Here is a 113,641-nt window from a genome sequence, read left to right on the forward strand (position 1 = left end):
TGCCCAGCTTCTTTGAAAACCGCACCCGCGACACCTCGCGCGTCCTGCGCATCGTCGCGGCCGTGATCATCATCTTCTTCTTCACTTTCTACGTCTCCTCCGGCATGGTCTCCGGCGGGCGCTACTACGAGTCCACCTTCGGCGGCAACTACCTGGTCGGCATGCTGATCGTCGGCTCGATCACGGTCCTCTACACCTTCATCGGCGGGTTCCTGGCGGTTTCCTACACCGACGTGGTCCAGGGCGGACTCATGTTCCTCGCCCTGCTGGCCGTGCCCATCATGGCGCTGGTCGCCGTGGACAACCCGGGCGAGATCTTCTCCTACGCCACGGACCACCCCTATGGCCCGTGGCCGGAGGGCAACCCCGACTACTTCAACCTGATCGCCGGGGTGTCCGCTGCGACCATCATCGGCAACATCGCCTGGGGGCTCGGCTACTTCGGCCAGCCCCACATTGTCACCCGGTTCATGGCGCTGAAGTCCCCCTCGCAGGCAACATCCGCTCGCCGCACGGGCATGATCTGGGTGGCCATCTGCTACGCCGGCGCGGTCTTCACCGCGATGGTGGGCACCATGTTCTTCTCCCAAACCACGTACTCGGTTACAGACCAGTCCGGCTACGAGACCGTCTTCTTGGACCTCGCCCGCATCCTTTTCCACCCGCTGCTCGCCGGCTTGGTGCTCACGGCCGTGCTGGCCGCCATCATGTCCACCATGTCCTCGCAGCTGCTTATCACTTCCTCGGCACTGGTGGAGGACCTGTTCCGTATCTTCCGCAAGGATCCCAGCCACACCACGCTGCTCGTCGCGTCGCGCACCATGGTTGTGCTCATTGCCATCATCGCCATGATCATGGCCGCCCGCCCCTCCGACACCATCCTCGGCCTCGTCGGATTCGCGTGGGCAGGGTTCGGCGCGGCCTTCGGGCCGGTTGTTTTCGCGTCTCTCTACTGGCGCCGCCTCACCGCGCCCGGTGCGATCGCGGGCATGATCGTCGGCGCCGTCACCGTGTTCGTCTGGGGCTCGACCGAGGTGCTCGCCAACACCATTTACGAGATCGTCCCGGGCGTCATCCTCGCCACCGCGGCGATGGCGATCGTCTCGCTGGCCACCACACCGAAGCCGGGCGTGGAGTCCGAGTTCGACCAGGCCATCGCCGTCACCGACTACGCCGTGCGCCACCCCGAGGCCACGTTCGAGGACGCGCTCGGCGCCACCCAGCGCGCGAAGTAAATTCTGCGGCGGTTGGAACCGGTGCCACCCCGCGCGCGTCTAACAATGTATGCGCTACTACCTTGCCCTCCTCACCGTCGCCACCCTGTTCATCGCCCCGTTTCCCACCCCGCGCTCGCACATTGTGGCCAGCGCCGGGCCGCCGCGAGCCACCGTGCTCGGCTACTCGCGCGAGGAGTTCGGGCAAGGCTGGGCGGACACCGGCGACGGGTGCACCACCCGCACCAAGGCGTTGGCGATGGCGTTTGGCGGGGATGGTGTGGCGTCGATAAGCTGCTCGACCCCGTACACGAGCTGGGGCGCCGCGCCGATCGACGACCCCTACACGGGCACCGCGATCACTCCCGCGGACGTCGAGCTCGACCACCTCATCCCGCTGTCCGCCGCGTGGGATCTCGGCGCGCATGCGTGGCCGCGTCGCACGCGCAGCGCCTTTGCCAACGACCCGCGCAACCTCGTCGTCGTGTCCGCCGCGGCGAACCAGGAGAAGTCGGACCAGCTGCCCAGCGAGTGGATGCCGCCCGCACGGAGGAAGCGGTGCGCGTACTCGCACCGGCTCGCGGACGTGGCGCAGGCGTATCACCTCGTGCTTCCCGCGGAGGATTTGCGCGCTATGCGACGCTCATGTGCAGGGTTTTCCGGCCTCATCGGCGCCCGCTCGCTGAGTGGTTCCCAGGTTCATGCGCAAACCGCTGGCCGCGAACTGTGACGATCGTGCACGTGTCCATTACAGTAAGTCACCATGGTTACCTTTTTCACCGCCCTGCACGTCGTGGCCGCGATCATTCTGCTCGGCCCCGTCGTTGTCTCTACGTCCATGTTCCCCAAGCAAGCCGAAGAATCGCGCAACGGCGGCGAGGAAGCAACCGGCCGCGCATCCGTCCTGCACAAGGTGACGACCACCTACGGCATGCTCTCCGTCCTGGTCCCGCTGCTCGGCGCGGTCGTCATGGCCTCCGACTGGGGCACCTACAAGACCAATTACTTCCTGCACACGGCGATCATCCTGTCCGTGATCGCGTGGGGCCTGCTGTTCTTCCTGGTCATCCCGCAGCAGCGCAAGATGATGGGCTCGCTCGGCGCGCTCTCCCCTGCGGAAGGCGACGCCTCGGACGTTGCGCCGAACTTTGAGAAGGCCAAGGCCGCTGCCACCGCAGGCTCCGGCATCTTCAACCTGCTCTGGCTGCTCACCTTCGTGCTGATGTTCCTGCCGGCGCCGGTCTAACCCGCCCAGAACGCATCTGCCCCGCCGCGCGCGGGGCTTTTTCGTGCCCCTGAACGCGCGGCTACTTCATAAAGGTCTGAGCAAGCTGGGCGAGCAGCGGCACCACGATAGCGAGGATGGGCACCACGATGGCCAGGATCTCGCCCGGCGACTTCTCCGAGCTGGACTCAGCACTAGACCCGTTCTCCGAGGATCCGGACGAACCGGCAGTGCTCTTATCAATGACGCCGTCGTACAGCCCGGCCTCGTCCAGGCCGGCGGCGGCGAAGAACTCTCGGCTGGCCTGCTCGGAGGTGATCGCGCGGCCGTCGCGAGGCGCTGCTCCCCAGCCCATCGGCTTCCCCTTCACGTGCACCGGGCCAAGCCAGGCCTCGCCGACGCTGTTCGGGTCCGCCGGGCCGACCGATGTCACGCCCAAGAAGCCCTGGCCCTCCACCCAGATCGGGCCACCGGAATCGCCCTGCTGCCACGTGGATCCGCGCAGCGTGAAACTCTCGTTCACCGCGCGGTAGAAGGTGCCGCAGCTGATTTCATCGGTGCCCAGGTGCGACGTTTCGCCGTGGTAGCACACCTTCGCCCCGCGCTTTACCGCGGACGGAGCCACGATCGTATCCCCTGAGTAGACGTTGTCGCCCAAGCGCACGTCGCGGTCCCACTCGATATAGCCCCAGTCGTTAGAGAAGGCCCCGTCGTACTTGGTCGACGGCCGGAACGTGCCCATGTCCTTGGACTGCTTCCCGGTGGCGCGGTCCACGAGGTGGACGCGGTCACCCTCCTTGCCGCAGTGCGCGGCGGTGTAGCTGATGTGCTGGTCCTTGTCGTTGTAGCCCAGGGTGCACCACCCGATGCTCGTCCCGATGGCCATGCCCTGAACGGGCGAGTCGAGCTGCGCGGCCCCTGCCGGGGCGGGCACGAGCAGGGTTGAGGTGAGGAGCGCGGCGGCGAGCAGGGAACGGGAAGAAGACATGGGGTCCACCTAGCATTGGAGAAAACTGGAAGCGAACTGCAATTCGCCCGAATATCTCCTAAGTGTAGTGCACAGAGGCCGGTTCCGGCAGGCCGAAGCGGGAAAATACCCCAAACACAGTACTGACCGCCCGGCGGAGCAGCTCCCCCGCCGGACCGACCGAGGACCCGCCGCGCGACACCGGGGCAGCCAGGTTCTCCATGTACAGCCCCATCAGCTGCGTTTGCGACACCGCCGGGCCGTCGCTTGGCACAACGCCAACGACGAAGTTGGCGCCACCGACCACGGGGAGCTGGCGAGCCGCCCACTGGCTGGAAATCACGCCGACGAAGCCGCGCCCCGGCACCCACACGGGCCCGCCGGAGTCGCCGGCGCGGGTGAGCGGGGCATCCACAAAGAACGTGTTCCCCACCGAACCCGCGAACTTTCCGCAGGTCTCGCCTCCGCCGCCGTGGCTGGTGTTGCCGTGGTAGCACACCGGCTCGCCGAGCGCGATGTCGTTCGGGTGCACCCAGCCGTTCCCCGAGTACCCATTTCCCCCGATCGCCACGCCCGGGTCCCACTGGATCGCCGCCCAGTCATTGCCCAGGCGCGAGTCGAACGCCTTCGAGCGGAAGAACGTTCCGACGGGGCCGCTCGACGCGCCGGTCGCGGGGTCCACGATGGCCACCCGGCCGCCCTCGCGCCCGCAGTGCGCCGCGATCAGGCTGCGTTGGTGCGCGGGATCGCTGAAGCCCACCGTGCACTTTCCCCCGCCCTCAACGACCACCACGGAGCCCTGCGCCACCACCGGCTGGGCAGCGGCGGGCTGCACGCTTATCGACGCCACCGCCATCGCCCCGAGCACGCACCCCACAACGGCTCGCGCCACCCGGCTTCCTGATGGCGCTGACAGTCCTGTCAGCGCGCGATGCGTTCCCCGGTGAAGTCCGAACATGGCACCCTTTCGCAGTGGAGGCAGTGAAGTCCATCTCACTCTACTGTGCGGGTGTGGTCTGCATTGGAACCACCCCGGAAAGCGCAACGGGGCCGGCGAGCGCTGTGCTCACCGGCCCCGTTTCCGCAGCGAGGGCCTAGTCCCAGTGACGCTTACCGCGCCCGCCCCTGTCGCGGCGATCGCCGCGGAACTTGTCCCGGCGATCCTTGTGGTCGCCGAAGCCACCGCGGCGCCCGCGACCGCCTCGGTCGCGCGGGGGTGCGCCGTGATCGCGCTGGATGTTAATCAGCTGACCGGAAATCCGGGTGTCGGAGAGCCGGTCCAGGACCTTCTTGTCCAGCTGCTTCGGCAGCTCCACCAGGGTGAAGTCTCCACCGATGGTGATGCGGCCGAAGTCCTTGGAATTGAGGCCACCCTCGTTCGCCAGCGCGCCGACGATGGCACCCGGCCGGACGTGCTGGCGCTTGCCCACATCCAGACGGTAGGTGTCAAAGTTCTCGCTGTCGTTGTGGCGGCGCTTGCCGCGCCCGCGATCGTCACGGTCGTCACGTCCGCGACGGCCGCGCCCACCACGGTCGTCGCGATCCCAACGGTCGCGATCGCGCCGGTCGCGCTTGTCCTTCGGCGGCTCCTTCATGAGGAACTCGTCGCCCGCAAGCGCCTGCGTGGCGAGCGCTGCGGCGATGTCATCCATCGGCACGTTGTTCGCCGCCGAGTACTCGCGCACCATGGATTTGAAGATCTGCAGGTCGGACGCCTCGAGGGATTCGGTGATGGAGTCCATGAACTTCGCCTTGCGGCTCTCGTTGACCTCGTCCACGGTGGGCAGGTCCATCTCTTCGATCTTCGCGTTGGTCACGCGCTCGATGGAGCGCAGCATGCGACGCTCGCGCGGGGTGACAAAGAGGATCGCCTCGCCGGACCGACCCGCGCGGCCGGTGCGGCCGATGCGGTGGACGTACGACTCGGTATCGTTCGGGATGTCAAAGTTGAGCACGTGCGAGATGCGCTCGACGTCGAGGCCGCGGGCGGCGACGTCGGTGGCCACAAGGATGTCCAGGCGGCCGTCGCGCAGTTGATCCACCGTGCGCTCGCGCTGCTGCTGCGCAATGTCGCCGTTGATGGCGGCGGCGGAGAATCCGCGGGCGCGCAGCTTCTCGGCCAGCTCCTCGGTCTCGTTCTTCGTGCGGACGAAGACGATCATCGCCTCAAACTCGGTCACCTCAAGGATGCGGGTGATCGCGTCGAGCTTGTTGCGGTGCGCCGTGAACAGATAGCGCTGCGTGATGTTGGTGTTCGTACGGGTCTCCGACTTGACGGTGACCTCTTCGGGGTCGTTGAGGTAGTCGCGGGAGATCCGGCGGATCGCCTTCGGCATAGTCGCCGAGAACAGGGCCACCTGTTTCTCGTCCGGCGTGTCCTCCAGGATGCGCTCGACGTCCTCCTGGAAGCCCATATTGAGCATCTCGTCGGCCTCGTCCAGCACCAGGAAGCGCAGGCTGGAGATGTCCAGCGAGCCCTTCTCCAGGTGGTCGATGACGCGGCCCGGGGTGCCCACGATGATCTGCGCGCCGCGGCGCAGGCCAGACAGCTGGATGCCGTACGCCTGCCCGCCGTAAATCGGCAGGATGTGCACGCCGCCCAGGTGGTCAGCGAAGGACTGGAAGGAATCGGACACCTGCAGCGCCAACTCGCGCGTCGGCGCGAGGATGAGTGCCTGCGGGTACCGCTTGCTCGTGTCGATGCGGCTCAGGATCGGCAGCGCAAACGCTGCGGTCTTGCCCGTACCGGTCTGCGCCAGGCCGACGACGTCGCGGCCCTGCATCAGCAGCGGAATCGTCTCCGCCTGGATTGCGGACGGCTTTTCAAAGCCGACCTTCTTCACTGCCGCGATCACGTTGTCCGGCAGGCTCAGCGTGGTGAAGCCGTTTTCCGGCTCTGCATTCTCCTCGCTGGACTCGTTCGGCGTCGTTGCTTCGGTTGCTTCAGTATTTACGTTCTCGGTGGCTTCTGCAGTCTTCTGCGCAGAAGCGCCGGTGTGCTCAGAGGAACCCGCATCCCTGGTGTCTTCTGCAGCGGCAGGCTCAACTGCGTCCGCTGCGACATCCTGCGGGGTGTTCTGAGTTTCCGACAAGTTCATATCCGGCCCATTTTCGCTGCCGGTCGCGTTTTCGGAATTGCTCATTGCTTCACCAGCGTACGCCACATGGAGCCCCAGGACTATTCCGCAAGTTGGCCATCCGCACCCCGCGCTGGCGTTTCCACCCCCGTTTGGCTGCAACTCACTACACCCACCCAATGTGACATGTCCCGCAATAGCGCAGTAGTGTTTCCCGCATGACTTCACCGCTCGCGCTGACCCTGGTCGGGTTGGCCATCATCCTCGTCACCGTCGGCGTGCTCCTCAAAGGCAAAATGCACCCGATTATCGCCATGACCCTCATCCCGATCATCGGCGCGCTCATCACCGGCTTCGGCATCGGTGACATCACCGACTTCTACGGCGAAGGCCTCGAGCGGGTCATGGGGGTGGTCGTGATGTTTATCTTCGCGATCATCTTCTTCGGCATCCTTTCCGATGTCGGCCTCTTCGACCCCGTCATCACCGCACTCATCCGCGCCACGCGCGGCCAGGTCATGCTGGTCACCCTCGGCACCGCCGCGATCGCGATCGTCGCGCACCTCGACGGCTCCGGCTCGACCACCTTCCTGCTCACCATCCCGGCACTCCTGCCCCTGTACAAGGCGATGCGGATGTCCCGCTACGTGCTGCTCACCCTCGTCGCGCTGTCCGCATCCGTGATGAACATGATCCCGTGGGGCGGCCCAGTCGGCCGCGCCGCCAGCGTCATCGAGGCCACCCCCAACGAGATCTGGGCCCACCTCCTCCCCGCCCAGGGCATCGCCATCGTCCTCGTCTTTCTTGTCGCCGCAGGCTTCGGCCTATCCGAGAAGCGCCGTATCTCGAAGCGATCGCTTCACGACGCCACCGCCACCGTCGACGTCAACGCCATCGCCGAAGAGTTCCGCCGCTCCCAGGCGGAGGAGCGCGCCAAATTCAACCTCACCCCGCGTACCGGCACCTGGGTCACCGCGATCAACGTCATCGTCACCCTCGCGCTGATCGGCGTCCTCGTCTCCGGCATCACCTCGCCCGGGCCGGCGTTTTTGGTGGGCACGGCGCTGCTGCTCATCACCAACTTCGCCACCTTGGACGACCAGAACGACGTGCTGCGCCGCCACGCCCCGACCGCGCTATCCATGGCCGGCGTGATCCTCGCCGCCGCGATGTTCCTCGGTGTGCTCGACGGCACCGGGATGCTCGAGCAGATCGCGCTCTCGCTCATCTCAGTCCTGCCCGCGTCCGTCGGTGCCTACATCCACGTCATTGTCGGCCTGCTGGGCGTGCCCCTCGACCTGGCCACCTCCACGGACGCCTACTACTTCTCGGTCCTGCCCATCGTGCAGGAAACCTCCGCGGCGTTCGGCGTTTCCGGCATGGGCGCGGCCACCGCCATGATCGTCGGCAACGTCATCGGCACGTTTGTCAGCCCGTTCTCCCCTGCCCTGTGGCTGGGCCTCGGGCTGGCCGGTGCCAACATGGGCAAGTACATCCGCGTCGCGTTCCCGCTGTGCTGGGGCTTCTCGGTCGTCCTCGTGCTCGGCGCGTTTGCGACCGGGATGATGGCGTAATAGGCCCTTCCGATCACCCGCCGCAAAACAGGAACATTGCCGTACTATGTGCGCATGCGTAAAACTTCTTCCCTGCTAGCTTCAGTCCTTCTGCTCGCCCTCCCGCTGTCCGCCTGCGGCAGCGGCGACAGCGACAGCAACGCATCCCAGGATGCGTCGAGCACCACGAGTTCCCGGTCCGATGAAGAGGTGATCGCCGCGTCGCAGGCGGCGCGATCGTCGTCAAGCGCTGCGAAGTCCGCGTCCTCCGCCGCGGCCGCCTCCTCCTCTGCCGCTGCCAAGACCGAGCCGACGACCTACAAGGCGATTGCCACCGACGACCCCCAGCCGATCGGCACCAAGTGCGGCGAGATTGTCAACGCGTACGGCGAGCGCCTCGAGGTGATCGTGGTGAAGGACGGGACGTCCTGTAGCGCTGGCCAGCACGTCATGGAGGAATACAAGGCCGACGATTACGGCGCGGACGCGGACCGCTTCCACAACTGGACCTCCGAAGAGGGCTGGCACTGCTCCATGGACTGGCTGCTCCCCCGCGAGCTGGACACGCACTCGCAGGGCCGCATGACCTGCCAGGACGCCGACCTGCTCGACCCGTCCGACGACCCAGATAACACCGACGAGACCTCGACGCGCGGCAACGCGGCGCGCTTCGGCGAGCCGCGCCACCAGGTCGTGGCCATGTACCCGCAGGAGGCCACCGAGGCCGTCGACGAGATTCCGCGCTAAAAAACGCCGCGGGAACACACAGCCCGCTTTATAGTTTTTCGTATGCACGCACGTCGTTGGGCCACGTCCGTTCTCCTGGTGTCCGCTTCCCTCGCACTCGCCGCCTGCGGAGGGGCGGCGGGGAACCTGGCGCCGACGGCACGACCTCTGCGACCTCTGCGACCGCGGCGAGCACGGAAGCCGTGACCAGCGATGCACCCAGCGCGGAGTCCGAGGCACCAGACACGAGTGCCGCGGAGGCGGAGCAGGCCGACCTCTACACCGTCGTCGACCCGGAGCGGTTCCTGCTCGGTACCGCATACGTCATCGGCGGCGACGGCGACCGCTGGTTCCACGACTGCTTCATCAAGACAGCGGAGCTCAACTCCGAATCTGATTCGGGGACCTATTGCCACGCGGACTTCGCCGACCCCGTGCCCCCGACCGAGGAGGACTACGGCGTTCCCAATCCGCCGGCTCCGAACGTGATCAACTGGGACGAGGACGGCGGGCGTTTCAGCACGGCGTATTCCCCCGGCGCCGAGCTCCACCCCGGCACCCAGCGTCTCAGGCAGGGCGAGCAGGTGACGGTCGACGGCCTCACCGTCACCCACCTCCACGGCGGCGGCTACCGGGTGACCAAAGGCGACGCCACGTTTGAAATGCACGACGGCGTCTACACCACCACCGATCCCGGCTCGCCCGCCGAGGCGGAGGCGGCCGGCGGCGCTGCCGGCAATGTCTGCGGCACCGTCGAGAGTTCGATGGGTGGCTCGTACCAAATCATCGCCTTGGAGGACGGCACGACCTGCGACAGCGCCCTTGCGGCGATGCGCGGCTACGTCGACGCCTACAGAAACGGCGAGGTCGAGGGCCAAGCCGGGTTCTGGACCGCGCCGAACGGCTGGGGCTGCGCGAACGGGTGGTTCCTCCCCGGCGACGAGCAGATCCGCGCCAATGCCAAGAACACGTGCAGCGCGTCGGACCGCGCCGGCAACCCCGCCCAGGAGGGATCCGGCGCGGTGGTCGCGCTGCGGCCTGACGACGTCGCCCGCTTCTAGCCGGCCCGCCCCAGAAATCTCGTGCGTGTTACCCAGGCCACAGTTACACTGAGAGCCGTGACACACTCACCGACACGCAAGGCCCTTCCCCTCTGTGCCGCGGCGGCGTTGACGTTGGCGTCGTGTAGCGCTGCGCCAGACGACGCCCCCGAGACCGAAACCACCACCACAGAAACCACCGCGTCCAGCGAGACCACCGACTCACGTCCACCCGAATCCACGACCAGCACCAAACCCACCACGACGGAGGTCCGCGAGGTCTCGCCCGAGGAGCTCGCCAACCTTACTGAGGTCCCCGCGGACACGTTCAAGGCCACGCCGGTGACCTTCGCCGTCGGCTTCCCCGGGGTGGGAACCAAGGGCTGCATGGTCCCCACCGAGCGCATGGCGCCCAGCTACGCCCAGGGCAAGGACGAGATGTTCCAATTCAACTGCGACATCGGCATCGAAGACCCCGCAAACCCGGCGCGCGAATACGACACCCCGCCTGGATCCAGCAATCGGGCACTGTCCATGCAGTACGAGCCGACGGTCGGCTTTTACACCTTCAGCAGCCAGGAGCCGATACACAAGGACGAGTACACCAAGGATTACCCGGAGCTGCAGGTCGGGCAGAAGGTTGCGCTGAGCGGGTTTACGCTCGCCCGCCCGGCAGAAGACACCGTCGTTATCCAGCGTGGCGTGCACAGCCTCACCATCTCCAACGGCAACACCGCGGTGCACAGCCCGCCGGTGGAAAGCGTGCAGCAGGGCGAGCCGAATCCGGACTTGTTCGACCTCTCCAACACCGCCGCGCCCGAGGGTACGCCGTGCAACGTGGTCAGCGCCTCGGACACCGAAACCGGCGAGACCCACCACTTCTCCCTCATCGCGCACGCCGACAACACGGACTGCACCACCACGTTTGATGTGGCCCAGCGTTTCATCACTGCCTTGCAGGCCGGCGAGGTGCAGCCGCCGACGTTGGAGTGGTCCTCGCCCGACGGCTGGTCGTGCAGCATGGACTACATGCTGCCGGGCGCGCACGCCGACGTGCTCAACGCGGCCCCGCTGTGCCGGAACGAAGGCGGCGGCGGCTTCGTCATCGCCGGTACCGAGATGCTCTAGCGCTGTGTCGCTTCTCGACGCCACCGCTCAAGCTTCAGCCGCGCGGCCAGCCCACCGCCGGAACGCGGCGAGAGGTCGAGGTGTCCGCCGTGGGCGCGCGCGATGGCGTCGGCAAGCGAAAGCCCCAACCCGTGCGAACCCGCGACGCGCCCGGCTCCCCTCACGAACGGCTCTTTGAGCCGCTCAACCTCGCGTTCGCTCAGCTCGGGGCCGTCATTATCGACGCCCACCTCAACGGCCCCATCCGTAACCCTCACCACCACCGCGGCGGTGCCCGGCGCGCCGTGCTCGACCGCGTTGGCGACGAGGTTGCCCACGGCCTGGCGCAGCAGCACCGCGTCGCCGGCAACCGTCGCCGCGGCGGGATCGACGCGCAGCGCGACGCCATACTGCGCGCACACCTCCTCGCACAGCGCGGCCACGTCCACCTGCTCGCCGCACACGCTGCCGGGCTGCGCCGCCTCGGCGCGCGCGAACGCAAGCAACCGCTCGACCGTTTCCCCGGCACGGGCGTTGACCTCGCGAATCCGGCGCAGCGCGGTGGCGCTCTGCTCCCCTTGCATGAGCGCGACGTCCGCGACCGTCTGGATCGTAGCGATCGGGGTTTTTAGCTCGTGCGAAGCGTTGGCGGCGAAGCGGCGCTGCGCGTCGAGCGAGGCTTCCAGCGAGTCCAGCATCTGGTCGAAGGCGCGGGCCAGGTCGCCGACGTCATCGGCAGGCCCCTCGTAGTGCATGCGCTGGCTGACCTCGCCGTCGGAGACCCGGCGCGCCACCGTGGCGAGCCGGCGCACGGGCGTGAGCACGTACCCGGCGACAAACCAGCCCACCGCCCCCGCAAGCGCGGTGAGCAGGGCAAGCGCGATCAGCATGGTGACGAGCACGACGGTGATGATGTCGGCGGGGATGGGCATGGCGGCGTCGATAAGCACTCCCTCCGGCCCTGGCAGAGAGACGTGCAGCGGCACCGGTGTGAGCGCGAGGTATGCGCACACGAGGGCGGTGAGCGCCGCGCCGGCGGAAAAGACGGTGGCGACGAACACAAGGGTCAGGCGCAGGCGCAGCGTCACGGGCGCGCCTCCTCGGCGGCGTAGTATCCCGCGCCGGGCTGGGTGTGGATGATCCAGGGCTGGCCCAGCTTGCGGCGCAGGTGCGAGATGGTCACGCGCGGCGAGTTGGTAAATGGGTCGGCGAACGCGTCCCACGCCTCCTCGAGCAGCGCCTCGGCGGACAGGACCGCGCCGTCGGCGGCGAGCAGGGTTTCCAGCACCGCGAATTCCTTCGGGCTCAGCGCGATCGGCGCGCCCGCGCGGGTCACGGTGCGGCGCGCGGTGTCCATGCGCACGTCCGCGCAGCGCAGCACGTCGGCCTGCGGCGGGGTGTGGCGGCGCATGAGCGCGTCCACGCGCGCGAGCAGCTCGGGCACCTCGAAGGGTTTGGTGAGGTAGTCGTCGGCGCCAAGCGCGAAGCCGTCGAGCCGCTCGTCGAGGGCGCTGGCCGCGGTGAGCATGAGCACGCGGATGTGCGGGTAGTCGGCGCGGATGCGGGCGCAGACCTCGTCGCCGTGAACGCGCGGGAGGTCCCGGTCGAGGACCACCACGTCGGCGGATTCGAGCATCTCGAGCGCCTGCGCGCCGTCGTAAGCAACCTGGGTCTGCAGGCCGTGCGCGGCGCAGGCGGCGGCGATGGCGTCGGCGAGGTAGGCCTCGTCTTCCACAACTAACACGTTGGACATGCGGGTCAGTCTAACGCCGGTGGGCGCGGGCGAAGCGCGCGTTAACGCTCTCGCAACACGGCAGTTTTTAGCGTGTGCACCATGACAATTGCTTCCAGACTTCCCCCGCCGGCGCGCATTGCGGGCCTCGACGTCGCGCGCGCCGTCGCGCTTGCCGCGATGATGTGCGCGCACCTGACCGATTCGACCTCGCCGTGGCTCTACGGCTTCCCGTCGGCGCTATTCGCGGTGCTCGCGGGCGTGTCGATGCAGGTCTCGTCGCGCGCGACGGGCGGGGTGGCGCTGGCGCGTCAGCGCCACCAGGCGATGCTGCGTGGCGCGGCCCTGCTCACCCTGCACGTCGTGCTCACCCCGCTCTCGGGCTCGATCACGGTGGTCCTCGGCGCGTTCGGCGCCTGCTACCTCGCACTCGCCCCGGCGCCGCGCTGGCGCACGCGCACGCTCGTCGCCCTGTTCGCCGCGCTCACGCTCGCCTCGGCGCTGCGCCTCCCACTCACGGTCACCGCCCCGCCGTACCCACTGTTCGAGTGGGCCGCGCTCATGGTCGCCGGCCTCATCGCCGCGCGCCTGCGCCCGCGCGTGTGGCTCGCAGCGCTCGGCTTCGCGCTCGCCGTCGGCGGCGTATGGGCCCGCTCGCTTATCGACGCCCACCTCCACCCCTTCCTCAACCCCAATGGCCACACCGGCGGCCTCATCGCCATCCTCAGCGAGGTCGGCTGCTCCCTGGGCGTCCTCACCGTCTGCCTCATCGTGTTCCGTCGCTTCTGCCCGTACCCGCTGCAGGCCCTGGGCCGGATGCCGCTGACGGTGTACTGCCTGCACGTGACCACTGCGGACCTTGTGCCGTCCGGCGCGGCATCCGCGGCCGTGAGCATCGCCGCCGCGTGCGCGCTTGCGTCGGTGTGGCTGCTGCGCTTCCCGCGCGGCCCGCTCGAAGAAGCCCTGCGCGCGTTCACCCGGTCGCTCTCGCGCCAGGACCTCCCCCAGCGACCACTTCCCACCACACTTCACGAAGGAGCATAACTATGCGAATCTCCACCTCCACGATCCCCGCCGCCGCTGCGCTCGTCGCAGCGCTCACCGCGCTGGCCGCAACGCCCGTCGGCGCACTCGAATCAGACACGTTCGCCACCGATTCCCCCGAAACCGCGTCCGAGGGCGCGAGCGTCGTTTCCGTGCGCACCGCCAACGACGACCCCGCCGACGGCGTGTGCACCGGCACCGCGATCGCACCGCACTGGGTGGTCACGGCGCGCCACTGCATGGACCACCTGCCCACCGCCGGCGGGTCGGTGCGGACCGGCGAGGGCGATGCCCAGCGGACGGTGGCCGTGGATCGGTGGCTCACCGCGCCCCAGGGCGACATCGCGCTGCTGCACACCGCCGAGGACCTCGGCCTGGAGCGCTACGCCACCGTGGACACCGAGGTCCCCGGCACCGACACCGCCGCGCGCGTCTATGGCTGGTCCTCCGACGGCTCGGGCGCCACGACCCGCCTGCCCGTCACCGACGCGACCGTCGAGGGCGCAAGCCCCATGGCGCTTTTCGACGCCCACCAAGCCCTCACCATCGCACTCGCCCAAGGAGCCGGCATCCAGGGCGGCGACTCCGGCGGCCCCGTCTTCCGCGACGGCAAGCTCACCGGCGTGCTCAGCGCCGGACTGTTCGTGAACCCGGACGACCCGGAGGAAGTCGCCATGGACACCAACGCGGCCGCCTCCGCCGCCCCGCTCGGCGACGCCGCCGAGTGGATCAACGACCAAATCGCCGACGACCTGCGCGACACCGACGCCGCGGCGGACCCCGGCGCCGGCGAGGCGTCCGCGGCGCCGTACCTCATCGCCATCGCGGTGCTGCTCGCCGTGGCGGCCGGTGCGTCGGTGGTTGCGCGGCGGAGGGGACACGGAGGCGTCGATAAGCAGTAGGCCGAACCCCACATTTGGCGAGGCTCAATGTGGCAATATGCTGTAAAAGCCCATTGTTTCGGACAACTTTATGGAAGGTGGCTCAACGCCGATGTCCACGAGCTCCCCAACACCTGCGAAGACCGCACGCAAAGCTCGAGGCCTCAGCCACCGACACATCCACTTCATCGCGCTCGGCTCCGCCATCGGCACCGGCTTGTTCTACGGCTCGGCCGGCGCGATCCAGGCCGCTGGGCCGTCCGTCCTGCTGGTGTACCTGCTCGGCGGCGCGGTGGTGTACTTCATGCTCCGCGCGCTCGGCGAGATGAGCGTGCGCCACCCCGTCCGCGGCTCCTTCGCCGTGTACGCGCGAGAGCACCTCGGCGGGCTGGGCGGCTACATCACCGGCTGGATGTTCGCCTTCGAGATGATCATCGTGTGCCTGGCGGACCTCACCGCCATCGGCATCTACATGAAGTTCTGGTTCCCCGGCACGCCCGCCTGGGTGTGGATCACCGCGACCCTGTTGGTCATCGGCGCCGCCAACCTGGCCAGCGTGCAGTGGTTCGGCGAGCTGGAGTTCGCGTTCACGCTGATCAAGGTCGTCGCTGTGGTGGCCATGATCGTCGGCGGCGCGGCCGTCCTCGCCTTCGGGCTGGGCACGCACCCCGAAGCCACCGGGCTTGCCAACCTGTGGAACGACGGCGGTTTCTTCCCCAACGGTCCCGAGGGCATGATTGCCGCGTTCATCCTCGTCCTCTTCGCGTTCGGCGGCACCGAGATCATCGGCGTGGCCGGCACCGAGGCCGACGACCCGGACCGCTCCATCCCCAAGGCTGTGAACACGGTGCCGGTGCGCATCCTGCTGTTCTACGTGCTGGCCATCCTGGTCATCCTCATGCTCAACCCGTGGCGCACGATTACCGGCGACGAGTCCCCGTTCGTGCAGATCTTCTCCACCCTCGGCGTGAACTGGGCGGCGGGCCTGCTCAACCTGGTGGTCATCACCGCAGCACTTTCCGCCATCAACGCGGACCTCTTCGGCACCGGGCGCGTGCTCACCGGCCTGGCTCGCGAGGGACTCGCGCCCCGGGCGATGGCGCGCACGGTTCGCGACATCCCCGTCATGACCACCGTGACCCTGCTCATCGTCCTGGTCGTGGGCGTTGTCCTCAACGCGCAGTTCCCCAACGTCTTCGAGACGATCGCCGCGCTCGCCACCTTCGCCACCGTCTTCGTCTGGCTGATGATCCTCATCGCCCACCTTGCCTCGCGCCGCCGCATGACGGCCGCCGAGCAGCGCGCGCTGCACTTCCCGGTCCCGTTCTGGCCTTACGGCCAGTGGTTCGCCGTGGCGTTCATCCTGTTCACGTTCGGCATCATGGTGTGGCTGCCGCAGTACCACGTCGCCCTCGCCGCCGGCGTCGTCTTCCTCGTCGTCATGACGGGTATGTATTTCGTCACCGGCCGCCCGAAGGCGATCGCTGCGGCGCACACGGAGGAGGACTTCAAGTAGGGCTGGCTTATCGACGCCACCGTGCCCGCTTTCGCCCGAATACGTCCGACTTTACGGGAAATTCCGTTGTTTTCTGACCGGCTCCGCGGCACCGGCCCCAACGTTGTGCAATGATGGATGCCGGAAACAACGTCTACCGGTCACGGTATCGGAAAGAGGAGAACCACAGTGAGCATCACGAACCCGTCCACCCCGCAGAACAACATCACCCCCGGCAACAAGGTCGTGCTCATCGGTGCCGGCGCCGTTGGTGTCGCCTACGCCTACGCCCTGGTCAACCAGGGCCTGTGCGACCAGCTCGCCATCATCGACCTCGCTGAGGAAAAGACTCACGGCGAGGTCGAGGACCTGAACCACGCTGTCCCCTACTCCGGCCACAACACCAAGGTGACCTTCGGCACCTACGAGGACTGCCGCGACGCGGCACTGGTGGTCAACTGCGCGGGCGTCGCTCAGCGCGAAGGCGAGACCCGCCTGGACCTGGTGGGCCGCAACGTGAAGATCTTCGAGTCCATTAACAAGGAGGTCATGGCGAACGGCTTCAACGGCATCTACCTGGTCGCCACCAACCCGGTCGACATCCTGACCTACGCCACCCAGAAGCAGACCGGCCTGCCCGCCTCCCAGGTACTCGGTTCCGGCACCGTCCTGGACACCGCACGCTGGCGCTACAACCTGTCCCAGAAGTACAACGTGTCCGCCTCGTCGGTCCACTCCTACATCATCGGCGAGCACGGCGACACCGAGCTTCCGGTCATCTCCACCGGCTCCATCGCAGGTATCGCGCTGCGCAACCGCCTCGCCGAGGAAGCCGAGACCAACCCGGATGTCTACAAGGAGGTCGACGAGATGTTCGTGGCGACCCGCGACGCCGCGTACCACATTATCCAGGCAAAGGGCTCGACCGACTTTGGCATCGGCAGCTGCCTCGCCCGCATCACCCGCGCCGTCTTCGCCAACGAGGACGTCGTCCTGCCGATCTCGGCCAAGCTGGACGGCCAGTACGGCCACAACGACATCTACATCGGCACCCCGGCCGTGGTGAACCGCAACGGTGTGCGCGAGGCCGTCGAACTCCGTCTCAACGATGAGGAGAAGGAGAAGTTCGACCACTCCGCAACCACCCTGCGCAAGGTCATGGAGGACGCTGGCCTGGTCTAAACCGGTCTAGCTCTCTCAAGCGTCAAGGCACCGCAGATCTGCGGTGCCTTTCCCATGCGGGGAGACATACACCCCCCCCGTGCCGACGCTCGGTATGCCCACGAGTGCCACGCGCAGCCTGCGAATTGTGATATTGACACGGCCACTCAAGATTATGCGGCACAGTCTCCCCACCATGGCGATGCTCGATCATATGATGTGCAGGCACCGCGCGACAGGCTGCGTCCACCCCGAACCCGATTACTCGGTATGCACTAAGCACTGGGTGAAAGCTCGTAGGCTTCGTACCCTACACGCACCCCATTACGACCGTCCGTCCACAGCCCGCATATTCATGTAACACGTAGCAGAGGAGCGAAGCCTCCCATCATCCACAAATTGCAAAAGCGGGCATAAAACCGTTGCAGGATCGGGTATAAAACTGTTGCAAAAGCGGGTATAAAATCGTTGCATAATTGGGTACAATGCCGGTGTGCAGTACTTTTCCCGCTTTGCAGATCAGGTTTTGGAGGACTCTCTCCAGTTCATGGGAGGTGTCCTCCTTGAGGGGCCACGCGCTTGCGGGAAAACCTCTACTGCCCTCCAAAAGGCTGCAAGTTCTGTACGCCTCGACCGATCCCCCGAGCTGATCACGCTCGCCGAATTGAACCCCGCAATTTTACTCAACGGCCCAACGCCTCGCCTCATTGATGAGTGGCAACTCGCGCCTGCCATATGGAACACGATCCGCCATGAGATTGACGATCGCCAAGGACGCGGGGAGTTCATCCTTTCAGGGTCAGCGGCACCAGCCGATGACACCACGCGCCACTCAGGTGCGGGACGCTTTGCAAGATTGAGGATGCGTCCAATGTCGCTCGCGGAAAGTGGGGCGTCGACAAACCAGGTAAGCCTCGCAGAGCTACAACCGGGCGTTGGTGTGAGCGGAGTTTCCAAGCTCACCTATAAGGGCATGGCCGAACAAGCTGTACGTGGCGGATGGCCAGGCCTACTCGGCGCCAACACCCAGCAGGCGGTCATGTTTAATCGCTCGTACCTGGACAATGTCTTCGACGTGGAAGTACCAGAAAGCGTTGGCACACGTCACAACCAGCTAAACATTCGTCGGACCTTGGAATCCATCGCTCGGAACATTTCTGGCGAAGCAACGTTGAAAACACTCGCTGCAGACGTGTCTTCCGATGCCACAACAGTCGATCCGAAAACGGTCTCCACTTACCTCCAGGCACTTACCAGAATATTCATCCTCGACGAATTGCAGCCTTGGAGCGTCGCGCTCCGATCCAAATCACGGCTGCGCACCTCACCGAAGCTCCACCTCGCTGACCCCAGCCTGGCCTGCGCCGCCTTAGGTATCGGCGTTGACCGTCTCGCGAAAGACCCAGAGTTTTTCGGCCAGATCTTCGAGTCCATGGTCATCCGAGACCTGCGTGCTGCATCCGCCCTCCAGCACGGTCACGTCTACCACTACCGCGACAACACGGGCCTTGAAGTTGACGCCATCATCGAATACCCCGAGGACGGAAAATGGGGTGCCTGCGAAGTCAAACTCGGGGCGTCGCAGATCCCACAAGCCGAAGCAAACCTCATCAAACTCCGTGACGAACGTGTCGACACCAACAGGGTCGGGTCGCCTGCATACTTAGCCATTATCACCGCTACGGAGTATGCATACACGCTTCCTAGCGGAGTACACGTGATTCCTTTGGGCACCCTCACCGCTTAGCGGTCACAGAAACGAGTCAAACCATTCTCCCGGAATTGCAAAAGCATGTATAAACTTCGTGCACTGCAGGTTTACGCAACACCAGGAACGCATCCATCGCCCTGCTGCGCGCCTAAACCAGCGGCGCGGACCCCGAAGTTTCAAACTGTAGTACGCGGATTGCAGTAATCCTCGAAATGATGAGCGAAGGTGCCGGGCGAGCGGGTTTTTCAAAAGCCCAGGTCGCGCAGAACCCCCACACCAGGTGCTGCGCCTTCAGGCACCTATCACCGTGTCATCCAACCACATCATTTTTCGCCGCATCAAACACGCCTGCACATCCGCAGCCGGCCCAGGCAACCGCACGGTGGCATACCCATCCCATGATGAGTCACCCCCACGCGCGGAGTGCTCGGCTCGGTCGCCGGCAACTGAACACACTCGAGTCCTGCTGCTGCGAGAACGAACGAGAAAACCCAGCGGTCAACCAAAAAGCGCATCCAAAACACACGTCTAATAAGGCTTATGCCCTTGTGCCTTGAGCACGACCGGTTCCACCTCCGCGTAGGCTGCGACCTCGTCGACAAAGCTCTCGTCGTGGCAGGTGAGGATCACCGCTTGGCCTGCGCGCAGGCCGTCCGCGATGACGTGGTGCGCCTGGGTGCGGCCGGTGGCGTCGAGTGAGGTATCGGGTTCGTCGATAAGCACGAGCTCCCGGCCTTGGGCGAAGACCTGGCGCAATTGGGCGACCCGTAGCTGCGCCTGCGGAAGGTCGAGCGGATGCGTTGCATCGCTGCCGCCGGCGAACTCCGCGAGGGTGGTCTCCACAACCTGGTCAGCCACGCGCTGCAGCGCGAGTGAGACGCCGACCGGTTGAGGCGGATTGCCGTCGAGGCCAGCAAGCGCGCGCAACAGTGTTGTCTTGCCCGACCCATTGTGCCCGCGGAGCCACAGCACCCCGCCCTTGCGCGGGGCAAGCTCGACCGGACCGACCTGGAACTGCTCGCCGCGTTTCTCACGAAAATGCCACCACTTGCGCTGCGGTGCCTGGCGGCCCGCGGTTACGGCACCGAGATCGATACGACCAGGCTGCGGTTCGACGGGACTGGGAAGCGAAACTGGGGTGAGGTGCGGATTCGGGGTGAGTGTGGCGTCGATAATGCCGAGCTGCGCGCCACCAATCTCGCGTGGTTGATAGCCAAGCACCAGCGCGCGGGAGGAGGCGACGAGCTGCTCAATCAAGCGCGCGGATTCCGTATCAAGGCCCGCGAACGGGCAATCCAGCACAAGCAGCTCCGGCTCGAGCACCGCAACACACGCGATGGCCAGGCGGCGCGTCTCGCCACCAGACAACGTCGCCGGATGGCGCTCCGCCAAATGCGCAAGTCCCGTGCGCGCAAGAATGCGCTCGCAGCGCGCCTGCATCTCCGCGCGCTCGACGCCGCGCTGCTCCAGGCCGATCGCCACCTCCTCGATCACCGTCTCGCGCAGGTACGTCACGTGCGCCGCAGCGTCCTGGCCCACGACACCGACGTTCGGCCACTCCTCGTGGAGCTGGTTTGCCAGCTGCGACATCCCGGAGCCGGACGCGCCGACGACCTGCACGCGGTCGTGCGTGCTCAGCGCGCGCTGCAGCAGCGTCAGATCCATACGACCACCGCCACGCACGCGATCGGGGCGACAATCCGCAGCGCCTTCTGCGCCGCGGAGTCCGGCACCGGCCGCAGCACCGTGCGCCTCCCCGGCAAGTCATAGCCGGCGGTTTCCAACGCCGCACCACGGCTCGCACCCTGGCTGAGCAGCGCGGTGAGCACCGGCATGATCAGGCGCGTCACCACGTTTCGCGCGTGCACCGGCGCGCGCTTGAGCGCCTGCGCGTCGCGCACCACCTTCACCTGCGCGCTGCCGTGCGGGACGAGCTGCAGCGTCGCGCCCGCGATGTACGCCAGCTTGTTTCCGCCGGGCAGCACCTGCAGCGCCTTGACCAGCTCGGGGATGCGGACGTACGCGACGGCGGCGAGCATGCACGCCATCAACGCGCAGAATCGCGCCGCCAGCGCTGCGCCCACCGCCAGGCCGTCCGCAGTGAGCAGTGGGGCGATGCGTTCGCTGCCGTACGGCGCGTGGATGAGCAGCATGGACAGCCCGACGGGCACGGCGAGCGCCACCGTTGTCGCCGGCACCGAAGCGTTGCGCGTGCGCCACACCCCGAGCACGCACGCGACAGCCGTCATGGCCAGCGACACCACGGGCGAATTCAGTCCGAGGACCAGGATCCACCCGCACGCCCCCGCCGCCAGCGCCGTGAGAGGATTAATCACGCTGCGCGGAGTGCGCTTTTTCGACGCGGCGCGAACGCCTGAGCTGTCTTCCGCGGCAACGCCCGCACCGTCACGTAGGCGATCGCGAGGACGATCACCTTGTCCAGCGGGTCCGAGAGGAATGCCTGCGTGGTCACCGACGCGATGAGCGATCCGCCCATCTCGCGGAAGAGCGACACGAGCGCACCGGTGCCTACGCCCGCGGTGCCACCGAACACGAACGCGGCCACCGGCGCGGCGACGGCGCCGCCGACCAGGCCCAGCAGCATGCCGTAGCCAACCACCGTGAATATCGAGTGCAGCGCGTGCAGCCGGTGGATGAACACGCCCGCGAGGTACCCGACGAGCGCGGAACCCGCCGCGAACGGGAGCGCCACCGGGTTGAGCAGCCCCCAGACGACGTTGTTGAGCGCGCCGGTGGTCAGGCCGGCGATCGGCCCAGCGAGCGCGGCAACGAGCACGGTGCCGATCGTGTCCAGGTAGAGCGGCAGCCCGATCGAGCCGACGATCTGCCCCACGACGGAGTTGATGAGGATGGCCAGCGGGATCAGGCCCAGCGTGCGCGCCGGAAGCATGGGCAGCGTCGCCGCGAGCAGCAGGACGGTGCCCAGCCCGTAACCGCACAGGGTGATGATCGCTTCGGTGGATCCGCCGACGCTGTCCCAGCTGCTCGGGCGGACCAGCACGAGGTACGCCCAGGTTGCGGCGATGCACAGGGCGCCGGCGATGACGAGGAGGCGCTGTGGCAGGGTCCAGTCTCCAAGCGCCATGTCGGTCGGGGGCTTCACCGGCCCTTTGGGCGGAAACGGCAGGCGGTCGTCGGTATCGTGCGACATGGGGGTTCTCCAGGGGTAATACGCGGAAAAGGGGAAACTAGTCCTGTGGTCGACAGGGTTTCGCCTATGTCACCTCGGCGAAGCAGACGGCGAAAGTGTACCAGCTATTCCTCCGCCTTGAGGTGATACCCCGCCTTGAGCTGCTCATCTCCTGCGGTGAATCGTGCGTGGAGGGAGAACGCGGCGTCGACAAGCGCCCAAGCGCTAGGAATGTCCGCCGAGGTGACCACGCGCGCGTTGGGCTCGCGCTCCCACATGCCGCGCAGGTCGGCGGCGACGGTGCCGCGCATGAGCTCGCTTGCGGCTTCGACGTCAATGGTGGCCTCGGCGACGGCGGTGTCGACGCGACCAAGCGCGATGAGGACGGTGAGCAGGTCGTGGAGCTGGGCGCGGTAGCCTTCGCCGACGTCCTCGTGGAACTCGAAGTAGAAGCGCGTGATTTCCGGCAGCGCGGACGCGATCGGCGTCTCCCCCAGCGCCGCGACGAGCCGTTCGAGGCGCGGCGGGTCCAGGAGCATCTGCTCGGTCACGCCCAGCGAGCACAGCGTGATGGGCACCGGCGTGCGCGCGAAAACCTCCTGCGCCGCGTGCGGGTCGACCCAGAAGTTCCACTCGGCGGTCGGAGTGGTGTTCCCGGGATAGTTCACACTGCCGCCCATCACCGTGATGTGACGCAGCTGCGCGAAGTGGCGCGGGTGGCGGCGCGCAAACACGGCGAGGTTGGTCATGGGGCCGGTGACGATGAGGTGGAGGTCCTCACTACCGCGCTCGATGGCGTCGCACCAGAGCATGTCCCAGTCTGTCGCCACGTGGCGCGCGGGCGCGTGCGCGTAGCCCAAGCCCGTCTCGCCGTGGGTTTCCGGGGTGGTGGTCAGCGCAAGCTCGAGTGGCTGCGGCTCGCCTGCGGCCACGGGGATCGCTGGCAGGTTGCACTGCGCAAGCACCCACGCGGCATTCTGCGCGCATTGCTCGGCCTCAACGTTGCCCGCGGTCGTGGTCACGCAGTCCAGCTCCAGCTCGCCGGCGTGGTGCGCGGCGGTGAGGTAGGTCAGCGCGAACGTGTCGTCGATGCCAGGGTCGCAGTCCAGCAGCACTCTCATCCTAAGTCTCCTTCGTCTCAGTTCCGCGCGTGAGCCAGACGCCTATCGACGCCACCGCAATCCCCGCGCAGGCCACAAACGCTACGCCAAACCCAAAGGCCTGGGCGAGCAGCCCCACCACGATCGGCGCGAAGATCTGGCCCGCGTCCTGCGCCATCTGGAACGTGGAGAGCACCTTGCCGCCGGAGCGGTTATTCCCAATGAGGTCCGCGAGCGACGCCTGCTGCGCCGGGCCGATCAACCCGCTGCCCACACCCGCAAGCGCGGACAGGACGAGCAGCGGCACGACGCCGGTGGCCAGCCCCATCGAGCCGGTGAACACGGCGGTAGTGATCAGGCCCGCAATAATGAGTGGCTTGCGCCCGTGTTTGTCCGCGAGCCTGCCGGAGAACTGCAGCGTGACCGCGGTGCCGAACGCAAAGGCGGTGAGCGCAAAGCCGGCAGCGGCGCCGCCGTTGGCAAACACCGCTGCGGCGAACAACGGCAGGATGGACACGCGGGTGCCAAAGTTGACCCAGCCGTGCGCAAATGCCGAGGACAGCAGGCTCTGGTACGTGGGCATGCGCAGCGCGCTGGACAGCTGCATCGGCGGCAGCGGCGGCGGCAACTGCGCCCTCCCCTGCGGGTTGTGCGTAGCCACCCACACGAACAGCGCGGCAACGCCCACCATCAGCCCGTACACGGCAAACGGGATGCGGAAGCCCAGGAACGACAGGGCTGCACCGATGATGGGGCCGATGATGTTGCCCAACAGGAACGCTGACGAATAGATCGCGTTGGCGCGGCCGCGTATCGAGGGGTGCGTCACCCGCACAATGAGCGCCTGCGCCGACAACGTAAACATGGTTGAGCCGAACCCCGCGATGAAGCGCAGCACAAAGATCTGCCAGTACGCGGTGGCAAACGCCACGAAAAACGTCGCGGCCGCCACCACGCTCACGCCGGTGATGTAGACGGGCCGCGAGCCGAGCTTGTCCACGAGCATGCCCGCACCGGGCGCGCCGATGAGCCTCGCAGCGGCAAACACGGAGACGACCGCGCCTGCCGCGGCCATAGACACGCCGAAGCTCGCGGTGAACTGCGGCAGGATCGGGGCGATAAATCCGTACCCGAGCGCGATGAGAAACGCGGCCCCCACGAGCACCCAGATGGTGCGCGGGATGGCCGGCCGTGGCGGTGTGTGCGGCTGCTGCTGAGGTTCGGGCGTAGGGGTCATCGGGAAACAGCCTAAACCCACGCGCCAAGCGAGCAAACTGCAAGAACAACCACACGTTCGCCACTGTGTTCTAATTTGTGCGGTGCCGTGTTCACCTCTCCTCTTAGAGTGCCAGGCATGTTGAACTTCACAAGCAAAACGCACACCGCCCCCGCCCAGCCTTCCGACTACTGCGCCCCGCCGCCCACTGAGTACGCCGCGCACATCCGCGAGCGCGAACCGGACACGCTCCAGCAGCTCACGGCGATGATCCACCACCCGCGCTCGCTCGCGCGGCCCACTGCGCGGTGGCGCCCGCCGACAAAACGGCTCCCCCGCCTCGGTCACACCACCGAACTCACCATCGCCATCTCGCGGCGCCGCGTCGGCCCACGCGCGCAGGCAAGAGTCCGCGGGTACGGCGAGGACCGAGTGCCCGCGTTTCTCATCGAGGTCCGCGTCACCGACCCCTCCGGACTCCCCACGGACCGCCGCGTCGCCGAAGGGTGGGTGCGCGCGCTTTTGCCTATCGACGCCGCGGGCGCCGTCCACGAGCTTCCGTCACCCCGCGCGGCCAGCTACGTCTGGCTCACCGACGGCGACTTCGTCCCGGTACTGTCACCGTCCTCCATGTTTGAGGGTCTCGCGGCGGCGTAGCCCGCCCGGGCTAGTCCTCGTCGTCTCCGTCGTCCTCGTCGTCTTCATCATCGAAGTCGTCGTCTTCATCATCTTCGACGTCGTCGTGGCCGAAGATGTCGTAGATGTCGGGCTCGTCCTCGTCGTCTTCCAGCGGGAGGAGCTGGCCTTCCCACTCCTCCGCCTGGTCAGCGGCAAGCGACAGGACGTCGAAGAGCCGGTCGAAGTCGGTGAACGTGCCGAGGCTGAGCATTTCCGCCTCGGACACCGCTTCGCTGTGGATGGTCTCGAACAGGCGCAGTCGATCCTCCTCGGTCAGCTCTGCGTCGCCGTCGGACTCCCAGAGTTCGCCGATCGCGTCGTCCATGAGGTCGTCGTAGTTGTCCGACAGCGCGATGAACTCGACCGTCGCGGTGGCAGTCCCCTGCACCACCTCGACCTGGACCTGCAGCTCGGCGCTTTCGCCGACCTCGGCGCGCACCAGCTGGCTGTTGACGCGATCCGGGAAGAACTCCAGGTCCTCGATGCGCTCGTCCGTAGCCTCGAGGAGGTCGCGCAGCACGGTAATCACCTGGTCGGTGGCCATGTGCTCTGCCACGGTCTCCACGGCGCTTTCCACGGAGAAGACGACGGCGACGAGCGCGGCCTCAAATTCTTCATCGTCCTCGTCCACGTCCGCGGCGGCAATGTACACATTGGCGGCGGGCAGGAGCGGGTCGATTTCTACAAACTGGATTTCCACCTCGGACGTGATGGGCACGAACATGGTGTCGTCGTGTACCCGGGATTCAATCCCTTCACGGTCAAGGCTGGCTGCAATGTCCTCGAAAAAGCTCATGGCGGCGGTTTCCTTCCACTCTCCAGTCCAGGCCTGCCCCAGCCTAGCCAGGAATTCGCCGCGCCGTCGGCCGACGCGCACAAAGCACGGGTGCACGCGCGGTGGAAATTGCTGGGAGGTGTGTAGAGGGGGTGGCGGTGGCGTCGCTAAGCGTTGCCCTCGTCGGCGATGGAATCGGTGAGCGTTTCCACCAGGTCCTGCCTGTGCATGCCCCATTCGCGCATGTCAAAGCCCTCCCACGCGCGGCGCTGCGCCGCCTTGGGGTCGTACTCCACGGAGGACTTCGCCGCGAAGATCGCGGTCGCGCGGCCGGGCTCCGTGTCGCTGCGGAAACCGTAGACCGGCCACTTCTCGCCCGGATGCGCGTTGTGGAAGAAGGAGCCCCAGTGGAACTGCATGGCGGCGCTGACCTCGTCGAATTCCTCGCGCGGCTGGAACGGGTCGAACTTGGAAGCGCGGGTTGCCTTCGCATCGCCGAACACCGCCGCCAGGTCCGAGGTGTGCATGGCGCCGAGCCCGATCCGGCGCATCGTGGTCGACGCGTAGTCAAAGCGGTACATCCAGGTCGGGGCCGTGCGACGATGCTCGGTTGCCAGCATCACCGACGGCGCCCAGAAGACCGCGTCCGCGATGAGGGCGGCAAACTTCCGGCGATCGTCCACAAAGTCGTAGGTCTCCAGCACTGCCTCGGCGTTGTCGGGGTCGTAGACGCTCAGCGCCCGGCGCGCCGCGCGCAGGCGCGACTTGTTCGTCTGGTACAGCGCCTTGGCAAAACTGGCCTCGTCCGCGTTCGTGCCGATGATCAGCGGGACCGGCGCCTGGGCACCGGATTGGAACACGTCGATCGGGTGCGCGGGAAGCGTGTGCGTATCCACGGTGGGCATGAAGCTGGTGTTGAACTGGACGAGCTCTTTGCGGTTGAGCAGCATCGATTGCCCGACCCGCACCAGTGCCTCGGCGTCAGCCTCGCGCAGCGCCTCCAACGTGGTCTGGCTGGGCAAGCCCATATCCTTGATCAGCTTGCGCACCCACATCGCCGCCTGCACGCGGGAGTGCACGCTGGCAACGGGCGGCGACTGCGCAATCGCACGGTGGAACAGCCCCCGCGCAGCCGGGGCGCACATCAGGTGGATCACCGCCGCGCCACCCGCGGACTCGCCCATGATGGTGACGCGGCCGGGGTCGCCGCCGAACCCGGCCGCGTTGTCGTGGACCCAGCGCAGGGCGAGGATCTGGTCCAAGAGCGCCGGGTTGGCCACGCAGTCCTCGCCGAGCGTGCGGTAGTCCAAGTACCCGAACACGCCCAGGCGAAAGTTGACCGAGATGTAGACGATGTCCGTCGTCTTCGTCAGGTAGTGCCCCTGGAGAACCTTCTCGTGGCTCGACCCCGTGACAAAGGTTCCGCCGTGGAAGTACACCACCACCGGCAACTCCTCGTCGTTGTCGGGGCGCACGATGTCCAACGTGAGGCAGTCCTCCGTGCCGATGACGTTGTCCGTCCAGCCGAAGAACCCCTGCATGGCCGGGGGCGAAAAGGCGCTCGCGTCGCGCACCCCGGTCCACGACTCAACCGGGCGGGGCGCACGGAATCGCCCCGCGCCCTCGGTGGTCGCGCCGTACGGCACGCCGCGCCAGGTGCGGACCCCCGTGTCCGGGTCGACAATTCCGCGCACGCGACCGGCACTTGTGGTCACCACCGGTTGATCAGCGCTCGACATAGCCCCCACCCTAGACGCGAACGCGGCCACGTACAGCGACGCTCAACGGCAACGGGAATGGAAACCGCACGCGCAACGCTATACCGTGCGGAACTCGGTCCGACCGCCCAGGTGAGCACGAGCAATCACCGAGCGTTCGGCCGAAACGTGCACAATAGGTTTGCAATATCACACTATCGGGCTCGCCCCGGAGGAGGAAAGCATGGGACTGCTTGATCGCAACAACGACAAGGACAGCACGAACCGCGAAGGCAATGCCAGCGATACCGACGACGTCACTGCCGCCAACGGTGCGCAGCTGGCCGAAGGCGCCGGCCCGATCGCCCGCGCGTTTATCAGCTCCGTGGACAAGGCCGTCTCGCTCCAGACCAGCACCATCCGCGCGTACGTGGACTGGCTGCGTCGCCAGGACGCGGACGCAAGCCCGCAGGACGTGCAGAAGCGCATGGATGCGCACTTCCGCAACACCGTCTCCGCTACCGGCGCTGGCGTCGGTGCCGCCGCCGCGGTCCCGGGCGTCGGCCTGATCTCCGGCAGCGCGGCAGTAGCCGGCGAGTCCGTCCTGTTCCTGGATCTAGCCGCCTTCTACACCGTCGCGTCCGCGTACCTGCGCGGCGACGATCCGGCCGACCCTGAGCAGCGCCGCGCAATGGTGCTCACCACCCTGGTGGGCACCGAGGGCCTCGCAATCGTGGACACGTTCGTCGGCGAGAACGCCTCGCGCCTGCCGTCCAAGTCCACGCTCGCACGCTTCTCCGGCCCGGGCCTGGCTGAGGCAAACAACATGCTCACCAAGGCCGCACTGAAGCAGGTGCGAAAGAAGATGCGCCGCGCCTGGATTGGCAAACTCCTCCCGCTGGGTCTCGGCGCGGTCGCTGGCACCACGGCAAACCGCAAGCTTGCGGATGAGGTGATCAAGCGCGTCGGCCAGTCGCTCGACCCGGTGCCGGACGCGTTCACCACCCCGCTCCCGCCGAAGAAGGACGACGGGCAGGACTCTCAGGGCCTGAGCGTCGACCCGAAGCGCTTCGCGCAGTGGATCCTCAACATTTTCGGCCGCGGCAAAAACGACGCGGAGGAGCGCGCGCAGGTCGACGCCGCCATCGAAGCAACCAAGTAGCGCCGTGCCCCACGGCTTCCCCCTGTTCCGCCGCTCGCTGACCGCCAACCCGGTCACGGCGGCGCTCGCGTTTGCCACCGCTGCAGCCGCAGCGGAGTTGCAGGTCCTCCTCCCCGCGCTGACGGGGCGCGCGGTGGACATCGCCACGGGCAACGTCACCGGCTCGGTCTCGCGCACCGCGTGGACGATGGTTGGCGTCGCACTGGTTACGTACGCGCTGGGCGCGGTGCGCCGCTGGGCGTCGGGCCGGCTCTCCGCCACCTCCCAGCACTGGCTTCGCGTGGAACTGCTGCGCACGATGCACCGGCTGGATGGCAACGGGCAGGACGCGATTGTCACCGGCCAGATCGTGGCCCGCTCGATTTCGGACCTCAACCAGTACGCCATGGTCCTGGGCCAAACGCCCATGTTCTTCACCCGCGCAATGCAGCTGGTCGGCACGCTCGTCGTCATGGTGGGTATGAATCTGTCGCTGACGGCAATGGCGCTGTGCCTGCTGCCGCTGATCTTGTGGGAGGCGAACCGCTCCCGGAAGGCGCTCTACGCCGCCACGTGGGTAAACCAGCAGGCCACGGCGGATTTGGCGGAGCACGTGGAAGAGACCGTCTCCGGGGTGCGGGTGGTCAAGGCGTTCGGCGGGGAGCGAAGGAGCGTCGATAAGCTTGATGCGCTCGGCCGCGAGCTGTACGCGGTGAAGATGCGCGCGGCGAAACTGACTGCCCGCTTCCAGCCGCTGTTATCACAGCTGCCCAAGATTGCGCTGGTCATCACGATCGTCGCGGCGGGGCTGATTGTGATGCGCGGCGGCATCACCATCGGCGCGTTCGTGGCGTTCACCACGTATCTGACGTCGCTGACCTCGTCGATGTCCATGCTGACCAACCAGTACGTGCGCCTGCAGATGGGTATGAGCAGCTTCGACCGCCTCGACGAGGTCCTCGCCCTCGCCCCGCACTCGCCGGAGCCCGCGCGCAGCAGCGCCCCGGAAGGCCCCGTCGGGCTCGCGTTCGATCGCGTGCGATTCTCCAACGGCGGGACCACAGTGCTTAACGACGTCAGCTTCACCGTCTCCCCCGGCGAAACCCTCGCCATCGTCGGCCCACCCGGGGCCGGCAAAACCATGGCCGTGCAACTCGCCGGCGGCTTTTACACCCCCGATTCCGGGCAGTGCGCGCTTGTCGACGCCTCCCTGGCCACGACCCCCTACTCCGACCTTGCGCAGGAGGACCTCCGCGACCGGGTGACTTGCGTCTTCGACGACGCCTTCCTCTTCTCCTTCTCCGTCTTTGACAACATCGCCCTCGGCGCGCCCGCGGCGCTATCGGGCGAGGCGCTCACGGAGGCGGTGCACCGCGCGGCCAGGCTGGCGCGCGCGGACGAGTTCATCGAGCGCCTCGACGACGGCTACGACACGCTCGTCGGCGAGCGCGGGCTCACCCTGTCCGGCGGGCAGCGCCAGCGCGTCGCCCTCGCCCGCGCGCTCCTCTCGCAGCCGCGGGTGCTCGTGCTTGACGACGCCACCAGCGCCATCGACGCCATCACCGAAGCCGAGATCCTGCACAACCTTCGCACCGAGCTCGGCGACGTCGCCGTCCTCACAGTGGCCCACCGCCAATCCACGGTCGATCATGCCGACACCGTCCTCATCCTCGACGCCGGCCGCGTCACCGAGCACGGCCCCCGCGCGGACGTCGTCGCCACACCCGCCTACCGCGCACTCATGACCCCCGAGGCGACGCAGGCCCCCGCGAGCGCGGAGGCGCCCGAGCACCTGCTCTGGCCGGACGAGCACTCCACATCCGCGAACCCCGACCTGGCCGCGGCATCCGCCGCCCGCGCGACCAGCAGCGGGGGCGGTCGGCATACCATCATGGCTGATGTTGGGTTGCTGGCTGACGTCGCAAAGCTCCCGCCCGCGCGAGAGCAGCCGAACCTCAACGAGGCGACGCTTGCGCGGCTGCGCACCCCGACGGGCAGCGGCAACGAGTTCAAGGTTTCGCAGCTCTTCCGCGCGGTGCGCTGGCTGATCGCAGGCAGCGTCGCGCTCCTCATCGTCGGCGTGCTCGCCGACCTCGCGTTTCCCACGCTCATCCGCGCCTCGATCGACCGCGGCATCGCACCGAAGGACTTCCGCGCGCTGTGTGCCATCGCGGGCGCGACGCTCGCCGTCGTGCTCATCGGCTGGGCCGCCGACGCGTGCCTGACCGTCCTGTCCTCCCGCTCCGGCGAGCGGCTTCTCTACGGCCTGCGTCTGCGCACCTACGCGCACCTGCAACAGCTGGGGCTGAACTTTTTCGAGCGGCACCTGTCTGGGCGCATCATCACCCGCCTGACCACGGACATTGACACCCTCTCCAGCTTCCTCCAGACCGGGCTGGCGCAGGCGATCGTGGCGGTGGGCAGCCTCGTCGGCGTCTCCGCCATGCTGCTTGCCACGGACGGCCAGCTCACGCTCACCGCGATGAGCGCGGTGCCCGTCATCGTCGTCGCCACGCTCATCTTCCGCCGCCTCTCGCGCCGCTACTTCACGGCCGCCCGCGCCCAGATCTCGGTGGTCAACGGCGATTTCGCCGAGCTCATCGGCGGCATCCGCGTCACGCAGATGTACACCGCGGAGCGCCGCGCCGAGGCGGCGTTCACAGACGCTTCGCTCGCCTATCGACGCCTCCGCATGCGCTCCGTGACGCTCCTCGCCGCCTACTTCCCGGGCATGCAGGCCATCTCGCAGATCATGACGGCCGCCGTCGTCGGCGTGGGCGCGACGCGCGTGTCCGAGGGCGACCTCTCCGTCGGCGTACTCGTCGCCTTCACCATGTACCTCGGCCAGCTCTACGGGCCGATCCAGCAACTGGGCCAGATCTTCGACTCCTGGCAGCAGGCCACCGTCAGCTTCGACCGCATCACGGAGCTCCTGGCGGAGCGCACGATCGTGCCCGATACCGGCACCAACCCGCGCGCCGCCGACGCCGCCCGCGGTCCGCTTGCCCTCGAGGGCGTGAGCTTCGGCTACGGGGGCGTCGACAAGCGCGACACCCCAACCCTGGTGGTGAAAGACCTGGACCTCGACCTTCGGCCCGGCGAGACCGTTGCCCTGGTGGGGCCGACGGGCGCGGGCAAGTCGACCGTGGTCAAGCTGCTGGCTCGCTTCTACGACCCGACCGCCGGGCGGATCACCGCCTCAGGCACGGACATCGCCGAGTTCCCGCTGCCGGCATGGCGGCGCGCGCTCGCGCAGGTGCCTCAGGAATCCTACCTCTTCCCCGGCACCGTGGCCGACAACATCGCGTACGGCGCGCCGGGCGCCTCGCGGGCTGAGATCGAAGACGCGGTGCGCCGGCTCGGCGCCCTCGGCGTCATCGCGGCGATCCCCGGCGGGTTCTGCGCCTCGGTCGGCGAGCGCGGCCGCGGGCTCAGCTCGGGGCAACGGCAAATTATTGCGCTGGCGCGGGCGGAACTGCTCCACCCAGATGTGGTGTTGCTGGACGAGGCGACCGCAACGCTTGACCCGGCCACCGAGCACGCCGTCCTCAACGCTGCTGGTCGTACCACTGCTGGGAGAACCTCCATCATCGTCGCGCACCGTTTGCTCACCGCGCAACGGGCCGACCGCATAGTTGTCGTTGAAGGAGGACGTATCATAGAAGATGGTTCCCACGAGACCCTCCTGAAATCGGACGGAGAATATGCCCGGATGTGGGCAGTCAACCGAAATCGGGGGTAGGCCATGGTGGCGTCGTGGAAGAATGCGAGAGAGTTTTAACGCTCTGGCTATCAAGCGAATTACAGTCAAGATTTAGTTCGAGTAAAGACCCGACAGAAAGAGGCGAGGACCTGCCGTGAGCAGCGATAACACGTTCGGTCAGAACAGCTGGCTGGTTGACGAGATGTTCCAGCAGTACCAGGAGAACCCGGATTCCGTTGATCCGGAATGGCGCAAGCTCTTCGATGCAGAGGGTGCTCCCAAGGCACCGAAGGCTCAGCAGACACCGAAGACTCAGCAGGCGCCCAAGGCCGCCAAGGCCTCCGCTGCGCCGGCTGCGAAGCAGGAGACGGCGAAGACCGACCCGAAGGTTTCCTCCTCCACCGCCGCGCCGAGCCAGGACGGCCGCGAGACCCAGATCGACCGCGCCGCCACCGCCGCGAAGGCCACCGCGTCCAAGGAGAAGGCAACGTTGCCGAAGCCGAAGAAGTCCCCGCTGGACAACATCAACAACATTGAGGTTGAGCCCGGCGAGTTCCAGCTCAAGGGCGCGTTCAAGGCGATTGCTAAGAACATGAACGAGTCCCTCGAGGTCCCGACGGCGACGACCGTGCGAGACATGCCGGTCAAGCTCATGTTTGAGAACCGCGCGCTGGTGAACGACCACCTCAAGCGCACCCGCGGTGGCAAGATCTCCTTCACCCACATCATCGGCTACGCCATCGTCCAGGCAGCCAAGCTGCACCCGGACATGAACAAGAACTACAAGGAGGACGGCAACAAGTTCTACGCCGTCCAGCCGGAGCACATCAACCTCGGCCTGGCCATTGACCTGCCGGGCAAGGATGGCTCCCGCTCCCTCGTCGTCGCCGCCATCAAGGAGACCGAGAAGCTCGCGTTCAACGAGTTCATCGACGCGTACGAGGACATCGTCAAGCGCGCCCGCGACGGCAAGTTGACCATGGATGACTTCTCCGGTGTGACCATCCAGCTGACCAACCCGGGCGGCATTGGCACCCGCCACTCCATCCCGCGCCTGACCAAGGGCCAGGGCACCATCGTCGGTGTCGGCGCGATGGACTACCCGGCTGAGTTCGCCGGCGCGTCCGAGGACCGCCTCGCCGAGCTCGGCGTGGGCAAGCTGGTCACGCTGACCTCCACCTACGACCACCGCGTTATCCAGGGCGCGGAATCCGGCGAGTTCCTCCGCGACATCTCGCAGCTGCTTATCGACGACAAGTTCTGGGACGACATCTTCACCGCCCTGGAAATCCCGTTCTCCCCGATGCGCTGGGCACAGGACCAGCCCAACACCGGTGTGAACAAGGACACCCGCGTGATGCAGCTGATCCAGGCGTACCGCTCCCGCGGCCACCTCATCGCGGATACCAACCCGCTGCGCTGGCACCAGCCGGGCCTGCCCATGCCGGACTCCCGCGACCTGCTCATGGAGTCCCACGGCCTGACCATCTGGGACCTGGACCGCACCTTCCACGTCGGCGGGTTCGGCGGCAAGGAGACCATGACGCTGCGTGAGGTCATGTCTCGCCTGCGCGCGGCCTACACCCTGCACATCGGCGCGGAGTTCACCCACATCATGGACCGCGACGAGCGCGAGTGGCTGCGCGACCGCCTCGAGGTCGGCATGCCGAAGCCCACCAACGCCGAGCAGAAGTACATCCTGCAGAAGCTCAACGCCGCAGAGGCCTTTGAGAACTTCCTGCAGACCAAGTACCTCGGCCAGAAGCGCTTCTCGCTCGAGGGCGCCGAGACCCTCATCCCGCTCATGGACGCGGTCATTGACACCGCCGCTGGCCAGGGCCTGGACGAGGTCGTCATCGGCATGCCGCACCGCGGCCGCCTCAACGTGCTGTTCAACATCGTGGGCAAGCCGGTTGCCACCATCTTCAACGAGTTTGAGGGCAACGTCCAGTCCGCACAGCAGGGCGGCTCCGGCGACGTGAAGTACCACCTCGGCTTCCAGGGCGAGCACATCCAGATGTTCGGCGACGGCGAGATCAAGGTCTCCCTGGCCGCTAACCCGTCGCACCTCGAGGCCGTCGACCCGGTCCTCGTCGGTATGGCCCGCGCAAAGGCAGACATCCTCAAGGAAGCCGGCGTGCGCGAGGACCACCCGGTCGTGCCCATCATGCTGCACGGCGACGCCTCCTTCACCGGCCTGGGCGTGGTTCAGGAGACCCTGAACCTGTCCCGCCTGCCCGGCTACACCGTCGGCGGCACCGTCCACATCGTGGTGAACAACCAGATCGGCTTCACCACCACCCCGGACTCCGGCCGTTCCTCCTTCTACGCCACCGACCTGGCCAAGGGCTTCGACTGCCCGGTCTTCCACGTCAACGGCGACGACCCGGAGGCGGCAGCGTGGGTTGCCCAGCTGGCTACCGAATACCGCCGCGAGTTTGGCAAGGACGTCTTTATCGACCTCATCTGCTACCGCCTGCGTGGCCACAACGAGGCCGACGACCCGACCGTGACCCAGCCGGTGATGTACGACCGCATCCACAGCCACGATTCGGTCCGTACCCGCTACACCAAGGACCTCGTCGGCCGCGGCGACATCAACGCCGACGAGGCCGAGAAGGCGGCCCAGGACTTCCACGACCAGCTGGACTCCGTGTTCGCCGACGTCAAGGAGCACGAGGGCCACCCGAGCGAGCAGACCGGCATCACCGATTCCCAGGAGCTCACCCACGGCCTGGATACCTCCATCGACGAGGCGACCTTCAAGCGCCTCGCTGGCGCGTTCGTGGACCTGCCGGAGGACTTCACCTCCAACAAGCGCCTGAAGTCCGTGATGAAGAAGCGCGGCGGTTCCTTTGAGGACGGCAACATCGACTGGGGCTGGGGCGAGCTGCTCGCCTTCGGCTCCCTGGCCGAGGAAGGCAAGTTCATCCGCCTGGCGGGCGAGGACTCCCAGCGCGGCACCTTCACCCAGCGCCACGCGGTCCTGTACAACCCGGAGAACGGCGAGGCGTACAACCCGCTCGACCACAACGCGATCGAGTCCGGCAACGGCGGCCGCTTCGAGGTCTTCAACTCCGCCCTCACCGAGTTCGCGGGCATGGGCTTCGAGTACGGCTACACCCTGGGCAACCAGGACGCCATGGTCGCGTGGGAGGCGCAGTTCGGCGACTTTGCCAACGGCGCGCAGACCATCATCGACGAGTACGTCTCCTCCAGCGAGACCAAGTGGGGCCAGCTGTCGTCGCTCACCCTGCTGCTCCCGCACGGCTACGAGGGCCAGGGCCCGGACCACTCCTCCGCCCGCATCGAGCGCTACCTGCAGCTCGTCGCGGAGGGCTCCATGACCATCGCGCAGCCGTCCACCCCGGCAAACCACTTCCACCTCCTGCGCCGCCAGGCGATGGGTGAGATGAAGCGTCCGCTCATCGTCTTCAGCCCGAAGTCGATGCTGCGTAACAAGGCCGCGGTCTCCCAGCCGGCTGACTTCATCGAGGTCAACCGCTTCCAGTCCGTTATCGACGACCCGAACTTTGTCCAGCGCGGCAACAAGAAGATCGCCGACACTGACAAGGTCACCACGATCATGCTCTGCTCCGGCAAGATCTACTGGGAGCTGGAGAAGAAGCGCGAGAAGGACGGCCGCGATGACATCGCGATCATCCGCGTGGAGATGCTCCACCCGATCCCGTTCAACCGCCTCCGCGACGCGTTTGCCAACTACCCGAACGCGAAGGAGATCCGCTGGGTCCAGGACGAGCCCGCCAACCAGGGCGCTTGGCCGTTCTACAACGAGCACCTGCGCGAGCTGATCCCGGACATGCCGAAGATGGTTCGCGTCTCCCGCCGTGCGCAGTCCACCACCGCAACCGGTGTGGCCAAGGTGCACCAGCAGGAGGAGAAGGCGCTGCTCGAGGAGGCATTCGCCAAGTAACGCCTCGCAGCGCAAAGGCCCCCGGGACACGTCCTGGGGGCCTTTCTTCTTGGTCGCGCGTAGGGCGCGCGCTTCTCGACGCCTTCCGCTACGCCGCGCGCTGCGTCCCGTCCTTCTCGTCCTCGTCTTTGGTTTTCGGGGCGTTGATGTTAATGCTCGCGTACTCCATCAACCATTCCGCCACCGCGGAACGCACAGTCTCCCCCGCTTCTACGCGCTCTGCCATCTCCTCGATGTCCTTGGTGGACATCACGCGCGTAATAAAGTTCAACCGGGTCGACTCGGTGCGAGTGAGCTCGCCGTCTTTGATGATGGGGACGATGTTCTCCGGCAGACCCTGCTTCGCGGCCTCGCTGTCCTGGCAGGCCTGCGCGGGCGAGGGATCCACCGAGCGAACGTTGGCGGGGAACGTGGCGACCATGGCGGCATACACCTCATCTTGGCGCTCGGCCTCGGACGCGCTACTCGTCGTGTTCTCGTCCGCGGCTCCGTCCGCCTCGTCGCTCGGCTGCGCGAAGCTTTCCGCGGTCTGCGGATCCAGCTGCGTGAGGATCTGGCCCGTGCAGCCGACCACGATGTCGACGTTGTCTTCCTTCAGGATGTCCAACGGGCTGCGCGACGCAAACGACGAGTTCGCCGCGAGGCCGACCGGGCGGCCGTACGCGGCGAGGACCTGGTTGTAGATCTCTCCGATGACCAGCTGCTCCGGCGACGCCGGGTCGACGGCGATAGCGAGCGTCCCCTCTGCTCCGACGTTGAGTACGGTGGCAATCTCCGGCCGCTCAAACGGCGTGCAGGACGCGAGGGACAGCGCGCTCGCTGTCGCTATCGCCGCGGTGGCGATGCGTCGCCACCGCTGGTTCACCTTGCCCACACAGATCCCGTCCTCTCGGTCAGTACGTTCGGCCGTTTGGTCCTCTTGATCCTAGCGCTCGTCGCCGTTGGCCCCCTGTAACGGGCGCTGCGGCTGCCCCATCGCGGCGATCATGTCGCGGGCGCGAGTGGCCACGTCCTGCTCCGCGAGCACGTCGTAGCGGCCCGCCACGATCGTGGTCGCGGAGGCGAAGTCGCGCTTGCCGCCGGTGAACCCGTACGCAAACGCCGCGGAGATCAGCCCAAACACGGCACCGCCGATGACACACATGGATACCAGCAGCCACATGCTGCCCTCGGACGCGAACATCCCCATGATGAGGCCGATGAACAAACCGAACCACATGCCGGACAGCGCACCGCCGCCGAGCACGCGCGGCCAGGTGAGCCGCCCCGTGATGTTTTCCACCTGCATCAGGTCCACGCCGACGATCGTGAGCTTTTCCACCGGGAACTCGTTGTCGGACAGGTTGTCCACGGCCGATTGCGCCTCCTGGTAGGTGCCAAAGCTGCCCACCGGCCAGCCGGTTGGGATCTCGCGGTTTTGCGGGCTTCGGAGCGAGGGGGTAGTCATGGTCGGTGTCCTTTCCGGGGAGTCAGCGGCCTGTGCGTGCAACGTCCACATCTTACCGCCCGCGCTCATGGCTGGACCGCGCTAGGCCGTTTCTGCCACGTCACGCGCCACCCTATACTTGGTAGGCGTTATGACTGATACTTCCCCGATTACCAAAGACGCTGTCTACGAGGCCCTCTCGCGCGTCGAGGACCCCGAGATTGGCAAACCGATCACGCAGCTCAACATGGTCGAGTCCGTTTCCATTGACGGCAACGATGTCGCCGTGGGCGTGTACCTGACCATCGCCGGCTGCCCGATGCGAGACACCATCGAGTCCAACACGCGCGCGGTGCTCGAGGACCTCGAGGGCGTGGGCGAAGTCTCGGTCACCTTGCACACGATGAGCGACGAGCAGCGGCGCGAGCTCGCGCAGTCCCTCCGCGGCCAGCAGAGCGGCCCCGTGATCCCGTTCGCCGACCCGAACTCGCGGACTCGCGTCTTCGCGGTCGCTTCGGGCAAGGGTGGCGTGGGCAAGAGCTCCATGACCGTCAACCTCGCCACGTCGCTGGCCAAGCAGGGGCTTTCCGTGGGCATTATCGACGCCGACATCTACGGCCATTCCATCCCCGGCCTCATGGGCTCCGCGGGGCAGGGCCCGACTGTGGTGGACGAGATGCTCATGCCGCCGATCGCGCACGGCGTCCGCCACATCTCCGTCGGGCAGTTCGTGGAGGGCAATGCCCCGATCGTGTGGCGCGGCCCGATGCTCACCCGCGCCATCCAGCAGTTCCTCGCAGACGTGTACTGGGGTGACCTCGACGTCCTGTTCATGGACCTGCCGCCGGGGACCGGCGACGTGGCCATCACCGTGGCGCAGCTGGTGCCCAACGCCGAGCTGCTCATCGTCACCACCCCGCAGGCCGCGGCCGCAGAGGTGGCGGAGCGCGCCGGCACGATCTCGCAGCAGACGGACCAGCCGATCGCGGGCGTGATCGAGAACATGGCGGGCATGGTCATGCCGGACGGCTCCACCATGCACATCTTCGGCGAGGGCGGCGGCGAGCAGGTCGCCGAGCGCCTCACCGCGCTGACGGATAATGAGGTCCCGCTGCTCGGGTCGATCCCGCTGGACCCGAAGCTGCGCGAGCACGGGGACACGGGCACGCCGGTCGTGCTCGATGAGCCCGACTCCCCCGCCGCCAAGGCCATCACGGAGGTTGCAAACACGCTGAAGATCCGCCGCACCTCGCTGGCGGGCAAGAGCTTGAACCTCGGCGTGAAGTAGCCCCTGGTGCTGCCTGCGCCTAGGTGATGTCGGCCCAGGAGAAACCGCCGCCGGATGCGTCCGGCTTGCGCTTTCCTTGGGCGTCACGCCGCGCCACCTGGCGGGTGGAGCCGCCGCCCGGCTCACCCGGGTCCACCGGCGGCTTGGGGGTCCGAGCTTGCGGGTCGTGGCGAAGCGCCGCGCGCGGGTCGGCGTTTCCGGGGACGTTCGCGTCAACCGAGTCATCCCGGTCATCGTCGAAAAGCATCTGCGCCATCGCCCGCTTGGGCCCCATGGCGGCGTACTTGCTCACCTTCTGCATGGGCGCGCGGAACTCCTCAAACTCCTCGAATTCGCCGTTGAGCTCCGCCTTCGCATTGTTGATGGCCTTGCGGGCCGCGTAAATGGCTGCGCGGACGTCCTGGATCACGCCCGGCAGACGCTCGGGGCCAATGACGATGAGGCCGATGATGAGGATGAAGAAAATCTCGCCCCAGCCGATGTTGGAAAACACTGCCTGCCCCCTCTACCCGCGGCGCCTGAGCGTGCGGAACACTACTTCCATCTTGTCCAGCATGCTGCCGTGAGACTGCGCGGAGGGATCCACCCACGGACGGTCGGCGACGTCATCGCTGCGCAATTGCGCCAGCCGCTCGACCAGCGAGTCCGGGGCGTGCAGGTCGTCGTCGTTGCAGCTGCGCACCCGTTGGGAGGTGATTCGCTGCGCCTGCACCTCGGCGAAGCATTCCGCGCACTGCATCAGGTGCGAACGGGCGCGACGCGCCGCCGTGGCGCTGAGCTCGTTGTCGGTGAACGCGGCGATGGCCTCGGGGCTGAGGTGCTCGGTGGAGGAAAACTGCTTGCGCCGGGGTGCGCCGGATGACGCGGCGGTCGACGGCATCTTCTTGCTCACCCTGCTCACCTCGCCCACTCAGTGCGCTCCTTTACTCCTCGTTCTCGCTCGATCGCATGTTGAGGCCACTGGCCCAATTTGCACCTAGCGTACGCCCGTCCGGCGCCGAGTGCGCTCACCGCCCCGCGGAGCAGGTAAAACTACCGCGCCCGGATCAGGTCCTTCGCCGCTTGATCGTGCTGTGCCTGCGCCTCCAGCGACGCGCGCAACTGCTGTCGGCCGCGGTGGATGCGCGAGCGGACCGTACCCATCTTCACGCCGAGGGTGTCGGCGATCTCCTCGTAGGTCATCCCGACGACGTCACAAAGCACCACAGCGACACGGAAGTCCGGGCCGAGCTCGTCCAGCGCGTGCTGGAGCGCGGGATCGAGGTTGGCCACCGTGTACGCCTGCTCCGGCGTCATGTCGGTGCCGGGGACGCGCTCGTAGTCCTCCGGCAGCGCCTCCATCCGGATCGTGGCGCGGTGGCGCACCATGTCCAGGAACAAATTGGTGGTGATGCGGTGCAGCCAGCCCTCAAACGTGCCGGGCTTGTAGCTCTTCAGGTTGCGGAAGACGCGCATGAACGTTTCCTGCGTGAGGTCCTCCGCGTCCTGCTGATTGCCGGAGAGGCGGAACGCAAGGCGGTAGACGCTGTCCGCGTGCTCCGCAACCAACTCGGCCCAGGTGGGCATCCCGCCCTGGCCAGCGTCAAACGCCGCAGTGCCCGTCAGCGTGTCGGCGTTCGGGGTGGGCAGCTCGCGCGGTGAAGTCATTGCTCTATTGTGGCAGAGATAACTGAGCCTGGGCAACACTTTGCTCGGCACTTTGCTTGGTGGCGGGTAACAATCCGCTCACGATCCGCAGCTCGCTATGATGTGCGGTGTGAGTGAGACAGCTTTTTCCCAAATGATCGCCTACATCGACCAGCGCGCGAACCACGCGAAGGGCGCGGCGGATGCGGACCCGTTCAGCCACGGGCTCGAGGTCGCCCGCGTTGAGGCCGAGGAGAACGGCGTGAGCCTGCCCTCCCCGACCGTGGGCACGCTGCTGACTACCCTCGCCGCGGCGGGCGCGCGCGCAGACGCCGCGCAGGGCGCCGTCGCCGTCACCCCGGCCGCGGGCACCGTGGGCCTGCACCTGCTGCGCGGCCTGCCGGAAAAGTCCACCCTGACCTGCATCGAGCCCGAGGCCGCGCTGCAGTCCGGCACGAAGGCGGCAGTGCGCGCCGCGGGGTACGCGCCCTCGCGGGTCCGCTTCCTCACCGCCCGCCCGCTCGATGTGATGGGCCGCCTGGCCAATGACGCCTACCAGGTCATCTACGCGGACGTCTCGCCCGTTGAGCTCGGGGCGATTATCGACGCCGCGTGGCCCCTCCTCACCCCCGGCGGCACCCTCGTGCTCGCCGGCTCACTGCTGGACGGCACGGTCGCCGACGCCACCCGCCGCGACCGCGAGACCGCGGCCACCCGCGAAGCGGACGACTACGCGGAGACGTTCGCGGCGGAGCACGGTGGCGTCGTCACGCGTCTGCCCCTCGACGGGGGCCTGACGCTTGTGACGAAGCGCTAGATTACTTCGTTCTTGCCAACGGCGACCACGCCGTTGTCAGAGACCTTGTAGCGCTCGCGATCGCGCTGCGGGTCGACGCCGATGATCTCACCATCGGACACGTAGACGTTCTTGTCCAAAATGCAGTGGCGCACCACTGCCCCCTTGCCCACGCGCACGCCCGGCATGAGCACGGACCCCTCCACGGTCGCGCCCTCTTCTACGCGCACGTCCGTGGACAGGACGGAGTTGCGCACCGTCGCGCCGGAGATGATGGACCCGGAGGCCACGATGGACTCCTGCGCAATGCCGCCCATGACGAACTTGGCGGGCGGAAGGTTGCCGTCCTCGGTGGAGTGGATCGGCCACACGTTGTTGTAGAGGTTGAAGATCGGGTGCGAGGAGATCAGGTCCATGTGCGCCTCGTAGAACGAGTCGATGGTGCCGACGTCGCGCCAGTACCCCTTGTCGCGCTCGGTCGCGCCCGGCACGTGGTTCTCGGAGAAGTCGTAGACGTTCGCCTCGCCCTGGTTCACAAAGTACGGGATGATGTCCCCGCCCATGTCGTGGGCGGAGTCCTCGTTCTGCTCGTCCTCCAGAAGGGCCTGCACGAGCGCCTCGGTGGAAAAGACGTAGTTGCCCATCGACGCGAACGTGACGTTCGGGTCATCCGGGGTGCCCGGCGGGTTGGCCGGCTTTTCCAGGAACTCCGTGATCGTGCCGTTTTCGTCGGACTGGATGCAGCCGAACGCGGTGGCCTCCGCACGCGGCACGCGGATGCCGGCAACGGTGGCTGACTTGCCCGAGGCGATGTGGTTTTCCACCATCTGCGACGGGTCCATGCGGTAGACGTGATCCGCGCCGAAGACGAGGACGTAGTCCGGCTTGTCGTCATAAATGAGGTTGAGCGACTGCACGATCGCGTCCGCCGAGCCGTTGTACCAGCGCTTGCCGCGGCGCTGCTGCGCGGGCACGGACGCGATGTACTGCGGGGTTGGGCCGGACACGTTCCACGCGGTGGCGACATGGCGGTCGAGCGAGTGGGACTTGTACTGCGTCAACACGGCGATGCGCATGTAACCCGCGTTGACCAGGTTGGACAGGACGAAGTCGATGAGGCGGTAGTTACCGCCAAACGGGACTGCAGGCTTGGCACGGTCGGCGGTCAGTGGGAACAGTCGCTTCCCTTCGCCGCCCGCGAGGACGATGGCGAGGACTCTTGGCTGGCTTTTCACGCCCACCAGAGTATTGAAAAGCAACTTCTCTCGCAGTGGCTATGTACACATTTTCACCACTTTAGGGGGACGCACCACACCTCCCGTTCGGGTTCCTGCAGCGCCGCGCATTCCTCACTACTGTTGGGGCTCATGAGAGTCGGAATGATGACCAGAGAGTACCCACCGGAGGTCTACGGTGGTGCCGGCGTGCACGTCACTGAGCTGACGCGCTTTATGCGCGAGCTTATCGACGTCGACGTGCACTGCATGGGGACGCCGCGCGAGATGGACAACGTCTACGTCCACGGCGTAGACCCGGAGCTCACCGACGCGAACGGCGCGATCAAGACGCTGTCCACCGGCCTGCGTATGGCCAACGCGGCGAGCGGGCTGGACCTGGTGCACTCCCACACCTGGTACGCGGGTCTGGGCGGCCACCTGGCATCCCAGCTCCACGAAATCCCGCACGTGGTCACCGCGCACTCGCTGGAGCCGGACCGCCCGTGGAAGCGCGAGCAGCTCGGCGGAGGCTACAACGTCTCCTCCTGGAGCGAGCGGAATGCCATGGAGTACGCCGATGCGGTCATCGCGGTGTCCTCCGGCATGAAGGACGCGATCCTGCGGGCGTACCCGCGCATTGAGCCGGACAAGGTCCACGTGGTGCTCAACGGGATCGACACCGCCAACTGGTACCCCGGCCAAGCGACGATTCTGGAGGAACTCGGGGTGGACCCGGCGAAGCCGGTCGTCTCGTTCGTCGGCCGAATCACCCGTCAGAAGGGTGTGCCCCACTTGCTCAAGGCGGCGCAGCAGTTCGACGAGGACGTGCAACTGATCCTCTGCGCCGGCGCCCCGGACACCCCGGAGATTGCGACGGAGACGCAGGGGCTCGTCGAGAAGCTGCGCGCGCAGCGCGACGGCATCTTCTGGGTGCAGGACATGCTGCCGCCGGAGAAGATCCGCGAGGTCTACGCTTCGTCGGACGTGTTCGTCTGCCCGTCGATCTACGAGCCGCTGGGCATCGTCAACCTGGAGGCCATGGCGTGCGAGACCGCCGTGGTGGCGTCGCGAGTCGGCGGCATCCCGGAGGTCGTGGTTGACGGCGAGACCGGCACCCTCGTTGATTACGACGAGCACGATCCGGAGGCCTTTGAGCACGCCCTCGCCGAGGCAGTCAACGCGCTGGCCGGGGACCCGGAGACGGCAAAGCGCATGGGTGCCGCAGGCCTGGCACGCGCCCGCGACACGTTCTCCTGGTCTACCATCGCGCAGGAAACCGTGGACGTATACAAGAAGCTGCTGTAGAGGAAACAGAACTAAGTATGAGCGTTTACAGACCCGAACTGCACGTGACCGCCGAGCGCGGCATCCTCGAGGGCCCCGCAGGTGTCATCCGCGCCGGCGAGCGCGGCGAGCGCGTGTGGCACATGTTCTACCAGTACAAGCTCACCCCGGACGCCCCGAGCGCGTGGGGACACGACATGAGCGAGCAGGACCCGTTCAGCTGGCTCGAGTGTAACGACGCCCTCGTTGCCGTCGGCGGCGAGCTCAACGTCCGCGCCGGTGCTGTCGTCGCCACCGATGACGGCGCGGACCTGTACTTCACCTCCAACACCTCTGCGGGTGACACCGTGCAGCGCGCGCACGCCGACGACCTGACCGCGCTCTGCGAGGAGCTGGAGGAGTCCGAAACCGGCGAGCTGCTCCCCTCCTCCGGCGTCAAGCGCCTCGGCGCGGTGGTCCAGGACACGGAGGTCGACGGCCAGGTATACACCAACTTCCGCTCCCCTTGTGTCGTCCCTGACTGGGAGGAAGATGACAACCGCGAGCGCGGCCACGACGGCTGGCTCATGCTCGCGGTCACCGGCTCGCTCGAGGCACCCGTGCCCGTCGTCCTTTCCTCGCACGACGGCCAGAGCTGGCTTGTCGACGGCGCACTGACCTTTGACGGCGACCCCGGCCTCGATGTGACCAAGCCGCTCGTTGCCCCGCGCATCTCCCGCCTGCGAGACGAGGTGGACGGCGAGATCTACGACGTCCTCTTCCTCACCGCCGAGATCGACGGCAAGGACCGCACTGTGTACCTCGTCGGCGTGCTCAAGGGTAGCGTGTTCACCGTGACCTCCCCGGCAAAGCCGCTGGATTACGGCCACGACTTCACGCGCCCCCGCAACTCCGCCTACACCCTGGAGCCGTCGAACGCTGAGGACCGCTACGAGCGGACCTACCTGTTCGGTTTCATGACGGACTCCGGCCGCCACGGCGACCCCACCAAGCAGCCAAACTGGGAGTCCGAGGGCTGGGCGAACACGCTGACGCTGCCGCGTCGCGCGACCTTGCAGCACGGGCAGCTCTACCAGGTCCCCGCCGGCGGGCTGCCGGAGGCGGTGCAGTCGTCGCGTCACGCACTGATGTGGACGGCGCTGTGCGACATCCCCGCGGGCTCGTCCGTGGAGGCCGAGGTGCTGGACGCCAACGGTGAGCCGGTGGCTGTGATCACCCACAACGGGGAGACCCTCACCGTCGACCGACTGGATGGCGCCCCTGCGGTCGCGGAGATCCACGACGACGATGAGGACAACATCACCGTCATCGTCGACGGCTCCACCCTCGAAGTCTACGCAGGCGGCGGCAGCGTCGTCACCGCATCCCGCATCTGGTCCGCCACCGGCTACATCGGCATCCGCTCCCGCGCGGCGGGCGACGCCGAGATCTACAACGAGTGGCGCCGGGGGTTCCCCAGCGCCCAGTAGGCGCTCGCTCCGGCCTACGCCTTGCGCAGCCGGACGAGCTGGCCGCGCGCCGTCACGTCCATGTGCTCCGGCAGCGCCGCGAGGCGCTCCCGCAGCACTTCCGGCGCCACGTGGCGCGCCGAAGGACTCATCCCTACCTGCGCGGCGATCGCGTCGCGCTCCAGGCGCATCGTGTACTCGATGAGCTGCGGCTCCGCGGCCAGCTCCAGGTGGCCCTTGGCCTGTTCCACCATTCGCTCGAGTTTGCCCGCCTCAACGCCGAGGATGCCCAGCGGTTCGCGCAGCTCGTCGAGATGGCCCTGGTGCGCGATGAGCGCGACGACCTCTCCGCCGGGCGCGAGAGCGCGGGCAAATTCCGCCGGGTTGCGGGGCGCGAAGACATCCATGATGGCGTGAACGCTACCGTCGCGAATCGGCAGCTGGCTCCACACGTCGGCCACCACGGCGCCGACGCGCGGGTGGGACTTGGCCAGGTGCTTCGCGGCGGGTATGGAAATATCCAGCCCGATACCGCGCGCGCCGCCGACGCTGTCCAGCGTGTGCGCCAGGTAGTAGCCGGTGCCGGCCCCCACCTCCAGCACGGCCGGTTCGGCCACGCCGCGTGCCTCCCCTGCTGACGGGTCGCCCGGCTCGGGCGCACTGTGCTCCAGCACGTCCTGCACCTGCTCCGTCACGGCCTCGACGAACGGCGCGAAGTGCCCCTGCGAGAGGAAGGCTTCGCGGGCGTGGATCATCTCGATCGAGTCGCCCTCGTGGTTCAGGCCCTTTCCACTGGCCAGCGTGACGTAGCCCTGCTTGGCCACGTCATAAGAATGCCCCGTCTCGGAGACGAGGCGCGAAAAGTCGTCCTCGCCCCGCAACGGGGAAAGATCTGCCGGGTCTGCAAGCACGTCCACGATGTCTTTGAGCATGTGGAAAGCTTACCGCACCGCCGACCGGGCCAAGCGGTGCAGGGTGAATGCGGCTACGCCGTGGGTTACTGCCCCGCAGCGTCGATAAGCAGCTGGCCCAGCTCGGCTGCTTCTTCCTTGCTCATCTCCACGACGAGCCGCCCGCCGCCGTCGGATGGAATGCGCATCACAATCTTTCGGCTCTCTTCTACAGCTTCCATCGGGCCGCTACCAGTGCGCGGCTTCATTGCTGCCATGCGTATTCTCTCCTTTGAACTCAATGACGTATGGAGTCAATGATACGCCTGTATGAGCCCGACCATCCGGGCCAAGCAGCATTTCGGTAGCTAACTATGCCTTTCCGTACGGATTTCCCCCAGCTTTCGGTGCCGGCTCCAGCGTCTCGGGCGCCTCAAACTCCGCCGCGCTCACGCCCTCGGTGAGCGAGTGCGAGTCCACCTTCTGCGGATTGCGGGGCTGCGCCGGGCGAGCCGCAGCGGCCTCGTCGTCGCACCACTCCGCGGTGTCCTGGCCGGTCAGCTGCGCGATGAGTGCGTCGACCTGGTCCATCCGGTACCCGCGGTGGACGACCTCAAGCTGGATGTCGTCAAAGTTGCCGTCCTCAACCGCGCGGCGATTCGCCGCCTTCACATTTTCCGTGTCGGGCATCGGCGGCTGCGTCTCACCGCGCCCAAAAATCGACGACGCCAGCAGCGTCCCCAGCACGCTGAACAGCGCCAAGACAAGAATCAGGATAATCCAAGAGAGCATGGGCGCTATTCTACTTCCCGCCCCACGCAACGCGCTGCTGCACCTCGCCCAGCGCGCCCCGCCCCGCGGCCCGATCCAGGATCGTCGCCACGATCACATCTGCCATCGGCGCGAGCTCCTCCAGCGGACGGTTCCGGTGTCGCCGCGCGCTGAGCTGCACTTCGGTGACGGCGGCGGGGGTGTGGGAGGCCGCGACGTCGAGGAGTAAGCCCACCTCGACCCCGTAGCCGGCGACAAACGGCAGGCTCAGCGCGGTGCTGCGGCGGATGGCGTACTCGCCGGCGAGCGGCTGGGAGATGTGGCAGAGCTCGGGGAACAGCGCGCGCAGCAGCGGCTTCGCGGTGAGCTCGGTGACGCGGCCGCCGCCGGGGCCGCCGTTGAGCTCGCGGGGGTAGGCGGCCTTGACCAGGTGGATCGCCGGGTCCGCAAACGGTGCCGCGAGCGCGTCGACCCAGCCGGGGCGCAGCGAGGTCACGTCCGCGTCGACGAAGACGACAACGTCTCCGCTCGCGGCGCGCACCCCGCGCCACAGGGCCTCGCCCTTGCCGGGAACGGTCTCGGCGGGTCCGACGTCGCGCCAGTTCACCACGCGGGCGCCCGCCGCTGCGGCCTCGCTGGCAGTGGCGTCTGTGGAGTCGGAGTCGATGACCAGCACCTCCCCGCCGTCGCGCGCGGCACGCGACTCGAGGCAGGTCCGCACCACGTCGCCGACGGTGCGCTCCTCGTTCAGCGCCGGGATGACCACGCTCACGCGCGGGCTGCTCACGCGAGCCCCCGGACGGTGGCAAGCGGCGCGGCGGTGCCCTGGATCGCCGCGGTCATGCGGATCACGTCCACGGTTTCCGCGACGTTGTGGACGCGGAAGGCGGCGACGCCGCGGGCGGCCGACCAGGCGGTGGCAGCGAGCGTGCCCGCGACGCGTTGCGCTGGGTCGTTGCGGCCCACCGTCTCGCCGACGAAGTCCTTGTTGGACAGCGCCATGAGCACCGGCCAGCCGGTGGCAACGAGCTCGTCGATCCGGCGCAGGATTTCCAGGCCGTGGAACGTGTTCTTGCCAAAGTCGTGGGTGGGATCGATGAACACGCGCTCGGCGGGCACGCCGTAGTCCACGGCGCGCTCGGCCAGCGCTGAAGTTTCGCGGATCACGTCGGCGACGACGTCATCAAAATGCACGCGGTGCGGGCGGGTGCGCGGCACCACCCCACCAGTGTGGGAGCAGACGTAACCGACCGCGTGGTGGCCCGCCACCTCGACGAGCTCGGGGTCCCAGCCCGCCCAGGTGTCATTGATCAGGTCCGCGCCGGCGTCGATAGCTGCTTCGGCGACGCTCGCTCGCCATGTGTCCACGCTGATGGACACCTCCGGGTGGCGCGCGCGGACCTCGGCAATCAGCGGGACGACGCGGTCGATCTCTTCGTCGACGTCCACCTCATCGCCCGGTCCGGCCTTGACGCCGCCGACGTCCACGATGGACGCGCCCGCCGCGATGACCTCGTCCGCACGCTGAGCTGCCTTCTCAATGGCAAAGGTCGCGCCCTTGTCGTAAAAGGAGTCCGGGGTGCGGTTCACGATGGCCATCACCCGCGCAAGCGAGTTACTCATATCCACCAGCGCGTTGCGCGTCGCCGAGGCGCTCATCCGTCATCACTTGGTGCGTCTCCACGATGTGCGCGATGGCCTCCTCGACCGAGTCGGTGACCAGGAACAGTTTTTCGTCGCCAGGCGAAATGAGCCCGCGCTCGAGCTGCTGGTTGACCATCCAATCGACCAGGCCGGACCAGAAGTCGGTGCCGATGAGCACGATCGGGAAGTTGGTCACCTTGCCGGTCTGCACCATGCACAGCACTTCGAAGACCTCGTCCATCGTGCCGAAGCCACCAGGCAACGCGATAAACGCCTGCGAGTACTTCAGGAACATGGTCTTGCGGGCGAAGAAGTAGCGGAAGTTCAGGCCGAGGTCGACCCAGTCGTTCAGCCCCTGCTCGAATGGCAGCTCGATGCCCAGGCCAACCGACATGCCGCCGGCGTTATGCGCGCCGCGGTTCGGCCCCTCCATCAGGCCCGGGCCACCGCCGGTGATCACGGCGTAGCCGGCCTCGACCAGCCCGTGGCCAACCTGGTACGCCTGCTCGTATTCCGGGGTGCCCTCGCCCAGCCGCGCTGAACCGAAGACGGTCACGGCCTTCGGCAGCTCGCTGAGTGCGTCGAAGCCGGCTACGAACTCGGACTGGATGCGCATGACGCGCCACGGGTCCGCGTGCTTCCAGTCGTGGTCGGAGGAGCCGAGCGATTCGAGCAGGCGGCGGTCATGCGTGGACGCCTGCTCGTTGTCGCTGCGCAGCATGAGCGGGCCGCGGAGCTTGCGGTCACGGTCGGGGCGGGGTGTGGTGTGCGGTGCCATAGTAATTGTGCGTGGAAAGTTTTCTATGTTCAGTGAAGAGACAGGTAGTCCATGAGCTGCGCGAACACCTCACGGATCTGGCTGATCGGGCACTGCTCGTCCTTCTTGTGAGCAAAGCCCGGATCGCCGGGGCCGAAGTTCACGGCCGGAACACCAAGGTTAGAGAACCTGGACACGTCCGTCCATCCGAACTTCGCACGGAAGTTCCCGCCCACGGCCTTCACCAGGTTGGCCGCTACCGGGTGGTCCAGCCCCGGTAGCGCGGCCGGCGCCACGTCGTCGTACGCAAGCGTCAACCCGTCTTCCAGGGCGAGCACCTCCTCGAGGTGCGCCTTCGCGTTCTCCACGTCCCGGTCCGGCGCATAGCGGAAGTTGACAATCAGCCTGGCGTGGTCCGGGATCGTATTGGTGGCCACGAACCCCTCCATGCCGACGACGTTGATGCCCTCGCGGTACTCGCAGCCGGCGATGGTGACGCGGCGCGGCTCGTAGGCGGCGATGCGGGTCAGCACACCCGCAAGGTCGTGGGCCGCGTTGTGCCCCAGCCACGAGCGCGCGGAGTGCGCTCGGGTGCCGTGCGCGTCCACAAAGACGCGGATCGTGCCCTGGCAGCCGGCCTCGATCACCCCGCCGGACGGCTCGCCGAGCAGCGCGATGTCGCCGGCCAGCAGCTCCGGGTGGTCCCGCTCGAGGTGGAACAGCCCGTTGTATTCCTGGGCGACCTCCTCGGCCTCGTAGGCAATGACTGTCATATCAAACGCCGCGCGCTCCCCCGGCGCCTCGGCCTCGCCGCGCACGAGCCGCGCGAACGCCCCGAGGTAGCACGCCATGCCACTTTTCATGTCCACGGTCCCGCAGCCGAACATGGTGTCACCCTCAATGCGGTGCGGCGTGTTGTCCGCCAGCGGCACCGTGTCGATGTGTCCCGCCAGCACGACGCGCTGCTCGCGCCCGAAGTGCGTGCGGGCGACGACGGTGTTGCCAATCCGCTGCACGTCGACTGCACCGTCCCCGGAGGCGTCGGCAAGCGCCCGAAGCGCCCCCTCGACGGCGTCGGCGATCGCCTCCTCGTGGTGGGACGGCGACTCGATGTCCACGAGCGCGGCGGTGAGATCGACTGGGTCTGCAAAGAGGTCTAGCGTGTTCACCCCACTCATCCTACGGGCGGCAATCCGCCTAGGATGAGGACATGCCCATTGGAGCGGAAGCAACCGGAATTGCCAACATCGCTATGGACGGGACCGTCTTGGACACCTGGTACCCGAGCCCAGCGCTTATCGACGCCACACCGTCCGAGCCACCCGCCCCCGCGAGCACCGAGCGCGTCAGCGCGAACGAGCTGTCCGACCGGTTCCTCAACCTCGTCGGCCTGGACCGCGACCGGCTGGTGGAGCTCGTCCCGGTGCGCACCCGCATCCCGGACCTGTCACAGCCGCCGGTGGACGCGCACGACGTCTACCTGCGGCTGCACCTGCTCTCCCACCGCCTGGTCAAGCCGCTCGAGTTGAACATGGAGGACTGCCTCAGCCACCTCGTGCCCGTGGTATGGACCAACAAGGGCCCGTGCCTGACGGACAACTTCGAGTTCATCCGCACCAACCTGCGCTCCCGCGGCACGATCCACGTCTGGGGCATCGAGCGAGTGCCGCGCATGGTGGACTACGTCGTCCCCTCGGGCGTGTCCATCGCGCAGGCCGAGCGTGTCCGCCTCGGTGCCTACCTCGCGCCGGGCACGTCGGTCCTGCGCGAGGGATACGTCTCCTTTAACGCGGGAACGCTCGGCCCCTCGCGGGTCGAGGGGCGCCTGTCCTCGTCCGTGGTGATCGGCGAGGGCGCGGACCTGGCGTTGTCCTCCGTGCTCATGGCGTCGCGCTCCACGCAGCCCGCCCGCACCCCAATGCGGGTGGGCAAGCACTGCACGATGCACCCCTCGGCCGGCGTGTTCGGCGTGGACCTGGGCGATAACTGCACCATCGGCGTCAATGTCATGATCGAACCGGAATCGGTGGTGTACGACGCTCGCCTGGACCGCGAGATCCCCGCCAAAGAGATCGCCGGGCAGGACAACTTGCTCATCCGGCGCGAGGCGATGAGCAATTGTCCGGTCGTGAGGGATCAGGGAAGCGTCGATTAGCATTCAAGCCCCCAGCTGGGGCGATGCGAGCCTTATTGGCCCGCGACGCGGTGCCAACGATTAGAGTAAGACCATGTCTTCTCAGGATTCCCCTGGCAGCGCGTCGGTCATCGCACCGACTTCTGCCTCCGTCTCGCTTGAGCGTGGCCTCAAAACCCGCCACTTGACCATGATGGGGCTCGGTTCCGCAATCGGCGCCGGGCTCTTCCTCGGTACCGGCGTGGGCATCGCCGCTGCCGGGCCGGCGGTGATCATCGCCTACCTCATCGCCGGCGCGATCACCGTGTGCATCATGCAGATGCTTGCAGAGATGGTGGCGGCGCGGCCGTCCTCCGGCACCTTTTCCACCTACGCGGAGCAGGCACTCGGCCCCTGGGCCGGGTTTGCCATCGGCTGGCTGTACTGGTTCATGATGATCATGATCATGGCCGTAGAGATCACCGGCGCCTCCGCCATCATTGCCGCCTGGTTCGGCATCTCGCCGTGGATCCCGGCGCTCGCGGCCATCGTGGTGTTTACCGTGATCAACTTCGCTGCGGTGAAGAATTTCGGGGAATTCGAGTTCTGGTTCGCCCTCATCAAGGTCTCCGTCATCATCGCGTTCCTGGCCCTGGGCGTGGCACTGTGGCTGGGTCTGCTGCCCGGCACCAGTTTCGTCGGCACAAGCAACATCGCCGAGGTCGGGTTCATGCCCAACGGCTGGGGCGGCGTGGCCACCGCCATGCTCGCCGTCGCATTCGCCTTCGGCGGCATCGAGCTGGTCACCATCGCCGCCGCCGAGTCGGAGGACCCCGAGGTGGCGGTCCACGCCGCGATCCGCTCCATCATCTGGCGCATCGGGTTTTTCTACATCGGCTCGGTCCTCCTCATCGTCATGCTGCTGCCGTTCGGGCAGATCGGCGGAGCCGAGGACGCCTCCGAGTCCCCCTTCACCGCCGTCCTCCACCTGGCCAACGTCCCGGGCGCGGTGGGCATCATGGAGGCCGTCATCGTGGTTGCGCTGCTGTCGGCGTGCAACACGCAGATCTACGGCTCCTCCCGCTTCCTGCACAACCTGGCGCTGCGCGGCGACGCCCCGCAGATGTTTGCCACCACGGACACGCGCGGGGTGCCCATGCGCGCGGTCATCGTCTCCGTCTGCTTCGGGTTCGGGGCCGTCGCCCTGCAGTACTGGAACCCGCCGGGACTGCTCGCATTCCTGCTCAACGCGGTCGGCGGCTGCCTGATCGTGATCTGGTTTGCCATCAGCTTCTCCTTCCTGCGCCTCCACCCGCGCCTCGTGGCCACGGGCGAGATCACGCAGGTGCGCATGTGGGCGCCGTCCGTGCTGCCGCTCGCCACGATCCTGCTCGCCGCAGCACTCGTGGTGCTCATGCTCACCACGCCGGAGGGGCGTATGCAGCTGCTCGCTGTGGCGGTGGTCGTCGGCGTCGCCGCGATCGCCGGCGTGCTGTGGACCAATACAGATTCCTTCCGCGCCACTGCCGCGAAAGCCGTTGAAAGGAACAACCGATGAGCACCACCACAGGAACTGGCCCTGATCACAACCCTGAGCAGGGCACTGAGCTTGGCTCCGGCCTGAAGTCCCGCCACCTCACCCTGATGGGGCTGGGCATGGCGGTCGGCGCCGGCCTCTTCCTGGGCGTCGGCGAGGGCATCCGCGCCGCCGGCCCCGCCATCCTGATCGCCTACTTCATCGCGGGGCTCATCGTGGTCGCCGTGATGCGCATGCTCGGAGAAATGGCGGCGTCGCGCCCCTCCTCCGGCTCGTTTGCCACCTACGGGCGTCAGGCGTTCGGCCACTGGGCCGGGTTCCTCCTCGGCTGGCTGTACTGGTTCCTGCTCATCATGGTCGGCGGCGCAGAGATCACCGGCGCCGCCGCGATCATGGGCGGCTGGTTCGGCGTCCCCCAGTGGATCCCCGCGCTCGTCGCGGTGGTGTTCTTCGCCGTGGTCAACCTGGCACAGGTAAAAGGCTTCGGCGAGTTTGAGTACTGGTTTGCCATGATCAAGATCGTCGTGATCATCGGCTTCCTCGTCATCGGCGCCGCCCTCTTCCTGGGCATCCTCCCCGGCCACGACTTTGTGGGCCTGACCAATATTCAGGAATCCGGCTTCGCCCCGAACGGCATCCCGGGTATCGCGGCCGGGCTGCTCGCCGTCGCGTTTGCGTTCGGTGGTATCGAGGTGGTCACCATCGCGGCCGCCGAGTCCGAGAACCCAGCGCAGGCCGTGAAGAACGCGGTCAACTCCATCATCTGGCGCATCGCGCTGTTTTACGTCGGCTCCGTCGTGGTCATCATCCTGCTGCTGCCCTACGCGCAGATCGACGCTGCCGACTCCGCCGCGGACTCCCCGTTCACGCAGGTGTTGTCCATGGCCAACGTGCCGGGCGTCGTCGGGTTCATGGAGGTCGTCATCGTCCTCGCGCTGCTCTCCGCGTTCAACGCGCAGATCTTCGGCACCTCGCGCCTTGCCTACCAGCAGGCACTCGAGGGGGATGCGCCCGCGTGGCTCGCCAAGACCAATGCCAACGGCGTGCCCACGAACTCGGTCATCGTTTCCGTCGTCTTCGCGTTCGTCGCGGTCGGTCTGCAATGGTGGAACCCGCCGGGGCTGCTCAGCTTCCTCATGAACGCGGTCGGCGGCTGCCTCATCGTCACCTGGATCATGATCACGCTAAGCTACATCCGCCTGCGCCCGCAGATGCGCGCCGGATCCGGCCACGCCGCCGTCGAGGTCCAGGGTGGCATGATCGTCCCGTGGGCCACCTTCGTCGCCCTCCTTCTGCTCGTGGCCCTCATGCTTATCGACGCCACCGCCCGCGGCCAAGTCCTCGCCGTCCTCATCGTTTCCGCAGCGCTCGTTGTCGCGTCACTGTTTACCAAGCGCCGGTCTGCGGCAGTTCGGGGCGCATCGGGGACAACCGGGCAGAATGATCTAAGCTAGCTGTCATGACTTCAGCGATTGCCCGTGGAATTGCCACGGTGACCCATGATGGCACTGTCCTCGACGTCTGGTACCCCGCCCCCAAGCTGGGCGAGCCCGTGACGGAAACCGGCACCACCCGCCTGGAGGAGGAAGACCCGCGCTTCTCCCACCTGGTCGGCCCCGACGAGGACCGCGGCGTGGCACGCGTCCCCGTCGAGACCCAGATTGCTGACATCAACGAGCCGGCGATCGACGCGTACGACGTGTACCTGCGCCTCCACCTGCTCTCCCACCGCCTGGTCAAGCCGCACGGTGCGAACATGGACGGCGTATTCGGCCTGCTCGCCAACGTGGTGTGGACCAACTACGGCCCCTGCGAGGTCTCCGACTTCCAGATGACCCGCGGCCGCCTCGCCGCCCGCGGCCCCGTCATCGTCTACTCCGTGGACAAGTTCCCCCGCATGGTCGACTACGTCGTCCCCGCTGGTGTGCGCATCGGCGACGCCGACCGCATCCGCCTCGGCGCCCACCTCGCCGAGGGCACCACCGTCATGCACGAGGGCTTTGTCAACTTCAACGCCGGCACGCTCGGCGCTTCCATGGTCGAGGGCCGCATCTCCGCCGGCGTGACCGTCGGCGACGGCACCGACATTGGCGGCGGTGCCTCCATCATGGGCACGTTGTCCGGAGGCGGCAAGGAAACCATCACGCTCGGCCAGCGCTGCCTCCTCGGAGCGAACGCGGGCATTGGCATTTCGCTTGGCGACGACTGCGTGGTCGAAGCCGGCCTCTACGTCACCGCCGGAGCCAAGGTCGTGCTCACCGCCGAGGTCGCCGAGGCGCTGGGCAAGGAAGCGGGTGCCACCATCAAGGCGCTCGAGCTCTCCGGCGCCAACGGCCTGCAGTTCCGCCGCAACTCCACTTCCGGAGCCATCGAGGTCGTTGCCGCAAAGGGCATCGAACTCAACGAGGCGCTGCACGCCAACTAGCTGAAACACCTCACTCCCCACCTGGCTTGTACGAGCAGGGCGGGGAGTTTTTTGTGCGCGCTACTCCCCCGCGTGCGGAGCGGTCGGCTTCGGCTTCGCAAACGCCCAGAGCTTGTTGATGATGAAGTTGACGGGGGTGGCGATGATCGTCGATAAGCCTTGGGCCCAGTACGACTTGGTGCGCAGGCCGGAGGAATCGTCGAAGATGTGGTCCGGCAACGCGATTGGCGAGGTCGGGTTCATAAACAGCGTCATGAAGGTCAGCGAGACAAGGAACGCGATCGCGCCCGTGGCGAGAAACGGGAAGAAGCCCGCGAACCAGTTGCGTTGCTCGATCTTGCGGAACGTCCAGGAGCGGTTGAGCTGGTAGTTCCAGACGTTGGCGATGACGAACGCCAACGTAGAGAGCAGGTGGTACCAGCGGATGTTGAACCGGGTGCCCGGGATGCTCATGAGCGCATCGGCCTCGTGAAGGTCCAACCCCGCCTCGAGCGATTTCTTCGCCACGTAAAAGATGGCGAGATTGACCACCACGCCGGAACCGCCGACGAGACCGAACTTGATAAATTCGCGCAGACCGTTCGCCATACGCTCGGTGGTTGCTGAGCTGCTCACGCTACCCGCGCCTCCTTCTTCCTGCCGAGACATTGTCCTGCGCCGTCTCCAGCGCCGCCGCGCCGATCGCCGGCTCCCGGCAGCGCGAAACGGCCACGTGCTAACCCATGTAGCTTAGTACGTGGCCGTATTGAGAAGAAAAACGCGCGCGGTGGATACGCAGTGTTTACGCCGCGGTGAGTCGCTGCGCGGCGGCGGCGATGCGCTCGTCCGTCGCGGTGAGACCGATGCGAACGTGGGCCTCACCGGCCGGTCCGTAGAAGTCGCCGGGCGCCGCCAGGATGCCACGCTCCGCGAGCCAGTCCAGCGTTTCGCGGGCCCCCATCCCGTCGCGGCGCGACCACAGGTACAGGCCGGCCTCGGAATGGTCGACCGTAAAGCCGGCCTTGAGCAACGCGGCCATGAGCGTTGCGCGTCGCTTGGCGTAGGTCGAGGCCTGGAGTTCCTCGTGGGTGTCGTCGTTAAGCGCGGCGCGCATGGCGTGCTGAATCGGGCCGGGCACCATGAGCCCGGAGTGCTTGCGCACAAACAGCAGCTCCTGGACCAGGTCCGTGTCACCCGCGATCCAGCCGGCGCGGTAGGAGGCCAGGTTGGAGGTCTTGGACAGCGAGTGCAGCGCCAGCAGGTTGGTCATGTCCTCGCTGCACACGCGCGGGTCGAGCACGCTCAGTGGCTCCGCAGACCACGGCAGGCCGAGGTAGCACTCGTCGGACGCGATGATCGCGCCGGTATCGCGCGAAAACTCAACCCACTCGCGCATCTCGGCCTCGCTGAGCACACGCCCCGAGGGATTCGACGGCGAGTTAATAAACACCAGCGCGGCGCCCTCGACGGGCGCGTCGGAGCGCACGGGTTCAGCGCCGGCGAGCAGCGCGCCGACCTCGTACGTGGGGTACGCGAGCTCCGGGATGACCACCTTCTGCCCCTGCAGGCCAAGCAGCGTGGGCAGCCACGCGATGGCTTCCTTGGTGCCAATCACCGGCAGGACCGAGCGCTCATCCAACCCGGTGACGGCGAAGCGGCGCGCCATCGCGCTCACGATCGCCTCGCGGAGGGCCGGGAGCCCAACGGTTTGCGGGTAGCCCGGCTCCGCCGCGTGCTCGACGAGCGCGAGCTGGATGGACGGCGCAACCTGGTCGACGGGGGTACCCACCGAGAGGTCGACGATGCCGTCCGGGTGGGCAGCCGCCTTCGCCTTCGCGTCCGCGATGGTGTCCCACGGGAACTCGGGCAGGCGCTCCCCCAGGGGCGTGCGACGAGGCTGTGCGGGCATGGTGGGCATGGTCGACACGGTCCTAGTCCTGGTTCTGGGGCGGCAGTGCCTCTACAAGCGGGTGGTCGTAGCCGGTCGGGCCGGTCTTCGCAGCGCCGCCCGGGGAGCCGAGCTTGTCAAAGAAGCCGACGTTGGCGTCGTAGTACTCCGCCCACTCGTCCGGGGTGTCGTCCTCGTAGAAGATGGCCTCGACGGGGCAAGCCGGCTCGCACGCGCCGCAGTCAACGCACTCGTCCGGGTGGATGTAGAGCATGCGCTTGCCTTCATAGATGCAGTCGACGGGGCACTCCTCGACGCAGCTGCGGTCCAGCACGTCCACGCATGGTTGAGCAATCACGTAAGTCATGCCGTCCAGTATGTCACTTCGCTCGGAGCATCGGGAAAACGCCACCCAAAATTCCGGCGAACAGCAGGAGCAACGTCAGAATATTATCCGGCACGAGCTGCGGGCCGCCAGCTGGAAGCACGAACATGAGGGCGAAAAACCCGCCCAGCCACACCGCCAGGGGTACGAAGGCGATCCACGCTCCACCGCGCGCCCACAACCGGGCGGTCCTGGTCAGCACCACATTGAACGCGAGCGCCACCAGCACCGTCGCGGGCACGGGGACGCTGCCCACGCGCGCGCCCAGGTAGACCACCTCAAGCAGCAGTGACACCAGCGCGCCGATGCCCAGCCACACCATCGCGGCGACGACCTCGCCGCGCGAGTAGTCCGTGCGCACGGCCGGCTCCGTCACCGAGCCAGACCCCCGAGCACCCCGTCCTCCGGGCGCTCAATCGGCACGCCCGCGCCAAGCTGGAAGTGCTCGTACGGCTGAATCGGCTGCACGATGAGGTTGGACAACGCGTAGTACACCACCGGCCCCTGCCCCACGACCGAGTGCGGGTTGGTGGCGCTGGTGCGCCCGTCCGCGATCCACAGCTGGGTGGCGTGCGCGCGCATCGCCGCCACCTTCGCGCTGTACGCGGTGTGGGAAAGCCGCACCGCGACGTCGGAATGCGCAACGCCGTCGAGCTCGCCGTCCTCCGGCAGCCGCCAGCCTTCCGGAGCCTCGGCGGGAAGCAGCGCGTTGGTCTCCTCCGCCAGCCGCACTGCCCACAGGATGCGCGGCACGCCAACCTGCTCGGCGGCCGCGTGCGCAATCTCGTGCGCGCGGATGTGGTCGGGGTGCCCGTACCCACCGTCCGGTCCGTAGGTCAGCACCAGGTGCGGCCGCTCGGCCTCGAGCAGGGCAGCAAGCTTATCGACGCTCCCCTGCCCCCCATGCACAAACGCCCGCGGATTCTCGTGCGCCTTGGACCCGGCCATCCCGCTGTCCCGGTAGCAGCCCGCGCCGCCGAGGAGCGCGCCGCGCACTCCCATCGCCGCGAGCGACTCCTGCAGCTCCCGGATCCGGAAGCCCCCGAGCTGGTCGGCGTGGTCCACGGTGAGCTGCTGGTAGGGCTCGCCGATGACCTCGCCTTCCTCACCCAGCGTGCAGGTCACCACAAGCACGTCCGCCCCGCGGGCCGCCAGGTCCGCGAGCGTGCCGCCCATCGTGATCGCCTCGTCGTCCGGGTGTGCGTGGACCGCCACCACGCGGTAGCCGGCGAGGTCCCTGTTGGTGGTGTGCATTGTCTACTCCTTGCGTTGAATTGGTTTGGGCGGCGTGCGCTGCTCGGCTGCTACTCAGTGCCGGTGAGCGTCCACTGCGCGGCGCTCGACAGGCCTTGGTTCCATCGTTGCAGGTCCGCGTCGGGGCCGTCGATTGTAGTCCCGAGCGCCAGGATGCGGCGCTCCCGCACCACCGGCACCCAGAGCACCTCCTGCTGCTCGATGTCGGCGACGCGCCGCGCCGCCTCGCCTTGGCCCACCTCGCCGGAAAGGATGGCGCTGGCCAGTAGCTGGTTTTCCTGCGTGCACAGCCCGGAAACGTTCTCCTCCAGGTACTTGCCTGTAGGGCAGGCCACGCGCCCGGCCAGCTGGGTGGTGGTCCCCGCGTCGTACCGCCACCCCACCAGCACGTCAACGTTGCCATCGGGCATGCTGCTGGACAGCAGCGACGCGGTATCGGTGGACACGACGCTCGCGCGCACTCCGCGGCCGTTGAGGATGTCCGCGAGCGAGCGCGCCGCGGCGGACGCGGCCGTGTCGGAGGCGTCCACGCCGATGCGCAGCGGCCGGTACTTCTCCACGAACTGTTGCAGCCGCACAGGCTCGCCTTCCAGGGGCGGGGTAGGCTCGGCTGGGTCCAGGTCCGCGGAGCGGCCGGCGCTGATGGGGGCGAGCAGTGGAACGTCGATAAGCGAGCGAAGCTCCTCGCGCATCCCGCGGGACAGGCCCGAGGTCACTGACACGTTCACGCCCAGCGTGCGCGGGGTGCTGATCAGGCGCGTCTGCGTTGATGGCAGCAGGTCGAGCACACGCGACGACGTCTCCTGCGGCGTCTTGTCCAGGAACGCGAGCTGGCCCGCGCGCAGCTGGTCCGCAACCTGGGTGGTCGTGCGCACCTCCTGGAGGTTAATGATGTCAATCTGCGCGGGCGACTCGCCCCAAAACCTGTCGTTGCGGTTGAGCGTGACGGTGCCGCGGCCGCGGTCCACCTCACGCACCATGTAGCGGCCGGCCGACGCCGGGATCGTGTCGTGCAGCGCCGCGCGGAAGTCCGACGCGTCCGCCGCGAAGAGGTGCGCGGGAAGCAGGTGCTGGAACAGGCTCTGCCACTGCCCCACCGGGCGGGCGAAGTCCACGTCGACGACCTTTCCGCCGTCGCCGCTGACGCGCACGCCCACGATCGCGTCGTAGCCTTCCGCGTCGATCGCGCCCGGGGTGTGCGACATCCCGCGCCACAGGTAGGCGAAGTCAGCGCCGGTAATCGGCGTGCCGTCGGACCACTGCGCCTCCGGCGCGATGACGTAGCGCACCGTCATGGCGTAGCTCGAGGTGGGCAGCCGCGTCGCCGCGACGAGCAGCTCGTCGTTGCGGACGCCGTCCACAAACGCGCTGGGCAGGACGAGGTTGGCGATGCTGCGCACCGTCGCGGACTCGTCGGCGCGCAGGTGCGGGTTCAGGCCGTTGCGCAGCGCGTCCGTGCCGACCGTGATCTGGGTCCGCTCGGGGCCTTGCGAGGGCCTGCTCGTCGACGTCTCCTCGTCCGGCTCCGCGGCGCCGTCACCAGCATCGTTGGCGCTGGTGTCGCCGCCGGGGACGTCCTGCACCTCGGCGGGGTCCACTAGCGGCGGCGGACCGGGGTTGGCGGCGCACCCGGCACTCCCCGCGAGCAGCAGCGCTGCGCCGAACGCGGCACACCACCTGCGTGCGGGGACGTGCATGGGGAGACCGCTTACTTGTTCTTTGCCTTCGCGCGGGAACGTGCGCGGCCGCGCTCGGTGGCGTCGAGGATGATCTTGCGCACGCGCATGGCCTCCGGGGCAACCTCGACGCACTCGTCGTCGTCACAGAACTCGATGGCCTCGTCCAGGGACAGGGTGCGCGCCTTCGCCAGGGTGACGGTCGCGTCCGCGGTGGCGGAGCGCATGTTGGTCAGCTTCTTTTCCTTAGTGATGTTGACGTCCATGTCCTCGTCGCGGTTGTTCGCGCCGACGACCATGCCCTCGTACGCCTCGGCGCCCGGCTCGACGAAGAAGTCGCCACGGTCCGCGAGGTTCTGCAGCGCGTACGCGGTGACCTGGCCGGAGCGATCAGCCACGAGCGAGCCGGTCGGGCGGCCCTTGATCTCGCCAGCCCACTGGCGGTGCTCGATGGAGTACGAGTTGGCAATGCCTGCACCGCGGGTCTCGGTGAGGAAGGTGGTGCGGAAGCCGATGAGGCCGCGCGACGGCACGTCGAACTCCATGCGGACCCAGTCGCCGGAACCGGCATTGCCCATGGTGGTCATCTGGCCCTTGCGGTTGGCCATGAGCTGGGTGACGGCACCCTGGTGCTCGGACGGGACGTCAATGATCATGTGGTCGTACGGCTCGTAGGTCTTACCGTCGACCTCCTTGGTCACCACCTGCGGCTTGCCCACGGTGAGCTCGAAGCCCTCGCGGCGCATCGTCTCAATGAGCACGGTCAGCGCCATCTCGCCACGGCCCTGGACCTCCCAGGCGTCCGGGCGCTCGGTCGGCAGCACCTTGATGGAGACGTTACCGATGAGCTCCTGATCCAGGCGGGCCTTGACCATACGCGCGGTGAGCTTGTCGCCGCCGTTACGGCCGGCCATCGGGGAGGTGTTCACGCCGATGGTCATGGAGATCGCCGGGTCATCGATCTTGATGCGCGGCAGCGGCTCGACGTGCTCCGGGTCGCACAGCGTATCGCCGATCATGATCTCGTCGATACCGGAGACCGCGGCGATGTCGCCCGCAACCACGTCGTCGGTCGCCGGGACGCGGTCGAGCCCCTCGGTGACCAGCAGCTCGGCGATCTTCACGTTCTTCACGTGCTGCTCACCCTCGGCGTCGTAGTGGACCCACGCGACGGTGTCGCCCTTCTTCACGGTGCCCTTGTACACGCGGATCAGCGCGATACGGCCGAGGAAGGAGGAGGAGTCCAGGTTGGTCACCTGGGCCTGCAGCGGCGCGTCGATCTCGGCGGACGGCTCCGGCAGGGTGTCGTAAATGACGTCGAAGAGCGGCTGGAGGTCCTCATTCTCCGGGACATTGCCGTTGCCCGGGTTCTCCAGCGACGCGCGGCCCTCGCGGCCGGAGGCGTAGAGCACCGGCAACTCGAGCAGGTTCTCGGCGGCCTCTGCGGCCTCCGGGTCTTCCAGGGACGCGCCGAGCTCGAGGAGAAGGTCCTGTGCTTCCTCCACGACTTCGTCGATACGCGCGTCCGGGCGGTCGGTCTTGTTCACGCAGATGATCACCGGCTTCTTGGCCTCGAGGGCCTTGCCAAGCACGAAGCGGGTCTGCGGGAGGGGGCCCTCGGAGGCGTCGATAAGCAGCACCACGCCGTCCACCATGGACAGGCCGCGCTCGACCTCGCCGCCGAAGTCGGCGTGGCCCGGGGTGTCGATAACGTTGATGACCAGGTCGCGGCCGTCCTTGCCCTTGCCCTTACGGCGAATCGCCGTGTTCTTGGCCAGGATGGTGATGCCACGCTCGGATTCAAGCTCGCCGGAGTCCATCACACGGTCGCCATGCTCGCCGTGGTCGCCGAACACACCGGACTGCTCCAGCATGCCGTTCACCAGGGTGGTCTTGCCGTGGTCAACGTGGGCGACGATGGCGACGTTACGAAATTCAGGATGCGACACTGATCCGGTGCTCCTTATACATAGGCGGTAGAACGCTTAAACCTTACCCCTGCCGCGCCCAACTCGCACGTTTGGAGCATTTCGCTTATCGACGCCCCTCCACCCCACCTTGACAGTGTGACAAAAGTGACTACTGTTGCTGTAGTTGCGCAAGGTGCGGGTGTGTTGCGCGCGTTCGTGCGCGCCAGACCCCGCGTCGAGCCCCCAGCCCCGAGACCCCGAAGGAAGACGTCACCGCCGTGCGAACCACCGCCATCGCCGCTGCTAGCGCACTTGCCGCCGCCACGCTCGCCGTCGCCCCGGCCGCGCACGCCGCTCCCTCCGCGGGGCCCGTCACCGTCGGCTCCACGACGTCCTCCAACCCGCTCGACACGCTGGGCCGCCCGAACGACGAGACCATTGCGCGCGTCGAGGCGTTTGCCAGCCAGCCGTTCGTCCCCGCTGACGCGGCCAACCTGCTGCGCACCGCCCTCGCCTTCTACGCCGGGCAAGGCGAGCTCGGCGGCCCCGAGCTGCCGCAGGACGCGCCCGCGTTCACGCAGTTCGCCTGGCCGACCGTCTCCTCCAACTGCATCGGCCCTGGTATGCACTCCACTGCTTCCGCGCTCGTGGTCCCCGGCCCCGCCACGAGCCCCCAGCCTGGCGCCGCCGCGGGCGAGGCCACATTCGTCTTCACGGCGCTCGGCACGCCGGCGGCAGCGCAGGACCAGGGCCTCATGAATGCGTACTGGATCAACCTCGACAATTTCCGCACCGGTGTAACGCCGTTGGGCAACCACGGGATAAACCCGACAGGACCGACCACCTTGTCCGGCACCGCCGCGACAGGCGCCGGCCGCGTCCTGGCAGTCATTGACGGCAGTGCCCGCACCGCCGACAACGTCTGCAAGTTCGCCCCCACCGCAGCTAGTTTCCACGTGAGGTAGTAACCATGAGCGCCGACCTTCACCCCGTGAAGCAGGAAAGCTTCGACACCACGTCGAACACCAACACCGACCCGAAGGGCTTCCTCCGCGAGGTGGACACGTACAAGGTGACGGACTTCGGCCTCTACATGGCCCGCGGCGCGAACCACCCCCGCTTCGGCTACCTGGAGAGTTGGCTGCTGCCCGAGCTTGGTCTGCGCGCCAACATCTTCCACTTCCGCGAGGGCGCGGAGAAGGAGCAAGACTTCTACTTCGACGTCGCGGACATTGACGTTGACGGCGACGTCTGGCGCACCCGCGACCTCTACGTCGACCTTGTGTCGCTGACCGGCAACCCGATCGACGTCGTGGACATCGACGAGCTCGCCGCCGCCTGCTCCGCCGGCCTCATCACCGCCGAAGAAGCCGAAAAGGCGATCGACGTCACCCTTCGCGCGGTCGAGGGCATCACTCGCCACGACGACGACGCGATGGAGTGGCTCCGCGCCCTCGGCATCGAGCTCACCTGGGCCGACGAGGTCGAGCTCACACCGGCCGGCTAAACGCGCCGCACCTCCACGTCCACCGGAACGCAGGCGAGCTGCGCCTCCTGCGCGGCCCACATGTCCCAAAACTCGGCGTAGTACGGGTCGCGTGCAAGCGCCCGCCGCTTGCGCAAGCTATCGTCGGCGCTCACCCGCAGCGTGTCCACGCTGCCCCGCGCCCGGGCCTTGCCTATCGACGCCCACGTGACCGCCCCCACCCCCTCCACAATCACATCCGCTCGCGGGTCAAGGGGCACCCACTCCCCTCGCCTGTCGCGCTCCCAGTCCCACCGCCAGTATCCGGGCGCGAACGGGTCGAGCACGTCGCGGGCCACCATCGCCGCCCCCTCCGCGAGGCCCGACCAGCCGGGATAAAAGTCGTCCAGGTGCACCACGCGGATGCCGAGCGCGGCGCCAATCTGGTTGGCCAGCGAGGTCTTTCCGGCGCCGGAGGGGCCGTCGATAAGCAGCGTGTACGGCACTTAGCCCACCGCCCACACCGGGCGAAACTCCCCCGTCGCCCAAGCCGCGCCGAGCGCGACGGCGGCGAGCGCCACGCACACCGCCAGCACCACCCAGTCGCGAGCATGCATCTTCGACTCTCGAGCCCACGTGCGCGTCCCCGACCGCCCAAACGCACGCGCCTCCATGGCGGTGGCGAGCTTGCCGGCGCGGCGCAACGACATCACGAGCAAGCCGAAGGCGAGCGAGAACGCGTAGCGCACCCGGTTCATGTCCGCGATCCCGCGCGAGCGCCGCGCGCGTCGCATCGCCTCCACGTCCTCGCGCAGCAGCGTGAGCATGCGCAGCGCGGCGACCGACCCCAGCACAAACCGCGCCGGCAGGCGCAGCACCTGGGCAAGCCCGTCGCCAAGATCCGTCGGATCCACGTCGGCGGAGAGCACCACCACCGGCAGCGCCACCGCCAGCACGCGCAACGTAATCGCCCACGCCAGCGACACCGACAGCTCCGAGACCTGGATCAGCCCGTAGTCCAGGTAGACCTCGCCGCCCGACTGGCCGTACAGCGCCATCGGGATGCCGGCGAGCGGCGCCAGCAACAGAAGCGGCCAGGCGCGGCGCGCGAACCTGCCGTAGCCCACCCCGCACAGCGGCGCGAGCAGGAGCGTCGCCACGATGGCGACGGTCGCGGAGACCCAGTCGATGCTCACCAACAGCGGCGTTGTCAGCAGCGCAAGGCCCAGGATGCGTGTGACCGGGTTCATCCCCTCGAGCAGGTTCACGATGCAGCCTCCAACCGGATGATGTGGTCGCCGAGCGAGTCGATGAACACCTCGTCGTGCGTAATCGACACCACCGTCACGCCCACCTCGGTGAGCTCGCGGATCAGGCGCGCCAGCTCGGCGAAGGTGCGGTCGTCTTGGCCGAACGTGGGCTCGTCGAAAAGCACGAGGCTCGGCGCGTTGACCAGTGCGGTCGCGACCGACAGCCGGCGCTTCTCCCCACCCGAGAGGGTGAACGGGTTCGCGCCGACGAGGTGCGAAAGGCGCAGCCTCCGCAGCAGTTCGTCGATGCGTTCCTGCGTCGCGCCGGACAGCGCCATCTCCTCGCGCACCGTCGAGGTGACAAATTGGTGCTCCGGTTCCTGGAAGACGAATCCGATGCGCTCGGCGAGCTGCGCCGACTTCCAGCGGATCGCCGGCGTGGTCAGCCCACGGGTAATCGAGTCCGCGTAGATGATCTCGCCCGCCTTCGGCGCGTCCAGGCCCGCCAGCACGTGCGCGAGCGTCGTCTTGCCCGCGCCGTTCGGCCCCGTGATCACGGTCGACGCACCCTCGGGGATGGTCAGGTCGCGCGGCGGCCCCACGCGCGTTTGCACACCGCGCGTCGTCAGCGCCGCGGGGGTTCCGCTCGGCACACGGCGCGCAGGCGGCAGCTGCGGGGCGCCGGGCAGCTTCTCGACGCCCACCTCATCCACCCCCTCCGCGCCCAGCCGCACCGCGCGCGTCGCCAGGTGGGCCCACGGCCGCGGGCGGTGCTCCACGACGATGAGCGTGGCGCCGGTGTCGTTGCACACGCGCTCCACCGCCGCGATGACCTCGTCGCGGCCCGCGGGGTCCAGGTTGGCGGTCGGCTCGTCGAGGATGAGGATGTCCGCCCCCATCGCGAGCACGCCGGCGAGCGCGAGCCGCTGCTTCTGCCCGCCGGAGAGGTGCGCGGTGTTGTGATCCAGCGGCACGTCGAGGCCCACGGCGTCGAGGGAGGCGCGCACGCGCTGCCAGATCTCCTCGCGCGGCACGCCAAGGTTCTCCGCGCCGAAGGCGACGTCGTCACCCACGCGGGTGAGGATGGTCTGCGCCTCCGGGTCCTGCATCACCATGCCGACCGTACCGTCGACGCTGAGCGTGCCGGTGCTGTGGCCGTCCTCGTCGTCGCCTCCCGCCAGACCGGCGAGCACGGCAAGCAGCGTGGACTTCCCGGAGCCGGAATCGCCGGTGAGGATGACGCGCTCACCGCGCTCGACGCGCAGGTCCACGCCGGTAAACGCGGGCTCGGCGCGGGTGGCGTACTGGTAGCTCAGGCCCTCGGCCAGGATCGCGGGCATCTAGCGGCCCGGGTTCGGCGTGCCTGCCTGTGCGCGCAGCCGTTCACGGCCCGCACCGAAGCGGTCCAGCGCACCGGTCTTCGCCAGCGCCTTGACCAGGACGAAGCCGAGCAGGCCCGCGAGCACCGCGCCGGAGATGGCCGTGCACACGAGGTAGATCAGGTTGTAGCTCAGGCTCATCGCCAGGTTCCCGGAGGTGAACAGCTCGAGCACGAACGCGCCCACGCCCGCGCCGATGCCGGAGAGCACCGCGACGTCCAGCGAGAAGCGCTTGTACATAAAGATGAGGAAGATGAGCTCCGCGCCGAAGCCCTGGGCAAGTCCGGAGTACACGGTCTCGATCGCCCACTGACTGCCCAGCAGCGCGGAGACCGACGCCGCGAGCACCTCCACGAACACGGCCGCGCCCGGCTTGCGGATGATAAGCCCGCCCAGCACGCCGCCGATCAGCCAGATGCCAGTGAACAGGCCGCCGAGGCCGGGGGTGACGGCGTCGATAGCCTTGTAGCCCGCGTAGCCCACACCGTTCCACAGCACGAACAGCAGGCCGCAGGCCACGCCGAGGACGGCGGCGGTGACAATGTCGATCACGCGCCAGGAGTTGGATTTCGGTGCCGCAGTCATGCGAATCTTCCTTCCTTATCGCCGGTATTACCCGGATCAGGTTCGACGGTTTACCGCGTAACGCGGAATCTCAGCCAGGCGCTCGCGCCCAGCTCCCGTGTAGTGCATCATCAGCGTACCCGAGCACATCGGGGCCGCCGGAACCGCCCGAATCGTGCGGAGTGGGCGGGGCGGGTGATCGTCGATAAGCTTGGAGCGCTGTCAACAGAAAGGTAAGAAGATGGCTGGTGGACTCCTCGCACTGCTTGACGACGTCGCGCTGATCGCGCGCACCGCCGCGGCATCAACAGACGACGTGGCCGCAATGACCGCGAAAACCTCGAGCAAGGCGGTCGGCGTCATCATCGACGACGCCGCCGTGACCCCGCAGTACGTCTCCGGCGTCACGCCCGCGCGCGAGCTGCCGATGATCTGGAAGATCACCAAGGGCTCGCTGCGCAACAAGCTGCTCATCATCCTGCCGATCGCGCTGCTGCTCAACGCGGTCGCGCCGTGGGCGCTCGTGCCGCTGCTCATGGTCGGCGGCACCTACCTCTGCTTCGAGGGCGCCGAAAAGATCGTGCACAAGCTCACCGCCGACGACAAGGCCGAGCAGGAGCGCGCCGCGAACAAGTCGGCTGCGGACGAAGACTCGCTGGTGAAGTCCGCCATTACGACAGACCTCATCCTCAGCGCCGAGATCATGATCATCTCGCTCGATGAGGTCGCCGACCAGCCCATCTGGATGGAAGCTGCCGTCCTCATCGCGGTGGGCATCTTCCTCACCGTGCTGGTCTACGGCGCCGTTGCGCTGCTGGTGAAAGTCGACGACATCGGCCACGGCATGATCGAACGCGGCCGCACGCCAGGACTCGGCCGCGCGCTGGTCAAGGGCATGCCGTACGTGCTCGCCGCAATCGGCATCATCGGCACCGTCGCCATGCTGTGGGTCGGCGGACACCTGATCATCCGCGGCTTCCACGAGGTCTTCGGCTGGCACTGGCCGCACGACCTCATCGAGCGCGGCGTCGAGGCCGTCGGCGGCGGCGCGCTCGGCTGGCTCGTCGACACCGGCATCTCCCTGGTCACCGGCCTCATCGTGGGTCTCATCGTGCTGGCCATTGTCTCCGGCGTGAAGAAGGTGCTGCCGTCTCGCGACAAGGAAGCGGGGCACCAGGCCGCGTAGTGTGTCGGAGCGCCTAAAGTAAACGGCAACGAACGACACAAGCCGAAGGAGGCCAAGGCCGTGGGACTCCAGCGCTACCCCCTCTCCCCCGCTATCTGGGGCGCGGGCGAAGAGATCCGGCTCACCCACGTGGTGCAGGCCGCGCTCTTCACCGACTTCGAAGCCAACCGCGCCACCTCGTACATCGACGTCGACCTCGAGGCGAACCCGCTGACCGGGTCGTGGCGCGTCCGCTACAACGGCGCAGTGATCGGCACCGTCCCCGCCGAGGACCGCGCCCGCTTCCCCGACATCGAGCGCGTGCACAAGTCGCTGCTCCGCCCGGGCACGACCGCAGAGCTGCGGTTCAACGCCGCCACCGGCCAGTTCGACGTGGCCGTGATCCTGCCTCCCACCCAGCTCGCCGTGCCACGCAACGACACCCCGGCCGGCGCGTGGGTCCTCCCGCCCGGCGACATGATGGTCATCGACACCGCCGCGGGCGAGTTCTCCGCCGAGGAGCTGGAGATGCTCTCCCCCGGCCAGTGGCTCGTGGCCCTGCACCGCATCGCCGACACCGTCGTCGCGGTCTACGACGGCCGCGTGCTCGGCGGCTTCACCGGCGACGACGCGCTCGACCTCGTCGAGTTCGTCGAAGAAGCCACGGCCCTCGGCGCCCCAGAGGTCTACGCCAGGACAGTGCTTATCGACGCCATGGCCGCCCTCGACGTCGCTTCACCGGGCGAAGGGCCCGTACTCGTCCCCGCGCTGAGCGTCCCCGACTCGCGCCCGCGCCGCCCCTGGTCCGTGGTCGACTTCCCCGACGGCTCGTGGGCTGTCACCGTGGAGCACGACTACGCGACGGACCCAGACGAGGAGGTCAAGCCACTGCACACGGCGCGCTACGTCTCGCTCACCGGCGGCGACCGTCCGGCCGAGATGGCGGCGCCGACGGAGATTTTCGGCATCGTCGATGACACTCCCGCCCCCGACCCGGAACCGGAACCAGCACCAGCGCCAGCACCGGAACCGGACCCCACGCCAACCGAATCGTTCGCGGACCTGCACAGCGCGCGGCTCGCGGGGTTCGCGCCCCAGCACTCGTGGAGCGGCGCGGGCGACTATCTCACCGAAGTGGAGAAGGTGCAGCTGCGCCGCCAGCAGCGCGCGCAGGCGGCGTCGGGGCTCGAGACCGAGGGGCACCACCGCGCCCCCGACCGCACGCTGCAGCATTTCATAGCAGAGCGCGACGGAGTCACGCCGGCAGACTAGGCGGGCGTGTGTCAGATGTGGGCGAGGCGTTGTGCGCGTCTGTCGGGGTCGGCGTGATCAACCCCGCCGGGTATTCGATACCCACTCGGGCTCTGCCACGTGACGCGCCCGCGGTGCCGGTGCATCCTGCCGCGTCCTGGCCTGCCGTTTTGCCGATTATGGTAGGTGCACAACCAGCACAGGTTCCCAATCTCCGTCCCACCCCCGCTGGCCCACTCAGTCAGGTGGTGCGCCTCGGAGACATCCGCCGGCTGGTGGCAATCCGCCCAGGCGCACGTCGGCCCGTCCGCACTCATCAACAGCCGCAGCTCCCGGGTCGCCCGCCTCGGGTTGGCCGGGTCATCCCCGGCAAGGGTGGTCGCGTACAGGTTGACCGGCCCGTCAGTCGGCGAGATCAACGCGATATAGCCGGCCTTGTTGAGCTTCCGGTTGACCAACTCGGCACCGTCAAGCCACTCACCGTTGGTCAGCTGCACCTGGATCTCGGCGGCGTTGTTGGAGTGGGTGCGCCAGGCGGCGAACTCGCCGATGTCCATGTTAAGCACCGTGGTCACCTGCGGTGCGGCAGCACGGGCGGTGGTATTACCGGTCAACCAGGCTGCCGGGTCGGGGTGTGCTGCGTGGTAGGCGGCGAGCACGTCGCTGGTGCGCCCCGTCACGTGCAAGGTGGATAAGCCCTTGTCGTGGTAGGTAATGCTTGCTTTCGGTGCCCGCGGTGTCGGTGGGGCGAGCTTCTTTTTGAGTTTCTTCGCCTCGCGCATGATGGTGCGTAAATCGCCGTCGGTCTCGCACAGGGCGCGGCGGTATTTCCAGCGATCCGCATCCTTGGTCAGGCTGCGAGACGAGCGGGCGATAAAGGCGAGGGTGTCGATCCGGTGGCCGCGGTCGCGTGCGGCGTCGACGCAGGCGGTCTGCGCCCGGCGGTTGCGTACCGGGGCGAAGAAGACCTCGGCGGCGGTGGCAAGTTGGGCGGCGCGGTCGGGGTCCATGCCGCGGGAGATGAGCGTGTCGGCGCTTGACGACGCGGCCGCGGCAACAAGGTCGATGCCGCGGTTGTCGAGGGTGATCAGGTCGTCGAGAAGCGTCATGCCACACAGCATAAACCTGCTTGACCTGCGGGTTCAATGGTTTGTGAGAAGGATTTCACTTTCGGCCGAGCAGGGAACCGGCGGGGTGTTTTCAACGTCTAATAAGGTTTCGGGATTTCAACGCAGCACGCGGAGGTTGCCGTCGAGGCGGCGGGTGATGCCGTGGGCGTCGAGAAGCTCGAGCAGCGGAATCGCCACGCGGCGGGTCGTGTCCCACGCGCGGCGCGCCTGCGAGGCGGTGAAGGGCGAGTCGAGGTCGCGCAACAGCTCCGCGGCGCGGGCGGGGGCCGAGGCGAGCAGCACGACGCCGTCGCCGAGGCGCACGATGCGGCCCGCGCGCTCCGCCGCCGCCAACTCCTTCTCGCCCACGTTCCAGCGCGCGAGGTCCGCCGCCTCCGGCGCACGGAACGGCTGGTCGCGCAAGTGCTCCTCTAGGCGGGCCACGCCCGGCCCCAGGTCCCGCTGCGCGCCGCTGGTCACCCCCCCGCCGGCGAGCGTGAGCTTGGCCGCCGCGGCCGCCAGCGCGAGCAGCTTCGGGTCGGGCAGCTCAAGCAGATCGGACGCCGCGCCAGCCGAGAGGCCCGCGGAGAGCGGGTTGTCGCGCTCGTGCTCCGCCACCGCCGCCGCCAGCTCGCGCTTCCACTCCATCACCTGGCTCGCGCGGACCCAGTACCCGGCGAACGCCACCGTGCCCGCCGGCGGCGCCGCCGGCACGTCGAAACCGAGCCGAGCCAGGTGCGTGGGCGTGACCGCCACGCGCCGCGTGATCTCCGCATCCAACGACGGCAGCGCGGGTAGCTGCTCGGAGCGGCGCCTGCCGTCGCCGCGGCGCCGCAGCTCCGGCGGGTCCGCATCGACCACGCGCACGCCCGCCAGGATGTGCTGGGCGCCGGGGCCGCGGAGCACGAGCGCGTCGCCGAGCGTCAGGGGCAGCGGCCGGTCGAGCACCAGCCGCACGTAGTCGGCGCCGAACGGCCGCACCTTCGCCTGGACCTGCGCGGTGCCTACGTGCGCGACCAGTTCGTGCGGGAGGTTGGTGGCTGGTTGGCCGGTGGTGATGTGGGCGTCGATAAGCGAGGTCTGCTCCCACGCGCCCGGGGTGCACAGCGCGTCGCCGCGGCCGAGTTCCTCGGCGCTGACCCCGCGCAGGTTGAGCGCGACGCGTATCGCGGGGGCAGCCGCGCCGATCGGCGTGTCCTCGGACTGGATGCCGCGCACCTGCACGTCCCGCGCGCCGAGCCGCAGCGTGTCGCCAGGGCGGATCGTGCCCGCGGTGACCGTGCCGGTGACCACGGTGCCCGCCCCCTTGATGGTGAATGCGCGGTCGACCCACAGTCGCACGCGCGCGTCCGGGTCGGGCCGCGGCGCATTTCGCAGCTTATCGACGCACACGCGCCCCAACTCCACCATCCCCTCACCCGTGTGCGCGGAGACCTCGACGACCGGCGCGCCCTCCAGCGTGGTGCCGGCGACGTGGCGCGCGATCTCGGCGCGCACCTCGTCGCGGCGCGCGCGGCCGGCGCGATCGGCCCTGGTCATTGCGATGACTGCGTCGGTGATGTCGAAGGCGTCGATGGCGGCGGCGTGGTCGGTGGACTGCGCCATCCACCCCTCGTCGGCCGCGACGACGAAGAGGACGGCGGGCGCGGGGCCGACGCCGGCGAGTGTGTTGGCGATGAAGCGCTCGTGGCCGGGCACGTCGACGAAGGCCACGTCGACGGGGTCGCCGGCTCCCCGCGGCAGTCGGGCCCAGACGAAGCCGAGGTCGATGGTGAGCCCGCGCTGCTTCTCCTCTTCCCAGCGGTCCGGCTCCATCCCGGTGAGCGCCTTGACCAGGGTGGACTTGCCGTGGTCGACGTGGCCCGCGGTTGCCATGACGTACGTCGGGGGCGTCATTGCTGCCCCGCTTCGGCGACGGCGCGGGCGAGCTCGGCGTCCCGCGCGGGTGGGATGCAGCGCAGGTCGAGCAGCAGCGCGCCGTCGTGGACGCGGCCGAGGACGGCGGGGCGTTGGAGGCGGAGTGGCTCGGCGAGCGACTGGTCAACCGCCACCGCCCAGCCGGCGAGCGGGACGCCGGGTGCTCCCCCGCCGCCGACGCGGCCGTCGTGCGGCACGACGCGCGCGGCCGTGCCGCCTTCCCGCAGCGCCGCGGCGAGCGCGTCGGCGCGGGTGCGCAGCTTGTCGGGGTCGGCGTGCAGCGCCGCTGAGGTGGGTGTGTTCCGCAGCCGGACGGTCGCTTCGAGCGCGGCGAGGCGCAGCTTGTCCACGCGCACCGCGCGCGCCAGCGGGTGCCGCCGCAGCCGCTCGACGGCGTCCTTGCGCCCCAGGATCACGCCCGCCTGCGGCCCACCGAGCAGCTTGTCGCCGGAGAAGAGGACGATGTCGGCGCCGGCGCGCAGCGCGGTGGTGGCGTCGGGCTCGTCGGGAAGCGCCGGGTCCGGGCGCAGCAGCCCGGAGCCCGTGTCCACGATGAGGGAAAGCTCGTGCGCGTCGGCGATGTGGCGCAGCTGCGCCACGCCCGCCTCGGCGGTGAAGCCGTGGACTCGGTAGTTGGACGGGTGCACCTTCAGGATGGCGCTCGCGCCCGAGGCGGCGCGCTCGTAGTCGTGCGGGTGCGTCCGGTTCGTCGCGCCCACCTCGACGAGCTCGACGCGGGCCGACTCGATGAGCTCCGGCAGGCGGAACCCGGCCCCGATCTCGATGAGCTCGCCCCGCGAGATGAGCACGCGGCCGTGCTCCGCCAGCGCCGCGTTGGCTAGCAGGAGCGCGCCCGCGCCGTTGTTGACCACCAGCGCATCCTCCGCCGCCGGGCACGCCGCGAGCAGCGCGTCGCGCGCGCCCGCCCCGCGGTTGCGCGACCTGCGGCCGGTCGCGAGGTCCATCTCTACGTCCACGTAGCCCGCGGCGTCGACGAGGGCGTCGACGGCCTCCGGCGCGAGTGCCGCGCGCCCCACGTTGGTGTGCACCACCACGCCCGTCGCGTTGAGCACCGGCGTCATAGAGGCGACACCCTTGCCAACCAGTGCGAGGAAGTAGGACTCGGCGGCGTGGGGTGGGATAAGGTGGCGTCGACAAGCGTCCTGCGTAGTGCGCGCGAGGGCCTTGAGCGCGTGCGCGGCGAGCGGCGTGTCCTGCGCCAACGCCAGCAGCGCGTCGGTGCGGGGGATGTGGCGGCGCGGGTCGGTCAAGCTCGTGTCCTCCTCGAAAAGCGTGGCGGAGACGGACAGGAATCGAACCTGCCAGGTCGAGCTGCTCGGCCTCACCAGTTTTGAAGACTGGGGCGCCCACCAGGACACGTACGCCTCCGCGCAAAACGCTACCATAGGCCACATGAGCACCACGAACCCCAAGATTCGTCTCACCCAATTCGCCGCCGGCGGCGGCTGCGCCTGCAAGATCCCGCCCGGCGAGCTGGAAGACGCCGTCAAGGGCCTCGTCGGCGTGCACGACCCCAGCGTGATCGTCGGCCTGGACGACGGCGACGACGCCTCCGCGATCCGCGTGCGCGATGACCTCGCCGTCATTTCCACCGCCGACTTCTTCACCCCCGTCGTGGACGACGCGTACACCTGGGGAAAGATCGCCGCGGTCAACGCGCTTTCCGACGTCTACGCCATGGGCGGCACCCCCATCACCGCCATCAACCTGCTTGGCTGGCCGCGCGACGTCCTCCCGCAGGAGCTCATCCGCGAGGTCCTCCACGGCGGGCTCGACGGCGCGAGCGCGGCCGGCATCTCCGTCACCGGCGGGCACTCCATCTCCGCGCCCGAGCCAATCTACGGCATGTCCGCCACCGGCACGATCGACCCCGCACGCCTTATGCGCAACGACGCCGCCGCCCCCGGCCTGCCCATCACGCTGACCAAGCCGATCGGCTCGGGCCTGCTGAACAACCGCCACAAGGCCACCGGCGAGTGGTTCGACGAGGCGGTCGAGGTCATGACCACGCTCAACCGCGACGCCTCCCGCGCCGCCGTCGACGCCGGTGCGCGCGCCGCCACCGACGTCACCGGTTTCGGCCTACTCGGCCACCTGTACAAGATGGCGCGCGCCTCCGGCGTCGACGCGGTCATCGACCACACGAAGGTGCCGCTTATCGACGGCGCACGCGACACCCTTGCCCAAGGCTTCATCCCGGGCGGTTCGCAGCGCAACCTGGACTGGGTGCGCCCGCACGTTGATGCCGACGGCCTCAACGAAGAGGAATTGCTCCTGCTCGCCGACGCGCAGACCTCCGGCGGCCTCCTGGTCATCGGCGAGGTGCCCGGCTACCCCATCATCGGCGAAACCACCGAGGGCACCGGGCGCGTGCGCGTGCGCTAGCTAGGACGCGGTGGTGATGGAGTCGCCGACCTGGCCGGCCTCCTGGCGGGCGCGCAACCTGGCGCGCTGCGGCTCCACCACGTACTTCGGGTCCTCAGTGGAGCGCTTCCCCGCGGCGATGATGCCGAAACGGGTCAGGCACGACGCCGCAGCCAGCGCGACACCGCTCGCCGCCGCGACCGCGCGGCGCTTCCCGCCGAACACCGCCCCGAGCCCGCCGGCGATGACCAACGCCTCCGCGGCCTTGAGGAACTTCCCCGCCTTGCCGTGCTCCATCGTCTCTTCCAACGGCTCGGTCAGCCTGCGGGTGAGCACTGATGACGCCACCACGTCCGCCACCGCACCAACCCCGGCCAGCGCGCGGGCCGGGCCGTTGTGCCCGGTGGAAGTCGTCACCAGCGCAGCACCCGCGGACGCGCACGCCGCCGAGGAGACGAACAGGTTGGGCAGCTCCTTGTGCGCGTCCTGCCACATAGGCACTGACGTGTTACCAAGCAGCACCGCGGTGTAGACGGCCAGCGGCGCACCCATCAGCCCGGAGGCGACGCCGGCCGGGGTGGCCAGCGCGTGCAGGAGTGTCCGTGTCGGCCCAGGCAGTGGGGCCCGCTCGCCGGTGAGCGCGTCCGCCTCCGCCGCCGCGGCGACCATCGCGCCGCCGGAGAAGGCACCGAGGATCCAGGACCCCACCGACATCGGCGAGGACAGCTTGAACACGCGGAACATGTTGAGCAGGCGCTCGGGGCGCCCGAGGTCGATGACCAGGCAGCCGGATCCCACCGCCGCGGCAACCGCCGCGGTCAGGCGCGTGTTGCGCTGCAGCTCCCTGTTGCCGGTCGCGCCGGCACCCACGGCCAGCAGCGAGGACCCGCCCGCCATGCCGCCCAGGAATAGGTAGACGCCGATCGGCCATTCCCACGGCGGGAATTTCACAATCGGCCGCCCGTAGTAGGAGTCGTACTGCTCAAAGTCCGCGCGCGGCACCATGAGCTCCTCGCCGCGCCGCCGCTTCTTGCCGCCGTAGCGGGTCGAGCCGCTCCGTCGCTTCGGTCCGCGCGGCGGCTCCGGTGGACGGAAGGAATCGAACTCTGCCATCTACTTTCCTCCGATCACGAATGCCGCCGCGGCGGCGCCGACGAGCCCCGCGGCCGCGACGACGGCCCGCTTGGCCATCTCGGGCAGGTTTGCGGTGGGCACCTCGGGGTCCGGCGGCAGGCCGTAGACCTCGGGGGCGTCGAGAAGCAGGAAGATCGAGCCGGTGCCGCCGACGCCATCGTAGCTGTTCGCACCGTAGAGTCGCGCCTCGGTCATGCCCTGTGCGTGGAGCTCGGCCACGCGGGCCTTCGCGGCGGCGAGCATCTCGGTGTAGGTGCCGTACTGGATGGAGTTGGTCGGGCACGTCTTCGCGCACGCCGGGCCCTCGCCGACCTGCTGGCGGTCGAAGCACATCGTGCACTTCTGCGCCACGCCGACGTTCTTGATTGGCGCGACCTCGCCGACCGTGAAGTCCTCCCCCACCTTCGCGCGCTCGTTGCGCTTTTGCACCCCGCCGTCGGCGCGCCGCTCGATCACGCCGAACGGGCAGCCGGCCACGCACGTTCCGCAGCCGTTGCATACGTCGTCCTGCACCACCACCGTGCCGTGCTCGGTGCGGAACAGCGCGCCCGTCGGGCACACATCCAGGCAGCCCGCGTTGGTGCAGTGCTTGCACACGTCCGACGACATCAGCCAGCGGAAGTCCGGGGTGTCCGGCAGCTGGGGCTCATGCTTATCGACGCCACCGTCACCCTCCCCCGATGCACCCGGCATCCCCGGCATCCCGAGCGTGACCAGCTTCTTGCCTTCCTCGCGGGCCTGCTGGATCTGCTCTTCGCTCTGCTCAATGAACGCCACGTGGCGCCACGTGTTCGCCCCGAGGGAGCCGGTGTTGTCGTACGACATGCCCGACATGGCGTAGTCGCCGTCCTGCGGGTTGCGGTTCCACTCCTTGCAGGCCACCTCGCAGGCCTTGCAGCCGATGCAGATTGAGGTGTCGGTGAAAAACGCCTTGCGCTGCTCACCGTCGTAGCCCACGTGGGAGGGCGATTCCGTGATCCGGTTCTTCGTCTGCACTTCGCCTTACCCTTCCTGGTTCGACATGTTGTCCTTCGTGGGGTCGTCCTTGGCTGCCGAGGCGTCGCCTTGTCCCTGGCGGACGGCGGCCTGCGACGTGGCGTCGTGAAGCACTGTGCCCGTGTTCTCGTCCAGGCCGGCGCGCTGCTGGTACTCGCGCACCAGCTCGACGCGCGCGGCGCCGCGGGGCCGGCGGCCGGGGCGGATGTCCACGGCCGAGACCTTGGAGGCCTGGATGTTCACGTTCGGGTCCAGCATGATGCCGAGCAGGTCGTTCGGCCCGTCGCCAGCCACCTCAGCGTAGTTGCCGCGGCCGTAGTGGAACGGCATGCCGATCTGCTCAAACGCACGGTCGCCGACGGTGAGCGTCTTGATGCGGTCGGTGACCAGGACGCGCGCCTCGATGGCGTTACGCGGCGAGATGATCGTCGCCCACTCGCCGTTGCTCAGCCCGACGCGCTCTGCCAGCTCCGGCGAGACCTCGCAGAACAGCTCCGGCTGCAGCTCCGCCAAAAACGGCAGCGTGCGCGTCATCGCGCCGGAGGTGTACATCTCGGTCAACCGGTAGGTGTTGAGCATGTACGGGTAGACGTCCGTGCCCGGCTCGCCGTAGTTCGGCGCCGACAGGTTGTGCTCCCCGCGCATCACGATGCGCGACGGCGACTGCTGCTGGCCGTAGAGCACGTTGGGGAACGGTGACTCCTGCGGCTCGTAGTGCGTGGGCATCGGGCCGTCCACCATGCCGGTGGGCGCGAAGAGCCATGCGCGGCCGTCATCTTGCATGATGAAGGCGTCGTTGCCCGCGATGGCGGCGGGCCCCACGGCGTCGCGCTCCGGCTTGTAACCGGGGGCGCGGTCCACGGGGAAGTCCACGATGTCCTTGGAGACCCACCGCTCCTCGTCTTCGTTCCACCAGACGAGGCGCTTGCGCTCGGACCAGGGCTTACCGTCCTCGTCCGCCGAGGCGCGGTTGTACAGCACGCGGCGGTTCATCGGCCACGCCCAGCCCCAGTCCAGGGCCATCTCGTCCTGCTCCTGGCCGGGGCGCTTCTTCGCCGAACGGTTCACGTCGCCGGCGAACACGCCGCAGTAGATCCAGCAGCCGGACGCCGTCGAGCCGTCCGCCTTGAGGTCTGCGAATTTGTCCACCATCTGGCCCTTGCGCGGGCCGTCGATGTAGTAGCCGTTGATCTCGCGCAGCACGGACTCGGGATCGATCTCGCCCTCGGCATCCGTCTCGTAGTCCCACGTGATCAGCTGCAGCGGGATGTCGCGCGGGTCCGTCGAGTCCTTCACGCGCTCCTTGATGCGCTGCCCCAGCTCGTAGAAGAACTGCAGGTCACTGTCCGCATCCCCCGGCGCGTCCTTCGCCTTGAAGCGCCACTGCAGGAGGCGCTGGGTCTGGGTAAACGTGCCCGCCTTCTCCACGTGGTTCGCCGCCGGGAAGAGGAACACCTCCGTGTCGATCTCCTCGGTGACCAGCTCGCCGGACTTGATCTCGGGCGAGTCCTTCCAAAACGTCGCGGTCTCGATCTCTTGGAAGTCGCGCACGACCATCCACTTGAGCTTGGACATGGCCAGTCGCTGCATCCGCCCGTTCGACTGCGCAACGGCGGGGTTCTGGCCGAAGACGAAGTAGCCGTCGATAAGCCCCTGGTCCATGAGCTGCAGGGTGTGGTAGGTGGAGTGCGCGCCCGTCAAGCGCGGCATGAGGTCCATGCCCCAGTTGTTGTCCTCGGTGGCGGCATCGCCCCAGTAGGCCTTCATCAGCGAGACCGCGTAGTTCTCGCCTTGCTGCCAGAAGCCCTTCTGGTCGCGCTTGGACACGGCGTCGAGGTACTGGTCCCACGTCTGCACCGTGGACTGCGGCATGGGCAGGTAGCCGGGCAGCAGGTGGAACAGCGTGGGCACGTCCGTGGAGCCCTGGATGGAGGCGTGCCCGCGCAGCGCCATAATGCCGGATCCGGGGCGGCCCACGTTGCCCATGAGCAGCTGCAGGATCGCGCAGGTGCGGATGAACTGCGCGCCCATGGTGTGCTGCGTCCAGCCGAGTGCGTACGCGAAGCAGGTGGTGCGCTCGCGCCCGGAGTTCTCCACGATGGAGTCCGCCAGGTAGAAGAAGTCCTCCTGCGAGATACCACAGGCCTGCTCCACCACCTCGGGCGTGTAGCGCGCGTAGTGGCGCTTGAGAATCTGGAAGACCGTGTTGGGGTCCTCCAGCGTCGGGTCCGTCTTGTTGTCCCACGACACCTTCGCGTCCCACGCCTTCTGCGGCTGCCACGTCGCATTGTCGTACGCACCGGTCTCCGGGTCGTACCCGGAGAACAGCCCGTCGAGGTCCTCGGTGTCCTGGAATTCCTCGCTGATCAGCGTCGAGGCGTTCGTGAACGCGGTGACGTAGTCGCGGAAGAACAGGTCGTTCTGCAGCACGTAGTTGATCACCGCGCCGAGCAGCACGACGTCCGAGCCGCCGCGGATGGGCACATGCTTGTGAGCGATTGCCGACGTCCGCGTAAACCGCGGATCAACGTGAATGATCCTGGCGCCGCGCGCCTTCGCCTCAATGACCCACTGGAACCCGACCGGGTGTGCCTCGGCCATGTTCGAGCCTTGGATCACAATGCAGTCCGCATTGGCCATGTCCTGCAGCGGCTGGGTTGCGCCGCCGCGTCCAAACGAGGATCCCAAACTGGGAACCGTGGACGAGTGTCATATGCGGGCCTGGTTCTCAATCTGCACCGCGCCGGAGGCGGTCCAGAGCTTTTTGATCAGGTAGTTTTCCTCGTTATCCATGGCCGCGCCGCCGAGCCCGGCGATGCCCATGGTGCGGCGCAGCGGCCGCCCTTCCTCGTCAAAATCCTGCCACCCGTTCTTGCGCGCCTCCATAAAGCGGTCGGTGACCATGTCCAGCGCGGTGCCGCGGTCCAGCGTCTGCCATTCCGTGGCACCGGGGGCGCGGTAGAGAATCTCGGTGAGGCGCCCCGGCGCGTTCACCAGCTGCTCGGAGGCAGCACCCTTGGGGCAGAGCCGCCCGCGGGAGTGCGGCGAATCCGGGTCGCCCTCGATCTGGATGACCTTCTCATCCTTGACGTACACGCGCTGACCGCAGCCGACGGCGCAGTACGGGCACACGCTCTTGACCACCCGGTCCGCATCTTCAATGCGGCCCTTCAGGTCTTTGCTTTTCGACGATTCCGTATTCGCTCCACGAGCGAAAAGGTCACCGTCCCGCACCTGGCGCACCACCGGCCAGTTCAAGGGGCTGAAACGAGACATGCCCTTCAGACTAGCCAAGTTTCGCGCCTTCGACGAGTTTCACACCCGATACACAGACACGTGGTACCCCCGTTCAACAATGCCCTACGCAATCGCAGCTGCTTTGATACATTCATTGTGCTTCTTATAAGTGCCCTTACTCACCCCCAAGTTTGAACAGAGACAGCATGCACTCCTCTTCCCGCCGCCGCGCACTGCTGTGCGCCGCCGTCGCCAGTTCTATCGCCCTCTCCTCAGTCGCCGCCCCGCAGGCAGCGCACGCACAGAAGATCGAGCTTGAGGGCTCGGACGATTTCCTGGACAATTCCGACGAAGCGAGCGATGCGATCAGCTCCGATCCGAAGTCCGCGTCGGAACTGCACGTTGAGAACTTCGCCGGCCAGGCGGCCGTGAACGCCTCGCGCCCGGTGGCGATGCCGAACGGTACGACGGTCCAGGTCAAGGGCGACATCCTCGGCCCCTGGACGGAGGGTATCGGGATGGGCGCGACCGACCTCGGCGTGATGGCGCCGCTGGATGACCGCGAGTACGCGATGGTCTTCGGCGATTCCTTCACCGGCAAGGCGTTTGGCAAGGGCACCTGGATGAGCCCCACCGGCGTCATCGCCGAGACCGATAAGGACGGCTTCGTTGCTGTTCAGCGGCCGATGAACAGCGGCAGCAAGGTGGAAAAGCTGATCAGCTACTACCAGGAGGGCAACCTCACGCTCATCCCGTCGGACATCATCAATATCGACGGCACGCTGTACATGCAGGCGATGTGGAACAACGGCATCGGCAACGTGAGCAACACCCAGATCTGGAAGTCCACGTCCCGCGGCCGCGAGTGGACGTCGATCGGCTACACCGGCAACGGTCACATGAACGGCATGGGAGACCTGATCAGCTGGGAGGAGGGCGACGACGGCTACATCTACGCCGTCTCCTCCTCCTTCAAGCGCGCCGACCCGGTCTACCTGTCCCGCTTCAAGCTGGAGGACATCGACGATCGCACGAAGTGGGAGCTCTACGACCCGGACACGGACAACTGGACCGATGAGGCCGCCCCGATCCTGTCCAAGAACGTCCAGGCCGGCGAGATGAACCTGCGCTACATCCAGGGGTACTGGGTGCTGGTGATGTTCAATGACGCGACCGACGCGATCGAGGTGCGCATCTCGGACACGCTGGAGCGCGACTGGAACGACGTGCCGGTCTCCACCATTGCCAAGGCGGGCAGCTGGAGCGACAAGCAGTCCCCCACCAACTGGTCGCAGCCCTACGGCGGCTACATCGTTCCGGGCTCCACCATCGACAACTTGGACGTCGTCGTCTCGCAGTGGAATACCGACACCAACAAGCGCTACATGTCCACGCAGTTCAACGTGCGCGGGCTGGACACGTTCTACGGCATCGACTCGAGCGAGCTGCCGCCGCTGCGCGAGGTAGTCCCGGCAAAGGACGAGCCGACTGGCCGCGGTAATGGTGGCGGCGGTGGCGCGTCCCTGAGCGCCAACATGGATGAAGAGACGGAGCGCATCGTCACCATCGTCGGCGTGCTTGCCGGCATCGCCGCGCTCGCCGCGATGTCCTTCCCGTACTGGCGCGGGGCGCTCCCGCCGCAGCTGCGCGAGTTCCTGCACATCTAGCTGCGCCGGGCGACGCGCCCCGGTTTACTCGCCGTAGATGACCTTGCCCTGAGAGGCCGTGGTGGCGGGCTGGGGCGCGGCCGGGGTCTCCTCCTCCGGGAGGAACTCCTGCTTGGCGTGGCTGGCAGCCTCCTCCAGGAACTTCGCGGAGGGGGCGAAGAAGTTCACGCCGGTGAGCGCCTCGGAGAAGTCCAGGATGCGGTCGTAGTTGCCTTCCGGCTCGCCGATGAACATGCGGCGCAGCATGAGCTCGGTGATGCGCACGTCCTTGGCGTAGCTCATGAAGTAGGTGCCCTGGTTGCCCATGGCGTCGCCGAAGCTCAGGTTGTTGCGCACGATCTCTAGCGACTCGCCGTTCTCGTCCTTCACGGAGTTCAGCGCCACGTGGGAGTTGGCGGGCTTGACATCTTCGCCCATCTCCACGTCCGAGTGCTTGGTGCGACCGATGACCTTCTCCTGCTCCTCTACCGGCAGGTCGTTCCACGCCTTGAGGTTGTGGATGTACTTCTGCGCCACAATGTAGGAACCGCCGGCCCAGTCGCCGTCCTTGATCAGCGCGGTTTCCACGCCGGCCTGCCCGCGCGGGGACTCGGTGCCGTCGACAAAACCGAGCGGGTCACGGAAGTCCTGGTACTGGAACGCGTGGACCTCGTCGTACTCGGCCACCGCGCCCTCCAACTGCGCGTTGATACGCCGGGCGAGCTCGAACGCGACGTCGTACTCGTCGGCGCGAATGTGGAAGAAAAGGTCGCCGGGGGTGGACGGCGCGTGGTGCTTCGCCCCCTGCAGCTCGCGGAAGGGGTGCAGGCCCTCCGGCTTCGGGGTGGTGAACAGGCGGTCCCACAGGTTCGCGCCGATGCCCACCACGGCGCTCAGCTGTGCCTCGGGCCAGCGGAACCCAACGCCGTTGACCAGGCCCTTCAGGCCGGTGATGACCTCGAGCGCCGGCTTCTCGGTGCCCTCGTTGAGCGTGACGGTGAGGAAGATCGCGTCCTTGGACTGGGGAAGGATGACAGTTTGCGAAACGTCTGCTGAGTACTTTTCGTTCATGGCCCCTACCCTACGCGGTGGGTGCCTACCACTGCGGAGCGTCCAGATCCACGCCCGCGGCCTCGGCGTGCGTGGTGATGAGCTCGAGGAGGTAGTCCTGCGCGCCGTCGTATGCCTTGTGGAAGCGCTCGTCGCCGACGTACATGCGGGCGAGGATCAGCTGGCGCGCCGGGGTGACCTCGTACCACTGCGCGATCGAGTCGCGGTGTTTCGCCACAATGCGTTCTGCCTCCTCCGAACCAGGTACGACGCCTGCGTCGCGGGCGTCGACCAGCTCGGCGGCCAGCTCCTCTTGCTCGCGCTTGAGCTGTTCCGCCTTCGATGCATCCATGCGGGCCAGCGCGTCCTGGGACTGCTGCCACTCCGCGGTGTCGCCCCAGCGCTGCTGCGCCTCCTCCTGGTGGGCAGCGAACTCCTCGCCGAAATAGTGCTTCATGTCAGACATGCTGAGCGTTCCTTTCTTGTGTTTGCGGATCAACGTCTCGACCGCGTCCAGCTGCGCCTCGAGGGAGTCGCGCTGGTGCACCAGGGCCTCGCGGTGGGCGCTGAGGGCGCGTGCGAGGTGGGACGGGGAGGCGTCGAGAAGCGCTGCGACCTGCGCGAGCGGAACCCCGATTCCCTGGTAGAGGGCAATCGCGGCGCCCCGCTCGAGGTCGGATGCGCGGTATAGGCGGTAGCCGGTGCTGGTGCGCTCCGGCTGTATGAGTCCGAGCGCCTCCCAGTGGCGCAGAGCTTTCGGCGTGACGCCGAGGATCTCGGCGGCCTCTCCGATGGTGGTTGCGGTCATGGTGATCAGTGAACAGGTTGCCGTAGGGACAAGGTCAAGCGGACGGGCGCGGCACCCAGACCCAGCCCTCTTCCGCGACGAGTTCCGCCTGGTCAGACGGCGGTGCTATGCATCGTCCGGCACGCACCTCTCGCGCGACGAGCGCGGCAATGACCGCGTCGAGGCAGTCCGCATTATCGGTGACACCCGCCTCCCGCCCAGCCCAATCCAGCTCGAAGCGCTCGGTGAGTCCCGCCGCGATCTCCTCGCGGGCACCGCGCCCCGCGGCGTCCGCTCCCTTGTACCCGCGGTGGCGCAGCCCCCACTGCTTCAGCGCAGCCGCCGGATAGACCTCGGCGACCCGGCCGCGCCCGGCGCGGTCCACGTTGGCGCCCGCCGCGCGCAACCGCGACTCCACGCCGGCCCAGCGCAGCGCCGGGTGCGCGATGCGCTCGGCGGCCACCGGCAGCGGGGTCACCCCGGCGTTGCGACGCACCTCCAGGTCGGTGAAGCGGTTAACCAAGCGGCGGCGCTCGTCCGGGCCGTAGGTCGCCGGGGCAGCCATGCGCTGGTCCGCGTGCGCACTCACGAACTCCCGAAACGCGCGCGGCCATCCGACGGGCACGTCCACGCCGGTGAGCTCGGCGCCGGTCACGAGTGCGATGAGGATGGCGTCGGTGGCGGAGGCGGTGGCGTCGACAAGCGTGAGCCCGGCGGGCGTTTCCTGGATGGTTGCGGTGCCGGTCTTGGCCGGGTCGGCGGCGAGGTCAATGCCGGAGAAGGTGCGGTTCATGCGAGAAAGCATATTGCGCGCTGCGGGGTAGAGTGTCCGAGGTGACGCAACAACGATCCCCCTGGCCCGCATTGTGGTCCATGATGCTGGGCTTTTTCATGATCCTGGTCGATTCGACGATCGTTTCCGTAGCGATCCCCGCGATCACCGCCGGGCTCGGCGCAAGCTACAGCTCGGTGATCTGGGTCAACAGCGCGTACCTGCTCGCATACGCGGTGCCGCTGCTGATCACTGGCAGGCTTGGCGACCGCTTCGGCCCCCGCGCCCTCTACATCTCCGGCCTCGCACTCTTCACGCTGTCCTCGCTGGCATGCGGGCTGGCCGGCACGATCGAGACGCTCATCGTCGCCCGCGTCTTCCAAGGCCTCGGCGGCGCGATGGTCACCCCGCAGACGATGGCGGTGATGATCCGTACCTTCAGCCCCCGCGAGCGCGGCAGCGCCATGGGTGTCTGGGGCGCGACCGCGGGTGTCGCCACCATCGTCGGCCCGCTGTTGGGCGGGCTGCTTGTCGACGCTTCCGGCTGGCCCTGGATCTTCTTTGTCAACGTCCCCATCGGCGTGATCGGCCTGGTGCTCGCGTGGATCTACGTCCCGCGCCTCGAGCTCACCTCCCGCAGCCTCGACTGGCTCGGCGTGGTGCTGAGCGCAGCGGGCATGTTCTGCCTCATCCTGGGTATCCAGGAGGGTGAGCGCTTCGACTGGGACTGGCGCGCGCTCGGTCTCATCGCCGGCGGCCTGGTCCTGCTCGGTACGTTCGTTGCGTGGCAGTCGCGCACTCGTCGCGACGCGCTTGTGCCGCTCGCCCTCTTTGCGGACCGCAACTTCTCGCTCTCCGCGGTCACGATCGCCACGGTGGGCTTTACCGTGTCCACGTACATGATCCCGTGGATGATCTACATCCAGTCCGTCCAGGGCTTCTCCCCCACCCGCGCCGCGCTCCTTCTCGTGCCCGCGGGGCTGGTCTCGGGCGTGCTGTCGCCCTGGATTGGCAAGCTCACCAACACGCATCAGCCCAAGCCATTCGCCATCGCGGGCCTGACCATGTTGGGCCTTTCGGTGGCGATGACCGCCTGGATCGCCGACCCGACGATCAGCCCGTACTGGCTGCTCGCCATCTCCGTGCTCAACGGCGTGGCGAACTCGATGGTGTGGGGACCGCTGTCCATGATTGCCACGCGCAACCTCGAGCCCGCGCTCGCCGGCGCCGGCTCCAGCGTGTACAACACGCTGCGCCAGGTGGGCGCCGTCATTGGCTCCGCCGCGATCGCCGCGCTCATGGACGCGCAGCTCAACGCCCAGCTCGGTCCCGGCGCTGGCGAGGCGACCGTCGGCGGCGCCGGTGCGAGCACCGGGATGCCGGAGGCGCTCCACGCCCCGTTCGCACTCGCCATGTCACACTCGCTGCTCCTCCCGGCCGCAGTCTCGCTGCTGGGTGCCGTGATGGCCTGCTTCTTCGCACGAACGAAGAGCTGGAACGACTAGGCGCCCTCCGGCTGCTGTCGCATCCGACCACCCCACGTTCGCACGCTCGTACGAATCATTGGTGGAATGTCGGTCCTGATGTTCACCCCTCCCGCTAGTCTCCACCCCGAGATGCACACCGCACCGCAACGGAACGAAACACCATGACCGAACATCCCAGCATTCGCGTTGGCGACCGCGAGCGATCCTGCGCCCTGTCCCGGTTGAGCATCCATTTCACCGACGGCCACCTCAGCGTCGACGAGTTTGATGAGCGGGCTCAGCGTGTTGCAGCCGCTACCACCCGAGGAGAGCTTGACGGCATTTTCAGCGACCTCCCTTCACCGCCGCCCCAGGAGGAGCTCAAGGAACTGAAACGGGCCAGGTCCCTGACCGCGTTTTCCCGCGAGAGGGAATTGGAGAACAAGCTGTTCCGCCGGGAAATTCGGGACTCCGCCCTTTGCCTTACATTCGGCCTCGGTACCGCATTGTTTTTCCTGCTCAAGTTCGGGTTCGGCATAAGTTTCGCCTGGCTGTCGTGGCCAATCATCGGCCTCGCGTGCATTGCAATTGTGGCATTCGCTGGCCGCACTCGAGAGGAAGAAGCGCTCGTCGGAGAGTTGCAGCAGTTGGTAGACCTCGAACACGCTGAGAAGGCCGAGAGGCTCCGCATCGCATACGATCGCCAGCAAAAACTCGGCCTCTAGGGAGACTGCCTCGATAAGGCGCGGTGGGCGGCGATCACGCCTTAAGTTAGGGTGTCGGAAGCAGTTCCCGAACGAAAGGATGTCCCCGTGGCCGAGAGTCCTGAGATGCGTATCGGCGACCCAGAGCGTACCTCCGCCCTCGATCGCCTCGGCGAGCACTTCGCCGACGGCTACCTCGACGTCGCCGAGTTCGACGCCCGCACCGCCCGCGCCGCGTCCGCAACCACTCGCGGTGAGCTCGCTGCGCTTTTCACCGACCTCCCGGACCCCACCAGCGGCAGCGACCTCAAGCAGCGCGACGATTCCCCCGCGGTGAACGCAGCGCGCGAGGCTGAACTGGAGCGAAAGCTGAAGGTGAAGCGCAACTGCGATATTGCTGCAGGCGCCATCGTCAGCTGCGGTGCGGCCGTGTTTTTCCTGCTGCAGTTCGCCTTCCACGTGTCGCTGGCCTGGGTCGCCTGGCCGGTCGCGGCCATTGCGGCACTCGCGGTTTACACCATCGCCGGAATCTCCGATGAAGAGTACGACGTGCTCGAAGAGATAGAGAAGAAGGATAAGTCGGAGCGGGCGGAGCGACTCCGCATCGCCTACGAGCGCCGCAAGGAACTGGGCAAGTAGACTCCCCTCAACGCACCGACATGTGTACAGGCTGCTTGTACACTGTGGCGTGTGAACTTTCGACGCCTTCCTGCCTCCACGAGCGCACTTCTCGTTGCTGTGCTCACCGCCGTCTCCCTCACCGCCTGTAGCTCCGGCGACGGGGAGCGCGAGACCGTAGTGGTGAAGTCCACGACCTTTGTGAACCCGGACGGGTCCGAGGTCGACCCCGCGGACTTCCCCGAGTGGGCGAAGGAGCCCAGCTCTTCACAGCAGTCCGGCGAGGGCGATTGGAAGAGCGAGTACGAGAACGTCATCGCGCACCCGGACGAGTACGCGTTTGACACCGACGCGCTGGTAGAGCCCACGGGCGAGTACAGCTACGCCCTGATCGAAGCAACCGGCGACGGGACGCCCGAGTTGCTGCTGAAGAAGGACTCGCGCGAGTTCGCGCCCGTGTTGGTCTTTCACCTGGATGAGGAGGGCAAGGCCCGCCCCTCGTCGCCGGTGTTGTTGGACGGGGTGCGCTCCGCTGGCGGCAGCCGCGCTGCGGTGTTCGCGTCCGCGTCGCAAAACGGCCTCTACCAGGAGGACCACTACTCCACCCAACCGGATGCGAACTTCCAGCTCTACTCCGTCGACGGCGACACGTTGACCAAGGTTGGTGCCCCAGAGGAAGCCCACATCGATGCCATCCCGGAGAAGTACCAGCAGGTCACATGGACCTCGACGACTGATCCGTCGGCGCTGCAGCAGGGGGCACCTGCAGCAGCAGCCCCGGCAGAAGGTGCGCAGGATGAGGCTCCCGCGGATGACGAGGTTCTCGGCGAAGGTGAGTTCGTGGGCACCGTCGAGGAGCTCACCATCGAGGAAGCACTGGCCCAAGCTGGCGCTGATGATCCGTCGGCGCCTGAATCCGGCAGTAAGTACTGGGTGCTGCACTTCGATGGCCCACAGGACATCTCGGCAAGCAAGGGCGGCTCTCGGGGGCCGGTTACGCAGACTACGGAGTACTTGCGGTTGGGGTATTCGGAGATCACCTCCTCAGGGAGTAGCGATGCCGGCACTGAGTGGGCACAGTACGTGGGCAAGCGAGTGAAAGTTTCGCTCGATCCCAGCACGTTGTCGTGGCCAAGTGACGTGAGCTACCCACTCGGGTCACTCAGGTTCACCTCCGAAGGAGCAGACTACGAGGTCACTGAACTCTAGGACATACGGGTGGGGGCAGCGGGGCGTCGAGAAGCACCAAGCCCCTAACGGTCACCCGGAATTTACCGGCAAGACACCCTGCGGAAAGCAAGGCTTTCTAAGTTTTATGGCAGCGTTTTGTGCTGCTCCCACCAGTTCGTCAGAAAGGCCCGACCCGTGCGCTTCCGCCGCAACGTCCAACTCCTCGCCACCACCACAGCCGCCGCGCTCGCCGTCTCACTGGCGCCCGCTGCGCTCGCTGCCGATGACACCGCAGAGTTCACCATCTCCAACATCACCGACTTCCACGGTTATTGGAAGCCCACCGACAAGGTGCCCGGCGCGGCGGCACTGAAGTGCTCCGTGGACAAGGCCGCCGAGGGCAAGACCCACATCTTCACCTCCGCGGGCGACAACATCGGCGCCTCCCCCTTCGAGTCGATGCTGCTGGATGACCAGCCGACACTGGACCTGCTCAACCTCATGGGTTTGAAGGTCTCGGCGATTGGTAACCACGAGTTCGACCACGGCGCAGCGGACGTCGAGGAGCGCGTGGTCAAGCAGGCCGACTTTGACTACCTGGGCGCGAACGCCCACACCATCGACGGTGTGAAGGACTACACGGTCGAGGAGCTCGACGGCGTGAAGGTCGCCTTCGTGGGTACCGTGACCGACGACATGCCGAACTTGGTCTCCCCCGACAACATCAAGGGCATTACCTGGGATAACCCGGTCGAGACCACCAACGCGCTGGCGAAAAAGCTGAAGGACTCCGGCGAGGCAGACGTTGTCGTCGCGCTTGTGCACGAGGGCAACCTCGGGCCGGACGACTTCAGCAAGGACGTCGACCTCGCGTTCCTCGGCCACACCCACCAGGTCATCGAGCCTGGTCAGACCAGTCCCGTGGTCATCCAGGCCGGCGAGTACGGCAAGCAGCTGGCCAACGTCGATCTTTCCTTCGATCGCGCGACCAAGAAGGCAACCGTCAAGCACGCAGAGCTTCTCGACGCCGACGCCATCCGCGCCTGCGACACCCCCGAACCGGAGGTCGACACCATCGTGCAGCAGGCCGAGGAGAAAGCTGGCGCGGAGGGCGAGCGCATCGTCGGCAACGCGGGCACCGACTTCTACCGCGGCGCGAAGGAGGGCAAGGAATCCGGCTCCTCCGTGGGCGTGGAATCCCAGCTGAACAACTTCGTCGCGGAGATCACCCGTTGGGGCGTGGACCAGAACTCCGCGATCACGCCCGACATCGGTGTGATGAACGCGGGCGGCGTGCGCTCGGACCTGGAGCAGGGCGACGTGACCTACGCCGAGGCCTTTGCGGTCCAGCCGTTCGGCGGCGAGAACACCTACGTGAAGATCACCGGCAAGGACTTCGTCGACGCGCTCGAGCAGCAGTGGCGCGACGGCGACTCCATGCCGTTCGCCGCGCTCGGTGTGTCCGACAACGTCACCTACACCTACGACCCGGAGGCGCCACAGGGCTCGCGCATCACCTCGGTCACCGTCGATGGCGCGCCGATCGACCCGGCGAAGAAGTACGTCATCGCCGGCTCCACCTTCATCCTGGGCGGCGGCGACCACTTTGAGGCGTTCACCCGCGGCACCGCACCGGCCAGCCTGGGCTACTTGGACCTCAACGCCCTCGTCGAGGCGCTCGGGGCAGGCAAGGCGAAGGCCCCGCGCGGCGGCCAGTCCAACGTCGGCGTGCACCTGGACGCCCCGCTGACCGCGGGCACGCCCGCGACGATCAACCTCTCCTCGCTGCAGTACACACTTGGCGAGACCGCGAAGCAGGTCACCGTGTCGCTCGGCGATGCGACGGCAACCGCAGACATCGACCCGGCCTACGGCCCGGAGGGGATGAACGAAAAGGGCAAGGCGACCGTGGCTCTCGACGTCCCGGCCGACATGTCCGGTACCCAGGAACTGCACGTCACCACCGACGCTGGCACCGACGCGACCGTCCCGGTCGAGGTCGCACCGGCGCAGGACACCGACGAGCCGGGCACCCCAGCCCCCGCAGGCAGCTCCGCCGCGGACCTCGCCTGGATCCTGCCGGTTGCGCTCGCCGGCCTCGCGGGCCTGGACAGCCTCATCGCGCTGCTTCTGCCGCAGCAGGTCGACCAGGTGCTCGGACCGATCGCCAAGCGTTAAGGCCACTCAGCTCATGACTGCCGGTGATGCACATGGGCCGCGGTAAGCCGCGCGCCGAGAAGCGGCGCATCACCGGCACCTATTCCATCGACACGGGCACCGCCGCGATCGTGGCGGACCCGTCCCGCGACGGTGGCTTCACCCTCGAGGTCAACAACGTCCCGTCTTCCTACGTGGTCCCCGGCGCGCCCGAGGTGCTGGAGTACGACTACATTCGCTGGTTCGCCCAGCTCATCAGCGCGCACGAGGCGGCCGGCAACCTCCCGCGCCCGTTCACCGCCGTGCACCTCGGCGCCGCGGGCTGCACGTTCGCATCGTTTCTCCAACAGCGCTACCCGGATTCCACCAACGTTGCCGTCGAGCTGGACAGCGCACTCGCCGACCTCGTGCGCTGGGCGTTCGACCCGCCGGTGCAGCTCGCGGTTGCAGAAGCCCGGGCGTTCACGCACGCGCTCGCGCCCGGCTCCGTCGACGTGATCGTCCGCGACGTCTTCGCGGGGCCGGACACGCCCCGCGCGTTAACCACCGTCGAGTTCTTCACCGCCGCGCGGCGCGCCCTGCGCCCTGGCGGCCTCTTCATGGCCAACATCGGCGACACGGAGGGGTTGCCGCGCACCCGCACCGAGCTCGCCGGCCTGGAACTCGTCTTCGGCCACACCGCCGCCCGCTCCGAGGGTCGGGGGTACGGGAATGTGGTCGTGGGGGCGTCGACAAGCAGCATTGCGCTCGACGGGGCCTTGCTTATCGACGCCAACGAGTGCGCCCCACTCCGCGACTGATTACAGTGTTGCGAGTTCCCGAAGCGAAGCGACAGGAGGCCAACGTTGCACCATTTCAGCCCGTTGTTTCAGATGGGGCCTGCGAAGCGCGACCATATTCCCGCGTTCCGCACCGCGCTCGGCGTGGCGATCCCGATGTTTACACTGCTGGCGCTTGGACGACTTGACCTGGCAATTTACGCAAACTTCGGCGCGTTCACCGGCGTGTACGGCCGCCACGCCACCCCGCAGGTGCGGCGCAAGCACCATCTGCTGGCCGGGAGCGCGCTGACCCTGTCGGTGACGATCGGCGCAACAATTGCCTGGGTGGGCCTCAGCCCCTGGATCTTGTTGCTGGTCAGTTCGCTGGTGTCCTCGGTGTGGGCGACGATTGCCCTCGCCGCCGACATGAAGCCGACCGGTTCCGTCTTTGTGATCTTCTCGGTCGCCGCGGTCGGTTCGCTGCGCGACCCGGTGCACCCGCTCATGGCGTTCGGCATCGCGGGCAGCTCGGCGCTGCTCTGCCTGGTGCTCGGCCAGTGTTCCCAGTACATCGGCGAAGGGCCCGGCGGCAACGCGAAGGCCCCCGAGCGCCCGTCGCGCGCCCCCGACGCCGGCCCCGTGCCCCGCAAGCGGCTGCGCGTTGAGGCCGCTCGTTTCTTCTTCTCCCCGCTCCTCGCGGGCGTGATCGGACTGTTCTCGGTGATGCTCATCGACCCCCTCTCGCACTTCTACTGGGCGATGGTGGCCGCGGTCGCGCCGCTGGTGAACTCGCGGTTCAAGGTGCAGTACTTCCGCGCGATAGAGCGCGTGCTGGGCACGCTGTCGGGCATCCTGGTCGCGGGCTTCCTGCTCTCGCACCCGATGCAGGGGTGGCAGATCGTGGTGTGGATCATTGTGCTGCAGTACCTCACTGAGATGTACGTGACCCGCAACTACACCATCGCCGGCAGCTTCATCACCCCAACCGCGCTGCTGATGATCCAGACGGTGCAGGCTGCCCCCGTCGCGCCGATGCTGCTTGCCCGCACGGCTGAGACGATCCTGGGCGCGGCCGCGGCGCTGGTCATCATCGCGATCGGCTACGTACGCAAGTACCCGACCGTGGTGCTCCCTAAAGCTGCAGGTCTTGGCCAACAGTCGGCCGGTAGTACACAGCCCGATCCGCAGTCAGCGCCCTGAGGTGCGGGTTCGTCACCTCGGCGAGCGCCCCGATATACCCGGGCACCATTGACTTTGGCAGGCGCAGCCCCAGCGTCAGGTGCGGTACCCACCGCTCCCCTCGCCCATCAGGGTTCTCTGCGCTGAGCTGCCGGGCGGCGCGCTCGAGCGCCTCCGGCGCCTCGAGTAACCACGCGACCGTCTGCTTGGACTTGGTACCAAAGACGACGGTGCCCACCCGATCCAGTCTCGCGGGGAGCAGCGGCGGCAGCAGCGCCGCCGCGCTTTCTACCGCGCTCTGGCGCATCCGCGGCGCAAACGTCACCGAGATATGGGGGCGCTGGTGCTGGCGCGGGAATCCCCGCTGCTCCAGCGCGTCAAAGATCCCGCGGACCTGATCTTCCTCCGTGTCGGGGAGGCGCAACAGGATGTTTTCCGGCGAGCGCGAGGACATTCCAGTCGGTCGTTTCCCGAGTTAGACAAACTCGACCGAATCGAGCAGTTGCTGAAATTCCGGGGCGAGCTCCTGGATCCGGCCCACGTCCGCGGTGAGCGCGAGCATGACCACCCACCGTTGCGCGCCGCCCTGCTCGCGCAAGATGAGGTAGTTCTGCAGCTGCGCCACCTCGCCGCGCGTGCCGTCCTCCGCCGAGGCGGACAGCGTCACCTGCTGCAGGCCCGCATTACCGTCGGGGCTAACCTCCCCCTGCTCCACTCGCGGATTCTGCCCCGCCTGCTCGAGCCGGGCGAGGTTGTCCTTCATGACCGCCTGCATGTCGGCGTCCTCCGCCAGCGCCGCGGTCAGCCCGCTGATGGTCGGCGACATGAACACGGACTGCTCCGCCTCGGCCGCACGGGCGAGGAGGAAGTCCATGTTCGCGGGCGTGGTCGCCTGGACCCAGTTGCTATTCGGAAGGGAAAATTTGTACTTCGTGGCCATGCTGCCCAAGGGTACGGCACGGCCGCGAATCGCTACGCAGTGCTGGCAGGCGAGCCAAACTCCCGGATGTAGCACAGCATGGCCACGTCCTGGCCCGGCTCAATGTTGGTGTATCCGCGCCGCTCGTAGAACTGACGGGCACCGGCATCAACGGCGTCCACGTTGATCTGCACCTCGCCCACGTGCCGTGCGCGCGCCTCAGCCTCCGCGCGGTCCATGATTCGGGTGCCGATGCCCTTTCCCCGGAGTTCGGGCGCAGCGTTAGCAGGGCGAATCCGACGGGCTCGGGCGACTCCGCAAGCACCACGTACCCGTGGTCCCCAGCGATGAGCTTTGCGACGCTCCCCGCCCGGTCAACCCCCGCGACGGCAACCCCCGCCCCGCTGTCCAATCGCAACCGCGCTACGCCTGCGCAGCGTTGGCGCCGTTGTCGCCGCCCGGGGCGGTGACGTTCCACGCGACGTTAAAACGGTCGACCACCATGCCGAAGTGCTCGCCCCACGGCGCCTGGGCGAACGGCATGCGCGCCTCGCCGCCGTCTGCAGCGAGGGCGTCGTAAAGCTTCTTTGCCTCCTCGGGCGAGTCCGCTTCGACGGTGAAGCCGTACTCGCTGGCGCTGAGTTGCTCGCGGTCGTGCTCGAGGTCGTCGCCGCCGGAGATGGTGAACGGGCCGCGCAGCAACGCGTGCGCGACCTTGTCACGGGGCGGTTCGAACGGGAACTGCACGCCGTTGTCCAGCTGCTCGCCGTAGGTGAGGATGCGGAGCTCGCCACCGAAGACGGAGTGGTAGAACTCAAGCATCGCGCGAGCGTTGCCGGGGAATGCGATATAGGTGCATGTGTGAATTGCCATGCGGCCAAGCGTAGACGCACAGCGCCGGTGTTGCCCGGCGGAGGAGGTTACGGGCGCAGGGGGCGCCGTGCTCGACGGAACGCAACGGTGAGCACGACCACCGCGAGCGCCGCCGCGACGAACTGCGTTGCGGTCCCGCCCAGCGACAACGGCACCCCGTAGTCCTGCAGGCTTGCCGCAGTATTCCACGCCGCGTGTGCTGCGACAGCGATGCCGATGCCGTTGAAATACCAGGCGAGCCAGGCGTAGAGCAGGCCATCGAGGAAGAAGTGTGCGAACGCGAGGGGTTCGCTCCAAGCTGCGGGGTGCACGGCAACGAACAGGAGCGCAGCGGCGATCGCGCCGACGAGCGGGTGCCGCGTCCACGCGGTAAAGGCCTGGAAGACAAGCCCGCGGAACAGCATTTCCTCGGCAAGCGCGGCAAGCAGAATCGCCACGAGCTCGAGCGGGAACGTACTGGAAAAGCCTGCGAACGCCTTGTCCCACGACGAGCCGAACGCGTAGACGCTGATCAGTCCCAGCGTGACGGCTATGACGGCAAACGCCAACAGATATGCCGCGACGAGCGTGAGCGGCCGCAGCGCTTTCCCACTCCACAGCACCGAAGCCGCGGAGCGCCGCCCCACCAGTTTGACTGCCACGAGCACCGCAATGATCTCGACGATCACGGTGGCGTAGGTAAACCAGCCGTCGACGTCAGGAGATGAGGCGTCAAGCCCTGCCGCCTCGAGCGAGAGCCCGACGACCACTGTCATCGCGATCACCATGACGATCACGGTGAGCATTTCGGCCAACGGTTTCCACCAGGAGTAGTTCGATTGCCGTCTGGCGCCGAACGCGAAATCACGCACGCGATCCACTTGAGTTTCCTCTCCTATTCTTTCGGGTTTCATACAGCCGGCACAACGCTACATCCGTGGATCGTCGGTCGCCCGTTGGCCACCGCTCAGGCCGGTGAGAAGAATTGGATTGCACAATGAAAACCAGGGGGTTGACCCAAAGAAAGGTTTGCCTTACTTTAGAAGGAGTGCTTGCAAAGGCGAGCCTTACCTAAAGCAAGAAAGGTCTGCAGTTGAAACTTTTCCAACGCGCCGGAGCACTCCTTGTCTCCGCAGCCACGGTCCTCGGGCTCGCCGCCTGCTCTGGAAGCGACGACAACACCGCCGCGGTGACCGAGACGCAGAACGCCTCCTCGTCCGCCGCACGGAGCGCGGACGCCGTCCACATCACCGACGCCGCCGGGCGCACGCTCGACTTCGAGGCGCGCCCCGAGCGAATCGTGCTCGCCGAGGGCCGCGCGGTGTACGCCACCGCGACCCTGCAGGACAACCCATTCAACAACGTGGTCGCGTACGGCGACGACCTCAACAAGGCGGCCCCGGCCCTGCAGGAAAAGCTGCTCGAGGACTACCCCGAAGCCAAGGATATGCCAATGATCGGCTCCATCCAGAAGGGCGACGTCACCGCTGAGAACCTCCTCGCCCAAAAGCCGGACGTCATCATCATGACGCTCGACCAAAAGAAGGCAAGCGAGGAGAACGGCTTCCTCTCCAACCTCGACGCGCTGGGGATCAAGTACGCGTTCATCGACTTCCGCCAGAAGCCGCTGGAAAATACCACCGTATCGATGACCATGCTGGGCGAGCTCTTGGGCCAGCAGGAGCGCGCGGAGAAGTTCAACGCCTTCTACGACGAGAAGGTGAAGACGATTACAGACCGCGTAGCCAACATCGAGGACCGCCCAGACACGCTGGTGTGGACCGCGGCCGGCTTCCAAGACTGCTGCTCTGTCGCTGGCGACGTCCACCTCGGCACCCTGGTCACGGCCGCGGGCGGCCACAACCTCGGCCCGGAGGTGCTCGGCACGGATTCCACCCAGCTGACGCCAGAAAAGCTCGTAGAGATCAACCCCGAGAAGCTCATCGTCACCGGTGGCGAGTGGGCAAGCGACCCGTCGAAGTCCGAGTCCTACCACCACGTCGAGCTGGGCTACCAAGCGGACGAACAGACCGCGATCGAGTCCTGCTCCGGCCCGCTGAAGATCCCGGGCATTGACCTGCTTGACGCGCCGAAGAACGGTAATTACTTTGCCGTGTACCACCAGTTCTACGACAACCCCTTCAACGTGTTCGCACTCGAGGCCTTTGCCAAGTGGCTCCACCCGGAGGAGTTCGAGGACATGGACCCGGCAGCAGACTTCGAGCAGTTCCACAAGGACTTCCTCCCCTACGAATACAGCGGCGCCTTTTTCGCCGACCCCAACAGTGAAACCTCGTAAATGACCACTTCAACAGCCCTTCGACAGATCGACCCCAACGGCGCAGAGCGCGCCGGGGCAGACGCCCCGGCCTCGGCGGAAACCGCCCGGAACGACGCGATTCGTTCGTACCGGAAGCGTGGGCGTCGAAAAGCACTTGCGATCGTGGGCCTGATTATCGCGGCGGCGGTGAGCTTCCTCATCGCCATCATCGTCGGCCCGCTGAACCTGTCGCTTGCCGACGTCTGGAACGCCGTCTTCAACCCGGAAAGCGTCGACGATCAGACTCGGACCGTCATCCGGACGCTGCGGCTGCCCGCGGCCGTGATGGCCGTCCTCGTGGGCGCCGCGCTGGGCCTGGCGGGCGGGCAGATGCAGACCATCCTGGATAACCCGCTCGCCGAGCCGTTCACCCTCGGTATCTCTGCGGCGGCCGCATTCGGCGCCGCGGTGTCGATCGTCATGGGCTGGGCCCTCATCCCCAACCCGCAGTTCAACCTAGCGACCATGGCCGCGCTCACTGCGCTGATCGCGGCGCTCATCGTCGCTGCCGCCTCGGTGTGGAAGGGCGCGAACGCGCAGTCGATGATCCTGCTCGGCATCGCGCTGTCCTTCCTCTTCCAGGCGCTCCTCTCACTCCTGCAGTACGGCGCGAACACCGAGGCGCTGCAACAGATCGTCTTCTGGACCATGGGCTCGCTGCAGCGTGCCAACTGGACCGCCAACATCATCCTCGCCGCCGTCATCGTCTGCGCGATCCCCTTCTGCATCGTCAACGCGTGGCGGCTCACCGCGCTGCGCCTGGGCGAGGACCGCGCCGCCGCGCTCGGCGTCGACGTGCAGCGCCTGCGCATCACCACCCTCATCGTCGCCTCTGTGCTGGCCGCGGCCTCGGTCGCGTTCACCGGCATCATCGGCTTCATCGGGCTGGTCGGCCCACACGTCGCCCGCATGCTCGTCGGCGAGGACCAGAAGTTCTTCCTCCCTGCCGCGGCAGCTGCCGGGTCGATGCTGCTCAGCATCGCGTACGCGGTCTCGCTGTCCATCATCCCCGGGGTGGCCATCCCGATCGGCATCATCACCGCGCTCGTCGGCGTCCCGTTCTTCGTCTTCCTGATTTTCACCCGCGCCCAGCGGAAAGGATAACGCCATGACTATTCAGGCTGATGACCTCACCGTCCAGTACGGCCGCAACACCATCATCGATGCCATGAGCTTCGCCCCGCTCGACGGCGGCAAAGTCGTCGGACTGCTGGGTCCCAACGCTGCCGGCAAGTCCACCCTGGTGAAGACACTCGCCGGCGTAAAGAAAGCCGCCTCCGGCTCCTGCACCGTCACCATCGACGGCCAGGAAGTCAAGGACAAGGACCGCCCAAACCACGTCGGTTACGTCCCCCAAGACCTACTCTCCGGCGCGTCGCTCACGGCGTTTGAATCCATCATGATCTCCGCCAACCACGGCGGCAGCACCAGCGGTGACCCCGTCGACGCCACCGCGCGCGTCATGCAACGCCTCAACATCTCCCACCTGGCCGACCGCATGATCACCGCGATGTCCGGCGGCCAACGACAGCTGATTGGCATTGCGCAGATGCTTGTGCGCGAACCGAGCATTTTGCTTCTCGACGAGCCCACCTCCGCCCTCGACCTCCGCCACCAAGTGGAAGTCCTGCGACTGATCCGCGAGGAGATCGCCGGTACCAACAAGCTGGCAATTGTGGCAATCCACGACCTCAACCTCGCGGCCCGCTACTGCGACGAGCTCCTCGTCATGAAGGCCGGGCAGCGCGTCACGCAGGGCCCACCGACCGAGGTGCTCACCCCGGACCTGCTCGATGAGGTCTACGGCATCCGCGCCAAGATCCTCAGCGACTCCGGCGTCCCCGTCATCTGCCCCGTCTAGGCGGGTCAGGTCCTTTATTCACCTACTCGCCGCGCTTGATGTTTTCCATCTTCTTGCCGCGGGCGAGCTCGTCGACAAGCAAGTCCATCATGCGGATCTGGCGCATGAGCTCGTCCTCGACCTCCTCCACGCGCACCCCGCACACCTTGCCGGTAATCAAGTTGGCATTCGGGGTGAGCGTGAGGTCCGCGAAGAATTCGCGCAGCGTCTTTCCCGAGTCCGCGGCCGCGTGCAGCTCCTCCGGACTCAGCTGCGTAAACCAGCCGAGGACGTCGTCGAGATCCTCGCGGGTGCGCCCCTTCCGCTCCACCTTGGCCACGTAGTTGCCGTAAATGTCGCCAAAAGGGTAAGCGAAGACCCGCTCTAACTTTGCCTGTTCGTTCATGCGCGTTTCCCTCTTGCTCCTTAGTGGATCTGTGAGTTCATGTCCGAGTATCCCACGCTAGGCGGATGTGGCGAGGTATGACGTGTGCTGCTCGTCTTGCGCAGTTCGAGCACTCCAACCATTGCGCGATGCTCAACCACTGAATACACTGTATTCAAACTCACCAAGGGGGCGATCATGGCAACGGTGACGATCCGGATGGATGATAACGATGCGGAGCTCGTGCGCAAGTACGCACGCTTCGAAGGAGTCACTCTTTCCGACTTCGCCCGTACTGCGATCTTGGAGAAAATCGAAGACGCGCACGATGTACAGGAGCTTCGCGACGCTCTCGCTCACGACACCGGTGAGCGGTTCAGCCTTGATGACATCCTGGCCGACCTCGATCAGTAGCGCTCCCGGTGACCACACCGTCCGGCCACTACAAAGTCGAATTCACGGCCCGCGCACGCAAGCAACTCAAAAAGATGGACCGCTTTGATGCACGGCTCATCGCCACCTGGATCAAAGACAACTTGGAAGGCTGCACCGACCCACGAGCATTCGGGAAAGGGCTCTCCGCGAATCACACCGGAGAGTGGCGCTATCGCGTCGGCGCGTACCGAATCCTCGCCCTCATCAACGAAGGCACAATCACAATCGAGGTGCTTTCAATAGGCCATCGCCGCGAGATCTACCGCGATTAATCGTGCGCACGGTAGGCTCTCCATTCTTCATCGACCCCAGCGCAAACGTAGGGTGGGTGACATGAACGACCTGACTATCGCCCCCGGCCCGGGGATCCCCGGTGGCGCGGTCATCGCTGCCGCCGATCTAACGGAGCGGTTTGCAAAATCATCGGGGCCGGGCGGCCAGGGCGTCAACACCACCGACAGCAAGGTCCAGCTTTCCCTCGACATTGCTGCGTGCGCATCGCTTACCGACGCCCAACGTCACCGCATCTTGCGCAACCTCGAACACCGCCTTGACGGCACCGTGCTTACCGTGAGCGCGTCGACGCAACGATCGCAGATTCGTAACCGCGCTGAGGCACGTCGCCGCCTGGCTGCGCTCTTGCGCGAGGCGCTCGCCCCGTCGCCTCCCCCGCGTCGCACAACGAAGCCAACGCGGGGCTCGGTGCGGCGCCATCGAGAGGCGAAGATGCGGCGCTCAGAACTCAAGTCCACGAGGCGGCGCCCCCAGATTCCCTAGCGCTCGCCATAGACTCGCGTTATGCCAAGAACCGACGTGTCCTTCCCCTCCGGGGGCGGCTCCTGCGCCGCGTGGCTGTCTGTCCCCGACTCGGCTCGCCGATGCTTGTGATGGCGCACGGCCTCGGCGGGGTGCGCCAGATGCGTCTCGACGCCTTCGCCGAACGCTTCAGCAGCGCCGGCTACCGCTGCCTGGTGTTCGACTACAGGCACTTCGGTGCCAGCGCAGGCGAGCCGCGGCAGCTGCTTTAGGTGCGCCGCCAACTGGAGGATTGGCGCAACGCAATTACATACGCACGGCAGCTCGACGGCGTCGATCCGGACCGGATCGTCCTGTGGGGCACCTCGTTCGCCGGCGGGCACGCCATCCGCACCGCCGCACGCGACCCGCGGGTTGCGGCCGTGATTTCCCAGTGCCCGTTCACCAACAGGTTCGCATCGACATTTGCGCTCCCGCCGAAGGTGTTGGCCAAGATCGCCGCGCTCGCCGGCATCGAAGCACTGATCCCACCTGGAGACCAGACGCCGTCGGGCATCACCGCCCGCTTCGGCGCCGACATCGTGCGCTACTTCCCCGGCCGCGACGCCCGCAGAATCCAGTGCCCCGCGCACCTCGCGGTGTGCGAGGACGATTCGCTGGCGCCGCCGCGCCCCACCCTGCGGCACGTGCGGAAGGCCCCGAAGGGAGAGGTTCGCATGCAGCCCGGCGGGCACTTCGACATCTACGTCGGCGACGCCTTCGAGCGCAACGTGGCGCAGCAGCTGGATTTCCTCGCGCGATACGTCCCGATAGGCTCCAGGGACGTGGATTAGGTGCTACGCCGAGACAGCTTGGATCGGTTGAATCTGCTCGATCTCGGCGAGGGCCTTATCTTCCGCCAGCTCAATCTCATACTGGTTCTGCAGATTCATCCAGAATATCGGCTCCACCCCAAAATATTTTGCAAGCCTAAGAGCGGTGTCAGCCGTGATTCCACGTTTGCCGTGCACAATCTCGTTAATACGACGGGGCGGAACCCCGATAGACACAGCAAGCTTGTGCTGAGTGATTCCGAATCCCTCAATGAAGTCTTCTAAGAGAATCTCCCCAGGATGAATCGGCGGGTACAGCTTGTTCGACATGGCATTCCTTAGTGGTAGTCCTCAATGGTCACATGTTCGGGCCCTGCGCCCTTCCAGCGGAATGTAATTCTCCACTGGTCATTCACTCGGATACTAAACGTCCCTTTCCTATCTCCCTTGAGAGCCTCTAGGCGATTCCCGGGCGGTACGCGAAGAGAGTCAAGGGATACAGCAGCGTCGAGCTGGTGGAGCTTCTTGTTCGCCGACTTATGGATCCGAGGATCCAGTTTCGGAACTGGTTCACGCAGGAATACCAGCTCGGTCTCTCGGTTCCCGAACGACTGGATCATGCCTTACCCTACCCCCCCATAACGCAAAGCGTCAATAACGCACAACGTTAAGCTTTAGCTCACCCGAATGCAAGTACACTCCCACCCTACGCAACAACACCGTTTCCGCATTACGGTGACTACCGTGAAGACAATACAAGGGAAGCCTATCAGTGAAGATCAGGTTGATACTTGGGGCACCGAAGCCGAAAATGGCTACGAGATCGAGTTCCTACTTTCTCGCGGGAGAAAACCTCGCGATACAAAACACTCCATTAGGCCGGAAGGCTCTAACTCCGCTCGTACACCAGACAGCGCATTTTAAGCCCCGCCCCTAAAATGATGCTCATGAGCGATCCCAATTTCACGATCCGGCAGATCACCTTCGACTGCAACGATCCCTCAAAGCTCGCCGAGTTTTGGTCCGCCGCAACCGGTTGCGAAATCGCCGCGGATTACGGCGATTTTGTGATGGTTGATTCCACCCCGGCGCTGGGATTTCAGCGCGTTAAGGATCCGACACCTGGGAAAAACCGCATGCACATCGACGTTGGCGGGGCGGAGCGCGAAACTTTTATCGAACGCCTCAAAGACCTAGGCGCTACCGAACTCACTACCCACGAGGCGCCGGGATTGGTGTGGACTGTCATGCAGGACCCGGAAGGCAACGAGTTCTGCGTGGGGAACCCCGGGGCCTAGCTACACATTGAACTTAAATTCAACGGTATGTAGTTGCAAAGTTACTTTCTCGAGAACCTCGCCGCCCACGTCGCTCCCGCGTTGGGCGGCAGCCGAACCACAAAGGATCAGTCATCTGCTATCCCATCGACTAATTCTTGCAGGTCGCAGGACCTTCGCGTAACTGTCAGTTCAGCACATTTTGAATAGTTCAGCACACGATGTATTGTTCAGCACATGCTGACCATTGCTTCACGCCTCGACGTCATGAACCGGCTCGGCCGGGCCATGGCGGATCCGACGCGCTCCAGAATCCTGATGACACTACTCGACGGCCCGAGCTACCCAGCCGTGCTTTCGCGCGCCCTGGACCTGACCCGCTCGAACGTCTCGAACCACCTGACCTGCCTGCGCGACTGCGGCATCGTCGTCGCCGAGCCGGAGGGCCGCAAGACACGCTACGAAATCGCCGATCCGCACCTCGCGGCAGCGCTCAACGCGCTGGTGAACGCGACGTTGGCTGTCGACGAAAACGCCCCGTGCATCGACCCTGAATGCTCGGTGCCCGGCTGCGGCGAGAAGGGAGCGGACGCATGAGCTCGGCATGTGGATGCGCACACGAACCCGCCAAAGAGATCGAAGAACTCGATCGGCCATGGTGGAAGGACCCCGAGTTGCTACTGCCGATCTTCTCCGGCGTAGCCCTCTGCGTAGGCCTGGCGCTGGGCTGGTCCGGGCTAGCGACACCCGCGACAGTACTGTTCTGGGTCGGCCTGCTGCTAGGGGCGTATACGTTCGCGCCCGACGCGATCCGAAACCTTGTCACGAAGCGCAAGCTCGGCATTGGTTTGCTGATGACCATCAGCGCGGTCGGCGCGGTAATCCTCGGTTACGTCGGAGAGGCCGCGGCGCTAGCGTTCCTGTACTCGATCGCCGAGGCGCTGGAAGACAAGGCGATGGACCGGGCGCAGGGCGGACTGCGGGCACTGTTGAAGTTGGTACCGCAGACCGCGACGGTGCTGCGCGACGGCACGTCGGTCGAGGTCGCAGCGAAGGACCTCGCGGCTGGCGAGCTTATGCTCGTGCGCCCCGGAGAGCGGATCGCCACGGACGGCATCATTCGGTCTGGGCGCTCCAGCCTTGACACCTCAGCGATCACCGGAGAATCCATTCCGGAGGAGGTTGCGCCCGGCGACGAGGTGCCCGCGGGAGCGATCAACTCCGCCGGTGTGCTGGAAGTCCAGACGACCGCAGCTGGAACGGACAACTCGCTGACCACACTCGTGGACCTGGTCGAGCAGGCGCAGGCGGAAAAGGGCGACCGCGCCCGGATCGCCGACCGGATTGCCCAACCCCTAGTGCCCGGGGTGATGATCCTGGCGGTGCTAGTCGGCGTGATCGGCTCGCTGCTGGGCGACCCCGAGACGTGGATCACCCGTGCGTTGGTGGTTCTGGTCGCAGCGTCGCCGTGCGCGCTGGCAATCTCCGTGCCGCTGACGGTCGTGGCCGCGATCGGCGCGGCCAGCCAGTTCGGCGTGGTCATCAAGTCTGGCGCGGCGTTCGAGCGGCTCGGCGGCATCCGTCACCTGGCGGTGGACAAGACCGGAACCCTCACCCGCAACCAGCCCGAGGTTACCGGCGTGGTCCCGGCAGACAGGTTTGATCGGGCGCAGGTGCTTACTTTCGCGGCGGCAGTTGAGCAGCAATCGACGCACCCCCTCGCCGCGGCGATCGCGGCAGCGGGGCCCGAAGCGCCCGCCGCCCAGGACATCAGCGAGGAAGCCGGGCACGGCATCAGCGGCACCGTCGAAGGCCGACGGGTGCTGGTGGGCAGCCCCCGGTGGATCGACGCCGGGCCACTGAAGGCAGACGTTGAGCGCATGGAGTCCGAAGGCCAGACCTGCGTCCTAGTCACCGTCGATGACGCTCTCGCCGGAGCGATCGGTGTCCGCGACGAGCTGCGTCCCGAGGTTCCCGAAGCCGTGCAGACCCTGCGCGCCAACGATGTGGAAGTGAGCATGCTCACCGGCGACAACACTCGCACCGCCCGGGCGCTGGCTGAAATCGCCGGAATCGACGACGTGCGCGCCGAGCTGCGCCCTGAGGACAAGGCAAGCATCGTCGCCGAATTTTCCTCCAAGACGCCGACGGCGATGATCGGCGACGGCATCAACGACGCGCCGGCACTGGCGGGCGCGACGGTGGGCATTGCGATGGGAGCAACCGGCTCTGACGCCGCGATCGAGTCCGCTGACGTCGCCTTCACTGGCCACGACCTCCGGCTGATCCCGCAGGCGCTGCAGCACGCCCGCCGAGGCAGCAGGATCATCAACCAGAACATCGTGCTGTCTCTGGCCATCATCATCGTGTTGATGCCACTGGCGATCAGCGGTGTGCTGGGCCTGGCCGCCGTCGTGTTGGTTCACGAAGTCGCTGAAGTCATCGTGATCTTGAACGGCCTGCGGGCTGCACGAGCGAAACGCTGAGGCTGTGACCGGCAAGTCTTATAAGAGTTAAACCACGCGCCGAGCGCACACACGTTGGACCAGGCGAGTCATTCGAGTTCACCACCTGGTCCTTCTCGATGCGTGCAGGCACGGGAACTGTGGGTGAACCTAATAGTTCAACGGCCCGATACCGCTTGCAGATTCTACACACGAGGTAGCGGAATGGACCGAGGCCGAACGAAAACCGGAGTTAGAGACAGCGCTCTTCAACCTCCCCCCCCCCCCAATAACGCGAAACGTCATTAACGCTCCGCGTTACACATTAAATTTGAATTCAACGGAGTGGCGAAAGAAGGCTACCTCACTCAGTTGTAAGCGATTCGAGAAACCTGAAAAGTGTGCCGCAAGGCGTTTTCTGCTCGGAAAGGCAACCTCCGCAGGCTAGATCGCTCCCCGTCACGAAGAGCTGGCACCGCCGAAGTTGCCCTCACGCCAGATTCGGACTCATTCTCACAGTCAGTCGCGGAACGAAAACCAACTGAGCACGGTCCTGGCTGCAGCTAGAACTGTTGGTGCCGAAACTAAATACCATCTTCTAACCGCTGGCGAAGCACGACTTCTTCTTCATCGCTGAGCCCGGCAAGTCTTTCACCGTGTTGTTCCTCTTCGAATCGCAGCGCATCCGCCAATGTTTCTTTCAACGGGCGAATCCGCAGGCCCGCTTCGTAGGCTGCGGTGCAATCGAGTAGCGCGATGTTGCGAAACTGTTCACCTGGTACCCACAACGGCAACGATTTTGGGCCCATCCACGGGGTTACATCATTAGCGAGAAGCAGTTCATCAGAGCAAGGTCGCTCCGTAGACTCCGATGCGGTTAACTCCCGCGAAATCTTGAACACATCGGACAAGGAAGTAGCAAACCCCGTAGCATTAAAGGTTCCGAAAGTCCCGACTTCTGCGGACTCAACTATCCAGCCTGCAAGGTCTTTCACATCGATCATAGCGACGGGAAACGCCGGGTCTGGGACGATCACGTTCTCACCCGTGGGATGCGCGAAGCGCCACGGATAGTAACCACTGCGCCCTGTTTCGTCGCCGTAGCCGGCGATCAGACCGGGTCGAACTACCATTACCGACCGATTTGTGCTTCGATAAGTCGTTTCGCAAGCAGACTTTGCGGCTGGGTACTGCCCCATGTTCTCCATGTAGTCAATTTCAAGCGGAGCGACTACAGAATCAGACTCGGAAGAAATACTTCCCTGATCCTCATATACGCTGCTCGAAGACACAAATATACGATGCTTGGCCTGGAGTTTCGCCGCCGCATCCCGCGCATGCTTCGGCTGACTCGTCAGATCCACAATGGTGTCCCAAGTTTTCCCCGCAACCTCATCGTACGCACCGTCACGGTCACGGTCTGAACTCACAAATTCGGTTCCGTTGGGAACCTTCCCGTTACCCCGCGCGAGGCAAGTAACTTGATGTCCTCGCTCGACTGCTGCAAACGCAATGTGCCCTCCAAGGAAACCGGTACCACCGAGCAACAAAAAGTTCATGTCCCTAGTTGTACACGAAACCTTCTCACACGTGACCAGTCCTAATCCCAGCGCATCCAAGCTGGAATAAGATGTCAGAGCAGGATTACCCCACCATCTGCCAGAGCTTCTTATTCGGCTAACCTACACATTGAACTTAAATTCCACCACGTTCCGTAGCCGAATAACCTCTTGACCGGCACTCCTCCAGAGGGAAGCATGAAGGCATGAACATCGAACGCATCGTCCCCAACCTCACGGTGGCAGACCTCCGCAGAAGCGTCGACGAACACGCTGCGGTCCTCGGTCTCGAGGTGGTCATGGATCACGGCTGGATCGTCACACTCGCCGATTCCAGAGGCTGTCAGCTGAATCTCCTCACGAGAGATGCCACAGCCCGCGAGAATCCCGATGTCTCAGTCTTCGTCAACGATGTCAAAGCCGCCTACGGTCGCGCTGTCGAGGCAGGTCGTGAAATCGTGCACCCTCTCACGACCGAAGAGTGGGGCGTCACGCGCTTCTTCTACCGCGACGGATCAGGCAACGTCATCAACGTCGGCATGCATTCTCACTGAGCATCGTCGTCGTACGAAGGCCACTAATCGCAGTCACGCGACGCGCACCGCCGCATCCACCACGAGCTCGGCACCGGCTGCCTGCGCACGTTGAACACGTCAACGACCGCCGCTAGCATCTACCATACGATCGTATTATAGAGGAGGTCCGTATGAAGCGGTACCGCGTCGGCGCGATGGCCTGGGTGCTCAGCGCACTGGTGTTCCCGATTCAGTTGTTCGTGGCGCTGGGCTGGCCAAATCGCTACTCGCTTTCTCGCAACACCATCAGCGATCTCGGTGTGACCACCTGCGGGGAGTACTCCGAACTCGGTCAGCAGATACGTCAGGTGTGCTCGCCGGAACACGCGGTCTTCAACATCGGCATGGTCGCTTCCGGGGCTCTGGTCCTGCTCGGCGCGGTTGTCCTGCATGGATACTGGACTCGGCTCGCCGGCCAGGCCGGAACCATCCTGATGGCGATCGCCGGAGCCTCGGTCATCGGCGTCGGCCTTCTCCCCTGGGACGTGTCGCCGGCAGCCCACGACGGCTTCGCCCTGCTTCAAGCCGCCGCGCAGTGGATGGCCATGGCGCTCATCGCCGTCGCCGCCGGGCCGGGCAGATTCCGGAAGGTCACGGCCGCGGTCGTGATCCTCTCCGTCGCAAGCTTTATCATGTTCGCCGCAGCACTGGATGGGTACGAGATGCCTTGGATTGGGCTCGGCGGTGCCGAGCGGCTCTCCTTCGACTCGCTGACGCTCTGGACCGCGCTGACCGGCGTTGCCCTCATGAGGGCTCACAAGCTGTCCGCTCAGGTGCGGGAGCGGACCTCTCTGCGACGGCCATGCGACAGCACTGCTGTCTCGATGCGTGGGCCCTCCGCTGAGAACCGGACATGAGCTTTCGGCTAAACGTTGAACTTGAATTCAACGGAGTGTCGTCGATAAATAACTATTCGATGCGCAAAGTACAACGAAATACCGCTAGAAACAGACAACATATGGGGGTGCACAGAAACTCATATAGGTTCTGCGGAAAACCTATAGGGTGCGTCGCTAAAAACCGCTGTGCGCGAAAAACATAAAGGGTTTACGGACCCGGTCCCAGACCCCTCAATACTCTGAGCCGGAAGAATGGAAAGTGGAAGGTTGATGTATCCCCACTATTTATTTTTTCCGTTTTTCGGAGTACATCGGGAGCTACAACTGCGGACCAGCTCTGTGTGAACTAGATGAGAAGGCGCAGCAGCGAATCATCGACGCTGGACAGTTGGTGCTGCGGGCACGCGAGCGGCACCCCCAGCGGTCACTCGCGGAGCACTACAACCCGTTATCGATGGACCCAATTCTGCTCAAGGCCCACAACAACTTGGACCGGGAAGTCGATAAGGCTTTCGATGTGGCACGCAAACTCACCAACGAGCGCCAGCGCCAGGAGCTAATGTTCGCCAGCTACGGGTAGTTGGCGAGGGGCTATGTCTCCTCGCTTTCATCAAAATCGAAACCACCAGCAGGGTCGTTCCCCGTGCGGGTGATTTTGATCGGTCCCGCTGCTGGGTGTAGAACCCTGTCGCTGGCAACGCCGGGAACTATGACTGTGCTCGACGAGAACACGTCACTGCCATAACGCGGCTCACGGTAGACGAACATGGGTCGTTCACTACTACTGGTGGATTTCGGTTTTGGTGGTGGGGGGATTACCGCCGCCGGCCTCGATTTTTCCGTTGAGGAGGGCGTTGACTACTTCCCGATTGTGAAATGGGCCGATGGCGCGGTGAAGAGGAACCAGTCACCTGGAAGAGATCGATCCAGTCGCTGGTGTGCAATCTGGGAGGTAGGGTTGCGGGGTCGATTCCTCGCGAGCGCAACCATGATTGTGTCTCTGAACGTGATGAAAACAACCCTGCCCTTCGGAGAATTTCCCCTATCCCGCGTCCCCGGGCGGTGAAAACGGTGTGCACCATCGCCTGAAAGGCTTTGCGTTGCTCTATCGGGATCTTCGGGTCACCCACCCGGCGGATCACTAAGATCCCCCCGTCAACGTTTGGCTGTGGCCGGAAAGCAGACCTTGGTACTCGGGAACCAAGGTGAAACGTGAACCATGGGGACCACTGAGCTGTCATCATCGTGCTTGCACCTACCCCGGCCCGGCGGCGAGCGACTTCCCACTGCATGAGGAGTACAGCGGCAGTCCATGCCGGCGCATGCAACAACTTTCGAAGAATGGCAGTGGTGAGGTGAAAGGGAATGTTTCCCACAATGACGCAGGGAGTGGCGGGTAACGGGAAGTTGAGGAAATCATCATGGACCACTTCGACCGACGCCGAGGCGGTCTTTTTTGTGAGTTTGGCAGCTAGTTTTGCGTCTACCTCAACTGCCGTTATTGCCCTCCCCAAGTGGGATATCGGGTGAGTGAGGGCACCGCTTCCTGGCCCGATCTCAATGATGGGGCCGGAGGTTTGTTTTACAAGATCGACGATGGAGTTGATGATCTTGTGGTCTGTGAGAAAATTTTGGCCATGTTCGTGACGGCCGTATCCGTATGTAGACATCAGGTGTGCTCCGTGGAGTTGAAACGGAGCCGGGCATGGCAAATGGCCGCCCGGCTAAAGGACCGGAGCGGTTTCTAACCTGCGGGAGGGAGAAAACCGCCTTAGCGGCTGGTGAGCGGCCGCATGAAAACGGAACCTGAAATCAACATGGGCCTATCGTATCCAATTAATTTCGCAGGGTCCAATACGGTGAGAAAGAAGACAACCGCACCGCAACAGTGCAAGACCTCTCTGGATTGGAATTTAATTGAACATGGGTTTGGGGTACGACGCGCCCTACTCGGAGTGGCACGGACACTACGGCTGCGCGCCCACACACAACAGTAAAGAGCTCGGCAATGCACAGACACGTAACGAGAGCGCCACAAATGTATGTACGTTTAAGTTACAGCATCGACACTGACGCTCCACATGGAGGGACGGCCGCAGCCCTGCAGCAAGCACACGGCAGGGTGTCTGCTTCGGGCGACGTGAAATTACGCAGAAAAATACGAAACACATCACCGCAGGTCACGGTAGGTATTTGCGGGTCATTTCGTAATCTCGTAAACGAAAAGAACAAAACTACGAAACGCAAAAACATACGTTGAGCAGCGTAAATGGTTTTCGTTTCGTAATTTTTCCACTTTTTGAAGAAAATCTAAATAAGAAGAGACACCTTGATTGCGATTGTGTCCCGTGTCACATAGCTGCAACCCCTGCAGCGTGCCCTCAACGAGGACGCTCTGCGTCGTAGACATGTGCCTGCAATGCGTGTCTGTGTCTCTCTCTTAAAAGGTTTGGGTCGAAATACCGCAAAATTACGAAACATCCCCGAAATGTGACGTGTCTATGCAGGTCACAGCGTTATCGCGTGTTTCGTAGTTTTGTTCTTTTCGTTTGCGGAAATCACGAAACCGCAGGTAGAGCGTTTCGTAATTTTTTCGTATTTTGATCGGCAAATTACGAAACGAGGTCAAAACTACGAAACGAGCGCGCTACAGACGTGTCACAGGTCATAAAAAGGCGCGCCCCTTGCGTGTCACCGTGACGCAGCATCCCGGCCGTGTCACATAGCTACAACCCCTGCAGCGTGCCCTCAATGAGGACGGTCTATGTCGTAGACATGTGCCCGTAATGTGTGTCTGTGTCTCTCCCTTAAAAGGTTTGGGTCGAAATGCCGCAAAATTACGAAACATCCCCGAAATGTGACGTGTCTGTGCAGGTCACAGCGTTATCGCGTGTTTCGTAATTTGGTTTTCCGATTTTCGTAGTTCTACGAAACCGCAGGTAGAGCGTTTCGTAATTTTTTCGTATTTTGATCGGCAAATTACGAAACGAGGTCAAAACTACGAAACGAGCACACTATAGACGTGTCACAGGTCACAAAAAGGCGCGCCCCTTGCGTGTCACCATGCCGCCACACAACAGCTGCCCCACCACAACACCCCAGCCGTGCCACGTGGCGTGTAGAAACGTGCTCGGTTCGATTCGTAAAGATTAGGTCGCAGGCTATTGTGCGCGACGCATAAGTTCCGTACGATGGCCCCCAGACCGTATGTGGCGTTTTAATTCGTTTTTGGTTTAGCCAGCCGCATACGGGGGATAACCCCGAGGATAATTCATAAAGAGACAGCCTCTCGACCGTGATAGGCGCGGTTCCTCCGACGAGATAGACCGGTCGGCAACGGCATTGCCAACCACAAAAGCGGTCAGGTAGGGAGTAAGCGCTCCCGTAAAGCGATGGGACGGCAGACCACCGTTCTAGCGAGTTGAGCACGGCACTCCAAGCCGCCTGAATAGCAAGCCGGTAAAGCACCCCGCTCCGGGACAGATCAATCTGCCCAGGAGCGTTTTTCTATGTCCGAAAAGGACACGACTACCGCCGTCGCGCCACGCTTTTACACGCTGCAGGAACTCGCCGATCTCGGCGTCGGCTCCGAGTCCACGTTGCGAAAAGCTATTAAAGAGGGCCGTCTTTCATTCCACCGTTTCGGCACCGCCTATCGGATTCGCCAAGACGATCTCGACGCCTACCTCGCGGCCGCACGCCGCCCTGCCCCGCAGCTATTCGACGGCTTCGTCGATGCCGTCGTGAATGCAGCGCCCCAACTGACAGATGAGCAGCGCCAGCAGCTCGTCACGGTGCTGGGCGGTGTGAAGCACTAATGCGGACAAACCCGCCTACGACGAGATCCCGCCGCTTAGCTCAGCTAGTCAGGCTGGGTCTTGAACTGAGTGCGAGGGCTGATGGGTGATGGCCGTGCTACTACACACGCGCGCTCCACCGTCGTGCCCCGAGTCCAAATAAACAGTTCATTCAACCAAGGAGAACAAACCATGTCTTTCAGAGACGATTACGCAGCAGCGCTGCGCGATGAGCAGCAAGCAAAAGATACCGTGAACGAGGCGCGCCGTGCACACAAAGCGACAAAGGAGCGCCTTGCGCAGTTGCGCAAGTATGCCGAAGAGTTCGAGGTGAATCTCGACGGTGACAAGTCCGCCAGCACCGAAGGGGACGGTGACAAGTCCGCCAGCACCGAAGGGGACAGCGATACACCTGAGAACGGTGACGGCGACACGCCTGAGAGCAACGAGGGCAGTAAGCCGAAGCGGCATCTAGAAGTTGTACCCGACTAACCCTTTAGCCGTACACGCAATCACCTCATGTGTGTACGGCCACGCGGCGTGACGACGTACAGCCGTCACGTTTGATGTCGCCACACACCCCGCTCGCAAGGGCGGGGTTTTCGCGTGTGTGCGGGTGGCTGCGGCACCGCTACACGTGACACTGTCACGATGCTTGCGCCGGTATCGGCGACGGGGCATATACACGTCTGCCCCGTCGCCTGGATCATCCGCCACATGGCTGGCGGTATGTCGCGCTGCTGTTATGCGCGGTTCTGGCCGGCATAGTCTTGTGTGGACTTGAAATATGCCGAAGACGGGGCCGTGGGTGCAGCAAAGACAGCAGCGTGGACAGAGCAGATTTCAGCAGCTGTGCTGCTGAAGATGCAACCGCGACGGCAGATGGTATGCGGCGCATGCCGCATAATGGACGCGTCGTGAGATACGCCAATATCCATCTCGGCAGGCTTGCCGTGATGGAGCGTTTCGTGATGACCCAAACACGACACATCGATGCTGGCATATCCGAATGTATATCAACGGGATATATCGGATTGCCGGCAGTGTCGTGATGCAGAGCATGGGTCATCACACACGGTGCAGCGCCAGCTGCACTATTGGGCACCTTGACCGGAGCGCAGCGGAGGGAAAGGTAGACCCAGCCAGACCGAGCGAGCGAGGTCTGAGTCTGGGGCTATAAGGGGCGGCGCGCCAGCGCCGGGCACCGGGTTATGCGAGCGCCAGCGAGTAGTAATACCCGGTGCAGTGCCTCGGCTATGCCGAGCGCCGGAGCGCAGCGGAGGCGTCGCACCCCCTTATGCCCTTTTCCCCCTTCTACCCCTATAACGACAAACATATAGGGGTTTTGACACAGAAGGGGGCTGCGACCTGCGTGTTTCGGGTTGTGACACGGTCTTCGACCCTTACCCGAAACGGCCCGTTGATGCGCGAAGCGCACATGGTGCCTACGCAAAACCTGCAGGTCGCCACGCTGTGCGCACCACATGCGGCGTCAGCCACTGTATGTCGGTCTTAAAGTAAGGGCCGATGACGGGTGGAAACGCCGCTTGCGGCGTCTTCCCGCGTCATCGAGACACCTGCAGCGAGCTTGCGAGCGCAAGGTGTCTAACCGCACGGCAAGACCGACATCGCCTACGTGGTGCGCACAGCCACACCCTGCACCGTGACACCGCCGTTAGGCGGTTATTGCAGGGTGGTGAAAATCCCGCAGCGAGCCATCCGCCGCCAGGCGGTGTTGATGCTGCTGCGGGGGTTGAACCACGGGCCTGATTAATACACTCCATATCTGCCCGTGCCATAAGCACAGTATCGGTGCAGACGCATCACGCTCGCGGCGGAGATATGCGCGCAAGCGCATGTAATGAGCACCGCCAGCGACGTGTGTTTCGCGAGCGCGTCGCGCTGCAGCAGATCCAGCGGCAGCGGTTGATGCACATGTGTAGCGCCGCGACTCGATTGGTTCATCTTTGTGGCAGCGGCTGTACGGCCCTGTGGCGGCCGTAGACGCCTCGGATGGACGGAGTGCG

General features: G+C 66.4%; 105 protein-coding genes, 1 tRNA gene and 2 pseudogenes (1 of these 108 only partly in view). 52 read left to right on the top strand and 56 right to left on the bottom strand.

Going from position 1 to position 113,641, the window contains the following annotated elements; genetic code table 11:
• The 3 genes in view from putP to FPH17_RS03510 are tightly spaced (at most 49 nt apart) and all read left to right on the top strand, a layout consistent with a single transcriptional unit that may run on beyond the window.
• Positions 1-1,235 carry the 3' portion of a sodium/proline symporter PutP gene (gene putP, locus FPH17_RS03500; protein WP_203085479.1) on the top strand. The gene continues 328 nt to the left of window position 1, outside the view, so only the last 1,235 of its 1,563 coding nucleotides appear in the window; its start codon lies beyond the left edge, outside the window; it ends in the stop codon at positions 1,233-1,235.
• 49 nt (positions 1,236-1,284) lie between these two features.
• Positions 1,285-1,944, top strand: a complete 660-nt coding sequence (locus tag FPH17_RS03505; RefSeq protein ID WP_154878708.1) for a GmrSD restriction endonuclease domain-containing protein — start codon at positions 1,285-1,287, stop codon at positions 1,942-1,944.
• A 33-nt stretch (positions 1,945-1,977) separates the two neighbouring features.
• Complete coding sequence (locus FPH17_RS03510) at positions 1,978-2,460, top strand: DUF2269 domain-containing protein (protein ID WP_154878709.1); 483 nt, start codon at positions 1,978-1,980, stop codon at positions 2,458-2,460.
• 61 nt (positions 2,461-2,521) lie between these two features.
• Here FPH17_RS03510 and FPH17_RS03515 read toward each other — a convergent pair whose 3' ends face one another.
• From FPH17_RS03515 to FPH17_RS03525, 3 genes are all read right to left on the bottom strand, one after another.
• A complete protein-coding gene (locus FPH17_RS03515; RefSeq protein WP_154878710.1) occupies positions 2,522-3,427 on the bottom strand; it encodes a trypsin-like serine protease in 906 nt (301 codons plus the stop codon).
• A gap of 58 nt (positions 3,428-3,485) precedes the next feature.
• The gene (locus FPH17_RS03520) at positions 3,486-4,298 is read right to left on the bottom strand and encodes a chymotrypsin family serine protease (RefSeq protein ID WP_095548410.1); all 813 of its coding nucleotides are present in this window, start codon (positions 4,296-4,298) and stop codon (positions 3,486-3,488) included.
• Positions 4,299-4,500: 202 nt separating this feature from the next.
• Positions 4,501-6,549: a DEAD/DEAH box helicase gene (locus tag FPH17_RS03525; protein WP_154878711.1), complete on the bottom strand. Its 2,049-nt coding sequence runs from the start codon at positions 6,547-6,549 to the stop codon at positions 4,501-4,503.
• 152 nt (positions 6,550-6,701) lie between these two features.
• Here FPH17_RS03525 and FPH17_RS03530 point away from each other — a divergent pair, with 152 nt between their 5' ends.
• From FPH17_RS03530 to FPH17_RS03545, 4 genes are all read left to right on the top strand, one after another.
• Positions 6,702-8,057: a CitMHS family transporter gene (locus FPH17_RS03530; RefSeq protein WP_122086278.1), complete on the top strand. Its 1,356-nt coding sequence runs from the start codon at positions 6,702-6,704 to the stop codon at positions 8,055-8,057.
• Positions 8,058-8,111: 54 nt separating this feature from the next.
• Complete coding sequence (locus FPH17_RS03535; RefSeq protein ID WP_133063998.1) at positions 8,112-8,783, top strand: hypothetical protein; 672 nt, start codon at positions 8,112-8,114, stop codon at positions 8,781-8,783.
• A 182-nt stretch (positions 8,784-8,965) separates the two neighbouring features.
• Positions 8,966-9,823 (top strand): hypothetical protein, encoded by an 858-nt coding sequence (locus FPH17_RS03540; protein WP_154878712.1) that lies wholly within the window; start codon positions 8,966-8,968, stop codon positions 9,821-9,823.
• Between the two features lie 57 nt (positions 9,824-9,880).
• Positions 9,881-10,930, top strand: a complete 1,050-nt coding sequence (locus tag FPH17_RS03545) for a hypothetical protein (RefSeq protein WP_154878713.1) — start codon at positions 9,881-9,883, stop codon at positions 10,928-10,930.
• Here the strand turns inward: FPH17_RS03545 and FPH17_RS03550 are convergent.
• On the bottom strand, positions 10,927-11,997 hold the full coding sequence (locus FPH17_RS03550; protein WP_154878714.1) for a sensor histidine kinase: 1,071 nt from the start codon (positions 11,995-11,997) through the stop codon (positions 10,927-10,929). The two genes, FPH17_RS03545 and FPH17_RS03550, sit on opposite strands and share 4 nt — an antisense overlap.
• On the bottom strand, positions 11,994-12,662 hold the full coding sequence (locus FPH17_RS03555) for a response regulator transcription factor (protein ID WP_095546192.1): 669 nt from the start codon (positions 12,660-12,662) through the stop codon (positions 11,994-11,996). Before FPH17_RS03555 ends, FPH17_RS03550 begins: the two co-directional genes overlap by 4 nt.
• An 81-nt stretch (positions 12,663-12,743) precedes the next feature.
• Between FPH17_RS03555 and FPH17_RS03560 the strand changes: the two genes are divergently transcribed.
• The 5 genes from FPH17_RS03560 (at position 12,744) to FPH17_RS03580 (ending at position 18,969) form a co-directional block, all read left to right on the top strand.
• On the top strand, positions 12,744-13,685 hold the full coding sequence (locus FPH17_RS03560; protein ID WP_154878715.1) for a DUF418 domain-containing protein: 942 nt from the start codon (positions 12,744-12,746) through the stop codon (positions 13,683-13,685).
• A gap of 2 nt (positions 13,686-13,687) precedes the next feature.
• Positions 13,688-14,587, top strand: a complete 900-nt coding sequence (locus tag FPH17_RS03565) for a trypsin-like serine protease (RefSeq protein ID WP_154878716.1) — start codon at positions 13,688-13,690, stop codon at positions 14,585-14,587.
• Positions 14,588-14,678: 91 nt separating this feature from the next.
• Positions 14,679-16,082: an amino acid permease gene (locus FPH17_RS03570; protein WP_154878717.1), complete on the top strand. Its 1,404-nt coding sequence runs from the start codon at positions 14,679-14,681 to the stop codon at positions 16,080-16,082.
• 168 nt (positions 16,083-16,250) lie between these two features.
• A complete protein-coding gene (locus FPH17_RS03575) occupies positions 16,251-17,243 on the top strand; it encodes an L-lactate dehydrogenase (protein WP_244288051.1) in 993 nt (330 codons plus the stop codon).
• 472 nt (positions 17,244-17,715) lie between these two features.
• On the top strand, positions 17,716-18,969 hold the full coding sequence (locus FPH17_RS03580) for an ATP-binding protein (RefSeq protein ID WP_154878719.1): 1,254 nt from the start codon (positions 17,716-17,718) through the stop codon (positions 18,967-18,969).
• Positions 18,970-19,461: 492 nt separating this feature from the next.
• Here the strand turns inward: FPH17_RS03580 and FPH17_RS03585 are convergent, their stop codons facing one another.
• From FPH17_RS03585 to FPH17_RS03605, 5 genes are all read right to left on the bottom strand, one after another.
• Entirely contained in the window at positions 19,462-20,598 is a 1,137-nt protein-coding gene (locus FPH17_RS03585) for an ATP-binding cassette domain-containing protein (RefSeq protein WP_154878720.1), read from the bottom strand.
• Complete coding sequence (locus tag FPH17_RS03590; protein WP_244288052.1) at positions 20,589-21,269, bottom strand: energy-coupling factor transporter transmembrane component T family protein; 681 nt, start codon at positions 21,267-21,269, stop codon at positions 20,589-20,591. The genes FPH17_RS03585 and FPH17_RS03590 overlap by 10 nt, the downstream gene beginning before the upstream one ends.
• Positions 21,266-22,039 (bottom strand): ECF transporter S component, encoded by a 774-nt coding sequence (locus tag FPH17_RS03595; RefSeq protein ID WP_154878845.1) that lies wholly within the window; start codon positions 22,037-22,039, stop codon positions 21,266-21,268. The genes FPH17_RS03590 and FPH17_RS03595 overlap by 4 nt, the downstream gene beginning before the upstream one ends.
• A gap of 170 nt (positions 22,040-22,209) precedes the next feature.
• Positions 22,210-23,205: a nucleoside hydrolase gene (locus tag FPH17_RS03600; RefSeq protein WP_154878721.1), complete on the bottom strand. Its 996-nt coding sequence runs from the start codon at positions 23,203-23,205 to the stop codon at positions 22,210-22,212.
• A 1-nt stretch (position 23,206) separates the two neighbouring features.
• Positions 23,207-24,421: an MFS transporter gene (locus tag FPH17_RS03605; RefSeq protein WP_154878722.1), complete on the bottom strand. Its 1,215-nt coding sequence runs from the start codon at positions 24,419-24,421 to the stop codon at positions 23,207-23,209.
• A gap of 117 nt (positions 24,422-24,538) precedes the next feature.
• On the opposite strand from FPH17_RS03605, the gene FPH17_RS03610 reads away from it, so the two are divergent.
• A complete protein-coding gene (locus tag FPH17_RS03610) occupies positions 24,539-25,057 on the top strand; it encodes a hypothetical protein (RefSeq protein ID WP_238397073.1) in 519 nt (172 codons plus the stop codon).
• A gap of 10 nt (positions 25,058-25,067) precedes the next feature.
• Here FPH17_RS03610 and FPH17_RS11870 read toward each other — a convergent pair whose 3' ends face one another.
• Together FPH17_RS11870 and FPH17_RS03620 are read right to left on the bottom strand one after the other, a co-directional pair.
• Positions 25,068-25,874, bottom strand: a complete 807-nt coding sequence (locus tag FPH17_RS11870; protein WP_167496765.1) for a hypothetical protein — start codon at positions 25,872-25,874, stop codon at positions 25,068-25,070.
• Positions 25,875-26,020: 146 nt separating this feature from the next.
• Positions 26,021-27,592: a carboxylesterase/lipase family protein gene (locus tag FPH17_RS03620; protein ID WP_095554598.1), complete on the bottom strand. Its 1,572-nt coding sequence runs from the start codon at positions 27,590-27,592 to the stop codon at positions 26,021-26,023.
• Positions 27,593-27,794: 202 nt separating this feature from the next.
• Here FPH17_RS03620 and FPH17_RS03625 point away from each other — a divergent pair, with 202 nt between their 5' ends.
• The 3 genes from FPH17_RS03625 (at position 27,795) to FPH17_RS03635 (ending at position 36,328) form a co-directional block, all read left to right on the top strand.
• Positions 27,795-28,712, top strand: a complete 918-nt coding sequence (locus FPH17_RS03625; protein WP_154878723.1) for a hypothetical protein — start codon at positions 27,795-27,797, stop codon at positions 28,710-28,712.
• Positions 28,713-28,716: 4 nt separating this feature from the next.
• Entirely contained in the window at positions 28,717-32,433 is a 3,717-nt protein-coding gene (locus FPH17_RS03630; protein ID WP_154878724.1) for an ABC transporter ATP-binding protein, read from the top strand.
• 115 nt (positions 32,434-32,548) lie between these two features.
• Positions 32,549-36,328 (top strand): multifunctional oxoglutarate decarboxylase/oxoglutarate dehydrogenase thiamine pyrophosphate-binding subunit/dihydrolipoyllysine-residue succinyltransferase subunit, encoded by a 3,780-nt coding sequence (locus tag FPH17_RS03635; RefSeq protein WP_154878725.1) that lies wholly within the window; start codon positions 32,549-32,551, stop codon positions 36,326-36,328.
• An 88-nt stretch (positions 36,329-36,416) separates the two neighbouring features.
• Here the strand turns inward: FPH17_RS03635 and FPH17_RS03640 are convergent, their stop codons facing one another.
• Positions 36,417-37,202 (bottom strand): type 2 periplasmic-binding domain-containing protein, encoded by a 786-nt coding sequence (locus FPH17_RS03640; protein WP_154878726.1) that lies wholly within the window; start codon positions 37,200-37,202, stop codon positions 36,417-36,419.
• A gap of 51 nt (positions 37,203-37,253) precedes the next feature.
• Positions 37,254-37,775, bottom strand: coding sequence for a YflT domain-containing protein (locus tag FPH17_RS03645; protein ID WP_154878727.1), 522 nt, complete (start codon positions 37,773-37,775; stop codon positions 37,254-37,256).
• Positions 37,776-37,905: 130 nt separating this feature from the next.
• Here FPH17_RS03645 and FPH17_RS03650 point away from each other — a divergent pair, with 130 nt between their 5' ends.
• Positions 37,906-39,042: an Mrp/NBP35 family ATP-binding protein gene (locus FPH17_RS03650; RefSeq protein ID WP_154878728.1), complete on the top strand. Its 1,137-nt coding sequence runs from the start codon at positions 37,906-37,908 to the stop codon at positions 39,040-39,042.
• Positions 39,043-39,061: 19 nt separating this feature from the next.
• Here the strand turns inward: FPH17_RS03650 and tatB are convergent, their stop codons facing one another.
• The 3 genes from tatB to sigE form a co-directional block, all read right to left on the bottom strand.
• Complete coding sequence (gene tatB / locus FPH17_RS03655; RefSeq protein WP_154878729.1) at positions 39,062-39,535, bottom strand: Sec-independent protein translocase protein TatB; 474 nt, start codon at positions 39,533-39,535, stop codon at positions 39,062-39,064.
• 12 nt (positions 39,536-39,547) lie between these two features.
• Positions 39,548-39,934, bottom strand: a complete 387-nt coding sequence (locus FPH17_RS12135) for an anti-sigma factor family protein (RefSeq protein WP_154878730.1) — start codon at positions 39,932-39,934, stop codon at positions 39,548-39,550.
• A gap of 140 nt (positions 39,935-40,074) precedes the next feature.
• Positions 40,075-40,689: an RNA polymerase sigma factor SigE gene (sigE, locus tag FPH17_RS03665; RefSeq protein ID WP_154878731.1), complete on the bottom strand. Its 615-nt coding sequence runs from the start codon at positions 40,687-40,689 to the stop codon at positions 40,075-40,077.
• 109 nt (positions 40,690-40,798) lie between these two features.
• Here sigE and FPH17_RS03670 point away from each other — a divergent pair, with 109 nt between their 5' ends.
• Complete coding sequence (locus FPH17_RS03670) at positions 40,799-41,485, top strand: O-methyltransferase (RefSeq protein ID WP_154878732.1); 687 nt, start codon at positions 40,799-40,801, stop codon at positions 41,483-41,485.
• Here FPH17_RS03670 and glgC read toward each other — a convergent pair.
• Entirely contained in the window at positions 41,482-42,699 is a 1,218-nt protein-coding gene (gene glgC / locus FPH17_RS03675) for a glucose-1-phosphate adenylyltransferase (protein ID WP_414437226.1), read from the bottom strand. The two genes, FPH17_RS03670 and glgC, sit on opposite strands and share 4 nt — an antisense overlap.
• A gap of 132 nt (positions 42,700-42,831) precedes the next feature.
• Between glgC and glgA the strand changes: the two genes are divergently transcribed.
• Positions 42,832-43,986 carry a glycogen synthase gene (gene glgA / locus FPH17_RS03680; RefSeq protein ID WP_167496766.1) on the top strand — a complete coding sequence of 385 codons (1,155 nt, stop codon included), beginning with the start codon at positions 42,832-42,834 and terminating at the stop codon, positions 43,984-43,986.
• Positions 43,987-44,003: 17 nt separating this feature from the next.
• Positions 44,004-45,434 carry a GH32 C-terminal domain-containing protein gene (locus FPH17_RS03685; protein WP_154878733.1) on the top strand — a complete coding sequence of 477 codons (1,431 nt, stop codon included), beginning with the start codon at positions 44,004-44,006 and terminating at the stop codon, positions 45,432-45,434.
• 14 nt (positions 45,435-45,448) lie between these two features.
• Here the strand turns inward: FPH17_RS03685 and FPH17_RS03690 are convergent, their stop codons facing one another.
• The 7 genes from FPH17_RS03690 to dapE all read right to left on the bottom strand — a co-directional run bounded on the left by FPH17_RS03690 (position 45,449) and on the right by dapE (position 50,653).
• Positions 45,449-46,345: a methyltransferase domain-containing protein gene (locus FPH17_RS03690; RefSeq protein WP_154878734.1), complete on the bottom strand. Its 897-nt coding sequence runs from the start codon at positions 46,343-46,345 to the stop codon at positions 45,449-45,451.
• 65 nt (positions 46,346-46,410) lie between these two features.
• Entirely contained in the window at positions 46,411-46,581 is a 171-nt protein-coding gene (locus tag FPH17_RS03695) for a DUF3117 domain-containing protein (RefSeq protein ID WP_095275850.1), read from the bottom strand.
• A gap of 94 nt (positions 46,582-46,675) precedes the next feature.
• Complete coding sequence (locus FPH17_RS12015; protein WP_203085478.1) at positions 46,676-47,095, bottom strand: hypothetical protein; 420 nt, start codon at positions 47,093-47,095, stop codon at positions 46,676-46,678.
• 10 nt (positions 47,096-47,105) lie between these two features.
• Positions 47,106-47,861: a glucosyl-3-phosphoglycerate synthase gene (locus FPH17_RS03705; protein ID WP_244288053.1), complete on the bottom strand. Its 756-nt coding sequence runs from the start codon at positions 47,859-47,861 to the stop codon at positions 47,106-47,108.
• A complete protein-coding gene (gene folP, locus FPH17_RS03710) occupies positions 47,858-48,733 on the bottom strand; it encodes a dihydropteroate synthase (protein WP_238397072.1) in 876 nt (291 codons plus the stop codon). The genes FPH17_RS03705 and folP overlap by 4 nt, the downstream gene beginning before the upstream one ends.
• Positions 48,690-49,496: an LOG family protein gene (locus tag FPH17_RS03715; RefSeq protein ID WP_154878735.1), complete on the bottom strand. Its 807-nt coding sequence runs from the start codon at positions 49,494-49,496 to the stop codon at positions 48,690-48,692. The genes folP and FPH17_RS03715 overlap by 44 nt, the downstream gene beginning before the upstream one ends.
• Positions 49,497-49,525: 29 nt before the next feature.
• Positions 49,526-50,653 (bottom strand): succinyl-diaminopimelate desuccinylase, encoded by a 1,128-nt coding sequence (gene dapE, locus FPH17_RS03720; RefSeq protein WP_154878736.1) that lies wholly within the window; start codon positions 50,651-50,653, stop codon positions 49,526-49,528.
• Positions 50,654-50,685: 32 nt separating this feature from the next.
• Between dapE and FPH17_RS03725 the strand changes: the two genes are divergently transcribed.
• From FPH17_RS03725 to dapD, 4 genes are all read left to right on the top strand, one after another.
• A complete protein-coding gene (locus FPH17_RS03725) occupies positions 50,686-51,630 on the top strand; it encodes a 2,3,4,5-tetrahydropyridine-2,6-dicarboxylate N-succinyltransferase (RefSeq protein WP_154878737.1) in 945 nt (314 codons plus the stop codon).
• Positions 51,631-51,703: 73 nt separating this feature from the next.
• On the top strand, positions 51,704-53,146 hold the full coding sequence (locus FPH17_RS03730) for an amino acid permease (protein WP_154878738.1): 1,443 nt from the start codon (positions 51,704-51,706) through the stop codon (positions 53,144-53,146).
• A complete protein-coding gene (locus FPH17_RS03735; RefSeq protein ID WP_167496767.1) occupies positions 53,143-54,579 on the top strand; it encodes an amino acid permease in 1,437 nt (478 codons plus the stop codon). The genes FPH17_RS03730 and FPH17_RS03735 overlap by 4 nt, the downstream gene beginning before the upstream one ends.
• 5 nt (positions 54,580-54,584) lie before the next feature.
• On the top strand, positions 54,585-55,550 hold the full coding sequence (dapD, locus tag FPH17_RS03740) for a 2,3,4,5-tetrahydropyridine-2,6-dicarboxylate N-succinyltransferase (protein WP_154878739.1): 966 nt from the start codon (positions 54,585-54,587) through the stop codon (positions 55,548-55,550).
• 60 nt (positions 55,551-55,610) lie between these two features.
• Here the strand turns inward: dapD and FPH17_RS03745 are convergent, their stop codons facing one another.
• The 7 genes from FPH17_RS03745 to typA all read right to left on the bottom strand — a co-directional run bounded on the left by FPH17_RS03745 (position 55,611) and on the right by typA (position 62,681).
• Positions 55,611-56,138 carry a GtrA family protein gene (locus FPH17_RS03745; RefSeq protein WP_154878852.1) on the bottom strand — a complete coding sequence of 176 codons (528 nt, stop codon included), beginning with the start codon at positions 56,136-56,138 and terminating at the stop codon, positions 55,611-55,613.
• Positions 56,139-56,331: 193 nt separating this feature from the next.
• A complete protein-coding gene (dapC, locus tag FPH17_RS03750) occupies positions 56,332-57,438 on the bottom strand; it encodes a succinyldiaminopimelate transaminase (protein WP_154878853.1) in 1,107 nt (368 codons plus the stop codon).
• Between the two features lie 22 nt (positions 57,439-57,460).
• Positions 57,461-57,784, bottom strand: coding sequence for a ferredoxin (fdxA, locus tag FPH17_RS03755; protein WP_154878740.1), 324 nt, complete (start codon positions 57,782-57,784; stop codon positions 57,461-57,463).
• 13 nt (positions 57,785-57,797) lie between these two features.
• Positions 57,798-58,163: a hypothetical protein gene (locus tag FPH17_RS03760; protein ID WP_095276197.1), complete on the bottom strand. Its 366-nt coding sequence runs from the start codon at positions 58,161-58,163 to the stop codon at positions 57,798-57,800.
• 11 nt (positions 58,164-58,174) lie between these two features.
• Positions 58,175-59,056, bottom strand: coding sequence for an N-acetyl-1-D-myo-inositol-2-amino-2-deoxy-alpha-D-glucopyranoside deacetylase (gene mshB / locus FPH17_RS03765; protein WP_154878741.1), 882 nt, complete (start codon positions 59,054-59,056; stop codon positions 58,175-58,177).
• A 50-nt stretch (positions 59,057-59,106) separates the two neighbouring features.
• Entirely contained in the window at positions 59,107-60,753 is a 1,647-nt protein-coding gene (locus tag FPH17_RS03770; protein WP_154878742.1) for an ABC transporter family substrate-binding protein, read from the bottom strand.
• Between the two features lie 11 nt (positions 60,754-60,764).
• Entirely contained in the window at positions 60,765-62,681 is a 1,917-nt protein-coding gene (gene typA, locus FPH17_RS03775) for a translational GTPase TypA (protein WP_095275818.1), read from the bottom strand.
• A gap of 239 nt (positions 62,682-62,920) precedes the next feature.
• Here typA and FPH17_RS03780 point away from each other — a divergent pair, with 239 nt between their 5' ends.
• Both FPH17_RS03780 and FPH17_RS03785 read left to right on the top strand, forming a co-directional pair.
• A complete protein-coding gene (locus FPH17_RS03780; RefSeq protein ID WP_095275816.1) occupies positions 62,921-63,607 on the top strand; it encodes an Rv1157c family protein in 687 nt (228 codons plus the stop codon).
• A gap of 5 nt (positions 63,608-63,612) precedes the next feature.
• On the top strand, positions 63,613-64,149 hold the full coding sequence (locus FPH17_RS03785) for a ribonuclease FAU-1 family protein (RefSeq protein WP_095275813.1): 537 nt from the start codon (positions 63,613-63,615) through the stop codon (positions 64,147-64,149).
• Here the strand turns inward: FPH17_RS03785 and FPH17_RS03790 are convergent.
• The 4 genes from FPH17_RS03790 to FPH17_RS03805 are packed head-to-tail and all read right to left on the bottom strand — an operon-like array spanning position 64,146 to position 67,321.
• Positions 64,146-64,613, bottom strand: a complete 468-nt coding sequence (locus FPH17_RS03790) for a nucleoside/nucleotide kinase family protein (RefSeq protein ID WP_154878743.1) — start codon at positions 64,611-64,613, stop codon at positions 64,146-64,148. The two genes, FPH17_RS03785 and FPH17_RS03790, sit on opposite strands and share 4 nt — an antisense overlap.
• Positions 64,614-65,375 carry an energy-coupling factor transporter transmembrane component T family protein gene (locus FPH17_RS03795; protein ID WP_154878744.1) on the bottom strand — a complete coding sequence of 254 codons (762 nt, stop codon included), beginning with the start codon at positions 65,373-65,375 and terminating at the stop codon, positions 64,614-64,616.
• Positions 65,372-66,697, bottom strand: coding sequence for an ABC transporter ATP-binding protein (locus FPH17_RS03800; protein ID WP_154878745.1), 1,326 nt, complete (start codon positions 66,695-66,697; stop codon positions 65,372-65,374). The genes FPH17_RS03795 and FPH17_RS03800 overlap by 4 nt, the downstream gene beginning before the upstream one ends.
• Entirely contained in the window at positions 66,698-67,321 is a 624-nt protein-coding gene (locus FPH17_RS03805) for an ECF transporter S component (RefSeq protein WP_154878746.1), read from the bottom strand.
• Positions 67,322-67,541: 220 nt separating this feature from the next.
• Here FPH17_RS03805 and FPH17_RS03810 point away from each other — a divergent pair, with 220 nt between their 5' ends.
• Together FPH17_RS03810 and FPH17_RS03815 are read left to right on the top strand one after the other, a co-directional pair.
• Positions 67,542-68,486, top strand: coding sequence for a DUF808 domain-containing protein (locus FPH17_RS03810; RefSeq protein WP_095537017.1), 945 nt, complete (start codon positions 67,542-67,544; stop codon positions 68,484-68,486).
• Between the two features lie 60 nt (positions 68,487-68,546).
• Positions 68,547-69,737 carry a hypothetical protein gene (locus tag FPH17_RS03815; RefSeq protein WP_154878747.1) on the top strand — a complete coding sequence of 397 codons (1,191 nt, stop codon included), beginning with the start codon at positions 68,547-68,549 and terminating at the stop codon, positions 69,735-69,737.
• Positions 69,738-69,748: 11 nt separating this feature from the next.
• Here FPH17_RS03815 and FPH17_RS03820 read toward each other — a convergent pair whose 3' ends face one another.
• The 4 genes from FPH17_RS03820 to FPH17_RS03835 all read right to left on the bottom strand — a co-directional run bounded on the left by FPH17_RS03820 (position 69,749) and on the right by FPH17_RS03835 (position 74,131).
• Positions 69,749-70,825: an HNH endonuclease signature motif containing protein gene (locus FPH17_RS03820; protein WP_154878748.1), complete on the bottom strand. Its 1,077-nt coding sequence runs from the start codon at positions 70,823-70,825 to the stop codon at positions 69,749-69,751.
• A 117-nt stretch (positions 70,826-70,942) separates the two neighbouring features.
• Complete coding sequence (gene selB / locus FPH17_RS03825; RefSeq protein WP_244288055.1) at positions 70,943-72,721, bottom strand: selenocysteine-specific translation elongation factor; 1,779 nt, start codon at positions 72,719-72,721, stop codon at positions 70,943-70,945.
• Positions 72,718-74,013, bottom strand: a complete 1,296-nt coding sequence (gene selA, locus FPH17_RS03830; RefSeq protein WP_208722071.1) for an L-seryl-tRNA(Sec) selenium transferase — start codon at positions 74,011-74,013, stop codon at positions 72,718-72,720. Before selA ends, selB begins: the two co-directional genes overlap by 4 nt.
• A 23-nt stretch (positions 74,014-74,036) precedes the next feature.
• Positions 74,037-74,131 (bottom strand) — tRNA-Sec (locus FPH17_RS03835).
• Between the two features lie 24 nt (positions 74,132-74,155).
• Between FPH17_RS03835 and selD the strand changes: the two genes are divergently transcribed.
• Positions 74,156-75,148, top strand: coding sequence for a selenide, water dikinase SelD (selD, locus tag FPH17_RS03840; protein ID WP_154878749.1), 993 nt, complete (start codon positions 74,156-74,158; stop codon positions 75,146-75,148).
• Here selD and nrfD read toward each other — a convergent pair whose 3' ends face one another.
• From nrfD to fdnG, 3 genes are read right to left on the bottom strand one after another with little or no spacing between them, the layout of a single operon-like run.
• Positions 75,149-76,240 carry an NrfD/PsrC family molybdoenzyme membrane anchor subunit gene (nrfD, locus tag FPH17_RS03845; protein WP_154878750.1) on the bottom strand — a complete coding sequence of 364 codons (1,092 nt, stop codon included), beginning with the start codon at positions 76,238-76,240 and terminating at the stop codon, positions 75,149-75,151. It lies immediately after the preceding gene.
• The gene (locus FPH17_RS03850; RefSeq protein ID WP_203085475.1) at positions 76,241-77,257 is read right to left on the bottom strand and encodes a 4Fe-4S dicluster domain-containing protein; all 1,017 of its coding nucleotides are present in this window, start codon (positions 77,255-77,257) and stop codon (positions 76,241-76,243) included.
• 6 nt (positions 77,258-77,263) lie between these two features.
• Positions 77,264-80,533, bottom strand: coding sequence for a formate dehydrogenase-N subunit alpha (gene fdnG / locus FPH17_RS03855; protein ID WP_208722072.1), 3,270 nt, complete (start codon positions 80,531-80,533; stop codon positions 77,264-77,266).
• 167 nt (positions 80,534-80,700) lie between these two features.
• Between fdnG and FPH17_RS03865 the strand changes: the two genes are divergently transcribed.
• Positions 80,701-82,161 carry a DUF4185 domain-containing protein gene (locus tag FPH17_RS03865; RefSeq protein ID WP_238397070.1) on the top strand — a complete coding sequence of 487 codons (1,461 nt, stop codon included), beginning with the start codon at positions 80,701-80,703 and terminating at the stop codon, positions 82,159-82,161.
• A 24-nt stretch (positions 82,162-82,185) separates the two neighbouring features.
• Here the strand turns inward: FPH17_RS03865 and FPH17_RS03870 are convergent, their stop codons facing one another.
• From FPH17_RS03870 to FPH17_RS03880, 3 genes are read right to left on the bottom strand one after another with little or no spacing between them, the layout of a single operon-like run.
• Positions 82,186-83,211 (bottom strand): Dyp-type peroxidase, encoded by a 1,026-nt coding sequence (locus tag FPH17_RS03870; protein WP_154878753.1) that lies wholly within the window; start codon positions 83,209-83,211, stop codon positions 82,186-82,188.
• 25 nt (positions 83,212-83,236) lie between these two features.
• Positions 83,237-83,998 (bottom strand): MerR family transcriptional regulator, encoded by a 762-nt coding sequence (locus FPH17_RS03875; RefSeq protein ID WP_154878754.1) that lies wholly within the window; start codon positions 83,996-83,998, stop codon positions 83,237-83,239.
• Between the two features lie 34 nt (positions 83,999-84,032).
• On the bottom strand, positions 84,033-84,770 hold the full coding sequence (locus FPH17_RS03880; protein ID WP_154878755.1) for a DUF429 domain-containing protein: 738 nt from the start codon (positions 84,768-84,770) through the stop codon (positions 84,033-84,035).
• A gap of 41 nt (positions 84,771-84,811) precedes the next feature.
• Here FPH17_RS03880 and FPH17_RS03885 point away from each other — a divergent pair, with 41 nt between their 5' ends.
• The 7 genes from FPH17_RS03885 to FPH17_RS03915 all read left to right on the top strand — a co-directional run bounded on the left by FPH17_RS03885 (position 84,812) and on the right by FPH17_RS03915 (position 92,825).
• A complete protein-coding gene (locus FPH17_RS03885; protein ID WP_244288056.1) occupies positions 84,812-86,254 on the top strand; it encodes a DHA2 family efflux MFS transporter permease subunit in 1,443 nt (480 codons plus the stop codon).
• Positions 86,255-86,397: 143 nt separating this feature from the next.
• Positions 86,398-86,940, top strand: coding sequence for a DUF1707 SHOCT-like domain-containing protein (locus FPH17_RS03890; RefSeq protein ID WP_154878756.1), 543 nt, complete (start codon positions 86,398-86,400; stop codon positions 86,938-86,940).
• Between the two features lie 87 nt (positions 86,941-87,027).
• Positions 87,028-87,558 (top strand): DUF1707 SHOCT-like domain-containing protein, encoded by a 531-nt coding sequence (locus FPH17_RS03895; RefSeq protein ID WP_244288057.1) that lies wholly within the window; start codon positions 87,028-87,030, stop codon positions 87,556-87,558.
• A gap of 51 nt (positions 87,559-87,609) precedes the next feature.
• On the top strand, positions 87,610-88,746 hold the full coding sequence (locus FPH17_RS03900; protein WP_154878757.1) for a hypothetical protein: 1,137 nt from the start codon (positions 87,610-87,612) through the stop codon (positions 88,744-88,746).
• A 156-nt stretch (positions 88,747-88,902) separates the two neighbouring features.
• The gene (locus FPH17_RS03905; RefSeq protein WP_154878758.1) at positions 88,903-90,885 is read left to right on the top strand and encodes a bifunctional metallophosphatase/5'-nucleotidase; all 1,983 of its coding nucleotides are present in this window, start codon (positions 88,903-88,905) and stop codon (positions 90,883-90,885) included.
• 32 nt (positions 90,886-90,917) lie between these two features.
• On the top strand, positions 90,918-91,664 hold the full coding sequence (locus tag FPH17_RS03910) for a spermidine synthase (protein ID WP_167496768.1): 747 nt from the start codon (positions 90,918-90,920) through the stop codon (positions 91,662-91,664).
• Positions 91,665-91,709: 45 nt separating this feature from the next.
• Positions 91,710-92,825 carry an FUSC family protein gene (locus FPH17_RS03915; protein ID WP_133064706.1) on the top strand — a complete coding sequence of 372 codons (1,116 nt, stop codon included), beginning with the start codon at positions 91,710-91,712 and terminating at the stop codon, positions 92,823-92,825.
• On the opposite strand, the gene FPH17_RS03920 is transcribed toward FPH17_RS03915, so the two are convergent.
• The 5 genes and pseudogenes from FPH17_RS03920 to FPH17_RS03940 all read right to left on the bottom strand — a co-directional run bounded on the left by FPH17_RS03920 (position 92,758) and on the right by FPH17_RS03940 (position 95,381).
• Complete coding sequence (locus FPH17_RS03920; protein ID WP_154878759.1) at positions 92,758-93,258, bottom strand: 2'-5' RNA ligase; 501 nt, start codon at positions 93,256-93,258, stop codon at positions 92,758-92,760. The two genes, FPH17_RS03915 and FPH17_RS03920, sit on opposite strands and share 68 nt — an antisense overlap.
• Positions 93,259-93,279: 21 nt before the next feature.
• A complete protein-coding gene (locus FPH17_RS03925; protein WP_154878760.1) occupies positions 93,280-93,744 on the bottom strand; it encodes a hypothetical protein in 465 nt (154 codons plus the stop codon).
• Between the two features lie 32 nt (positions 93,745-93,776).
• Positions 93,777-94,046: pseudogene (locus tag FPH17_RS03930) on the bottom strand (GNAT family N-acetyltransferase); the annotation flags it as partial.
• 100 nt (positions 94,047-94,146) lie between these two features.
• Positions 94,147-94,596: a VOC family protein gene (locus FPH17_RS03935; RefSeq protein WP_095278913.1), complete on the bottom strand. Its 450-nt coding sequence runs from the start codon at positions 94,594-94,596 to the stop codon at positions 94,147-94,149.
• A gap of 47 nt (positions 94,597-94,643) precedes the next feature.
• A complete protein-coding gene (locus tag FPH17_RS03940) occupies positions 94,644-95,381 on the bottom strand; it encodes a CPBP family glutamic-type intramembrane protease (protein ID WP_167496769.1) in 738 nt (245 codons plus the stop codon).
• A gap of 287 nt (positions 95,382-95,668) precedes the next feature.
• Between FPH17_RS03940 and FPH17_RS03945 the strand changes: the two genes are divergently transcribed.
• Genes FPH17_RS03945 through FPH17_RS03955 form a run of 3 tightly spaced genes read left to right on the top strand, consistent with a single transcriptional unit; the run spans position 95,669 to position 98,756 of the window.
• A complete protein-coding gene (locus FPH17_RS03945) occupies positions 95,669-96,874 on the top strand; it encodes an ABC transporter substrate-binding protein (protein ID WP_095537038.1) in 1,206 nt (401 codons plus the stop codon).
• On the top strand, positions 96,875-97,999 hold the full coding sequence (locus FPH17_RS03950; protein WP_154878763.1) for a FecCD family ABC transporter permease: 1,125 nt from the start codon (positions 96,875-96,877) through the stop codon (positions 97,997-97,999). It begins immediately after the preceding gene.
• Between the two features lie 4 nt (positions 98,000-98,003).
• Positions 98,004-98,756: an ABC transporter ATP-binding protein gene (locus tag FPH17_RS03955; protein ID WP_154878764.1), complete on the top strand. Its 753-nt coding sequence runs from the start codon at positions 98,004-98,006 to the stop codon at positions 98,754-98,756.
• 22 nt (positions 98,757-98,778) lie between these two features.
• Here the strand turns inward: FPH17_RS03955 and FPH17_RS03960 are convergent, their stop codons facing one another.
• Entirely contained in the window at positions 98,779-99,141 is a 363-nt protein-coding gene (locus tag FPH17_RS03960; protein WP_154878765.1) for a DUF2200 family protein, read from the bottom strand.
• A gap of 177 nt (positions 99,142-99,318) precedes the next feature.
• On the opposite strand from FPH17_RS03960, the gene relB reads away from it, so the two are divergent.
• The 4 genes and pseudogenes from relB (at position 99,319) to FPH17_RS03980 (ending at position 101,144) form a co-directional block, all read left to right on the top strand.
• A complete protein-coding gene (gene relB / locus FPH17_RS03965; RefSeq protein WP_154878766.1) occupies positions 99,319-99,534 on the top strand; it encodes a type II toxin-antitoxin system RelB family antitoxin in 216 nt (71 codons plus the stop codon).
• Positions 99,535-99,542: 8 nt separating this feature from the next.
• Entirely contained in the window at positions 99,543-99,827 is a 285-nt protein-coding gene (locus FPH17_RS03970) for a type II toxin-antitoxin system RelE family toxin (RefSeq protein ID WP_095545698.1), read from the top strand.
• Between the two features lie 61 nt (positions 99,828-99,888).
• Positions 99,889-100,332 carry an alternative ribosome rescue aminoacyl-tRNA hydrolase ArfB gene (gene arfB / locus FPH17_RS03975; RefSeq protein WP_154878767.1) on the top strand — a complete coding sequence of 148 codons (444 nt, stop codon included), beginning with the start codon at positions 99,889-99,891 and terminating at the stop codon, positions 100,330-100,332.
• A gap of 21 nt (positions 100,333-100,353) precedes the next feature.
• Positions 100,354-101,144: pseudogene (locus FPH17_RS03980) on the top strand (alpha/beta hydrolase).
• A 3-nt stretch (positions 101,145-101,147) separates the two neighbouring features.
• Here FPH17_RS03980 and FPH17_RS03985 read toward each other — a convergent pair.
• Positions 101,148-101,453 carry a HigA family addiction module antitoxin gene (locus tag FPH17_RS03985; protein ID WP_154878768.1) on the bottom strand — a complete coding sequence of 102 codons (306 nt, stop codon included), beginning with the start codon at positions 101,451-101,453 and terminating at the stop codon, positions 101,148-101,150.
• A gap of 8 nt (positions 101,454-101,461) precedes the next feature.
• Positions 101,462-101,743, bottom strand: coding sequence for a type II toxin-antitoxin system RelE/ParE family toxin (locus tag FPH17_RS03990; RefSeq protein ID WP_154878769.1), 282 nt, complete (start codon positions 101,741-101,743; stop codon positions 101,462-101,464).
• A gap of 327 nt (positions 101,744-102,070) precedes the next feature.
• On the opposite strand from FPH17_RS03990, the gene FPH17_RS04000 reads away from it, so the two are divergent.
• From FPH17_RS04000 to FPH17_RS04010, 3 genes are all read left to right on the top strand, one after another.
• Positions 102,071-102,421: a VOC family protein gene (locus FPH17_RS04000; protein ID WP_095537048.1), complete on the top strand. Its 351-nt coding sequence runs from the start codon at positions 102,071-102,073 to the stop codon at positions 102,419-102,421.
• Between the two features lie 216 nt (positions 102,422-102,637).
• Positions 102,638-102,997 (top strand): Cd(II)/Pb(II)-sensing metalloregulatory transcriptional regulator CmtR, encoded by a 360-nt coding sequence (gene cmtR, locus FPH17_RS04005; RefSeq protein ID WP_154878770.1) that lies wholly within the window; start codon positions 102,638-102,640, stop codon positions 102,995-102,997.
• Entirely contained in the window at positions 102,994-104,886 is a 1,893-nt protein-coding gene (locus tag FPH17_RS04010; protein WP_154878771.1) for a heavy metal translocating P-type ATPase, read from the top strand. Before cmtR ends, FPH17_RS04010 begins: the two co-directional genes overlap by 4 nt.
• 542 nt (positions 104,887-105,428) lie before the next feature.
• On the opposite strand, the gene FPH17_RS04015 is transcribed toward FPH17_RS04010, so the two are convergent.
• Positions 105,429-106,403 (bottom strand): NAD-dependent epimerase/dehydratase family protein, encoded by a 975-nt coding sequence (locus FPH17_RS04015; RefSeq protein WP_005291014.1) that lies wholly within the window; start codon positions 106,401-106,403, stop codon positions 105,429-105,431.
• 206 nt (positions 106,404-106,609) lie between these two features.
• On the opposite strand from FPH17_RS04015, the gene FPH17_RS04020 reads away from it, so the two are divergent.
• From FPH17_RS04020 to FPH17_RS12140, 3 genes are all read left to right on the top strand, one after another.
• Complete coding sequence (locus FPH17_RS04020; protein ID WP_154878772.1) at positions 106,610-106,957, top strand: VOC family protein; 348 nt, start codon at positions 106,610-106,612, stop codon at positions 106,955-106,957.
• Between the two features lie 152 nt (positions 106,958-107,109).
• Positions 107,110-107,835 (top strand): DUF998 domain-containing protein, encoded by a 726-nt coding sequence (locus FPH17_RS04025; protein WP_154878773.1) that lies wholly within the window; start codon positions 107,110-107,112, stop codon positions 107,833-107,835.
• A 373-nt stretch (positions 107,836-108,208) separates the two neighbouring features.
• On the top strand, positions 108,209-108,397 hold the full coding sequence (locus FPH17_RS12140) for a type IIL restriction-modification enzyme MmeI (protein ID WP_331252961.1): 189 nt from the start codon (positions 108,209-108,211) through the stop codon (positions 108,395-108,397).
• Between the two features lie 235 nt (positions 108,398-108,632).
• Here the strand turns inward: FPH17_RS12140 and erm are convergent, their stop codons facing one another.
• Positions 108,633-109,487: a 23S ribosomal RNA methyltransferase Erm gene (gene erm / locus FPH17_RS04035; protein ID WP_016456425.1), complete on the bottom strand. Its 855-nt coding sequence runs from the start codon at positions 109,485-109,487 to the stop codon at positions 108,633-108,635.
• Positions 109,488-111,326: 1,839 nt separating this feature from the next.
• Here erm and FPH17_RS04040 point away from each other — a divergent pair.
• Together FPH17_RS04040 and FPH17_RS04045 are read left to right on the top strand one after the other, a co-directional pair.
• Positions 111,327-111,635, top strand: coding sequence for a helix-turn-helix domain-containing protein (locus FPH17_RS04040; protein ID WP_024058948.1), 309 nt, complete (start codon positions 111,327-111,329; stop codon positions 111,633-111,635).
• Between the two features lie 171 nt (positions 111,636-111,806).
• Positions 111,807-112,106: a hypothetical protein gene (locus tag FPH17_RS04045; RefSeq protein WP_154878774.1), complete on the top strand. Its 300-nt coding sequence runs from the start codon at positions 111,807-111,809 to the stop codon at positions 112,104-112,106.
• Positions 112,107-113,641: the final 1,535 nt, after the last annotated feature.

The sequence above is a fragment of the Corynebacterium gottingense genome, assembly GCF_007559235.1.
Taxonomy (GTDB): domain Bacteria; phylum Actinomycetota; class Actinomycetes; order Mycobacteriales; family Mycobacteriaceae; genus Corynebacterium; species Corynebacterium gottingense.

What these genes read in the sequence shown, in the direction of transcription:
- FPH17_RS03505 (WP_154878708.1), top strand. Translation starts at nt 1,285, where the DNA reads ATGCGCTACTACCTTGCCCTCCTCACCGTCGCCACCCTGTTCATCGCC.
- FPH17_RS03510 (WP_154878709.1), top strand. Translation starts at nt 1,978, where the DNA reads ATGGTTACCTTTTTCACCGCCCTGCACGTCGTGGCCGCGATCATTCTG.
- FPH17_RS03515 (WP_154878710.1), bottom strand. Translation starts at nt 3,427, where the DNA reads ATGTCTTCTTCCCGTTCCCTGCTCGCCGCCGCGCTCCTCACCTCAACC.
- FPH17_RS03525 (WP_154878711.1), bottom strand. Translation starts at nt 6,549, where the DNA reads ATGAGCAATTCCGAAAACGCGACCGGCAGCGAAAATGGGCCGGATATG.
- FPH17_RS03530 (WP_122086278.1), top strand. Translation starts at nt 6,702, where the DNA reads ATGACTTCACCGCTCGCGCTGACCCTGGTCGGGTTGGCCATCATCCTC.
- FPH17_RS03535 (WP_133063998.1), top strand. Translation starts at nt 8,112, where the DNA reads ATGCGTAAAACTTCTTCCCTGCTAGCTTCAGTCCTTCTGCTCGCCCTC.
- FPH17_RS03555 (WP_095546192.1), bottom strand. Translation starts at nt 12,662, where the DNA reads ATGTCCAACGTGTTAGTTGTGGAAGACGAGGCCTACCTCGCCGACGCC.
- FPH17_RS03560 (WP_154878715.1), top strand. Translation starts at nt 12,744, where the DNA reads ATGACAATTGCTTCCAGACTTCCCCCGCCGGCGCGCATTGCGGGCCTC.
- FPH17_RS03565 (WP_154878716.1), top strand. Translation starts at nt 13,688, where the DNA reads ATGCGAATCTCCACCTCCACGATCCCCGCCGCCGCTGCGCTCGTCGCA.
- FPH17_RS03570 (WP_154878717.1), top strand. Translation starts at nt 14,679, where the DNA reads ATGTCCACGAGCTCCCCAACACCTGCGAAGACCGCACGCAAAGCTCGA.
- FPH17_RS03585 (WP_154878720.1), bottom strand. Translation starts at nt 20,598, where the DNA reads ATGGATCTGACGCTGCTGCAGCGCGCGCTGAGCACGCACGACCGCGTG.
- FPH17_RS03595 (WP_154878845.1), bottom strand. Translation starts at nt 22,039, where the DNA reads ATGGCGCTTGGAGACTGGACCCTGCCACAGCGCCTCCTCGTCATCGCC.
- FPH17_RS03600 (WP_154878721.1), bottom strand. Translation starts at nt 23,205, where the DNA reads ATGAGAGTGCTGCTGGACTGCGACCCTGGCATCGACGACACGTTCGCG.
- FPH17_RS03605 (WP_154878722.1), bottom strand. Translation starts at nt 24,421, where the DNA reads ATGACCCCTACGCCCGAACCTCAGCAGCAGCCGCACACACCGCCACGG.
- FPH17_RS03610 (WP_238397073.1), top strand. Translation starts at nt 24,539, where the DNA reads ATGTTGAACTTCACAAGCAAAACGCACACCGCCCCCGCCCAGCCTTCC.
- FPH17_RS11870 (WP_167496765.1), bottom strand. Translation starts at nt 25,874, where the DNA reads ATGAGCTTTTTCGAGGACATTGCAGCCAGCCTTGACCGTGAAGGGATT.
- FPH17_RS03620 (WP_095554598.1), bottom strand. Translation starts at nt 27,592, where the DNA reads ATGTCGAGCGCTGATCAACCGGTGGTGACCACAAGTGCCGGTCGCGTG.
- FPH17_RS03625 (WP_154878723.1), top strand. Translation starts at nt 27,795, where the DNA reads ATGGGACTGCTTGATCGCAACAACGACAAGGACAGCACGAACCGCGAA.
- FPH17_RS03645 (WP_154878727.1), bottom strand. Translation starts at nt 37,775, where the DNA reads ATGACTACCCCCTCGCTCCGAAGCCCGCAAAACCGCGAGATCCCAACC.
- FPH17_RS03650 (WP_154878728.1), top strand. Translation starts at nt 37,906, where the DNA reads ATGACTGATACTTCCCCGATTACCAAAGACGCTGTCTACGAGGCCCTC.
- sigE (WP_154878731.1), bottom strand. Translation starts at nt 40,689, where the DNA reads ATGACTTCACCGCGCGAGCTGCCCACCCCGAACGCCGACACGCTGACG.
- glgA (WP_167496766.1), top strand. Translation starts at nt 42,832, where the DNA reads ATGAGAGTCGGAATGATGACCAGAGAGTACCCACCGGAGGTCTACGGT.
- FPH17_RS03685 (WP_154878733.1), top strand. Translation starts at nt 44,004, where the DNA reads ATGAGCGTTTACAGACCCGAACTGCACGTGACCGCCGAGCGCGGCATC.
- FPH17_RS03690 (WP_154878734.1), bottom strand. Translation starts at nt 46,345, where the DNA reads ATGCTCAAAGACATCGTGGACGTGCTTGCAGACCCGGCAGATCTTTCC.
- FPH17_RS03695 (WP_095275850.1), bottom strand. Translation starts at nt 46,581, where the DNA reads ATGGCAGCAATGAAGCCGCGCACTGGTAGCGGCCCGATGGAAGCTGTA.
- FPH17_RS12015 (WP_203085478.1), bottom strand. Translation starts at nt 47,095, where the DNA reads ATGCTCTCTTGGATTATCCTGATTCTTGTCTTGGCGCTGTTCAGCGTG.
- folP (WP_238397072.1), bottom strand. Translation starts at nt 48,733, where the DNA reads ATGAGCGCCTCGGCGACGCGCAACGCGCTGGTGGATATGAGTAACTCG.
- FPH17_RS03715 (WP_154878735.1), bottom strand. Translation starts at nt 49,496, where the DNA reads ATGGCACCGCACACCACACCCCGCCCCGACCGTGACCGCAAGCTCCGC.
- dapE (WP_154878736.1), bottom strand. Translation starts at nt 50,653, where the DNA reads ATGAGTGGGGTGAACACGCTAGACCTCTTTGCAGACCCAGTCGATCTC.
- FPH17_RS03725 (WP_154878737.1), top strand. Translation starts at nt 50,686, where the DNA reads ATGCCCATTGGAGCGGAAGCAACCGGAATTGCCAACATCGCTATGGAC.
- FPH17_RS03730 (WP_154878738.1), top strand. Translation starts at nt 51,704, where the DNA reads ATGTCTTCTCAGGATTCCCCTGGCAGCGCGTCGGTCATCGCACCGACT.
- FPH17_RS03735 (WP_167496767.1), top strand. Translation starts at nt 53,143, where the DNA reads ATGAGCACCACCACAGGAACTGGCCCTGATCACAACCCTGAGCAGGGC.
- dapD (WP_154878739.1), top strand. Translation starts at nt 54,585, where the DNA reads ATGACTTCAGCGATTGCCCGTGGAATTGCCACGGTGACCCATGATGGC.
- FPH17_RS03745 (WP_154878852.1), bottom strand. Translation starts at nt 56,138, where the DNA reads ATGGCGAACGGTCTGCGCGAATTTATCAAGTTCGGTCTCGTCGGCGGT.
- dapC (WP_154878853.1), bottom strand. Translation starts at nt 57,438, where the DNA reads ATGCCCGCACAGCCTCGTCGCACGCCCCTGGGGGAGCGCCTGCCCGAG.
- fdxA (WP_154878740.1), bottom strand. Translation starts at nt 57,784, where the DNA reads ATGACTTACGTGATTGCTCAACCATGCGTGGACGTGCTGGACCGCAGC.
- mshB (WP_154878741.1), bottom strand. Translation starts at nt 59,056, where the DNA reads ATGCACACCACCAACAGGGACCTCGCCGGCTACCGCGTGGTGGCGGTC.
- FPH17_RS03770 (WP_154878742.1), bottom strand. Translation starts at nt 60,753, where the DNA reads ATGCACGTCCCCGCACGCAGGTGGTGTGCCGCGTTCGGCGCAGCGCTG.
- FPH17_RS03785 (WP_095275813.1), top strand. Translation starts at nt 63,613, where the DNA reads ATGAGCGCCGACCTTCACCCCGTGAAGCAGGAAAGCTTCGACACCACG.
- FPH17_RS03800 (WP_154878745.1), bottom strand. Translation starts at nt 66,697, where the DNA reads ATGCCCGCGATCCTGGCCGAGGGCCTGAGCTACCAGTACGCCACCCGC.
- FPH17_RS03805 (WP_154878746.1), bottom strand. Translation starts at nt 67,321, where the DNA reads ATGACTGCGGCACCGAAATCCAACTCCTGGCGCGTGATCGACATTGTC.
- FPH17_RS03810 (WP_095537017.1), top strand. Translation starts at nt 67,542, where the DNA reads ATGGCTGGTGGACTCCTCGCACTGCTTGACGACGTCGCGCTGATCGCG.
- FPH17_RS03820 (WP_154878748.1), bottom strand. Translation starts at nt 70,825, where the DNA reads ATGACGCTTCTCGACGACCTGATCACCCTCGACAACCGCGGCATCGAC.
- selB (WP_244288055.1), bottom strand. Translation starts at nt 72,721, where the DNA reads ATGACGCCCCCGACGTACGTCATGGCAACCGCGGGCCACGTCGACCAC.
- selD (WP_154878749.1), top strand. Translation starts at nt 74,156, where the DNA reads ATGAGCACCACGAACCCCAAGATTCGTCTCACCCAATTCGCCGCCGGC.
- nrfD (WP_154878750.1), bottom strand. Translation starts at nt 76,240, where the DNA reads ATGGCAGAGTTCGATTCCTTCCGTCCACCGGAGCCGCCGCGCGGACCG.
- FPH17_RS03865 (WP_238397070.1), top strand. Translation starts at nt 80,701, where the DNA reads ATGCACTCCTCTTCCCGCCGCCGCGCACTGCTGTGCGCCGCCGTCGCC.
- FPH17_RS03870 (WP_154878753.1), bottom strand. Translation starts at nt 83,211, where the DNA reads ATGAACGAAAAGTACTCAGCAGACGTTTCGCAAACTGTCATCCTTCCC.
- FPH17_RS03875 (WP_154878754.1), bottom strand. Translation starts at nt 83,998, where the DNA reads ATGACCGCAACCACCATCGGAGAGGCCGCCGAGATCCTCGGCGTCACG.
- FPH17_RS03880 (WP_154878755.1), bottom strand. Translation starts at nt 84,770, where the DNA reads ATGAACCGCACCTTCTCCGGCATTGACCTCGCCGCCGACCCGGCCAAG.
- FPH17_RS03890 (WP_154878756.1), top strand. Translation starts at nt 86,398, where the DNA reads ATGACCGAACATCCCAGCATTCGCGTTGGCGACCGCGAGCGATCCTGC.
- FPH17_RS03910 (WP_167496768.1), top strand. Translation starts at nt 90,918, where the DNA reads ATGGGCCGCGGTAAGCCGCGCGCCGAGAAGCGGCGCATCACCGGCACC.
- FPH17_RS03920 (WP_154878759.1), bottom strand. Translation starts at nt 93,258, where the DNA reads ATGTCCTCGCGCTCGCCGGAAAACATCCTGTTGCGCCTCCCCGACACG.
- FPH17_RS03925 (WP_154878760.1), bottom strand. Translation starts at nt 93,744, where the DNA reads ATGGCCACGAAGTACAAATTTTCCCTTCCGAATAGCAACTGGGTCCAG.
- FPH17_RS03935 (WP_095278913.1), bottom strand. Translation starts at nt 94,596, where the DNA reads ATGGCAATTCACACATGCACCTATATCGCATTCCCCGGCAACGCTCGC.
- FPH17_RS03940 (WP_167496769.1), bottom strand. Translation starts at nt 95,381, where the DNA reads ATGCTCACCGTGATCGTCATGGTGATCGCGATGACAGTGGTCGTCGGG.
- FPH17_RS03950 (WP_154878763.1), top strand. Translation starts at nt 96,875, where the DNA reads ATGACCACTTCAACAGCCCTTCGACAGATCGACCCCAACGGCGCAGAG.
- FPH17_RS03955 (WP_154878764.1), top strand. Translation starts at nt 98,004, where the DNA reads ATGACTATTCAGGCTGATGACCTCACCGTCCAGTACGGCCGCAACACC.
- FPH17_RS03960 (WP_154878765.1), bottom strand. Translation starts at nt 99,141, where the DNA reads ATGAACGAACAGGCAAAGTTAGAGCGGGTCTTCGCTTACCCTTTTGGC.
- relB (WP_154878766.1), top strand. Translation starts at nt 99,319, where the DNA reads ATGGCAACGGTGACGATCCGGATGGATGATAACGATGCGGAGCTCGTG.
- arfB (WP_154878767.1), top strand. Translation starts at nt 99,889, where the DNA reads ATGAACGACCTGACTATCGCCCCCGGCCCGGGGATCCCCGGTGGCGCG.
- FPH17_RS03985 (WP_154878768.1), bottom strand. Translation starts at nt 101,453, where the DNA reads ATGTCGAACAAGCTGTACCCGCCGATTCATCCTGGGGAGATTCTCTTA.
- FPH17_RS03990 (WP_154878769.1), bottom strand. Translation starts at nt 101,743, where the DNA reads ATGATCCAGTCGTTCGGGAACCGAGAGACCGAGCTGGTATTCCTGCGT.
- FPH17_RS04000 (WP_095537048.1), top strand. Translation starts at nt 102,071, where the DNA reads ATGAGCGATCCCAATTTCACGATCCGGCAGATCACCTTCGACTGCAAC.
- cmtR (WP_154878770.1), top strand. Translation starts at nt 102,638, where the DNA reads ATGCTGACCATTGCTTCACGCCTCGACGTCATGAACCGGCTCGGCCGG.
- FPH17_RS04010 (WP_154878771.1), top strand. Translation starts at nt 102,994, where the DNA reads ATGAGCTCGGCATGTGGATGCGCACACGAACCCGCCAAAGAGATCGAA.
- FPH17_RS04015 (WP_005291014.1), bottom strand. Translation starts at nt 106,403, where the DNA reads ATGAACTTTTTGTTGCTCGGTGGTACCGGTTTCCTTGGAGGGCACATT.
- FPH17_RS04020 (WP_154878772.1), top strand. Translation starts at nt 106,610, where the DNA reads ATGAACATCGAACGCATCGTCCCCAACCTCACGGTGGCAGACCTCCGC.
- FPH17_RS04025 (WP_154878773.1), top strand. Translation starts at nt 107,110, where the DNA reads ATGAAGCGGTACCGCGTCGGCGCGATGGCCTGGGTGCTCAGCGCACTG.
- erm (WP_016456425.1), bottom strand. Translation starts at nt 109,487, where the DNA reads ATGTCTACATACGGATACGGCCGTCACGAACATGGCCAAAATTTTCTC.
- FPH17_RS04040 (WP_024058948.1), top strand. Translation starts at nt 111,327, where the DNA reads ATGTCCGAAAAGGACACGACTACCGCCGTCGCGCCACGCTTTTACACG.
- FPH17_RS04045 (WP_154878774.1), top strand. Translation starts at nt 111,807, where the DNA reads ATGTCTTTCAGAGACGATTACGCAGCAGCGCTGCGCGATGAGCAGCAA.